Origin of the sequence: Nocardia sp. NPDC056952 (assembly GCF_042674185.1) — a bacterium.
In the GTDB taxonomy this organism is placed as follows: Bacteria; Actinomycetota; Actinomycetes; order Mycobacteriales; family Mycobacteriaceae; genus Nocardia.
Map to the genome: position 1 here is coordinate 1 of NZ_JBHURA010000010.1, position 115,343 is coordinate 115,343.

The following is a 115,343-nucleotide window of genomic DNA, read 5'->3' on the forward strand; positions in this document are numbered from 1 at the left end:
GCCCGGTCCCATTCCGAACCCGGAAGCTAAGGCCACCTGCGCCGATGGTACTGCACTCGACAGGGTGTGGGAGAGTAGGACACTGCCGGAACATCATTGCGAAAGGCCCTCCAACTTCGGTTGGAGGGCCTTTTTGCGTTTTCCAGCAGGCGGTCCCCGCGGTTCGGTCAATCTTGGCTTCTCCCAACCTGTCTGGCCGTCTGGGACTAGCCTGTGCGTGTGAGTGCAGAACTCCCGCCCAACGAGGGCGAGCCGAAGGCGCACGTCCATGGTCGTGCCAGCCTCGATGCGCAGCATCGCAGCGCACAGAACGAGTCGTACACCCGCCAAGTGCGTTCCAGTACCAACTTCGGTGTGTGGCGACGTGATGCCGAAGTGAGCAGTAAGGGTACGAAGGAGAAGCGCCGCACCGTCCAATTAGTGGTGGCCGGTGGGTTTCTCGTCGCGGGGGTCGTCGGCGCAGCACTGGTCTTCATGGCGTTTCAACCCGACGCCAACGGAGATGCCCCGGTGAAGGGCGGTTCCGTGACGTCGCTCGCCCAACCGGCCGCGCCGGTCGATGTCACCACGACGGTCGTACCTACCGCGGTGAAACCGACTGCGAGTGTGACCGTCTCGGCGCGCACGCCGACAGCGATGCTGTCTCAACCGTGTCCCGCCGATACCGTCTGCTGGTGGGGTATGCCCGACTTCAAAGACTTGCTTCATTCGTTGCCGCACGGTGAAGTGCCGGCGATCGGTCCGGAAAGCTGCCTGGAGCTGGGCGTAGCCAGTCTGGGTCCGAGAGGCGCCGGCTCTATCGTCAATGGCAGTAGTGTCCCGCAAACGTTCTGGGAGAACGGTGACTGCAGTGGGCAGTCGTTCGTGCTGAAGCCTGGGGAGCAACTGGCAAAGCTGCCGACATTCCCATTCTCCGTCAGCGGGTAGCGGCCGGCCCTGTGCTCAGGGATTGGGTTCGGCGGTGCGCAGGAGTTGCAGCAGACCGTGTACTGCAGCCTCCTGCCCCGCCGACAGCGGATCAGTGGCGAAGTGCATCAACTCGTTCCGTACATCGCGCACCTGCTCCACCAGCTCCAGGACCTGACTTTGATCGAGGCGCCACCCGAGCTTGCGCCAGCGAACCGGGTCGCGCAGCAGGTACACGTAGCCACCGAAGGTCAGGTGCGCCGCTTCGGTGGTGTGGGCGCGCCTGTTCTTGGGGGCCGCGGCTTTGATGTCGTCGGGATCGAGATGATCGTTGGCCGCGCGACGCAGCCGGTTCTCTGCCTCCTCGATCAGCACGAAAGGCTTTGCCAGCATGCCGAATTGGTGGGTGAGATCCGATGCGGTGAGGATGCCTGTCACCCGAGCGCGATCAGGGCTGCGCACGAAGATGAAACCGTTGGCGTAGATGGCGTCGATCTGGTCGAGCAACGGAGCGTCGTGGTCGACGACGACGGCGGGCACGGTCGCCTCGGCCAGGGTCGGGTGGTCACCGGAGATATGGGCTCGGCCGATCGATTCCCAGGTGATCGCACCGTGATAGGTCCCGTCGTGGTCGATGACGGCGAGTTGCGAGAACTGATGACGCACCATGGTCGTCTTCGCCACCGTAAGGCTCACGTGCGAGGGCACCGACGTCAGCGCCGCGGGCAGATCCCCCAGCCGACGGGTCATCGGTTCCGGATCGGAGACGTTCTCCACCGCGCTGGAATCCCGTTGCCGGACTTCGCTGTCCACCGCGTGATCGGTAACGGTGCCGGGTTCGGCATCGAGCGGCACGATGGTGACGATGTCGCTGAGCGCACCCTCGGTGAACGGCGGGCGGGTGGTGAGTCCGTTCTCGGCGAGGGCGGATTTGATCACCTCGATCGCGGCCGCGGTACGCCGCTCGAACTGCCAGTGCTCGAGCAGACTGCGGATGGTGAGTTGACGGGGATTGCCCGCAGCATGGGAACTCGCCTCGGCGAGCAGTTGGACCGAATCGGTGGCCACCTCGTCACTGTCGAATCCGGGATCCGTCCCGAACTCGGCCAGATGGGCGATGCGAGCGGCCGCATGATTGCGGTGGATCCCGCAGACGGTGAGCAACGAACCGAGACTGGCGCGCAGGTCGGGTCTCAACGCCTCCCACACGATGTCGGTTCGCAGCCAGTCGACCTTCCTGACCTGGCGGAATTCCTCGGGCTCGGTCTCGCGATATTCGTACTGGCCGACCACCCGTCCGATCGCGACATAGCCGGTTTGCAGCTTCAGTGGCATGACAACCAGGTCGTCGTTCGCGATGTCGGTGCCGAATTTCCAGAGTTGCCCAGCCCAGTTGCCGACCACATTGGGTGTAGCGAGGGGATACTTCTCTCGCAGTGCTGCCTTGAGCTCTTCCCAGGTGCGATAGCGGCTGAGGTCGCCCATTTCATCCCAGCCGATGATGGCCAGGCCCTCGTCGAGTGCGCGGTGTTCGCGCTGGCCGTCGCGGCCCGACCGGATGAGCCACGCGCGCGGGTTGTCGTACACAGTTCTGATCCTCCCAGTTCAGTCCGACAGGTAGGCGACCCAGAGATAGTCGCGGGCGCGGCTGGTGGCGACCAGTAGCTGCCTGGCGAGCATCTCGGCTCGATCCCTGGCGCCGCCGGACAGCGCGTCCAGGTCGGTCGGCGGTTCCTCGGTGATATGAAAGACGGCGGCGAAATCCATCCCTTTCGCGCGGCGTACCGTGCCGACTTTGACCGGTTCGACCTGCGAGCCGTCGTAGTTCTCCAGCGAGACAGCCTTGATGCCCGCCCGGCGCAGCACCCGCAGGTAACGCGTGACCTCGCTCGGCCAGTTGACGATCACGGCGATCTCGGCACCCGGCGGCAGGTGTGCGTCACGGAGTGCGCGGGGGAGTAGCCCGTCGATGTCGCGACGGGGGACGCGAACGTCGGCTGCGCGACCGTCCGGCAGCGTGGGATCGCTGTCACGAAGGATGACGCCGGCGCCGCCATCGAGATCATCGACGGTGTTGCCCGCCTCGATACGTTGTGAATACCGCAGCACCGCTTCACGATTGCGGTAGTTCTTCCGCAGCACGCGACCACGCCCACCGGCGAGCGGGATCCCGGCCTCGGACAGGGTGCAACCCCCGGCGTAGACCTGCTGCTGTCCGTCGCCGACCAGCAGCAGCTGTGCGTCGGGACCGCCGCCCGCTATCTGGTGCACCAGCTGCAGTTGCCGGAGAGTGAAGTCCTGCACTTCGTCGACGACGACCATGGCGTACGCCTCGGTGCTGTCGAGCGGGCGGGCTCGAAGTTCGTCGACGGCGAGGGAGATGACATCGTTGAAATCGTGGGCATGCCGCGCGTCCAGGACTTCCTGGTAGGGCTGATACCAGTGCTCCCAGACGAATTGACGGCGGGTCGACCGCAGGCTGATTCCCTCGCGACCCACCCGCTGCACGCGCTTGTACGACTCCAGATCGGTGATCCCGCGGCCCTTGATGACCCGATTGATCTCGTCCTGCCAGTAGCCGTGGTCGGTCCCCTCGACCCGCCCCAACACTCCGCGGGCACCTTGCCACGATTTGGCGAACGCGGCATCGACGGCTTTGTCGTTCAACCGGAATACGACATCACGGCGGTCCAGGAACGCCATCGCCCACGCGTGCAGCCCGGTGAACTCGGCGCGCCCGGCGGCGTGTGGCGCGATCTGCGCGAAGCCTCGCTCATGGTACGTGGGCAGGCTCTTGACGAACGTCGTGAAGAGCAGTCGCCCGGGGTTGCGCTTGGCGAAGTGCGCCATTCGTTGCAACGCGACGACCGACTTTCCGGTGCCCGCCGGACCGCTGAACCGGGCAGGGCCGGTGAAGGTGGCGTGGACGAGCGGCACCTGATCGGGGTCGAGGAACGTCATCCAGTCGCTGAACGGTCTGGCAAGCGCGGAGGACCTCGCGTCCTCGCGGAGGTCGTCCTGGTCGAATAGACCACCGGCATCGATGGTTTCGGCTTCGGGGGCATCGTCGGCACAGAGGTACCGATGCGTGGGGAGCTTCTCCGCAGCGGTCGCCGCGAGCTCGCTGACCCGTTCAGCGCGCATCCGCTTCTCACGACGTGCCAGCGTCTCGACGAAACCGGCCTCGTCGACGACGAGATAGCGGCCGTCCGAGGTAGCCCGCGCGCCGCGCGGCATGAGCAGTACGACATCGACGGAATGCGGTACGAACTGGGCGCCACCGACAACGAGCCTGGCGAAGGTTCGCTCGGCCTCGCTGCGGATCTTCAGGACGTCGGCCGAGCTGGGCAGCGTGTCGGTGAAGACGAGTGCGAAAACGCCCGTCCGCCCCAGGGCGTACGCCGCGATCCGATCGGGCACGGGCGAACCGCTGTCCACGAGCAGATGCCAGCCACGCACCGTGAGCAGTCCTGCCAGGAACCGACGCTGCCCCGGTGTCAACTGTCGCTGTTCGGCGAGTGTGCGCTCCGCCCACCGTGCTACCCGCTCGCGATGAATATTCGGCATCGATCCCCCTCCGGATGCGCGGCTCCGCGCAGCTGATGGAGCCGTAATGCGTTGAGTACCAACATAGTTGACATCAGCTGTGAAGGCATGTGGATCGGAGCCCGCACGGGGGCGGGGTTTCCCGCTGATCTATTGCGCTGTCGTGAGTCTCGGCCCGACCGCGGTCATGCGATCGACGTATTTCCAGCGGTGTGCTCCGTCGTGCAAAGCTGTCCGGTTCGCTTCCGTACGAGGGGATTTCATTCATGCAGCGTCATCTGGCACCCATCGCAGTGTTGGCCGCTCTGGCCGGTGTAACCGGGTGCGGGAGCGTCGAATCGCCGACGACACCAGCCACCACATCCGCGGCTGGTTCCGCGCCGACGTCAGGTCTCGGCACGCCATTCGCGTTCACCGACGCGGCGACTGGGGCGAAGGTAGGCACGATCACGTTCACCGAAGTGGCCCTCGCCCCCGCGGACTGCGTGACCGATCTGGGTGCGGGCCGCGTCGCGTTGGCGGTTCGCGCCCAGATCGAGAGCATCGGCACCAGCCGGATGTCGCGACCCGATCAGTGGCTGCTCAGCACCGTGGACCGCGCCGGGATCACCCAGCGGACCGAACACGCCATCCTCACCGACGACTGTTTCGACACGTTCACCTACAGCGCGTCTCCTAAAGCGGGAACCACAGTCGAGGGCTGGTCCGTGGTCCAAGCATTACCCGACGTGGTCGCGCTGCAGTTCGTTCCGCTGGTCCAGGACGAAAGCGCCCCGATGAACGCGCCGCGCTTCGTCACCCCGGCGCCGGCGAAGGTCACGATCCCGCTCGCGACCGCTCCGGCACCCGCCACCGTGACCGCCCTGGCACCCGCCACCGCGACCACTACTCCATCGGCCGCCGCTCCACTTCCCGCCACGACCCCGGAGCTCGCGCCCGAAAGCAGCACCACCGCAATGCCTACCACCGTGCCCACACCGAAGAAGACGACACCCGCAGTCGGTGTCGCGTGCACCCCGCCCGGCGACGACTACGCCACCGCGGCTGACGGAAGCACCCTCAAATGCACCAAGGCGGGGGGCCCGAGCGCGAAATGGGTGCAATCAGTGCCCCTGCTCGGTACTCGCACTCCGGGTGCACCCTGTGAGGTGGGCTCGGGTGTAGCGACATCGCCCGACGGTGAGGAAATGTTCTGCCTCGGCGAGGGACCGGACACCAATGTGTGGACCGTTTTGAATTGACGCCTGACCCGAATGCTCGGGGCAACGACTTTGCTGGATTTCCGAGTTACGCCTGCTGCCATAGCGTCTCATCCGCACGGCTTTCGACCGTAGGAGTGATGGATGGTTACAGGGGTGTTGGCTCAGCGGGAGCCCGTGGTCGACGGCATCGAGCGGGAGGCTGTGGAGCGGTGGCGTCCGGCGGTCCGTGTACTTTTCCGGTTCGGGTTTATCGTTGTCGGTGTCGGGATGGCGGGGGTGTGGCTGCTGCACGCGCTGTTGCGCACCCTGGGCGTGCCGCAGGAGATGGTGAGCGAGGTCGCCGAATGGACGGCGCTGCATCCGCTCACCGACTGGGTCGGCACCCAGATCTTCGAGGTACCCATCGATTACACGGTCACCGGCAGCGGCGACACAGCGGCGAAATGGGTGGCTGTTTTCACCCTCCTCCTGGTTGCCGTGCCGGTGACCGCCGCCTGGTCGGTCCTCGACCGGCGTCGCCCGAACTACACGCGACTGTATGAGTGGTTCCGGCTGCTGTTGCGTATCTCCCTGGCGAGCGCCCTTTTGCTGTACGGGATGATCAAGGTGTTGCCGTCGCAGATGTCGTTCAATCTCGAGCGGTTGGTCGAACCGTTCGGTCAGATGAGCCCGATGGCGGTGCTGTGGGCGCAGTCGTCGCTGTCGGAGCCGTATGAGATGGCGTTGGGTGCGGCGGAAGTCGTTGCGGCGCTTCTTCTCATCCTGCCGGTGACCGCGGGGCTCGGGTCTGTTCTTGCTGCCGTTGTGGCGTTGCAGGTGCTCTTGATGAATCTGACGTTCGATGTGCCGGTGAAGCTGTTCGCCCTGCAATTGTTCTTGTACGCAACAGTATTGGCCGCACCGGACGTCATCCGGGTCGTTCGGGCCCTGCTCGGCCGCGCAGTCGTAGCTCGAACGTCGACACCCTTGCTGTCCACTGCGCGTGGCAACCGAATCCTGCTGACAGTCCAGGTGCTGATGGGGGTGTGGCTGCTCGGTGCCACGACCGTCGAGGCATACGACGGCTGGCACACCTACGGCAACGCACGGCCCAAGTCGCCGCTCTACGGCATCTGGAACGTCACCGAGTACTCGATCGCGGGGGAGCAGGTGCCCGCACTGGTCGACTTCCGCGAATCACCGTCCAGCAGTGGAATGCCGAGCGCCACCGAACGATTCCGCCGCATCATCTTCGATATCCCCCAGGGCATGACCGTGCAGCGGCTGGATGATTCACTGGTCTCCTTCCCTGCCCGAATCGACACCGACCAGCACACCATCACGCTGTCGAAAGACACGGCACACCAATGGAAGCTCGCGACATTCAGTTATGTACAGCCACAATCGGATCGGCTGATTCTGGAGGGCATACTCGGTGGACGTCCGGTACGGATGCAGCTGGACCAGGTCGACCTGACGCAGTTCCCGGCTGTTTCGCGGGGGTTCCATTGGGTGCAGGCAACGCCCTATTACCGGTAGCGGGATTCATTGCACCCCAATGGAATAGGCTTCATCCGCCGGCAACCGACGGGATGATCATGACCTCGGTACGTGCGCCGACAGCGGTGTCCTGGCCGTCGAGGAGACGGCATTCGTCACCGTCGATATAGAAGTTCACGTACCGGCGCAGAACCCCGCGTTCATCGCGGAGACGGCGCTCCAAACCGGGTGATCGTTCGCGTAGCGCATCGAGGACCTGTTGCAGAGTCGCACCGTCGACATCGAGTTCCTTGGCGCCGTCGACATAGGTGCGGAGCATGGAGGGCAGGCAGACGCGAGCCATCGCGCTATCCGATGACCGCGGCGCGCACGCACAGCACGTCGGGCAGCTTGTCGGCCACGAGCCGCCAATGGTCGCCTTCGTCCGCGCTGCAATACACCTCGCCGTTGCGGGTGCCGAAATAGATGCCGGTCGGCTCGGCATCGTCGGCGCACATGGCATCGCGCATGACCGCAGCCCAGAACGGGACCTCGGGGAGGCCGTCGTTCAGCTTCGACCACGTCTCGCCGCCGTCCGCACTGCGATACACCGCGCAGACCGCATCGGGCGGAAAGCGGAAGCGATCCATATCCGCCACCAGCGGGAAGGTGTAGATCACCCCGGGCTTACGCGGATGCGCGACGATCGGAAAGCCGAAATTGGACGGCGGTAACCCACCGTCGATCGACTGCCAGCTCACCCCCGCGTCGGTGCTCCTGAACACCCCACCGTGGTTCTGCAAATACATGGTGCTCGGCGACTCGGCATCGAGCGCGACCTTGTGCACGCACTGCCCCCATTCCGGCAACTCGCCGGGCATGAAGTCCGCGGTGACACCCTTGTTCGTCGGCGTCCACGATTCCCCGCCGTCGGCAGTCTGATAGACCCCGCCAGTGGACATGGCCACCGCGAGTCGCTGAGTATCGACTGGATGCGGCAGCACAGTGTGGAGGGCCAACCCGCCGCCGCCCGGCTCCCACCGTGGCCGATGGGGATGGTCCCACAACCCCCTGACCAGCTCGAACGTCCGGCCACGATCAGTCGAGCGGAACAATGCAGACGGCTCGACACCCGCGTACACCACATCCGGCTCGGCCTCGGTAGCAGGCGCGATCTGCCACACGCCACCCAACGCAGCCCCGGTGTCCTCGGGAAACGCCAGCGGCGCGTCATCCGGCTCGCTCCACGTCTCCCCGAGATCATCACTGACCACCAACGTGGGCCCGAAATGACTGTTCAACACCCCGGCCAACACCCGAGGCGTCCCCCGGCGAGTATCAATCGCCAACGCCTTCACATCAGCCACCGGAAACTGAGGTGGCGACACCGTCCAACTGGCCCGCCCGTCCCGGCTACGAGCCAAAAACAAACCCTTACGTGTTCCGATCCCGAGCAGCACGTCCATCGCGAACCTCCGGTTGGTCACCCGCAACGCCGATATGCGTGACACTACGCCGCACCACCGACAATCCGAGATGATCCTGACCTGGCCGCTTCTTCTTGCGGTGTGATCACGTCTGGTCGGTCCCGCATGATCTGCGACACAGGTATCCGCCGGTTTCAGCTTTCGAGCGGGCAAACCTTCGCGAACCACGATTCGTGCGATTCGCGCATCCCGCTGGTCGGCTGACAGGATCAGCCCGCAGCACGGTGGAGGTGGCTGTATTCGTTGTTCGGAAGGATCACCAGCGTTGACGACAGCGGCGCGAGCTCAACTGGAGAACTTCCTGCTCGGCGACCGGTTCGCCTGTCTGGCGGGCCGCTCCGCCTGGCGTCAGGGCGGCATCGCCCATCGTCACTACGACGTGATGGGCAGCGAAGAGTCAGCTCGGCTGATGGCCGCGGATCTCGCGGAGTTCGTCGGTGCCGCGGACTGGAGTGCTCGCAAGTTCACCAGCTTCATCGCGACCTTCGAACAGCCTCGGGGTGTGGATGAGCTGCGCTTCGAGGAGCTGTTGTGGCACCACCTGCAACTGCTGCACGAGGCGGACGCGGACCGCTTCGGCTGGGCCGCCGGCTGTTCGTCCGATCCGCAGTCCAGTGAGTTCAAGTACAGCGTGGCCGGCCATCCCTTCTTCGTGATCGGACTACACGAGACGCATCGGCGGTTCGGCCGTCGTCCTCCGTTCCCGATGCTGGCGTTCAACTCCCACGAGCAATTCGCGCGGATCAAGGCCGAAGGCATGTGGGACCGCTTGGCGGACAAGATCCGCAAGCAGGACATCGTGCTGCAAGGTGACATCAACCCGAACCTGATGGAGTACGAGACGTCGTCCGAAGCGCGCCGTTACTCCGGCAGGCCCAAACCCACCGATTGGCAGTGCCCGTTCTCCGCCCGGGCCGCGGCGGCGGAGCGTGAGCTGGCTGGTGCTCAGCAACCCTGACCCGGTCCAACGCGAGTTTGTTTCGGTGGATGCGGTCAGACCGGCGGCGGTGAGAGTCCTGGCCGCGGCGGCCAGTTCGGGCGGGGGATCCGGCGCAGTCGCGGGACACAGCCGTCCGGGAAACAGCTGGGCATCCAACCGGTAGGCCTCGGCGTCGGTCGGCAGGTGGTCCACGGCCCTTCGGGTGCCTCGTCGAGGTGTCGGCAATGAATGCCCACCGTGTCTCGGGCTCCGGCAGATCTTCTGGTTGCTCCGGTCGGTGAATGGCGACCGCTGGAACCCTTGCTTACTCAACGGACCGCGCCGATTCGGAGCACCCACCAGCATGTCGATTATCGAATGTCCTGTCCTACCGTCCAGGCGAGGAATTCGTTCGCGGTGAAGACGGGCTTGCCGTATTCGGCCGCCTTTCTGCCTTTGCCCGACATCGTTCCAGCTTCACCGGCGATGAGGGCATCGCAGCGTTTCTTGGTGACCGTAGGCACAGGCTTGAGGCCATGCGCTTGGGCCAGTTCGGTCAGTTCACCGCGTTGCCATTCGCGCCCGGAGTCGTCGGTGGCATTGCCGGTGAAGCAGACTCGGACGCCCGGTTGGAGTACGGCGCGGATATCGCCGCCGCCGCCGCCGGCGTCGTCGTCGTCGTCGGCGACGAAGAACGGCCGGCCGAAGTGGCATTCGAGCGTGAGCAGTAATGCGCGGGTCCTCTCATCGAGATGAACTCCGCGGAGTTTGGCCTGAAAATGCTCGTGCAGTACAGATTTGGCGTGTGAGGAGTCATTGTTGGTCTGGAGACAATCCGGGGCGCTACCGCGAGTGAGGAGATAGCCGTTTGCCTCCGGCGCGGAAGCGAAGGTGTCGAGCGGGGCGGCGATGACCGACTGTTGGCGTCGAGCGATTGCCCGTGCGGCCCGGGCCCGCTCGAGTGCTTGTGGTGCGGCGAGCCATGCGACGTCGGCGGTCGGGCGTCCCCGCGTGTCGAGTTCTACGCCGAGTGGCATGGCGACGACTCGGTCATGGCGCTTGAGTTCGTAGTCCAGGTTGCGGAGCTGGTCGTCGATGTCGACACCGACCGGGGTGCGGTCGGCGAGGTGGGGTGCCAGCACCGGCCAGGCTTCGGCCAGTGAAGGGGCCAGCTGGAGGTCCAGCGCGGTGATGCCGTAGGTGGTGCGGGCGTCGCCGAGGTCGCGGGCCGGGTTGATCAGGGTAGTGAGTTCGGTTCCGTCGTCGGTGACGAGTGCGATCTCGACGGGGCGGGGTCGCCACATCCGGCCCTCGTCACCGACCGTGCAGATGCCCAGGTAGACGTATCCTCGCGAGTTCCGCGGTGGTCGGCTGGTCATAAGGAAGCGCCGAATTCGTTGGTCGGTCTTCAGATCTCGCGGCAGCACTTCGCGTTTGAGAACCAGCCCGTCCATCGACGTGCACCGGCTGAGCGCCACATATAGCTGTCCATCGGCGAAGGTGCCACCGCTGAGGTCGACGACGAGACGGTCCAGGGTCTGGCCCTGGCTCTTGTGAATGGTGATTGCCCAGGCCAACTGGAAGGGCAGCTGTGTATAGCTGCCGATGACTTCGTGACGGAGCGCGCCGTTCTCGATGACAGGCCGGGTGACCTCCCAGGTGTGTGGCGTGACGTCGACTTCGATACCGTTCGGAAGATCCACTGTCACCACCGGTGCCGCCTCGCCGAGTCGATGCCGACGAATGCGGCCAATCGTCCCGTTCACCCACCGATCCATCGGATCGTTGGTGAGGAGCATGATCTGCGCGCCGACCTTGTAGACGAGTTTCTGCGCCGCGGGGCGGTCGAAACTGTCCATGTCGCCGATGACCACGGCCTGGTAGGTGAGTTCTGGTCCAGCAATGTCAGTGAGCATCTCGCGGTTGCGCGCGTCGGCGATCCTGTTGGTGGTGGTCAAGGTCAGCCAGAATTCGTCCACCGGCGGTCGGAATGTCGAGTCGGTTCGTTTGTTCAGTTCCGCACGCGCGGTATCCAGTAGCGCGCCTTCGCGAACTTCGTTCAGGATCTCGACCAGCCGGGTGTCGCCGATCTGCCGGAAGACGGTGGTGAGCTCGACCAGCGGAAACTGATCTCGGTCGTAGTGATCGGCGGAGAAGAAGTAGGGCGAGGCGTACCGCTGTTCGAAGTAGGGCTTCTCGCCCTCGGTGACCACGGGCGGCAGCTGGAACAGGTCACCCACGAGGACCAACTGCACACCGCCGAAAGGGGTTCCGCGCTGGGGGCCGAATCGCTCCAAAGCCACTGCCAGACAATCGAACAGATCGGCTCGCACCATGGACGCCTCGTCGAGAATGAGGGTATCCAGCTGCCGCAGCGTTGTCACGAAGCTGCTTGGGAAGTACTTCGCGGACCGGACGTGCTCGACGGTGACTCCCGGCCAGAAGGAGAACAGCCGGTGGATGGTGTAGCCCTCGACATTGAGCGCGGCGATGCCGGTCGGAGCCGCGACTACCACGTTGCGGTTCGTGTTCGCCAGGAACTGGCGGATCAGTGTCGACTTGCCGGTGCCCGCGCGGCCGGTCAGGAACAGGTTGTCGCCACGTTCCAGTCGTTCGAGGCCCTCGGTGAATTCCGGGGTGAGAGTCAGCGTCGGTGTGGTCATGACAACGGCTCGGGTTTGACGCGGTCAGCGAACTCGGCCGGCAGCGTCGCGAGCGTGGGGCTGTTGAGATCGGGCGGCATGATCCACGGCGTTTCCCGGGTTTTCGGCGCGACCGTGCGCCGCAGCCGGTGCTCCTCTGTGAACAGCCAAGCCGACCACACCGCGCCGATGTAGTTGGCGACAGCGAGCGCACGAAACCGCGCCTCGACCTGGTCGACGGCAGGGAGTTGGGGAATCGGAAGATACGTGGGGACAACCAGATTGGCCTTGTGACGCTCGGCGTACTCGGCTATCGCCTCGCCGATACGGTCTTGAAGGCGGGCTGTGGACGCGATCAGAACATCGAACACTGCGGTCTCAACAGCGTGGGCGAACGGCAACGGAGGTTCGGAGCCTTCGGTGAGCACTACCCAGCGGTAGGCGGTGAGCGATCGCACCTTCTTGCTGTAGTCGGGATCGTCGTGCTGGATGACCACGGCGTTCGTATTGCGGATCACTGTGCCGTCTACGTGGTTGGTGAGCCAGATTGCGGTCTCGTCGTTGTGCGGTCGGTGATCGATGATGGCGAATCCGGACATGATTCCTCGCGGGTTCAGAGGGTTGGTGTGGACACGGGAGATGGTGTGAGCGGTCGTTTCCGGCGCTGGTCGACCGCGTCGGCAACCCGACGTACGGCGTTTTCCCAGCGCCGTAATTCCTCGACCGTGGGCGCGAGGACGTAGTCGTGGTGATGGGCCGTATGGGACAACTCCGACCACAGCAGCCGCGCCTCGCCCGCGGCGTCGTCACCGATGAACATCGGCAGAACCAGCAGTTGGGCGCGCAGCGACACCCGCGCCATGCCTGGTGACGCGGCCTGCCACAATTCACGCAGCGATTCCTCCAGCGCGATCCGCAACATCCAGGCCGAGGCGCGGGGCCAGATTCCGCCGATGTCGGCCGCCGCGTCGCTGATCAGGGCGTCGGCGGTGCGGATTCTGGACTGGACCGTGCTCACTTGCTGAGCCATCGGGTGATCTTCTCCGTTCGCTTCACGAGTTCACCGAGCTGTTCGGGAGTGCTGCCATGCGCGCCCTTGTTGCACGCGCGCACGACCTCCGACGCCCACGAACCGAGCTCGCTGTCCATGCGGGCCAGGACATCGGACTCGCGAGTTCGGTCGAAATACAGGGCCAGTGCGAGCTTTTGGACTGTCCGGTCGGTGGCGTCGAGCTGCTCGTCGATCGCGGCCTGCGCCAACCCGTTCTCACCGAGCACCCGCCGCACGCGACTGGTTGCTGCCGACTCGAGGGCCAGCCGGCAGCACATGGTGACGATCTCGTTGCCTTCCTCGCGCGGAAGGTGGGGAGTGCGCGCGAGAGCGCGGGCGTCGTCGAGGTAGCGGTGCACGGGGTCGGTCGACCGGTGGATCTCGACGACGGAACGTTCCCGGCGTTGCACTTCGAGCACGGTCGCGGGGATCTGCAAGCGCCGCACCGCCTCTGGCAGCCGCAAGTCGTGGGTGAAGACGATGACTTGACGGGTCGAGGCCACCTCGGCGAGTACGCGGGCCAGTCCGTCGACCTTGGCCGGGTCCATCGACTGAACCGGGTCGTCGATCATCAAGAACCGGAACGGGCTCTGCTCCGCGGTGGCACGGGGGAGAAACAGCGACAGCCCGAGCGCGTGCAGTTCGCCCTGACTCATCACCCCGAGCGCCGCGCCCTCGACACCGTCGACAGTCACATCGAGGCTGACCTTTCGTGCCGCCGCGGCTCCCCGAAGCAGCACCGAGCCGAGTTCGACATTGCTCTGTTGACGCAACGTCGTCCACACCCGTTGCGTCTGTTCGGCCAGCGGCCGCATGCGTTCATCGCACAGCGCGGTCGAGGCCTTCTTGAGCCACGCCTCCGCCGCCTTCGTGACCTTGAACCGCTCCGGCGCCTCGGCCCCGGCTCTCGCTTGTTCGACCCACCCGGCGACCTGCCGGGCGATGGGCGCCCACTGGTCGTCGAGGCGGCTCAATTCGGCGCGAGCCCGGTTCTGTAGCTCGATCATCGCGGTCCGCAACCGTCGGTGGCAGTCGACGAGCCGGCCGGGCAGCGTCGCTGGGTCCGCCTGCGCGAGTTCGCCGAGCTCTTGCCACGCACGCACCGCTTCACCCGACTCGATGGGTGGCGAGGAGAGCGCGGGAGGGACCGTCCGAATCAATTGGCGTACGGCGGCCAGCGCCTCACCGTGCTCGCGTTCTGCCTCGACCAGTGCGCTTGTCCTGCTACGAATTTCGGCGATGCCCTGCCGCGTCCGCACACGCCACGCCTCGTCCAGCTCGCCGACACCGCACACCGGGCACCGGCAATCGGCATCGTCGGCGAACGTGGACGCCAGCCGCAACAGCTCCATGAGCTTCGCGCCGGCGGCGGCATCGGTGGTCGCGGCGCCGAGCAGCCGCGTCGTCGCGGTGGTGAGACGCGCGGCGGCTTCGGAAACCACCTGTTCGGTGGGCAGCCCCAGCGAGATCACCTCCGACAGCAGCGCACCGGTGCCGCTCGTATCGGTGACGCCGAGCACCGCGCGTGAGATAGCGTCGAGATCCGGGGTGCTGGCCGACATCAAGGCGTGGACGGCGCGTGCGCGTTCGTCATCGAGGTTCGCGAGCTCGCCGAGCAAGAACCCGCGCGTGCTCTTGGCTTCTTTGATCGACTTGTCGAGATCGATCCGTTTGCGCGACAAGGCCGCTATTGCGGCGGTGAGATCTTCGAGTCCGAGCACGCTGTACAGCGCGTCGTGCATCCCGGTCGGCGACCCGTCGATCAACGACCCGAGTTCGCTGTAGGACAGAAACGGCCGGTAGAGCTCGAGCGGACGGGCGAGATCGCTGCGGTCGAGCGCGCTCGACACCCCCGACTTCCGGTGCGTGGTCCACTGCGCCCCGTCGAGTCCCGCCCCCTGGGCCCACTCCCCGGCGATCGTCAGCGGATTGTCCGGCGACTCGGTCTGCAGTTCGACCTCGATCTGCGGCGCGGCACCGTCGTGCAGATTGCGCCACCCGTCCTTCCAGATCTTCGACTTGCTCGACCAGCGCTGATTGTCACCGGTCAGCGCGAACTCCGTGGCCTCCGCGAAACTCGACTTCCCGCAGCCATTTCGACCCACGATCAGCGTCAACCCGAGCGCTGGCTGGACCCGGAGTGTGGCGCGCGGTCCGATGCCACGAAACCCGTTGACAGCGACCGACCGAACGAACATTCCAGCCAGCACCCCGCCACTGCCGGATAGCTTGGGCGCTTGCTCGGGAAACGCCGCGAGCACTTCCGCCCGCACGGCGGGCGACAGCGCCGGGTCGGACGTGACCTGGGCGGACACGAGGTCGATGAGATGTTCGGCGACACCCGCCGACAATTCTTCGGAATTCACGGTGCATTCCCCCTGAATGTTTGTACGAGAACCGGTTTCAGTGAACGAGCTATCGACAGCACCAACCTCTACACCTTCGCCTGGTAGGTCGCGGGTGTTACTGACTGATCAGGCGATGACCTACGACAGGCTGTCAAGGGCATGGTCGCTCCGTAGCTGGGCGGATGACGCAGAAGTCTCAGTCGCCATCCGTGTCCGGCCATCGAATTACGGGTGCAGGGGCCGAGGCCACGGCAGTGTCGGCCAAGCGACGGAGTGCGATAAGCCGCTCGGCGGGGAGGGTCGAGCCGGGTTGGGTTACGAACCAGCCGCCGACGACGAAGATGCCCATGGGTGCGGCGATCGCGAAGCCGGTGACCACGAATTCGCCGTAAGGATGTTGCCGGAATTCGGCGACAACCGGAGTGCCGTGCGTCAACTTGGCGACCACTTCCGCCGGTCCTGTTGTGGGCGGTGGCGTCTCCTGGCTGGTGGGCGCCAGTGTCGAAGGGCAGACCGCCGAGCATCAGCGCGCCCGTCGCACCGGACTGTGTGACGTTCCCGCTGATCGCGTACGTTCCATACACCTCCGATCGGAACACTGCGCTGGCTGGATCCCCGGGCACCGAGGCGGCGAGCACTGCCTTGAGCCCTTGGATGTCTCGGCGCCGTGGCGGAACCGGCAGGGTGGGAAGAGTTGTTGTCATCTGATCTCCTTCGTCGCGTGATACCGGTGGTGGATCACAGCGGAGTGATCCACTGGATCGTGGCGACCGGGTTGGTGCTGGTATCGCTGCTCACTCGCCCGGTGACTACATCGGCCTTCTTTCCGACGACAGTGAGCGAGTGGATGCGCTCCCAGGTGGTCCTCTCCTCGATGACGATGGTCACCCGATACCGCTTCGATGGTGCGAAGTCGACAGGTGTCGTCGTGATCAGCCGCAGTTCGTATCGGAAATTGCATCCAGCCGAGCCGTAGCACTTCTTCTCGAGGACGGTCAGTTCAGGCGTCAGGTTGTGTTGGTCCGGGATGGCGTAGGTCGGGGCCGGTGGGGCACTCGGTGTCGGGCGAATCGTCGAGGCGGGGCGGTTGATCCGGCTCGCGTCGTCGTCGCGCTGTTCTCGCTGGATCCGATAGCCGTGCCGATCAGCGACAGGACGATTCCGAACGTGCACAGCCCACCGATGGCGGCCACGACAATGACTAGCGGTTTCGGGCTCTCGCTTGGTCTCTGCGGAGGCCCCGGCCGGAATTGCGGCGGATTCTGCGGATAGGTCATGGGTCCTTCTCGAGTGGGTTTGTCAGGGAACGATGTGGCCAATCGCCTACCGATTCGCCAATCGAGTGAGGCACGCGCCGTTGGCCCGAGCCAGTTCGACGAGCGTGCGTGCGCCCGCCAGTCGGGCGAGGCCGAGGGCGACTCCGGCTGCGGCCGCCGCGTCGGCACCGGCTTCGTGGTGCTTGTCCAGGGAGACTCCGAGCGCCTGCGCGACGTTCGCGAGTCCATAGCTTTCGAGTCGCAACTGCTGTCCCGACCACGAGAGGGTGCAACCGAAGTCCCACATCGGCAACGGAACTCCTGTGAACCCGCACGCCCGCGTCAGGTTGCCCATATCGAAGCGGGCGTTGTGCGCGACGACCGGCAGGTCGCCTACCAGTGCCAGTACCTCGGGCAGGCGCTCGGCGAAGGTCGGCTGCTCGGCGACGTCGCCCGGCTTGATGCCGTGAATCCGCACGTTGTGCGGCGAGAAGCTGTCGACCCCGGCCGGCGGCCTGCACAGCATCGAGCGGGTGGTGACCGCGATGCCGTCGCGAACAACGGTGACGCCGATCGCGCAGATGCTGCCGTGGGTGGGGTTGGCGGTTTCGACGTCGATGGCGGCGAACGAGAGTGTCATGTGGTTGCTCCTTGATGGGCCGTAGAAGGCATGGGTGATCGCGCCGTGACATGGCCTGTCCGGCGGGGGAAGCTGAATCGGTTGCTAGCGCAGGGTGATGGTGGCGAGCCGCCGCAGCACTCGACGCGCGAACTCGCGCACTCGGCTGGGCGTCGAATCAGCCGGAGTGGCAACCGGTTTCGCGCGTTCGGCCGCGCGGGCGGCAAGGAGGGCCGGAGACGGGATTGGGCCGGCGGTGTGCGGCGCGTCGAGCACGATCGGCGGCCGGGTGTGAGCCCTGGCTGCCTGCTCGGCGGCGTACTGCTCCAACGTCTGGCTGGTGAGGTGCCAGCCGTGGCAGGTCGGGCATTCGTAGCTGCGCTTTTCTCGGCGGCGCGGGTCGGCGGGGTCGAGGCAGGCCAGGACGAATTCGGCGTCGGTTCGGCTGAAGTAGCGGCGCTTCCCGTGTGCGCACCGGGTGGTCGGGATGGGAGCCCGACGCCGGGTCAGGTCGGCGCCGCTTCGGACATCCAGCGACCGATGGGTGCGATGCGGGCGACGGTGGCCGCGGCGCTGTCGAACGTCCTTGCTCATCTCGAACCTCCCGAGTCGATGGTGTCAGCGTCAGCAGATTTCAGTGTTGTACACAGCATGCAACATGGTGAAAATGTTGTCAATAATTAGTGCGGATCTTGCATTTCACGATCTATTGGGCGAGGATCGGTTGTACACGAGAGGGGTGACATGACGAACCTGGTACCACCGGTGACGGCCACGGAGATCTCCAAGCTCGCTGGCGTGACCCGCGCGACCGTCAGCAACTGGCGCAAGCGTCACGAGGATTTCCCGAAGCCGATCGGTGGCACGGATTCGCGCCCGGTCTTCGACTGGAACGCCGTGCAGACATGGTTGACCGGGCGCGGAACATCGCCGGACGAGTCGGCGAGCAGTCAGCTGGCCACCGCATTGCGGGCCGGGCTGTCCAGTCGTGACGCCCAAGAGCTGTTGGTCGCACTCGCGCCCGCCGGGTCGGGATGGGCAGCGCCGAAGTCGGCTGATCGCGCTGAGATCGTGCGCCGAATGACCGCGGTCGCCGAGGTGGAAGGCCCACGCGCTGCCTTGCTCGCCCTCGCTGACCACGCGAACGGCGGTGACCGCGACCCGCTTCGCTACCGCACACCCGACTATGTCGCCGACTTGATGGCAGACCTGCTCGAACCATTGCGACCGGCTGGTGTGTACCGCGTCCTCGACCCAGCCTGTGGCAGTGGTTCGCTTCTGGTGGCGGCGGCAGACCGTGGCGCGACCGAGCTCTACGGCCAAGATGTCGCCGAAACGCAAGCGGCGTTGGCGGGGCTCGTCGTCAATGCCGAAACCGGCCTCGACACGACCATCGCGGTGGGCGACAGCCTTCAGGACGACGCCTTTCCCGGCCTTCAAGTCGATGCTGTGCTGAGTAGCCCGATGAGTGATCGAGATTGGGGTGCTGAACAGCTTCGCCTCGATGACGCGCGGTGGGCGCACGGCTTGCCGAGCCGCCAAGACAGCGAGCTCGCCTGGGTGCAGCACGCGCTGTCACACACTAGGCCCGGTGGACTGGCTGTGCTGCTCCTGCCCACGGGCGTCGGGTCGCGGCAATCGGGGCGGCGGATCCGGGCTTCGCTCGTGCGCTCCGGCGCGTTACGGGCTGTGATCGGGCTGCCGCCGCGATTACCTGAATTCGCTTGGACTAGAGTCAGTTTGCAGGTGTGGGTGCTTCAGCCGCCGGACCCTGAACTGCCGATTCCCGACTCCGTTCTGCTGATCGACACCGCATCCCTCGCGGGCGACACCACCCAATCCGGAATCGGTGAGGCAGTCGATTGGTCGGCGATGGTGTCCACAGTGCGCCGGTCGTGGACCGCATTCAACGACGGCCGGTCCGAGGATGCGGAAGTACCGGGGGTGGCCACCGTCGCTCGCGCGGTGGACCTGCTCGATGACGAGGTCGATCTGAACCCCGGCCCACGGGTGCGCATGGCGATCGATTCGCAGACGGTCGCCGACGACACCGATTCGGCGCTGGCGCGACTGAACTCGGCGGTCGTCTCGCTCGCGAACGCGGCTGAGGTGGTCGGGGGAGTAGTCCCGGCAGAGGGCGGCGCTTGGCGAACCGCCACGATTGCGGACCTCTCCAGCGGTGGAGCCGTGACCGTCCTACGCTCTGCTCCGCACCGTGCGTCCGAGTCCACCGAGGACCGGCGACCCGCTCTGACCGCCCGCGACATCGCCACTCGCAGCGCTGCGACAGGTTCGATCCCAGTACAAGCGGACGCTCCGGCGGTCGAGCTCGAGATCGGTGATGTGCTGATCCCGACGATCCGCTCACCCCACGGCGAGGCCTTCCGGATCGTCGGTCCCGGCGAGGTCGGCATCGCGGTAGGCCCCAATATCCAAGTGCTGCGCACAAACCCCGGTCGCCTCGACCCCTGGTTCGTCGCCGGCTTCGTATCGGGCAGCGGCGACCTGGCCACCGGAGTCGGCACCACGGCGATCCGGGCGGGCATCAGCCGAGTACGAATCCCGCTGCTGCCGATCGTCGAACAGCACCGCTACGGTGAGCTGTTCCGCGGCATGCACCAGCTACGGACCGCGCTCGCGCAGGCAGGCGACGCGGCAGATCAGGTGGTCGATGTCGTCACCACCGGCTTGATCGCGGGCGCGGTAACGCCGAGCCCCACCAATCAGACGAACCACAGCGTGAACGACTCTCGGGGAGGTAGTGCATGAACACCGGCAAGCACAGCGAATTGGCCAACCACGCGTGGTCGGTCGCGGATCTGCTGCGTGGCGACTACAAGCAGTCCGAGTACGGCCGGGTGATCCTGCCGTTCACCGTGCTGCGACGGTTGGAATGTGTGCTCGCGCCGACCCGCGATGCTGTGGTGGCGAAAGCCGAGTCGCTCGCCGGGCGTGACCTCGATGTCGATCGGTTCCTGAAGCTCGCGGCTAAGACGGTGTTCTACAACACCAGTGATCTCACGCTGAAGAAGATCGCCTCCGACCCTTCGTACGCGGGTAAGAACCTGATCAGCTATGTGGGCGCGTTCTCCGATAACGCCCGCGAGGTGCTGGAGAAGTACAAATTCGCCGAGCAGATCAGGACGCTGGAGGCGGCAGGTCTGCTCTACCAGGTGGTCGGCAAGTTCGCGGATCTCGACCTGCGGCCCGAGGTGGTGTCCAACCACCAGATGGGTTACGTGTTCGAGGAACTGATCCGGCGCTTCGCCGAACAGTCGAATGAGACTGCCGGCGAACACTTCACGCCGCGTGAGGTCATCGAACTGATGGTGAACCTACTGATCGCCCCCGACGCCGACCTGTTGAGCGTCCCCGGCGTGGTCCGTCGCGTACTTGACCCCGCCTGCGGCACCGGCGGCATGCTCAGTGCCGCCGAAGCCCACATCACCGCGCTGAACCCACACGCGACAGTCGATCTGTACGGCCAGGAACTCAACCCCGAGTCCTGGGCGATCTGCCGCTCGGATCTGATGATCAAGGGCGACGATTCCGAACACATCGTGCTGGGCAACTCCCTCGACGACAATGACGGCCACAAGACGCAGAAGTTCGACTACATGCTCGCCAATCCGCCGTTCGGTGTGGAGTGGAAGAAGATCAAGAGCGATGTTGAGTGGGAGGCTTCCAACCTGGGCGAGGCTGGACGCTACGGCGCCGGCCTGCCCCGCATCAACGACGGCTCACTGCTGTTCTTGCAGCACATGATCTCGAAGATGAAGCCAGTCAACCACGCTGGTGAAGGTGGTAGTCGCATCGGGATCGTCTTCAACGGGTCTCCGCTGTTCACTGGTGCGGCCGGGTCCGGTGAATCGGAGATCCGTCGCTGGATCATCGAGAACGATTGGCTCGAAGCGGTTGTCGCACTGCCGGATCAGCTGTTCTACAACACCGGCATCTCCACCTACTTCTGGATCCTCAGCAACCGCAAGAAGCCGGATCATCGGGGGAAGGTGGTGCTGCTCGATGCTCGTGAGTACTGGGTGAAGATGCGGAAGTCATTGGGGGACAAGCGGAAGCAGGTGAGCCCTGCGCAGATTGAAGAGATCACGCGACTGTACGCCGAAGCGCTGACCGCCGCGAAAGACCCCGCGCACCCGCAGCACGGAAAGGTGAAGGTGTTCGCCAACGAGGACTTCGGCTACCACCGCATAACGGTCGAGCGGCCGCTCAAGCTCCGGTTCGAATTGTCAGAGGACACAATGTGGAAGATTTCTCATACTCCACAAGTCGCCAAACATTTCGAAAACCCTGAGGTGCTGGTCAACGCCCTGGCACCGCTGATCGGGTCCACGTGGAAAACGAAGGCGGAGGCGATCGACGCGATGCACGCGGCGGTCACCGCCGTTGGTGAAACCTGGCCGAAGGGCGCGCCTTTCGCGAAGGTGTTCCGCGAGACGATAGGGGTGCGGGATTCTGAAGGCGAGGTTCAACAGCTGAAAAGTGAGCCAGAACCGGATCCTGATCTCCGCGACTACGAAAACGTTCCGCTGACCGAAGAGGTCACCGACTATCTCAACCGCGAGGTTCGGCCGCACGTGCCTGACGCATGGATTGATCACGCGAAGACAAAGGTCGGGTACGAAGTTCCGTTCACGCGCTACTTCTTTTCGTTCTGCCCCCCACGCAAATTGGCTGAGATCGATGCCGAACTAAAGTCTCTTGAGTTGGAGATTCAGACTTTGTTGGGCGAGGTCACGAAATGACGTGGAGGACGACTTCCCTCCGTGGCGCGGCCGAGGTTGCGCTTGGACGTCAACGGTCACCCGAAAATGCCGATGGCCCAGATATGGTGCGGTATCTGCGTGCGGCGAACGTCAAAGACGGAGTTCTCGATCTAGGTGATGTTCAGTCGATGAATTTCACGCCTTCTGAGCAGGAGACATTTGCACTGCGCCCGGGGGACGTGCTCATCACGGAAGGTAGCGGTAGCCTTCGAGCAGTCGGTGCATCGGCTGTGTGGAATGGTGAGATCGCGGGAACAGTCTGTTTTCAGAACACGCTCCTTAGGCTGCGTCCGCGAGTAGGCGTGGATGGTCGATTCCTGGGTTGGTGGTCGCGTGCAGCATTCGCATCGGGACTTTTTGCGTCGATTGCGACGGGTGCGAGTATCTATCATCTGAGCGCAGATCGAATACGCTCGTGTGAATTCTCGATTCCACCGCTGGAGGAGCAGCGCCGCATCGCAGACTTCCTCGATGTCGAAACCTCCCGCGTAGACGTCCAAATGGCTGCTCTGCAACGGTTCGATACGCTCGTCGTGGAGCGAGAACGAGCTGTCTTGGCGAAAGAACTCAATCCAGGTGACGGGGTTGTGAATGGTGAACTGCCGAACGGTTGGAGGTGGGCGCCGCTTGCCTACCTGACCGATCAGTTGCGACAGATCATGTACGGCATCGTGTTGCCTGGGCCGAACGTCGATGTAGGCGTGCCGATCGTGAAGGGCGGTGATGTCGCATCCAGCAGACTCAATGTGGAGCAGCTCAGTAAGACGACCTTCGAGATCGAGGCTGGCTATGTGCGGTCGCGCTTAAGAGGTGGCGACCTGGTAATTGCAATTCGAGGCAGCGTTGGAGAGGTAAGGCGAGTTCCTGATGAGCTGAATGGCGCGAACTTGACTCAGGATGCTGCTCGAATTTCAGTTGGATCCGACACTGACTCGCTGTGGTTGGAGCATGTCCTGCAATCTCCATTGGTAGTAAAGCAAATGCGAGAACGAACGACCGGAGCGACGATCCGGGGGCTCAATATCTGGGACTTGAAAAGGTTGCTGATCCCAACGCCCAGCTCGGTTCTGCAAGCCCGACTCGGAAAGGGCATTCAACGCTCGGTTGACAGCCATGAACAGATACGTTCAAGGATTTCCCGTCATCGTACGCTGCTTTTCGAACGCCGCCAGTCTCTGATAACCGCCGCAGTGACCGGTCAATTCGATGTCACCACCGCCTCCGGTCGAAACCTCACGCAGGGGGTCGGCGATGCGGGGTAGGGTGGCTGCATGCTGACCAGGCTGGAGATCAGCGGGTTCAAGAACATTATCGACCTGCAGGTCGATTTCGGTCCGTTCACCTGTATCGCGGGTGCCAACGGGGTTGGTAAGTCAAATGTGTTCGATGCCATCGAGTTTCTGTCGCACCTCGCCTCGGAGTCGTTGGTGGAGGCGGCCCAGCAGGTGCGGGGCCCGGCGGGAACGCGGGGTGCTGACCCTCGAGATCTGTTTTGGGATGGATATCGCGACCATGAGCATCGGATTACCTTCGCCGCTGAGATGATCGTGCCGCAGGACGTCGAGGACGATCTAGGCGCGCCTGCCAAGGCGACTACGACGTTCCTGCGGTATGAGCTCGAATTGGGTTATTCCGCAGCGGAATCGGCGAGCAGTGTCGGTCGGCTGACCCTGTTGCGGGAAGAGCTGCGACACATCATTCGCGGTGATGCGGGTAAGCACCTGCGCTTTCCGCACAGTGCGAAGAACTTTCGCAATGCGGTGATTCTGGGGCGGCGCAGTGGTGGCGCGTTCCTGTCGACCGGTGAGCGCGATGGCGCCGTTGTGATCAATGTGCACGGTGACGGTGGCAGCTTCGGCAAACCGCAACCCAGGCCTGCGGCGCGAGCCGGGCGAACCGTGCTCAGCACCGTCACTACCAACGACTACCCGACGATCCTCGCCGCACGGCGTGAGATGCAGAGCTGGCGGCGCCTCGCGCTGGAACCTTCCGGTTTGCGGGCACCCGACGGCTTCGCCGATCCTCGGTCGATGGACAGCGACGGACGCCATCTGGCGGCAACGCTGTACCGAATCGCCAATGACAGTGCGGCGGGGGTGGATCCGGACGCGGTGTATGCCCGGGTCGCGGACCGGCTCTCGGATCTGTCGGGGGTCGGCGCCTCGGAGCTGTCGGTGGAGCCCGACCAGGTTCGGGAGGTCTTCACACTCTTCTTGCAGGATCGTGCGGGCCTACGGCTACCGGCGCGAGCGTTGTCCGAGGGCACGCTCCGGTTCCTCGCGCTGTGCGTGCTGCTTGAGGATCCGACTTTCACGGGCCTCACTTGTATGGAGGAACCAGAGAACGGCATCCATCCGGCGAATCTGCCCGCGATGTTGGACCTTGTCCAGGACCTCGCCGTCGACGTCGGTGAAGCACCGGGGACGGATAACCCGCTCCGACAGGTCATCATCAACACTCATTCGCCCGCCGTGTTCCAACTGTGTGACCCCCAGGATGTTCTGCTCGCCGAAGTTCGACCGACGCGGAGTGCGGCAGGCACCATCACCGGCGGTCTCACCCTGCTGCCATTCCGGAACTCGTGGCGTTCGGACCCGTCGCACCCCTCGTTCGATACCGCCGACGTCTTGGCCTATCTGGCGGCTCCCGCGGGAGCGCAGCTCACGCTTCCGGTGGAGGTCGAGCGGTGACGGCTCGGGTTTTCTCGGGGCTGTTCGTCTGCGAAGGTAGCTCGGACCAGCCGCTTGCGGCCATCGTGGAGCGGTTATTCATCGAGCACGACATCAATCTGCGACTGAGCAATCCCGATTTCGGACTACTGCCGAAGGTCGGCAAGGACGTGGGGTCCACCGTCGGGGCCGGTCTGCGACTGTTCGGCGGGTCTGTCGACCTAGTCGCGGTGCATCGCGATGCGGACAACGCCGGAGCGATGTCTCGGCGACTCGAGATCGAGAAGGCGATCGAAGCCAACCGCTACAACGGGATCACACTGCCAGTCGTACCGGTACGGATGACCGAGGCATGGCTCTTGCTCGACGAAGCGGCCATTCGGCGAGTCGCGGGTGTTCCGAACGGGAAAGTGAAGCTCGGGCTTCCCAGACACAACCGCGTCGAGTCGGATCCTGACCCGAAGCAGACGCTCCGGCGTTGTCTGCTCGAGGCATCGGAATGTACGGGACGTCGGCGAGAGATGGTCGCGAAACGTTTCAGTCACCACCGGCGGCAGCTACTCGAACTGCTCGACGTGGAAGGGCCGGTGCGGGAGCTGACCAGCTGGGGCCAACTGCTCGACGATGTGGAGCGATCGGCGCGGATACTGGCCGGGCGCACGCAGCGATGAAAGTGCTTGCAACAGAATGATTGTCGAAAGAGGGGACCATGTCGGTACACAGCGAAGCGGCATTCGGGGATGCCATCGTCGCGGCGATGGTGGACAACGGTTGGCGCGAGGGGAATCCGCACGAGTACCACGCTGAGCTCGCGCTCGATGTGGGGGAGTTGTTGACGTTCATCTCCGAGACTCAGCAACCGGAGTGGGACAACCTGGTCGCCACGTACGGCGAGGACCAGGATGAGGCGCAGAAGGGTTTCGCCAAGCGGCTGGCGCAGGAGTTGGTGGCGAAGGGCCTGGTGAAGGTTCTGCGAGAGGGAGTCAAGGATCGGGGAGTTCTGATTCGGGTGGCCTACTTCAAGCCGAATCTCGTTGGTTCCGAAGATTTTCTGAACGCCTACCGAGCAAACAGGCTGACTGTCGTGCGGGAACTGCCCTACGCGACCAAGCCCGGTGCCTCTCGGCCGCGCCTGGATCTCGCTTTGCTACTCAATGGGATTCCTGTCGCCACAGCGGAGTTGAAGAATCCGCTGACCGGGCAGGGGGTCGAGGAGGCGAAGAAGCAGTATCGGGAGGATCGGGATCCAACCGAGTTGATCTTCAAGCATCGGGTGATCGCGAACTTCGCGGTCGACCCGGATCTGGTGTACGTCACCACTCAGTTGCGCAAAGCGGGAACGGTTTTCCTTCCGTTCAACACCGGCTCGGAAGGGCCGGGAAATGCCGGTGGTAAAGGCAACCCGACTGCTACGGAACCGGGCAAGTACGCGACCTCGTACCTGTGGGATCAGGTGTTGCAGCCCGACAACTGGCTCGACCTGTTGGAGCGATTCGTCCACACCACGGAGAAGCCTGCGGTGGGCGGCAAGAAGTCCCGGTCCACGATCTTCCCGCGCTACCACCAGTGGGATGTCGTCAAAAAGCTCAGCGCGCATGCCGCCACCCACGGCGCCGGGCATGACTACCTCGTGATGGCCTCGGCTGGTTCGGGGAAGTCCAACACCATCGGGTGGCTCGCGCACCGGCTGAGCGACCTGCACACCGCGCATCTGGACAACCTCGACCCGGAGGCGCGCGAAGCCGGATTGCAGCCGGGTACACCGGTTTTCGACAAGGTCATCATCATCACCGACCGTCGCAATCTGGATTCCCAGCTCAGCGACACTGTCGGCGGGTTCGAACGGCACACGGGTCTGGTCGTGAAGATCGACGACCGGCTCGGGTCCAAGTCGGAGCAGTTGGCGCGGGCGCTGAAGTCGGAGAGCGGCAAGATCATCACGGTCACCTTGCATACTTTCCCGGCGCTGTTGGACTATCTGCGTCGTGAACAGGCGGAGTTGAACAGCGGGCGCTACGCGGTCATCATCGACGAGGCGCATTCCTCCCAGTCCGGTGACGCCGCCTCGGCGGTACGTACTGCCTTGCGAGACATGGGTCTCGACGCTGACGATGAGGATCAAGGTGCCGTCGAACTGACCGTCGACGAGCAGTTACGTCGCAAGGCGGTGGCCAAGGGGAAAGCCTCGAACATCTCCTACTTCGCGTTCACCGCGACGCCGAAATCGAAGACGCTGCAGAACTTCGGAACACCCGACGAGACCAGCAACCCTGACAGCCGCAAATATCGTCCGTTCCATACGTATTCGATGCGCCAGGCCATCGACGAGGGATTCATCCTCGATCCGTTGCGGAACTATGTCACCTACAAGGCCTACTATCGGCTGGTCAACCAGAACCCCGAGGACATCGAGGTTCCGGATGCCAAGGCGTCGAGCCTGCTTGCCAGGACCGCGTTCATGCATCCATCCTCGGTGGAACAGCACGCGCAGGTGATCGTCGAACATTTCGTCGCCCACACACGCGGGCGGCTCGGTGGGCGCGCCAAGTCCATGGTTGTCACCGCGTCGAGGCATAGCGCGGTCATGATGGCGCGTGCCATCAAACGCTACATCGGCGACCGTGAATACGACGTCGCGTATCCCGATATCGGTGTGCTCGTGGCATTTTCGGGGCCGCTCGTTATCGATGGCGAGGAGACCACCGAGCCGAAGGAGAACGGCGGCCTCGCGGAATCCGCGCTGCCGAAGGCGTTCAAATACACCCGGGCCGACGATCGTGCGACGCAGGCGAGTGGCAAGGGGCAGAAAGAATATCGCATCCTGGTCGTCGCCGAGAAGTACCAGACCGGCTTCGACGAGCCGCTGCTCACAACGATGTACGTGAACAAGGCGCTGACGGGTATTGCTGCGGTGCAGACACTTTCGCGGCTCAATAGAACTACCGAACGCAAGTCGCAGCAGGACCTGGTGGTGCTCGACTTCGTCAACGAGGCCGACAAGGTCCAGGAATCGTTCGCCCCGTACTACGAAGACGCGTTCACCCTGCCGACCGATCCGAATCTGCTCTACGTCGCTCGGGACCGCGTGCTCGGCGCCCCGATTCTAATTACCCAGGAGATGCAGGACTTCGCGGCGGCCTACCTGACCGCCGAACGGCAGGCCGCCGGGTCGCAGGCGAAATGGGCCAAGCTGCACGCCGAGCTGTACCGCTTGCTGGCACCGGCCGTCGACCGGTTCGAGGTATTCCTCAACAGCGACGAAGAAGACGATGTCGCGCTCGCGGAGTCGTTCCGCGCCGACCTCAACGACTACGTCCGCAAATACGGGTTCCTCGCCCAGATCGTGCCCTACCAGGACGCGGACCTGGAATTGTTGCATCTGTACGGTCGTCACCTGCTCAACCGACTGCCCCGTCGAGCCGATGGCGGTATCGACATCGGTGAGGTGGACCTGAGTCATCTGCGGCTGGAGCAGACCGGCCAATACGATCTGGGGCTGACTCCGGAGGGATCGCAGGAACTGCCGGGGTTCGGGGACGGCACCGGGACAGCCAAGGAGCCGGAGAAGTCGCTGCTGTCGTCACTGGTCGAGCGGTTCAACGAACGGCACGGTACGGAATTCTCCGAAGAGCACGTGGCCAAGCCGTTCAACGCCGCGGTCGACGACGACCGAGTGCAGCAGGCCGCCCTCGGCAACAAGAACTCCGACGACTTCGGGGTGGTGTTCGACAAGGTCTTCGAAGAGAAAATGGTCGACCACTTCGATACCCTGACTGATCTAGGGGCGCGATACTTCGCACAGCAGAACACCGAATTCAAGAACGATCTGGACCGTCAGGCGCGCACCGCGGCGTTCCGGTTGATCCGTAGGCGGCACGGGCTGCCCGAGGCGTAGTCGCGCCGGCGTAGGAGAGCAGGGGGTTGCGGTGCCGGAGAAGAGCATCGGGCGGTATGACCTGATCGAGGAGATCGGGCACGGCGGCATGGGATCGGTTTGGCGCGGTTACGACACCGTGCTGGATCGGGAGGTCGCGGTCAAGCTGATTCGGTTGGTGCGAGTCCAATCCGAGTCTGACGCAGTCGATTTCATGGAGCGTTTCCGCCGAGAAGCGCGGATCACCGCCCGTATCCGGCACCACGGCGTGCCACAGGTGTACGACGCGGTCCTCGACGCCGCCCTGCATCAGGTGTATCTGGTGATGGAACTCGTTGAAGGCGCAACTACCCTGCGCGAGTTCCTGAGCCCGGACAACCCGCTGCCGGTGACCTGGGCTGCATCGATCGCCGCCCAGGTCGCCACCGCACTCTCCTACGCCCACGTGCTGCCCGTGGTCCATCGCGACCTCAAGCCCGACAACATTCTGGTGACCCCCGACGGCACGGTGAAGATCATCGACTTCGGGATCGCCGCGCTGCTCGCGCCGGGTACGCCAAAGCTGACCAACACCGGCGCGGCCCTCGGTACGCTCGCCTACATGGCTCCCGAGCAAGCCATCGGCGACAAAGCGACGCCACGCACAGATCTCTACGCGCTAGGGTGCGTCCTGTACGAAATGCTCAGTGGTTACGCAGTTTTCGCGGGTACGAGCCTGAGTGTGATGCAACATCACGCCTACACCGACCCGACACCCTTGCGGGAGGTTCGCGCGGAGGTGCCCGCCGCGCTCGATCAACTCGTGCTCGATCTGCTGGCGAAACTGCCCGAGAATCGACCGGTCGACGCCGCCGAGGTCTACGAGCGGCTGCTGCCGATATTGCCTGTCGCAGGTACCGCACAGTCCCTTCCGATGACGTACCCGTCCGGCGTGCCCGACCCGACCCGAATATTCCGGCAGCCCAACGGGCCGGTGCGGATGGATCGGGTCGCCCCGACTCAGCGATTCGCTGCAGCCATGCCGCAGACTGTCCCGGTCAGCGACGAGGCTCTCGAGAAGCGACTTGCTCAGGGAGCCAGCGAATACCTGTCGTTGGTCGAGGCCAAACGCTACCGCCAAGCCGCTGATGTTGTCGGCAGCCTGCTCGAAACGGCGGCAAGGGCATTCGGGCCTGACAATCGGCGCGTTCTCTACCTACGCCTCGATGTTGCCTTGGCCCACCTGCTCGGTGGCGATTTCCGCAAGGCGCGATCCGAATTCGACAGCCTGGGAACGGCATTCACCCGGATCGGCGGAGCTACTGACGAGGATGCGCTCGAGTGCAGGCAGCAGGCCGTGAACTGCCGGTACGAACTCGGCGACCTCACCGGAGCCCTGTCCGGCGTCAGAACCCTTTTGGCTGACGTCTCCAAGATCCACAGCGACGGCAGCCGAATGGCCATGGAACTTCGACTGACCCTCGGACGAATCCTGGCTCTCGCGGGTGAACGAGATGAGGCGATCGCAGTCCTTTCCGATCTCCATGAGGACGCGCTGCTGGTGTGTGGCCCCGACGATGAACTGACCAGGGAGGGAGCCGACGCGTTGGAACGGCTGATGGTCACCGAACCGTCGCCGGACGGGCCGACATCGGGCTAGCCGTGCGAGATCGGGGCGGTAGCGTGTGTGGCTGGATGGTTACTACTCGGCGTCTTCCGTGGAATCCTCGAGTTGGTCAAGAACCCGTCCAGCCAAATCCGCCAATGTTTCTCCGCTATGTGTCATCCACCGGGTAGTGCCCTGGTTGGCGACCGGTCGACCTGTCCACTCGGCGAGCTCCCACATGTGCGAGATCAGACCCGACGGGGAGTATCGGTTGCCGTCGGCCGCCCACAGGACGGGTCGTTGCCGGTGCGCGACCCACGTTGCGCGTGTGCGCTTCGGGTCCTCAGCCAGCCAGGCCGCCAATGCCGCTGTCTCCACCGGGAAGTTGTCCGACAGGATGAGAGGCGTGCCCTCGGCGAGAACGCCCTTGTCTATCAACACTGTCACGGCGTTTGGGCGGCGGCGGGGCCGTGACGTGGTGTTCCTGCGGTACTGACGTGCCTTTGCATCCGAGAACCGTGTGTCGCCGTGCACAATGTACTCAGCAATTTCTCGGCATCGGTCGATGTCCGAGCACACCGCCTGCAGGCGCGCGCGGTCCCCGAAACGCTCATCAATTGTCGCGGCCACCTGTGGAACCAGCCGCTTCACCAGGTCTGGAACCTGTGCGATGGCCTGCTCGGACCATGCCAGATCGGGATCGGCCTCATCGATTCCGTCCGCGTCGAGTTTCCGGAACACAAGATGGGTCAACAGATACATACCGTGATCCATCAGAACGACGCCACGGCGCGCGAAACGGCCTCGCAGCTGATGCAAGGTGCGTTGCACCGTGCGCAGGATCAGCACTGCGTTCCACAACTGGTAGACGCTGGGCCGTGGACGGAACAGTACGTCGTGAATGCCCTGAGAACCCCGCTCCCACAGCACATCCAACGTTGTCGCGATGCGCGCTGCGTATTGACTGTCAGGGTGGGCGCAGGCCAGCGCGCACGCTGCCTCCACCACCGAACAGCCTGCATCCGCCGGCGGCTCGAGTTCGCCTCGCCGCACGCTGTATTCGAGCCCGAGCTCGGCGCGCATCTCCTCCATGATTGCCGCGTGCAGGGGTTCTAGAGCGATGAAATCGCGCGCCTCGACTCGGTTCTGGCGGTTGGTCGCCTGCGTTGTTCGCTTGGCGAAATCCTTCGCCGCGCCGGTGACGATGATGCGCACGCTGACCTGCGCCTCTGCGGCTGTGTCGTCCTGGCGAACCGCTTCGGCAATCGACTTCACGGTCTGCGCGCCGTTGACGACGCTTGCTCCATGCAGCATCAGTGACAGTGGCCGATTGTGCGGTGATCGCATGTTGTGCGTGGTGCGTTCGACTGTCTCGCAAAGCACCGTGACGCCGTTGTTGAAGTACCAGAAGTTTGCGGGCTCCTCGGTCAACGTCGTGATCAGCTCATTGTTGATGGGTGTCCGACCGAGCGGATTTCGAATGTTAGCGCTGAACAGATCTGATCCGGTGTCGACCCAGCGAGCGATATCCCCGGCGTTCACCACTCCATGGAAGGACGGATGCGGTGATCCGATCTCGAACCACGGGAACAGCTCCACGTCCAGATTCACCGGCGGCGGCGTCAGGTCGTTCCGGATCGACTCCCATACCTCGCCGGCGAGGATGATTCGATGGTCGAGCACGTCGCCGTGTCGATTGAACTCCTTCTCGCCGTTGACCAACGCGTCGGTAAAACCGGCTGTTACCTCGTCGGCACGCATAAGCACAACGACCTGAGTAATGGGAACCGGCCGTCGAGTCATCTCGGCGTGGGCACGTGCGGCGAGTGCGCGGCCGCGGGGGTTGAACGGTGCGAAGTCACCATCATCGATCAGCCGCAACCCCGCCAGCAACTCCATGACCGCCGAACGATCACTGTGTGCCTTACCTGCCTTGCTCCATTTCGCCTGCACGAGGTAGATGTGCGGGTCCGCGCCATCGACCACAGCGATCGCGTCGATTCCCTGGTCTGATGCCCCGTCGATCACGGTGAGGGCGGCCTCGTGATGACCGAATCCGGTGACCATCCTGACCGCCTGGGCGGTAAGAGCGCGAGACAGAGCGCGCGGTTCCACCTCCGCGGCCGGCCGGCCGTCGAGATCGCTGATATCCAATAGCGCGGTGTCGATATAGATGTCCCGGAGCGCCCGATCGACCTGGCGAACCTGGGTCGGCATGGTGACGTCGCCGTGTGCGCTGGTCAATCTCATCCCTCCTGACGGCCATCGGCCGATGTGCAGCCCGATCGAAGAACTGATGCCGAATCCGCAGATGTCCTGTGACGAGCATCGACCCCTACCTCACGTGCCCGTACCCACATCCTGACAGATGGACCAGGGCGCTGTGCGAAGTGGCTCGGATCCTATTCGCCTCGGCGACAGTGAGTCTGGCCCGAAAAGGCGTCGAATGAGCTGGCCGACAACCCGAAACCAAGCCACGATGGCTGTTCCCAAGGGCGGACGATTCGTGGCGCAGACGCTAGGTCGATCTGGGCGGTCTTGCTCGGGCAGCTGCGTGCTTTCGGTGTGGCTGCAGGAGATACCGGCAGTTGCGTGAGGTGAGAGATATTCAGGCCGTGAGTTCGGCGCCGATGATGGGGAGCCCGCATCGGGTGGCCTGTTCTGCCAGCAGGGCGCGCAGGGAGAAGGAGAACTCGGTTCGGATGTGGGACAGGGCTTCCCATGTTGGTAGATCGGCGGTGGTGAGGGTGGCTATCAGGGACTCGAGGTCGGGGATCGTCTCGATGAGGGCGAACGAGCGGGCTCGATCGGGGGCGGGCTGGCGGATGACGAGATCCAGGAGGGTTGTGGGGGAAGCGGTGGTGCCGGCGCGCACCGCGGCGCGGAATTCGTCGTCGGTGAGGGTGGTGATGGCGGTGGCGAGGGTGTCGTGGGTTTCGACGGGGAGGGTGGAGAGGAGGGGGAGGGCTTCGGGCCAGAGGTTGTGGGTAGCGGTGGCGCGGACGGCCGCGGTAAGGGTGTCGGGGCGGTGCATGACGGGGAGGGCAGCCAGGCGGGTGCGGGTGGGGGTATCGAGGGAGAGGGCGACGGGGATCAGGTGCTGCCATTGAGATTCGTTGTGGGCCTGCTCGATCAGGTCGGTGAGGGCGTCGTCGGGTTCGGCGGACACGCGGGCGGCGACCGGGTGGAGTTGGGCGGGAGAGAGGTGGGTGGCTAGGGGGAGCAGGGCGAGCCAGAGGTTTTGGGTTAGGGCTAGGTCGGCGATTTTGGTGAGGAGGGTGGGGTTTTGCATGGCTGGGCGCTGGGCCAGGCGTTGTAGGGGTTGCGGGGACATGCCTGCTGCTACGGGGAGGAGGGTGTCCCAGGCGTCGACTTCTTCTACTGCGGCGATCAGGCCGTCGATGACTTCGTCGTCTTGGGCGGCTACGACATCTGCCAGTTTTGAGCGTTCGGTGGGGCCGAGGAGGGCTAGCAGGGTGATTGCTTTGGGCCATTCGCCTGCGTCGTGGGTTGCGCGGATGACGCCGGGGACGCGGTCGGTGACGATGGTGAGGAGACGGTCGGCTGCTGAGGTTTCCTCGAGGTAGTAGCCGACCTGGAGGATGTCGAGATCGGAGGCGTGGGGGAGGGCTGCGCGCAGGACCGAGTCGGGGACCGAGCCTGCGAGGTTGCCCATCGTCAGATAGTCGCCGCGGCTGATCAATTCGCTGGCGACGGCTGCGGCCATCGGGCCGGGGACCTGGGCGATCAGTTCGACTGCTCGGCGGGGGTCGAGGGTGAGGGTGGCGTCGGCCAGGAAACTGGGGGAGAGGGCGCTGGCGATGGCTACGGCGCGGGCTGGGTCGACGGAGCCGGCGAGTGCGGCGGCGAGGACGGGGCCGAAGGCGGCTTCGGTGATCTTGGCGGCGATGGGGGCGGGGACCAGTTTGGCGGCGGCGCCGACTCGCTGCATGCGGCGGGCTTCGCGGCGGGCGGTGAGATCGGTGATCTGGTCGCGGAATTCGCGGAGGGCCGCAGGTGGGAGGGTGGCGAGGAATGCCAGGTCGGCGGGGTCGCGGTCGAGGACGCGGGCCAGTTTGGCCAGTTCGACGGTGGTGTGGTGGGTCGCGGTCATAGTCCGAGCACCTTCTTCACGGCGGGGCGGGCCAGGCGGGGGATGAGGCGCATGCCGGAGTCGAGGGCACCGTCGAGGGCGGTCTTGCGGTGGTCGAGGGCGGCGCGGACGTAGTTGTCGAGGAGGGCCAGCTCGTCGGGGGTGAGGGTGGCGAAGTCGGGTGGCGGTGGGGCGCCGAGTGTTGCGGTGAGTTGGCGCAGGGCATCCGACACGGACCGTCTCCTTCGATGCGATGTCCGGAAGTTCGTACTGCCGGTACGGACAACGATACTGCCGGTACGGGGTGGCTTCTGTAAAGAGTCCTTTGCCCTCGGTGTATGGATTTCCTCGATCGTACTGCTGGTACGTGTATCGTCTCGACCGTGACCCGCGCCAGTCGACGACCTCCGCCGGTGAGCCGGGATGTCATCGTCGACGCCGCGATCCGGGTGCTCGATCGTGACGGGCCTCATCCGAGCATGGAGGCTTTCGCGGTCGAGGCCGGGATCACGAAGCCGCGGCTGTATCGGCAGTTCACCGACAAAGGTGACCTCTACGCCGCCATCGGTACGCGATTCGCCGACTCGGCGTTCGCGGCGACGGGGACCGACCTGACCCTGCTGTTGCAGCCGCCCAACGCCGCAATCGATCGTGCGCTCACCGACTATGCCGTCGGAATTCTGGCCCACCCCAATGTTTTCCGGTTCCTGACGCAGACGAGTGCGAATCGTGAGGGTGCGACAGGCCAGTACGACCTCGCCAGTGCGGTGGCGGGTCGCTTCGCGGAAAGGGCTCGGGCGGTCGCGGATTCGATTCCGTTGGATGCCGAGGGGATCGAATATCTGGCGCGGGCGATCGTCGGCGTGATGATCGTGCTGACTGATCTGTGGCTGAGTGACGCGAAACCGGATTCCGGAGAATTCGTCAGCAGGGTGCACGAATTGGTGTGGGGGATGATCGATGCGTTTCTGCGGGGGCGGGGGATCACGGCCGATCCAGGGGTGCCGATCTTTGTCACCCTGGCCGCGTTGAACCCGGATTCGGGCGAAGTCTGAGGCATCGGCGACTCGCGATGGAACACAACCTGCGGCGGCACCGGCAGTCGGCGTTCTATCTGACCCAGCCCGAGTACGCAGCCCGCCGCCAGCCACAGCCGTCACCTCGTGACTGGCGGACGGTAGTCGTTCGTGGCTGGCGGTGAGGCTGCGACGTTCGTGCGCGTGTTCCGATTTGGTGATCGGGGTCCAGGCCATCGTCGTCTAGTCGATGGGTGGTGGACTCGGCATGACGGCGGGGTTGGGCCGCAGTGGGGGACTCAGCCCAGGCGGCGGATGTCGCCGCGGACTCGGTAGAAGCCGCCGCGGGCGGATTCGGAGACCGCGTCGACGACGTAGCGGGCGCCGGCGAGGCGGATGTCGCGGGGGAACTGGACGTTCCAGCCGGGGTCGTAGCCGGGGGAGATGACGTGGACGCGGAGGGAGTCGCCGTGTTGGAGGCATTCGACGATGACGCCGGTGCCTACGTCGGTGGTGAGTTCGAGGGTGGTGCTGGGGGCTACGGCGGAGAACTCGGGGGCTTTCACCGAGCGGGTGGTGGGCAGGACGCCCTGGTCGGCGTCGCGGATGGCGGATTCGCTGACGTCGAGGCAGGCCAGGGCGCCGGAGGTGGTGACCAGGTAGAGCTTTTCGTCGTGGTACTGCCTGGAGTAGGCGGAGCCGCAGCCGGTGGCGAGTTTCCACAGGCGGGTGCCGGTGGCGTCGAAGCAGTAGACCGAGGAATGGGAGTCGCCGGCGAAGACGTAGCGGCCGTCGGGGGAGGCGGCGCAGGAGAAGACGGCGGCGTCGCACTGGTAGGTGCGGGTGGCGGCGCCCTGCTTGGTGATTTCCTCGACCTGGTTGTGGGAGGTGCCCGCGTAGACGGTGTCGGATTCCTGCCAGCCGAACAGGACCGCACCACGGGTGGACGAATTCCACTGGGAGCGACCGGTTTCCAGGTGGTACTTGGTGACGCCGGCGCTGTGGCCGTGGTAGACGCCGGTGGGGTCGACGCGGACCATCCAGCCGGAGTTGCCCTTGCTGCGCGCGGACCAGAGGGATTCCTCTTCGTGGTCGATGACGGTCAGGCCGCCCGCGGAGTCGGAGGCGGCGAGGATGCCGTCGTGGATGTCGAGCCAGTAGACGTCGTCGGCGGAGACGTCGTAGGCGGCGCGGGGGACCTTGCCGGACAGGTCGTAGACGCGGCCGTCGTCGCAGCCCGCGTAGATCCAGAAGTCGTCGGCGACGATGCATTTGACCGCGTCGGGCAGTCGGTAGCTGTTGGTGACGACGCCGGCGGGGGAGAGGGTGAAGACCTCGCCGTCCTCGTTGCCGACCCAGCAGCGCTGCTCGTCGACGAAGATGCCGAAGGCGGCGGCGCCGGAATCGAAGCGCCACAGCACGGGGGCCGACTTGGCGGTGGAGCGCTGGCTGGTGATGCTGCGGCGGGTGACGGTGCGGCGTTCACGCGCGCCCATGACGGCGGGGGCGTAGCCCTTGCGCACCTTTTCGCCGATCTTTTTCTGCGCGGCCGACTTCGCCTTGTCCTCGGTGGCGAAGGAGCTCGCTTTGGACTGGCCCTGCTCGCCGATGCGGCCGTAGCGGATGTTGACGTTCGTTCCGGTGACGATTACCTCGTAGAACTTGTGCGAGGAGCCCGCGTCGTCGGACAGTTCGAGATAGGTGGTTTCGGCGGTCATGCGTCCTCGCTGAGCTCGTGGAGATCGAATGCACGAAAAGTAGCAAGGGGCACCGACATTCGGTGCGGTGCTCGTCAGAGGTGGTATATCCGGCAGTCGGTGGGGTGGACGGATGCAGTCCGGGTGCGCTGGACCGCTGCCCGGCGAACAAGCCGAAAGCGCGCGTCGGCAGTTCGACCCGACTACAGAATCCGGCTCCCAGATGGTGGGATCGAAGGGTTCCACGCAGACGCGGGATCGCGGAGGACTTCGCGATGCCGATCCTTGACGGGTTGGTCCCGGAGAGGTGAGAAACCGCTGCGCCGATCATCGCGACAGGCCGTCTTTGTAACGACACGCGGCGAAAGGATTGCGGGATCGCGCTGGGTGATAGATGCTGGTCCAACTGTTGGTGCGTATCTGGGCGTGACTTTTCCGCGACCATTTCGTAATCTTACGGTGACCTGCTCTCGACAATGACTGGTGATAGACAACGTGACTGCTTCGCATCGCAAACCGTCGGCTCCCAAGAGTCGGCTGCCGCTCGCCGTATGCAGTCTCGCGGCGACAGTTCCCGGCATGTTGATGATGGTGATGCGGCCGGGTGCGCAGGTCGAGGCGGTGGCTTCGGTCGAACCGCTGTCGACGTCGGCCATCGAGGTCGACCCGATCGCTGCCGCGCCGACGCACGATGCGCCGCAGCCGGGGCCGATCGTCAGGGCGGATGACGAGATGGCGGCGTTGTCAGCGCTGAAGGTGAAGGTGTTGTGCGGGACGGAGTTCAACGGGACTCTGCCGCACGTGGCGCAGGTCGGTAACCTGCTGCAGAAGATGTTCGGGGTCTCGGACATCGGTGGTGCGCACGGTCGCTACGACGGTGACCATGGTGCGGGGCAAGCGCTCGATGTGATGACGGGCAACCTTGCCCTGGGCAATACGATCGCCGATTTCGTCCTGGCCAACAAGGCGCGCTTCGGTGTCACCTACGTGATCTGGCAGCAGCGATACAACGACGGCAACGGCTGGTCCTACATGGAGGATCGCGGCAGCCCCACGCAGAACCACTATGACCACGTGCATATTTCGTTCGAGTCGTCGGGCGCGACCAACATCGCCTGCTGATCGCGCGAAGTCAGGATCTCGTCTCGAGCTCGGCCAGAATCGGTTCGGCCTGGTTTCGCAGTAGTTCCAGCTGACGGTCCGGGGGGAACCGTTCGGGGTCGAAGACTGCCTGGATGCCGATGCCGTCGATGAGGATCGTGAGGGATTCGGCCGCGCTGTCGAGATCGGGGCCCGGTCGGTAGCCGACGGAGGTCAGGACCAGTTCGAGTGCCTCGCGCCAGGCTCGGTAACGCGCGCGTTGTTCGCCGGCGAGCTCGGTGTCGTGGGTGGCCCAGTCCCAGAAGGCGATCCACACCTGCCATTCGACACGACGGGTTCGATCCATCGGCAGGCACTGACTCAGTAGCTCGTACAGATCGGCGGACTCGGGGGCCATGCGGGTCACGCGGTCCGCGACAGCGGTGGATGCCGCGCCGAGCGCCGCCCGCAGCACGGCGCGTTTGTCCGCGAAGTAGTGCACGACCATGCCGGTGGTGCATCCGGCCTCGGCCGCGATGTCGCGGACGGTGGTGTGCGCCAAGCCCTTGGTGGCGATGACCTGGCACGCCGCAGCGCTGATCGCGCGGCGACGCTCTTCGTGATCGACGATTTTCGGCATTGACACGAGAGTTTACATACCCGTTATTATGTAACCGTGGTTATGCAAAAACTGCGCGTGGTGAAGCGACTGATGTGGGTGACCGACCTCGGCTTCCTCGCCTACTGGGTCGTCACCGCACTGGGGCTGATCAGCGTCGGGTCGGATGAGTTTCTCCAGCAGTGGAACTGGTCTTTCCTCGGGCTCGATGCCGCGGCGATCGGGTTGGGGCTGGCCGGACTCGCGCTCGGCAGGCGCTCGGCCCTCTCGATCCCGCTGATCATCGTGTCGTTGTCGCTGACCTCCGCCGCAGGGCTGATGGCGCTGAACTTCTATGTGATTCGGGGTGAGTACAGCCTGATGTGGTGGATTCCCAACCTCTGGTTGTTCCTGTTTCCGGTCGTGGCGCTCGCCGGGATCGTCCGCGAATGGAGCGAAATTGGAACGCGTTCTAGCAATGCTGCCCATCGTGTGGGCTGTCCTCCTACGGTGTGAGGAGGTTCGGTTTCTACGAAGGAGTATGTGGACATGGGACGGTTGGCCGGCAAGGTCGCGGTGATCAGTGGTGGTGCGCGCGGGATGGGGGCGGCGCATGCTCGGCGGTTTGTCGCCGAGGGGGCGTCGGTGGTGATCGGGGATGTGCTCGATGACGAAGGCGCCACGGTGGCAAAGGAACTCGGGGACGCAGTGACCTATCGCCATCTCGACGTTCGTGAGCCGGAGCAGTGGGCGGGGATCGTGGCTGCCGCGGTCGAGGAGTTCGGTGGGCTGCATGTGCTGGTGAACAATGCGGGGATCGTCAACGGGAATCTGTTGGTGGACTTCGCGTTGGACGAGTGGCAGCGGATCATCGATATCAATCTGACCGGGACGTTTCTCGGGATGCAGGCGGCCGTTCCGGCGATGAAGGAAGCCGGTGGCGGGTCGATCGTGAACATCTCCTCGGTCGAGGGGATGCGGGGGAGTCCTGGCCTGCACGGGTACACGGCGACGAAGTTCGCGGTGCGTGGGCTCACCAAGTCTGCGGCGCTGGAGCTCGCGCCACAGGGAATTCGGGTGAATTCTGTGCATCCGGGCCTGATTTCCACGCCGATGACCGAGGGGATCCCGGCGGACTTCCTGCAGATTCCGCTCGCGCGGGCGGCCGAGCCGGATGAGGTGTCGGCGCTGGTGGCGTATCTGGCCTCCGACGAGTCCTCGTATTCGACCGGCGCGGAGTTCGTGGTGGATGGCGGTCTCACTGTCGGTGTACCGCACAAAAGCTTCTGACCTGGCGTGCAGCCCGTTGTGGGCGATCTACTCACCGGAACGGGTGATTTCGGCGCGCGAAAGCGAGGAAGATGGAAGGTATGGCCCCCAACAGTGCGAAATATCTGATCAGCAACGGCACCGACGACCGGGTGTCGCTTTTCGATGACGGGCGCGTGAAGGTTTGGTCGACCACCCATTTGTGGACCGAAGAAGGTCGCGAGCGGCACAACGCCCTCGGCGAGACCGTGCTGCTCGGCATCGGGCGCACGCTCGGTGAGCCCGGCCCCGTGGATCGGCGCCAGCAGTGTGACGCGGAGTTCGAGCTCGACCCGGAGAAGGGTCACACGGTGGCTGCCACCGTCGGCGCGGACAACGGGACGTTCGTGCAGTTCTTCCATGACGGCAAGATCGCGGTCGGCAACGACGGACGCGATGTGGCGACGGTGTTCAACGCCGGCCGGGAAACGACGTCGGCTCGCGGGACGACCGGAGTCGGTGGGTCGGTGATGGTCACCTTCGGTGGCAGCTACCGACCGAGGACCAAGCGCGAGAGTGACTTTCAGGTGGAATTGAGCGAGGCCACGGCCCCGCGGCCCAACCGGCTGTACAAGGACGAGTTCCTGGTGAAGTAGATCCGGCGATCCGGGGCGACCGATCTGGTCGCCCCGGCTCCGGGTTCGTCAGCCGTAGTAGCAGACGTAGTGCATGGTGTCGACGACCTCGATGTCGAACGAGCTGTCGCCGGGGACCTTGAACGACTCGCCCGCACGGTAGGTGATGGGCTCGGTCGTACCGGCCAAGGTCACGTTGGCCTCACCCGCGACCAGCTCCATGATCTCCGGAGCGTTGGTGGCGAAGGTGAGCGACGACGGCTGGATCACGCCGACCGACACCGAGGCGCCATCGGGCAACTCGAGGCTGTAGCTGACGCACTTGCCGTCGAAGTAGACGTTGGCCTTCTTGCTGACGGAGACGTTCTCGAACTTCGACATGGGTCCTTCCGATGGGGTGAGGGGACCCTTAGTCTAGGTCAGCTGCCGAAGCGGGCCAGGACCGAGCTGGCTTCCTGAGAAGCGGTGCCTTCCTTGGCGAGGTGGGCCATGGCCTCGGGGATCTCGCGGCCGTGGTGGGCCATCGCCTGGGCGTAGAGACGGCCTGCCCGGTACGAGGAGCGGACCAGCGGGCCTGCCATCACACCGGCGAAGCCGAGTTCTTCGGCGACCTTGGAATGCTCGACGAATTCCTCCGGCTTCACCCAGCGGTCGACCGGGTGGTGGCGGGGGCTCGGACGCAGGTACTGGGTGATGGTGAGGATGTCGCAGCCCGCTTCGTGCAGGTCGCGCATCGCCTCGGTGACCTCTTCGGGGGTTTCGCCCATGCCGAGGATGAGGTTGGACTTGGTGACCAGGCCCGCCTCGCGGGCGGCGGTGATCACGGCGAGGGAGCGCTCGTAGCGGAAGGCGGGGCGGATGCGCTTGAAGATGCGCGGCACCGTTTCCAGGTTGTGCGCGAGGACCTCGGGGCGCGAGGAGAAGACCTCGGCGAGCTGGGCCGGGTCGGCGTTGAAGTCGGGGATGAGGAGTTCGACGCCGGTAGCCGGGTTGCCCGCTTTGATAGCGCGCACGGTCTCGGCGTAGAGCCAGGCGCCACCGTCGTCGAGGTCGTCGCGGGCGACGCCGGTGATGGTGGAGTAGCGCAGGCCCATCGACTGGACGCTCTCGGCGACGCGGCGGGGCTCGTCGCGGTCGAGGGCGGCGGGCTTGCCGGTGTCGATCTGGCAGAAATCGCAGCGGCGGGTGCACTGCTCACCGCCGATGAGGAAGGTGGCCTCGCGGTCTTCCCAGCATTCGAAGATGTTGGGGCAGCCCGCTTCTTCGCAGACGGTGTGCAGGCCCTCGGACTTCACCAGGCTCTTGAGCTCGGTGTATTCGGGGCCCATGGTGGCGCGGGTGCGAATCCACTTGGGTTTGCGCTCGATCGGTGTCTCCGCGTTGCGCGCTTCGATGCGCAGCAGCTTGCGTCCGGCGGGGGCAGAGGCGTCGACGGAAGTCACCGGACCGACTCTACGCTCGGGGCCTGCGCGTTCGCAGGGGCGGTGGTGCGATCAATGTCATGGGGCCGAACGGGAATTTCACCGTCGAGCGCGGCAACAATCGCGGCGGCCACGAGGGGCTTGAGTTCGGCGACGGTGACTTCGCGGCCGAGTTCGCGGGTCAGCGTGGTGACGCCGGCGTCCTTGATGCCGCAGGGCACTATCGCCTGGAAGCCGTCGAGCGCGGAATTGCAGTTCAGGGAGATGCCGTGCAGGGCGACACCACGCTGCACACGCACCCCGATCGCGGCGATCTTGCGCTCGGCGAGCAGCTCGGTGGCGGGCAGCCACACGCCGGAGCGGCCCTCGATGCGGCCGCAAGTGATGCCGAGCCCGGACACGACCTGGATCAGGGCCTCTTCCAGGCGCCGGACGTAGTGGACGACATCGACCGGCTCGGCGAGGCGGATGATCGGGTAGCCGACCAGCTGGCCGGGCCCGTGCCAGGTGATCTTGCCGCCGCGGTCGACCTGCACCACCGGGCTGCCGTCGATCGGCAGATCCTCGGTCTCGGTGCGGCGGCCCGCGGTGTAGACCGACGGGTGCTCGAGCACGAACAGCCGGTCGGAACCTTCGCCTGCGGCACGCTGATCGGCGGTCTGCCGTTGCAGTTCCCAGGCGGCGTGATAATCGATGAGTCCGAGATCCTCGACCACGATCGGGGTCGTATCGAATCGAGCGGACGCGGTGGGGCGCGTGTCGTTCACCGTTCTGACGTTACGCCGGGGGCCCGGCGCGGCCAAAGAGGGTCTCAGGGTTCGATCGGGAAGTTGCGCTGCATCAGGGTCAGGTCCATCCAGCGGCCGAATTTGTGGCCGACCTCGGGGAGTTCGCCGACGGTGTGGAAACCGAAGCGTTCGTGCAGGACTATCGACGCGCTGTTGGTGGACTCGATGGCGGCGATCATGGCGTGCACGCGGCCGGAATCGATGGCGCGCGCGATCAATTCGGTGAGCAGGGTGGTGGCTACGCCGCGGCGCTGGAAACGGCTGTCGACGTAGACCGAGTTCTCGACGGTGAACCGATAGCCGGACTTGGGGCGCCACTGGCCGTAGGAGGCGTAGCCGGCCACCTCGCCATCGATGTCGGCGATCAGGATCGGCATGGCGGCATCGGTGCGGGTGGCGAACCAGGTGAGGCGGTCGTCCAGGTCCACTTCGTCGGTGTCCCAGATCGCGGTCGACTCGGCGATGTTGGTGTTGTGGATGGCGAGGACCGCGGGGAGGTCGGCCTTGTCGGCGTCGCGGATCAGCATCGGCTCACCCTCTGCCGACAGCGGCGGCCAGCGCGGCGCCGATGGTCGGGTGCTGGTAGGTGTACCCAGCCTCTTCCAGCACCGCGGGGATGGTGCGTGGGCCGTGCAGGATCGCGTCGGCCAGCTCGCCGACCAGGGCTTGCAGGGCGAAACCGGGGACGATGAACGGGGTCGGCCGGTGTAGCGCGCGGCCGAGGGCGCGGTTGAATTCCGCGTTGGTGACGGGGGCGGGGCCGGCGACATTGATCGGGCCGGAGATCTCGGGGTGAGTGAGCGCGAAGACGATCGCGCCGACCTCGTCGTCGAGGGAGATCCACGGGAGGTACTGGCGGCCGCTGCCGAGGCGTCCGCCCAGACCGACCCAGTACAACGGGTGCAACTTGCCGAGCATGCCGCCGTTGCGGGCCAGCACCACGGCACTGCGGAGCAGCACGATGCGCGCGCCCGCTTCGGCGGCCGGTTCGGTGGCGGCTTCCCAGTCCCGGCACAGAGTGGCCAGGAAATCTGTTCCGGCGGGCGACGTCTCGTCGATGATCGCGTCACCGGTCTCGCCGCCGTAGTAGTGCGAGCCGCTGGCGTTGACCAGGGTCGGAACACCGGTGGCGGCCACCGCGGTGGCCAGGACATCGGTGGGGGTGATGCGGCTGTCACGCAGCAACTGCTTGTAGCCGCCGTTCCAGCGACGGTCGGCGATGCCGGCACCACACAGGTTCACCACCGCGTCGGCCCCGCGCAACGCCCGCTCGTCGAGCTGGGCGCGCGCGGGATCCCACGCGAATTCGTCCGGTGCGGCGGGAGTGCGCCGCACCAGGCGGGAGACCTGGTGCCCGTCGCGGCGCAGTGCCGCGACGAGCGCCGTCCCGATCAGGCCGGACGAACCGGCGATGACCACCTTCATGAATTCCTCGACTACAGGCCGAGATCGGCCTCGAACGCCGAATCTTCCAGCCGGTGCTTGATGGTGGAGACGAACCGGCCCGCGTCGGCACCGTCGATGAGACGGTGATCGTAGGTGAGCGGCAGGTACACCATCGAGCGCACGCCGATGGACTCGCCACCGGCCTCGTCGGTCACCACCACCGGGCGCTTGACGATCGCGCCGGTGCCCAGCATGGCCGCCTGCGGCGGAACCAGGATCGGGGTGTCGAAGAGCGCGCCCTCGCTACCGATGTTGGTGATGGTGAAGGTGCCACCGGACAGCTCGTCGGGCTTGAGCCCACCGGTGCGCGCGCGGTTGGCGATGTCGGCGATCGCGCGGGCCAGACCGGCCAGCGACAGGTCGCTGGCGTTGTGGATGACCGGCGAGAGCAGACCCTGCTCGGTGTCGACCGCGATCCCCAGGTGCACCGACGCGTGGTAGGTGATTTCCTTCGTGTCCTCGTTGTAGGACGCGTTCACGTTCGGGTGCACACCGAGCGCCTCGACGACGGCCTTCGCGAAGAACGGCAGGTACGTCAGGTTGACGCCCTCGCGCGACTTGAACGAGGCCTTGGCGAGCTGACGCAGATGCGCGATCTTGGTGACATCGGCCTCGTGGACCTGGGTCAGCTGCGCGGTGGCCTGCAGCGATTCGCGCGTCTTGGTCGCGGTGATCTGGCGGATCCGGCTGGCCTTCTGCGTGGTGCCGACGAGGGCGGCCAGCTTCGGGGCGGCGGACTGCTTGGCCGCGGGCGCGGGTGCGGCGGCAGCGGCCGGAGCCGGACCGGCGGCGGGCGCCTTCTTGGCCTCGGCGGCGGCGAGCACGTCCTGCTTGCGGATGCGGCCGCCGACACCGGAACCGGTCAGGGTCGACAGGTCGACGTTGTTCTCGTCGGCCAGCTTGCGGACCAGCGGGGTCACATACGGGGTGCTGCCGTTGGCCGACGCCGGGGCGGGAGCGGCCTTGGCAGCCGGAGCCGGGGCGGGCTTGGGAGCCGGTGCCGGGGCGGGCTTGGGAGCCGGTGCCGGTTCGGGTTTCGGCGAGGGCGCCGCGGCGGCGGGCGCGGGAGCCGGTGCTGCCTTGGGCTCGGGTGCCGGTTCGGGCTCGGGGGCAGGCGCGGGGGCGGGCTCGGCGGCCGCGGGCTGACCGCTACCGATGACACCCAGCTGACCACCCACATCGATGACGTCGTCTTCCTGCGCCGTGATCTCGAGCAGCGTGCCGGCGACCGGCGACGGGATCTCGGTGTCGACCTTGTCGGTGGACACCTCGAGCAGCGGCTCGTCGACGGCGACGGTGTCACCCACGGCCTTGAGCCAGCGGGTCACAGTGCCTTCGGTCACCGACTCGCCCAGTTCGGGCATCTTCACGGGCGTGCCGGAAGCAGCGGACGCGGCAGGCGCGGCGGCCGGGGCGGGGGCCTCGGCGGCAGGTGCCTGCGCGGCGGGCGCGGGCTCGGGTTCGGGGGCCGGCTCAGGCGCGGCGGGTGCGGCAGCAGGCTCGGGTGCGGTGGCGGGGGTCTCGCCGGCATCGCTGATCACGCCGAGTTCACCGCCGACCTCGACGATGTCGTCTTCCTGGGCGACGATCTTGGAGAGCACGCCCGCGGTCGGCGACGGGATCTCGGTGTCGACCTTGTCGGTGGAGACTTCGAGCAGCGGTTCGTCGACCTCGACCGTGTCTCCTTCCTGCTTCAGCCACCTGGTCACCGTGCCCTCGGTGACGCTCTCACCAAGGGCTGGCATCTGGACGGAGAAGGCCATGTCCTCTGACTCCTCTGAGTGTGTACCCGGCGGACATCCGTCGCGGGTCGCGGCTTTCGTCCACCCCACCGGTCTCGGCGGAGCACCCGGGAAACGTTGGTTCTTGTTCCGGCAACCATCCTTGCACTCGTCCGTCGCGGGTGTAGCGCAGGGCGGCGATCCGGGCGAAGCTGGCACCATGGAATGTACGGCGGTGAGCAGAATTCCGCCGGAATGTAGGAGGTCGAGCCGGATGGGTTTGCTGGATCGTTTCCGTGGTGGGCGCGGTGCGAGCAGGTCAGGCGCGCGCGAGACCGCGTCGGAAGTGAGCGCCTTGGCGGACTGGGCGCGGACGCGGCGCGGCGTCGAAGCCTTCGTCGAACCCAAAACGACTGTGACCGATGTCACAGCAGTGCTGGTGGCCGCCGACGGTGAGTGGACCCGTCGCATCGTCGGGGAGAAGGGCGCGCGGCGGCTGGCCGGCGCGTTGAAGATCCCCGTCTACGACGTGAACCGCACCGGCTATCCGCAACGCATGCGCGACTTCGATGCCCGCCGCCGCATCGAGGAGCGGCGGGCTCGCGAAGCCGAGCTGGAGGAGTGACTACTCCGCGCCGATCTCCTCGATCACGGTGATCAGCGTGCGGACCGGAACGCCGGTGCCACCCTTGCCGATGTAGCCGAACGGTCCGCCGGTGTTGTAGGCCGGACCCGCGACGTCCAGGTGGGCCCACTGCACGCCCTCGGGCACGAAGTCCTTGAGGAACAGTGCGGCCGAGAGCATTCCGCCCCAGCGGTGCGGCGCGACATTGGCCAGGTCGGCGACCTTGGAGTTGAGGTCGGCGCGCAGTTCCGCGGGAAGCGGCATCGCCCAGCCGTTCTCGCCGACCGAGCGCGAGATCGCGGCGACGCGATCGCGGAACTCGTCGGTGCCCATCACGCCCGGGGTGCGGGTGCCGAGCGCGACCATCTGCGCACCGGTGAGGGTGGCGACATCGATCAGGTAGTCGGGCTCGTCCTCGATCGCGCGCACGATCGCGTCGGCCAGGATGAGACGGCCCTCGGCGTCGGTGTTGATGACCTCGACGGTGGTGCCGCCGTACTGGGTGAGCACGTCGCCGGGGCGCTGCGCGGTAGCCGAGGGCATGTTCTCCGCCATCGGGACGGTCGCGGTGACGGTGACCGGCAGGCCGAGCCGCGCGGCCAGCAGCACGGTGGCGATGACCGCCGCGGCGCCCGCCATGTCGGAGGTCATGTTCTCCATGTTGGCGGCGGGCTTGATCGAGATGCCGCCGGTGTCGAAGGTGATGCCCTTGCCGACGAGCGCGATCTTCTTCGGGCCGCCCGCGTAGGTGATCCGGATCAGGCGCGGCGGACGCGAGGAACCCTGGCCGACGCCGATGATGCCGCCGTAGCCGCCTGCGGCGAGCGCGTTCTCGTCGAGCACCTCGACCTCGAGGCCCGCTCCGACGGCGAGGATCCGGGCCCGCTCGGCGAACTCGGCCGGGTAGAGCGCGCTCGGTGGGGTGTTGACGAAATCGCGTGCGGTGGCGATCGCTTCGGCGACCAGCTGTGCGCGCAGGAGCTCGAGAGTGCCGAATTCCGGCCCGGGCACCAGCAATTCGAGGCGGACCACCGGGCGCTCGTCCGGCTTGGGCGCGCTCTTGGACTTGAACGACGAGAAGGTGTACGCGCCGAGGTAGAACCCTTCGGCCGCCGCACCGAGATCGATGCCGGACAGGGTGGTGGCGACGAGTTCGGTGCCGCTGAGCGCGCGCCCGGCCACACCGGCGCTACGGCGCACCTGTTCGGCGTCGACCTTGTCGGCCGCGCCGAGTCCGACGGCGAGCACGCTGGTGACGTCGGCCAGCGCGGCGGGCGCGGGCACCCGGGTGAGTTCCTCGGGCTTGCCCTTGGCGCCGACCGAGCCGAGAGCGTCCAGCAGTTCCGCGCGAACCTCGGCGGTGAGCACGTCGCCGAACAGGTCCGCGGGCACGATGGCCGGTCCGTTCTCCGAGGACGTCAACCCGATCACCAGCACGTCGGTGTCCGCGGCGATGGTTTCGGTACGCGCCAGTTCCGGTCCGAGTGAACGATCTGCAACAGCTGTCATTGCCCCAGGTTATTCGGTCGCTATCGGTGCTCGCATCACGAGTCCGGGTGGGCGGGTGTGCGGCACTTCGACCCGGCAGTCCCGGAAATACTGGGAATTACTGGACAATGCTGGTAGCTGTGGATACGCTCCGACTCGTGACGGACTCGGCCGAGGAGCTGGAGGTGCGCATCTCCGGTTTGCGGGCCGAGGTGCGACGGGCGGCCGCCGGTGGGGACCGGGCCGGGGCGCGGCAATTGCGCGCCGAACTGCGCAGGGCCGAGTTGGCCTGGGACGCGGCGGTTCTCGGTTCGATGCCGGAAGAGGCGTCGGAGGCGCCGGGGGTGCCGGTGCGTGAACACGTACATCGCGCGCTGACCTTGCTGTCGGTACCGTCGTCGCCGAAATTGGTGCTCGCTACCCATGACGCGTTCTTCTCCGGCGAGCTGCTGCCCGCCCGGCTGACGAGCCTGCGCCGTGACGAGGAGCGGTCCTTCCGGTCGGCGCCGTACGCCCGCCCGTACTACCTGTGCGCGGCGCTCACCACCGATCTGCTCGCTCCCGCGCGAGGTCTGATGGCGGTGAGTTCGTGGCCGCTGGAACGGCGGATGGTCGGCCCGTTGAGTCCACGGGTCGGGCTGCTGGTGTCGGCTATTCGCTTGGCCGAACATCTTTCGGCGCAGCCTGCGGGGGAAACGTCGGGTTTGCGCGTACTGTGGCGGCTCGCCGTGTCGATTCCTGGCATCTCCACCGCCCCGGACTCGCTCGACCCGGCGAAGGTGATCGAGGCCGCGCGGCGTGAGCTCGCGGTGCACGAGGACGAGGACGCGAGGCAGCGCAATTCGGCCGCGCGTCGGGCGGCGGATCAGCTGGCGGATCCGGCCGCACAACTATTCGGTGTTCGGCTCGGCGTAGCCGATCGGCGACGAATCGAGGTGAAATGAGCACTCTCGCAGCACAGTTGGACGAGTTGCGCGGCGAAGCCCCCGCGACCAGGCACAATGCCCGCACCATCGCCGCGCTGACGGCCAATCCCGGATGTGCCCGCCGCGCCCTGCTCGACGCGGCCGCGGTGGACAAGACCGTGATCGCCCAATCGCTGGGGTTCCCGCCACAATTCGGTCAGTCCCAGTTCGCCATTACGCGCGGCAACGCTTTCGAGGCGATGGTGAAGGCGAACGGTTGCGCGGAACTGCTCGCCCTGTTGCGTGACAAACTCGGACTCACGATTCCCGAAGTCGCCTACCACGACCTGAATTCGGTGGGGGAGAACACCGGCAACGCGGTGCGCTATCAACGCACCAGGCAATTGTTGAAGAGCGCGATCGCGGCGGGCGACGGCACCCTGTTCGACCACCCGATGCTGCGGCTCGATATCGCCGGCGCGACGGCCTATCTGGAACCCGATGTGGTGGCCGTGCAGTTGGACGGCAAGTTCCATGTGGTGGAGGTCAAGGCTTTCCCGGTGATCGACGGGCAGGCGGATCCGGCGCAGGTGGCGGCCGCCGCGCGTCAGTCCGCGGTGTACGTGATCGCTTTGCGTGAGCTGATGGCCGAGATCGGCGAGTCACCGGAGATCGTGTCGCACAATGTGATTCTGGTCTGCGCGAAGGACTTCTCGAATCGGCCCACCGCCGAACTCGTCGATCTGCGCAAGCAACTCGCCACGGTCTCGCGCCAATTGACCCGGCTCACCGCGATTCCCGAGCTGCTCGACCTGCTGCCACCTGAGGCCACCTTCGCGCCGGGGGAGAACCTCGAGAAGACGATCGCCGCCATCCCGGCTCGCTACGCGCCCGAGTGCATGTCGAGCTGCGAGCTCGCGTTCGCCTGCCGCGACGAGGCCCGCACCTGCGGCTCGGTGGACGCGCTCGGTCGCGGGGTGTGCGATGTGGTCGGTGGCATCGAGAACATCCACACGGTCCTCGGCCTGGCCGACGGAACGCTGGAACCCGGCCCCGAGCACGCCGACATCACCGCCATGCTGCGGACCGCCCATCGGCTGCGGTGGGAGATCGCCGGATGAGCGTCCTGGCGGCCCTGGCCAAGGCCGAGGCCGTCCGGGCCGGCCGCGCGCAGGCGACCGCGGCGGTGCGCCACATCCACCTCGCCGAGCGGCCGCTGGTCGCGGTGCCGTTGCGGCTGGCGGGGGAAGCAGCGGCGCCGGTGGCGATCATGATCGGCACCTCGGCCGGCGACCAGAACGTGCTGACGGTGCCGCAGCCGCGCGACCGCGTGCTGCGGCTGCGGTTCATCGAGCAACTGGCCGATGTTGTGCTGCCCTATCTCTCGATGTTTCTCGTCGAGACCGAGGAGCTCACCAGTAAGGCGGGTGAGACCTACACTCGGTGTCTCGACGCGCCCCAGATGTGGACACCGAACCCCGGCGGCGTGAATTTCCTGAAGCTGCTGGGGCGTTCGGTGCGGTTTCACCGGACCGATGGGGACAACCCCGTACCGGAGTCGATTCCGCTGCTCGGGCGCTGGCTCACCTGGTTCGGTGATCGCGCCGAACATCCCGGGTCGGCGGTGTTGCCCGCGATGACGACCGTGCTGTCGTCGCATTGGGCGTCGGGCCAGTCCAGCCTCGAAGACGGCAATCTCGCGGCCCTGCTCGGCTGGATCGACCCGCCGCCCGGGTTGACCGGCGCGGAAGCCGCTGCCCTGGCAGAGGACCCGCTGCTGTCGCCGCCCGCGGGTCCGGCCACCGATCCCGGATTCGACAACGAGGAACTCGCGCCGCTGATCGCCGCCTACAACGCCGCACTCGACGACTCAGCCAGATCTGTCGCGGCCGAACGACTCGAGCGCTCGCTGCGTGGCCAGCTCGAACCCACCTGGCAGCTGATGTGGCGTTCGATCGAGCTGCTGAGCGCACTGCCCGAAGGCGCCAGCGTGGAGAACCGGTGGACCGATGATCGCGGTGCGTTCTCCCGCTTCGCCGCCGATGTCGCCGAGGGTGTTCCACAGGCCCGCCGCGATTCCGCCGTTCCGGCGGTGCGCAGACTGCTGGAGCGGGAACGGGCGCTGGAAGCCCTGCAGGGGCAGTGCGCTTTCGATGATCCGCTGCGCATGCTCGAGCACCGTGTCAGCGGAGCGGCGTTCCGCGGCACCGTCACCCACAGTGAGCCCGAGCGCCTCGATCGTTCGGGATCGCGCCCGAAACTGCGCCCGCACATCCATATTCGGACCGCCGATCCGTTCATCGCCGTGGTCGGGGAAGAGCTGACCTGTGTCGAGCGGCCGAAACAGTCGGGGCTCGTCGTCGAGATCGACGGTGACACGATCGTTCTCGAACTGTCCGGCGGAATGGGGCGCAAACTCGTCGCCGAGCCGGGCAGTGTTCCCGAGGAAGGCGATGACCTCGGTTTCGCCCGCTTCAAACCGGCACCGTTCAACGGGATGCTGAATCTGCCCGCGCGCGAGGAGACGCCGTGGACCCACGGAGGTCCGCCGCCGGAATGGACCCCGCCGACCGACGAGGAGGGGGACGAACTCCAGTGACCACACCGGACGAGGCCGTCGCCGGAATTCTCACCGACCTGCGCGACGAGAGCCATCGCGCGATCGTCGTCGACTCCCCACCGGGAGCGGGCAAGTCGACGCTGGTGGTGCGCGCGGCTCGCCAGCTCGCCGAGGACGGCGACCAGCGGATGATCGTCGCCCAGACCAACGAGCAGGTCGACGACCTCATCGACCGGTTGGCCGCCGCCGACCCCGCACTGCGGATCGGGCGGCTGTCCAGCGCGGCCTACGTCGTGAGCGATCGGGTGGATCGGCACGGCAATGTCCGGGTCGCCAAGCAACCCGGCGACCTCGCCGACCGCACCATCGTCATCGGCACCGCGGCCAAGTGGGCCACCATCACCGAGGGCAGCTGGTCGCACGCGATCATCGACGAGGCCTACCAGATGCGCTCGGACATGTTGTTGCGCATCGCGAATCGGTTCGATCGCGGCCTGTTCGTCGGCGACCCGGGACAGCTCGACCCGTTCGCGACCGTCGAAACCGCGCGCTGGGCCGGTCTCACCTGGGATCCGACGATGAGCGCGGTCAGCGTGATGCTGGCCAACAACGACCACATCCCCACCCATCGGCTGCCGGTGTCCTGGCGGCTGCCCGCCACCGCCGCACCGGTGGTGTCGAAGGCGTTCTACCCCTTCACCGAATTCCAGTCCGGTACCGGATTCGGCGACCGGCGCATGGATTTCACGACCCGCGGCCTGGGTGGGCCGGTCGACGCGGTACTGGAGGAGGCGGCCGAATCCGGTTGGGGCTGGTACGAACTGCCTGCCCGGCACACCCTGCGCACCGACCGTGACGCCGTCGCCGCGATCGCGGCGATCGCGGCCCGGCTGATCGAACGCGGCGCCACCGCACACTCCGAATCCGGCAGCCACCCGGTGACCACCGAGCGGGTCGCGATCGGCACCGCGCACCGCGACCAGGCCGACGCCATCCGCACCGCCCTGCGCGGCACCTGCGCCGAACCCGTCACCGTCGACACCGCCAACCGGCTCCAGGGCCGCGAGTACGACGTCACCCTGGTGCTGCACCCACTCTCGGGCCGCCGCGACGCCAGCGCCTTCCACCTCGAGGCGGGGCGGCTGTGTGTGCTGGCCTCCCGGCACCGCCACGCCTGCATCCTCGTCGGCCGCGCCGGCATCCCCGAACTCCTCGACGCCCACCCCTCCGCCGACCCGGTACACCTCGGGGTGCCGGTGAAGTTCCCCGACGGCTGGGAGGCGAATCAAGCGGTGCTGAGTCATCTGTCGGGCCATCGGGTGCGAGCGGCGGCGCTATAAACACACCGGCCGTTCAGATGCTGCGAGTTAGCCTGATACACCCTGTGTTTCGACAATTCGCGACTTCGCGCGCACGCTCGGGCCGTCGGTTAGTCTCACGGCGAGACACGCGTGGTGGGTGGCCCATTAGCGGCACCGGCACGCAGCGGGGCGCCGGGGCGTTCCGGGGAGCGGAAAGATTTCAGATTTGAAGATCAGGCGTACCGGTGTTCGTGGCCGGGTCAGTGTGCGTATCCGGTTGTTGTCGATGGTGCTCATCTCCAGTGTCATGCTGTTGGTGGTCGGTGGTGGCGGAGCCGTCTATCTGGTGAATTCGGCCAGGGATTCCACCGACTGGGCCGAATTGGCGAGCAGTACCACCGGGCCCGCGATTCTCATGGTGTCGGCATTCCAGGAAGAACGCAGGCTGTCGCTGTTGCGGCTGGCCGGTGACGTGTCGTCGGCGCCCGCGCTGGCCACCGCCAAGCAGCGTTCCGACGAGGCGCTCGCGGCGGTGATCGCGAAAGGCGACGCGGCTCGCGCGCTGAATCCCGATGGTTCTCGCGAGGACATCGAGGGATACAACAAGCTGTTCTCCATGGTGCCGACCGTGCGCACCGGCGTGGAATTCCTGCGGATTTCCAGCGACGAGGTATTCGGGTTCTACACCGGGGTGATCGGCACGATCATCGCCGCGTCGATGCTGGCCGCCCGGGTCGCGCCCGAGGCGAAGGTCGGCATCGAATTGGGCTACGCCGTAGAACAATTGCGTGCGGCGGAAGCGCTGTCACAAGCCGACACTCTCGGCTCCGTCGCAGTGACCACCGGCGAGATGAGCGCTGCCCAGCTGGTCGACTTCGGCCGTCGGATCGGCGAATTCCGCGGCGAGGCGGCCTATTCCGCGACGGTGCTGAAAGGCCGCCGCCTGGCGCAGCTCTCGGAGATCACCGCGAGCCCGCAGTGGCAGCAGGTCATCGCGATGCAGGACGCCATCCTGCTGCGCGGACCGATATCCGTACGCGACGGGGAGGCCGGGCTCCCGATCGGTCTGGCCGACTGGCAGGACGCGTCCAAGCACGTCGGCCTGGCCTTGCAGAAACTGTGGGAAGACCAGAGCGGGGACGCCCACGTCATCGCCAGAGAGCAGGGCGAACGCGACACCGACAGCGCGCTGCTGGGCGGTGCGCTGATCGCGCTCGCCGCGGTGGCCGCCTTCCTCGTCGCGCTGGTGATGGCGAACCGGTTCATCGCGCGGATGCACCGATTGCGCCACGACACCCTCGAACTCGCCGACGAGCGGCTGCCGGAGGTGATGCGCCGGGTCGCGACGGGGGAGACCGTCGACACCGCGGCGGAGGGTTCGAGCCTGGACTTCGGTACCGACGAGCTCGGCCAGGTGGCCGCGGCGTTCAACCGCGCCCACGTTGCCGCGATGTCGGCCGCCGTCGCCGAGGCACAGACCAAGGCGGGGATCAGTACCGTCTTCCTCGACATCGCGCACCGCAGCCAGGTGGTGGTGCACCGCCAGCTCGCGCTGCTCGACCGCGCCGAGCGCGACGAGAGCAACGCTGATCAGCTCGATCTGCTGTTCCAGCTCGACCATCTGGCCACCCGGGCCCGGCGCAACGCCGAGAACCTCATCATCCTCGGCGGCGAACAGCCGGGCCGTCGGTGGCGCAAGCCGGTCCCGCTGCTCGAGCTGGTGCGCGGCGCGATCGCGGAAAGCCTGGACTACACCAGGATCGCGGCCAAGCAGATGCCGGATGTGCGCGTCTCGGGGCACGCCGTCGCTGACGTGATCCACCTGCTCGCCGAGCTGATGGACAACGCGACCGCCTTCTCCCCACCCGAGACCCAGGTCGTGGTGTCGGGGATCGTGGTCGGTCGTGGGGTCGCGGTGGAGGTCGTCGACCAGGGGCTGGGCATGTCGGAAAGCGATGTGGCCGAACGCAACGCGATGCTGGCCGACCCGCCCGCGTTCAGCGTGGGCACGCTGGCCGGAACCTCGCGGCTCGGACTGTTCGTGGTGGCCACGCTGGCGGGCAGGCACGGCATTTCGGTGCGGCTGTCGGAATCGGTCTACGGCGGCGTGCGGGTCGTGGTGCTGATCCCGTCGGCACTGGCCGAGGCGTCCGATCCCGAGTCGGCGATCTCCGGCCAGTTCCCCGCTGTCTCGCCGCGACCATGAGCGACGAGCGCGAACACTGGTACGAGGACGAAGCTGGTCCGCTGGTGCGCCTCTATGCCGTCACCGGCGGGCGCGCCAAGGCGCAGCGCCCCGACCTCGAGCTCACCACCCTGCTTGTCGCCGCGCGCTCGGGTGCCCGCTCACGCCTGCTCGCTCCCGAGTACGACCTGATCGTCGAGTTGTGCCGCACGCCACTGTCGGTCGCGGAGGTCTCCGCCCACCTGCACCTACCCCTGACCTCGACGAAGCTGCTCATCGGCGACCTGATCGACGAGGGCCGGCTCCACGCTCGGGGGCCGCGAAATCAGATGAGCACCGCCCCGGACCTGGACGTCCTACGGGCGGTGCTCGCCGGGATCAAACGGTCCTAGGCCAGGTCGTCAGGCTTTCGCCACCGATACCGGCTGCGCCGACAGTGTCGCGAGTTCGGTATCGAGATCGGCGGGCTCGGCCGGTCGGCGCGGAATGGTCATCGCGATACCGGCCGCCACGAGCGCTACAGCGGCGCCGATCAGCAGGCCGACATGGAACCCGGCCTCCGACGGCACGGCGTGCCCGGCGAAGTCGGTCGTCATATTCGCCAGCACCACACCCACAACGGCCGCCGACACCGACGTACCGAGCGAGCGCATCAGCGTATTGATGCTGTTGGCGGAGGCGGTTTCCGACAGCGGCACCGCACCCATGATCAGGGCGGGCATGGCGCCGTAGGCCAGGCCGACACCGATGTTGGTGATGCAGACCATCGCCATCAGACCCCAGGTCGAACCCATCAGCACGGCCGACGAGCCATAGCCGATGGCGATGATCAGCGCCCCGACCGCGAGGGTGACCTTGGGTCCGCGTGCGGCCGACAGTTTCGCGCCCGCCGGGGACAACGCCATCATCATCAAGCCGCCCGGCGCCATCCACAGACCCATACCCAGCATGGTTTGTCCCATGCCGTGGCCGGTGGCCGCGGGCAACTGCATCAACTGCGGCACGATCAGCGCCTGGCCGTACATGGCGAAGCCGACCAGAACGGACGCGGCGTTGGTCAGCAGCACCTGCGGCCGGGCCGTGGTGCGCAGATCGACGAGCGGGTCGGAGGTCCGCAATTCCCACCGTCCCCACGCGGCCAGGGTCACCGCCGAGGCGGCGAACAGTCCGAGCGTGGTGGCACTGCTCCAGCCCCACCCGGCGCCCTTGGACACTGGAAGGAGCAGGAATACCAGTCCCGCGCCGAGTCCCACCGCACCGACGAAATCGAACCGTCCACCCGCGTCACCGCGCTTCGCCTCGGCCGGAACCAGGGTCACGATGAGCACCACGATCAGTGCGCTCAGCGCCGCCGCGGCCCAGAACAGGACCCGCCAGCTCGCGTACTGCGCGACCGCGGCCGATATCGGCAGACCCAGCGCGCCACCGACCCCGAGCGACGCGCTCATGAGCGCGATCGAGGAACCCAGCCGTTCCGCGGGAAGCACATCGCGCATCAGGCTGATTCCCAACGGAATCAAACCGACCCCCATGCCCTGGATTCCGCGTCCGATCAGCATGGGTACCAGCGAGGAGGACATGGCGGCGATCGCGGCGCCCACGATCAGAAATCCACCGGAGACCAGCAGCATGCGGTGTTTTCCGTAGAGGTCACCGAGCTTGCCGGCGACCGGGGTGAACACCGCTCCGACCAGCAGCGTCACCGTGATCACCCAGGACGCGTCGGCGGCGCTGGTGTGGAGCAGTTGCGGGAGTTGACCGATGATCGGCACCACCGCCGTCTGCGTAATCGCGGCGACGGTGCCGCCGAAGGCGAGGACGCCGACGACCACCCCGGGTCGTGCCGTCTTTTCCGAGATCCCCACGTACCGCTCCTATCGACAAACACGCAAGTTATGTACAGGGCACAAGATATGCATACTGCATTAGATGTGTATAGTACACATTATTGGGCGCGCGAACTCGATCGGGAAATCGTGACGTAGGTCGCAGTCCCGCTAGTGATCCGCGGGCAGGGCCGCGATCGGGCGCGGCCAGAACTCCCCTGACCGGCGTTCGATGTCGGTGTTGAATCGTCGCAGGTAGCCGGCGAAGGCGGCGATATCCTCGGCCGGCCAGTCCTCGAGGATCGAATCCAGGGCGTCGACGATCAGGGCTCGTTCGGCGTTCAACCGGCGCTCACCCTTGGATGTGACCCGAAACTTCCGCGCCATCCCGCCCTCGGGATCCGGCATCCGCTCGATCGCGCCGGTCCGCATCATGGCCGCGGTCTGCCGATTGAGAGTCGAGGCATCCAAGCCCAGTGCGTCACTGAGCTGCCCGATGGACATCATTCCACCCATCCGCAGCCGGCTCAGCAAGATATAGGCGCTGCGGTCCATGGCGTCGGGCCCCCGGCGCGATCTCAGGCTGTGGCGACCCAGGAGCATGGTCTCGAACTCGACCAACTGCGTCGCCTTGTCCATCTCAGCCCTTTCCGCGAATTCGCACCGGCCCGGCCGCGCGGTGGATCACCACATGTGTACCGACCACACTACGTGTCCGCTGCACATCGACACCGCTAACCCAGCCGGGCCGCGAGCCGTTTCGCGTTCATGTAGCCGATCGCCTCGATGGTGACCATCGGGTTCACGCCAGGGGCGGTGGGGAAGCTCGACCCGTCGGCCACCACGATGTTCGGCACATCCCAGGTGGCGCCGTCCGGGTCGGTCGCCGAGAGCTCCGGCGTCCCGCCCATCCTGGCCGAGCCCATGATGTGCAGGGCGCCCATCGAGCAGCGGCCGGGGCCGTAGCCCGCCTTCTTCGCCGCGGCGTCGAATTCGGCGAGCGAACCGCGGGTGCCCGGTTCGAAGGAGATGCCCGCCTGATGACCGGAGAAGATCCGTTGCGCGCCTGCGGCTTCCAGGATGGAGGCGGCGCCGACGATGCCGGTGTGCAGGTGCGCGGCGTCGTAGTCGGACAGCTGGTATTTCACCACCGGTTCGCCGGACTTGTCGATCGAGACGGTGCCGGGGTCGCGGTCGCGGGTGATGATGCCGATGGAGTTCGTGCGCGCGAAATCGAGCATGGTGGCCCGATGTTGCGCCGCGCCGCGCCAGCTCATGAAGCCGGTGGCCAAACCGGGATGGACCGGGCCGGTCTCGTAGATCACGCCGTAGCCGTTGCCGTCGAGGTTCGCGTGGTGCCTGCTGATGCGGGCCTGCAACGCCCCTTCCCACGGGCGGACGTCGTCGTCGAAGACGCCGAAGACCGCCGCGGCCGGGTGCAGGCGCAGATACCGGCCGATGTTCTTGTTGCGCAGACCGGATCGTCGCAGCAGCGCCGGTGTCTGGATCGCGCCCGCGGCGACCACGACCGCCTTGGCGCGCACCGTGATCTCCACCCCGGAGGCGGTGACCGCCGAAACCGACTCGGCCCGGCCCGCTTTCACCGTGATCGCGCGGACGTCGGCGTCGACCACCAGGCGCGCACCGTGCTCGGCCGCATCGGCGAGCCAGGTCTTGGTCGCCGACTGCTTGGCGCCGAGGCGGCAGCCGTAGCCGCAACGCCCACACTCGATTCCGGCGTCACAGGCATCGCTGACATTGCGCGGCAGGGTGTCCACATCCCAGCCGAGCGCGCGCGCACCGCGCTCGAGAATTCCGTCGCGCGCCGAGAGCGGTGACTTGCTGTCGGTGACGCTGATCCGTTTCTGTACAGCGGCCAGCGCATCACCGAACTCGTCCTCGGCGAACTGCGGCACGCCGGTCTCGGCCCACTCGGCACGGACCGTGTCGGGCGTCGGCAGCGAGGTGCTCCAGTTGACCACGGTGCCGCCGCCGAGGCAGGTCCCCGCGACGAGGGTGATCTGGCCTTCCGCCGAGGCGGCGGGTCCCGGCGCGTACAGGCTGGTCAGCGCGTCGAGTTCGCCGTCGCCGAAATCCTGGTCGTCGTAATAGTTTCCGCGTTCGAGCACGATCACGTCGAGGCCGGCTTCGGCCAGCACCGCCGCGGCGGCACCGCCACCGGCGCCGGAGCCGACCACCACCACATCGCATTCGAGCGCGGTGGATTCGGTGAACCGCAGCGGTGACAGCGGCGGCTTCGGGGCGGTGTCGAGCCGGCCGACCGGCGCCGGGTAGCCGATCTCCGCCCACAGTGGATTCGTGCCGGTGGGACCGGGGCTCACGTTGTAGGCGAGCAGGGAAGCCTGCTTGAGCGCCTGGAAGATCGCCCGGGCGGGGGCGAGGCCGGAGTCGGCCAGGCGCAGCAGGGCTGCCTCGCGCTGCTCCTGCGAGAGCGTGGAGAACCGGCGTAAGCCGCTGCCGGTGAACAGGCCGAAGAGGCGAGAATCCCACAGTCCCAACAGCGTTGCCAGCTGCTTCTGCTCGGCTTCGCGAGGATTGCGCCCGAGGATGCGGAAGATCGTGTCGACTGCGCCGATATCGGTCGCGGCGGGCAATCCGCGCCCGTCGCCAGGGAGAAACGTATCGCAGATCATGCCCAGCGCGGCCCGCTGTTCGGCTGTCGGTTCCATGCGGAAACCACCCCTTTTCACTCTGGGGTGATTTCTATCACGGGACACGCGACCGCGCTGGGGGTCAACAGGTTTCGGGCCGGGCGGTGCTAACGCCCGGCCCGGCCTCCTCGATCAGTCGGCGGTGAACTGGATCGTTTTGAGCGACGGAGTCGACAGGTCGACATCGGCGCGGGTGACCGACTGCGTCGCCGAATCGTTGCGGTAGGCCGTGAGCTGGTAACGCCCGGGCTGTAGTCCGCGGAAACTCACCTGCCCGTTGGCGCCGGTGGACATGTGCCGGTGAATATTGTCGCCACAGGCGTCGATGCCGGTGAGGACGATCTTGCCGCCCGCGATCGGCGTGCGGTGCTTCGCGGTGATCAGCACCGCGTCGATCTGGCCCGCGGCCGCCGGGCTCGCCCCGCGGACTCCCTGGCCGTTCTGCCGTGCCTGTCGTAGTTCCTCGCAGGGCGCCGCGTCCTGCGCGATCGAGTCGTCGGCGCCGGGGTGAGCCCCCATGGCGGTCGCCGCCGTCCCCATCAGAGCTGTTGCCGCCAATCCGATCGCCAAACACTGGGAAATGACAAATCGTGGCATCGCGCCGTCTTCCTCCTACTTCCTGGCCTGACCTGAAAGTGCACGTGGACATTGCTGAGGTAACGCTCGGGCGGCAACAATACTGACGGGAATTCCGGCACTGAAACCGGTGTTCCATAGAGGCGGTTGTGGCCGATTCGTGCGACCGTTGAGCCCTCATGAAGGAGGATGTGTGAGCGACACTCGTAAGGCGATTCTGGCCGGTGGATGCTTCTGGGGCATGCAGGATCTGATCCGCCGTCAGCCCGGCGTACTGGCCACCAGGGTCGGTTACACCGGCGGGACCAACGACAATCCGACCTACCGCAATCACCCGGGCCACGCCGAGGCCGTCGAGATCGAATACGACCCGGCGCAGACCGACTATCGCGCGTTGCTCGAGTTCCTGTTCCAGATCCACGATCCGACCACCAAGGATCGCCAGGGCAACGATCTCGGCGACAGTTACCGTTCCGCGATCTTCTATCTCGACGACGATCAGCGCCGCATCGCCCTCGACACCATCGCCGATGTCGACGCCTCGGGCCTGTGGCCGGGCAAGGTCGTCACCGAGGTGACCCCGGCGAGCACGTTCTGGGACGCCGAGCCCGAGCACCAGGACTACCTGATTCGCTACCCCGACGGCTACACCTGCCATTTTCCTCGTCCCGGCTGGAAACTCCCGAAGCGCGAGAACACCGGCAAGTAGCGTTTTCCATATGTCATGATCGGCTGTGTCGGCGTGACCGTGACGTCGGATCGGAGTACTCATATGAGCGGCAGCGGCCGTCTCGAACGATGAGGGGAAGCGATTCGGATGACATATGGACAGCAGCAACCCGGTTATCCCCCGGCGGGACCGACGCTCAGTGTCGGTGACGCCATCGGGTACGGGTGGACGAAATTCAAAGACAACGCGCTCGTATGGATCGGGATGGTGGTCGTCGCATTCCTGATCCAGGCGGTGATCAGCTTCCTGTTCGGGCTCGGAAACTCCGGCGACACCGATTATGACGGCGGTGTCAGTTTCGGGTTCGGGCTCTGGCAGATCCTCGGCACCATCGTGAGCACGGTGATCGGATATCTGATCTCGGCGGCATTCGTGCGTGGCTCGCTGCACGAAACCGATGGCAACAAGCCCGGATTCGGGTCGTTCTTCCAGTTCACCAATGTGGGTGCGGTGATCATCGCCGGCCTGCTGGTCGGTCTGGCGACCGGCATCGGCCTGCTGCTGTGTGTGCTGCCGGGCCTGGTCGTCGCGTTCTTCACCTGGTGGACGATGCAGTTCGTGATCGACCGTGACCAGGACGGTGTCACCGCGATCAAGTCGAGTTTCTCGGCGATATCGAGCAACGCGGGAACGCTGCTGCTGCTGGCGCTGGCGCTGTTCGGTATCAACATCGTCGGTGCGCTGCTGTGCGGTCTCGGCCTGCTCGTCACGATCCCGTTGACGATCATCGCCTCGACCTACGCCTACCGGGTTGTCACCGGTGGGCCGGTCGCCGGCGCGGCGAAGACCCCGGAGCCGGGATACCCGCAGCAATACGGCGGGCCCGCAGCAGGATTCGGCGGGCAGCCGGGGTACGGCGGTCCGGAAGGCGGACAGGGTTACGGCGGTCCCGGCTACGGTGGTCCCGGTTACGGCGGCCCCGAAGGTGGACCGGGGTACGGCGGGCCCGCTGGTGGTCCCGGTTACGGCGGTCCGGGTACCGGTGGTCCGGGTGGGCCGGGCACGGGCGGTCCGGGTGGACCGGGCACGGGTGGACCGGGTTATGGCGGTCCGGGGTACCCGGACAATCCTGATCTGGGCAAGCCCGGTGACCAGGGCTGGGGACCTGAAGGTAACCGCTGAGAAGTTGATCCCGAGGGGCGTGCGATGTCGTTCATCGCACGCCCCTCGTGCTGTTCACTCGCAGCCGATGCCGTCTCCGTCACGGTCGAGGCCGTAGTCGTCGGGGCCGATCACCGTGACGCGGCCGGTGTAGACGGGGCCGTTGCCGCTACCGCCTTCACAGTCCACATCGCTGACGATGGGCAGGCACGGGGTGTAGGAATCGTGGCAGTTCGAGGGCTGCGCTACTGCGACGGTCGGCGTGGCGATCGCGAACGCGAAGGCCGCGATGACGGCGGAACCGAGGGTGACGGCGTATTTCATTGTGCTCCATTCAATTATCCAGCGGCGCACAGTGTTTCACGGGTGGGTGATTTGTCGGAAATTTGCTTGTCGGTACCTGCCGGTAGCATCGGGGGACTCGGACAAGGGGGAGTGATGCGGGGGAAATGGCGGGCGCTGTCGTGGTGGGCGCGGGGTGCGGTGATCGCGCTCGCGCTGGTTCTTGTGGTGACGCTTCCGGTGGCCGGGGTGGTAGCCGCCCTGCTGGCGCACAACATCGGCGAACAGTCCGAACAGGCGCGGACGCGAGGTAGGGACGCGGTCTGGCTCGGTCATGCCTGGGTGGACGGGCGCAAGACCGACGCCGATATCGACGGGCTCGGGAAGTTGCTGGCAGGTACCGGAGTTCGGGATCTGTACGTCCATACGGGACCGTTGGAACACGACGGGAGTCTGCGCGACGTTCTCGCACCGCGGGCGCAATGGTTCGTCGACGCGGTGCACGCGCGATTACCGGGAATTCGGGTGCAGTCGTGGCTCGGCGACATCGTGCAGCCCGAATTCGACGGCCTGGATGTGGAATCGGCGGCCTCGCGCGAGCGGGTGGTGGCATCGGCGCGGCGAGTGCTGGCCTATGGGTTCGACGGGGTGCATTACGACCTCGAACCCGTTCGGTCCGGATCGCCGGGATTTCTCGCGCTGCTCGACGCGACTCGGGTCGTGGCCTCGGGGGCGCGCGTCCAGCTGTCGGTCTCGGCGCCGGTGATCGATCCGCTACCCGGATTGCATTCGGTGGGTGTGGCTCTCGCCGATCACGGAAAATGGTGGAGCCAAGCCTATTTCGCCGAGGTTGCCCGTCGCGCCGATCAGGTTGCGGTGATGTCCTATGACACGGCGATGCCTACCCGAGCTCTCTACAGCGGGTATGTGGCGCAGCAGACCGAACTCGCCGCCGAGGTGACCCCGGACGGAGTCGATCTCTTGATGGGTGCACCCGCCTTCTGGGCCGACGACCCAGGCCATCACGGTGCTGCCGAGACCGTTGCCGCCGCGGTTCGGGGAATTCGCCTCGGTCTGACCGACACCGATGTCGGCCGAGCGAATTTCGGTGTGGCTCTATACGTGGATTTCGCTGCCACGCCACAGGATTGGGCCGACTATCGACGAGAGTGGTGTCGAACAACCGAATGAATTCGGCGACCGTCCGATTCCGGTTCGGCGGCACTATTGGTTCTCGGCCGCTTGTTCGTCCGGTCTAATCCGTGGTGGGGACGATGGCGGGCGCGCGGATCTCGGCCAGCCACGGGTGATCCGGGTAGAGCTGGATCAGCCAGGAATTCAGCCGGGTGAGCCGGTACTCGGGGAGCAGGGGGAGGACGCGGAGGAAATCGGCGTAGTCCTTGGGGCGGTTGGCTTTCGCCTTGAACAGCAGCACGACCTCGGGGACGAGATAGGGGATGCCGTTGGTCGTGGTGCGGATGAGTTCGGTGTAGGAGAGAGTGATCGTGGGGTCGCGGCGGCAGATCCAGGTGTCGCCGTCGTGCGGTTCACGGAAGACGTCGAGATGGAAGGCGCCGGTGAAGGGATCGCGCAGCCAGGTCTGATGGAGTTCGGGGCAGGACGCGGCCACGGTATAGGGCCAGAGCTCGCCACTGCCGACGACGTCCCATTCGTACTCGGGAAAAGCGGCCGCGATCTCAGGGAAATCCATTCGGGGGACGGTGATTTCGATGTCGTCATGGGCGCGGGAAATCGCGCCTGCGAACAGGTCGAGGGCCCAGCCGCCCGCGACGGCCCAGGGGGCCGGGCAGGTGGCGAGGCGGGCGGCGACCACGCTCGGGGTCCACGGGTCCCAGCGGCGGGCGGCTTCGGTTGCGGTGATCGGACGTCCCCCGTCCGGCGAGCTCATCTATCCATCCTCGATACCCACGGCCGGGGACGCAAGGCTGTTGTGGGCGATGGTGATCGAGACGAGACGGGTTTGTGAGGAAGTCAGCGTCGGCGGTCGGTGAGCCAGGCCAGGGGGCGGCGGTGGTGGGGTCGTGGGCGGTTTTCCCAGCGGGGGTTGTCCTCGTTGCGGCGGTAGGCCGGGATCCGGCCCGCCACGGAGAAACGGAAAGTGGTGGCGATGCCCACTACTTCGCCGTCGGCGGCGACGGCCACGGGGGTTTTCGAGGTGACGGTGAGTTCGTGCATCTGCCGTTCGCCGTAGACGCGGCTGTGCCCGATGGCGGCGAGCATCAGGGCGATGACGGCGCGGGTGCGGGAGAACCGGACGTCGGCCCGGAGCCAGCGGACGTCGAGCAGGCCCTCGTCGAGGCGGGAGCGGAAAGCGGGCACAGCGCCGTGCGGGTGGTAGGGGCCGTTGCCGATGAACAGGAACCACATGTCGTGCCAGCGGTCGTCGAGCCGGATGTGGATCGGCTCCGCGCGGCGCAGGGTGACGACGAGGGCGGCGGCGAAGGCGGGCCACTTGCCCCAGCGGTCTTCCCACTTCTCGCGCAGGCGGACCAGCTCGGGGTAGGCGCCGATGCTGGCGGTGTTGATCCAATGGTGGGTGTAGGGGCCGTCGGTGGTGTCGAGTTCGACTGCGGCGATGTCGACTTCGACGGCCTCGCCGGTGCCGGTGGCATCGGCCACCTCGCGCAGGTCGTAGACGCCGAGGTCGCGGGCGAAGTGGTTCAGGGTGCCGGCGGGGATGACGACCAGGGGCAGGTTGTTGCGGACCGCGACAGCTGCGGCCGCGGCGATGGTTCCGTCTCCGCCCGCGGCGCCGACCGCGAGGACCGAGGTGCGGTCGCTCGCCGCGCGATCCGCGGTGTCGGCGTCTGTCGCGACAGCGGTGTCGACCGCTTCCTGTAGCACCTCGACGGCGTCACGGCCGGGTTCGGTGCGTACCAGGGTCGCGGCGGGCAGGGCTTCGGCGATGTCCGCCGTGGGGTCGTAGGAGGAGTCGCCGGAGCGGGGATTCACCAGTAGCAGCAGACCTTTGCCGTCGGCGAGGATCGGCGCGTCGTGCACGACGTGCGCGTCGGCCTCGTCGGATTCGCGAATCGGCCACCAGCGGCGGGTGGTGAGAGCGACAGCGGTGCCGACGCCGGCGCCGACCAGCACGTCGGACGGCCAGTGCGCGCCGGTGTGGATGCGCGAGTAGGCGACGGCGGCGGCCACCGGCGCGACGGCGAGCGCGGCGCGCGGGCTCTCCAGGGCAACGGCCGTGGCGAAGGCGGCGGCATTGGCGCTGTGGCCCGATGGGAAGGACGACGACACCGGCGCGGCGACCAGCCTGCGGCCGAGCGGCATCAGTTCGGCCGGCGGCCGCCGCCGCGGGATCAGGGTCTTGAGCACGAGGTTGACGACGAAACTGCTGCCACCCAGCGCGATGACGCCGCGCAACGCCGCCCGTCGCGGGGGACCCGGCTGCACCGCGAGTGCCGCCGCCACGGCCAGCCATAGACCGCCGGTGTTGGCAGACCGGGTCAACCGCAGCATGCCGCGATCGACCGACGATTCCGGAATTCGGGACACCGCCCGGCTCATCGTGTCGTCCATCCGGGCGACATGGCCGAAGCGTGCTCGGGGCAACTCACTCACACCCAGAACACTACCGCCGTTGGGCGTCACGATCTTTGGACACGGACAGCGCCACCCGTGCGCCCTCGATGGCAAGGCCGCGCTGTCCGCGTCGACAGGTCCCGCCGGGCGAGCCGGAGGCGCCGATCCGACGTACGTTGGTGCCCGCGATCCTCGCCCCGGCGGGCGACGCGCGAAACCGGTCGGGCCTCCTCGATTACGGGGGCAGGAAGCGATAGGCGCGCCGCCCGATAAACTCTGCCCATGACCGACACCGCGCTGCTCGAGGGCCCCATCCACGCTGTTCATGTCGAACTCGGCGCCACCTTCGCGCCGTTCGGCGGGTGGGAGATGCCCGTGCAGTACGCGGGCACGGTCGGCGAGCACACGGCGGTGCGCACCACGGTCGGGCTCTTCGACGTGAGCCACCTCGGTAAGGCGACCGTCGCGGGTCAGGGAGCCGCGGCTTTCGTGAACTCGGCGTTGACCAACGACCTGGGCCGGATCCAGCCGGGAAAGGCGCAGTACACCCTGTGCTGTGCCGAGGACGGCGGCGTGATCGACGACCTGATCGCCTACTACGTCAGCGACGACGAGGTGTTCCTGGTGCCGAACGCGGCCAACACCGCGGCGGTGGTGGCCGAGTTGCGCAAGCTCGCTCCCGAGGGGATCACCGTCACCGACCAGCATCGCGACTACGCGGTGTTCGCGGTGCAGGGGCCCAAGGCCACCGAGGTGCTGACCGCGCTCGGCCTGCCCACCGAGATGGAGTACATGGCCTACGCCGACGCCGAGTGGCAGGGCCGTCCGGTGCGCGTGTGCCGGACCGGCTATACCGGCGAGCACGGCTACGAGCTGCTGCCGACGTGGGCTGACGCGGAGCCGCTGTTCCGCGCCCTGATCGCGCAGGTCGAGGCCGAGGGCGGCCAGGCGGCCGGACTCGGCGCGCGCGACACCCTGCGCACCGAGATGGGCTACCCGCTGCACGGACACGAACTGTCCCTCGACATCACCCCGAACCAGGCCCGTACCGGCTGGGCCGTGGGCTGGAAGAAGCCGGAATTCTGGGGCAAGGCCGCGCTCGAGCAGGAGAAGGCCGACGGCCCGCGCCGTACGCTGATGGGACTGAAGGCACTGGATCGCGGCGTGCTGCGCCAGGGCCAGACCGTGCTCCGCGACGGCGAGCCGGTCGGCGAGACCACCTCGGGGACGTTCTCACCGTCGCTGAAGGTCGGCATCGCGCTGGCGCTGCTCGACACCGACGCGAAGCTCGAACCCGGCGACGAGGTGGAGGTCGACGTCCGCGGGCGCAAGCTGCGCGCCGCGGTCGTCAAGCCGCCGTTCGTCGACACCAAGACCAAGTAACTCCCCCGTAGTGGGGGCGAGACAGCACCGAATCGGCCCGGATAGGATTCCCACCATGACAGTCGCCGCACAGTTCACCCGTATCCCGCATCCCGCGCCCACCCCGGCGCAGCGGCGGGAAGAGGTACTGGCGGCCCCCGGTTTCGGACGGTTCTTCACCGATCACATGGTGTCGATCGACTACGCCGACGGCCGGTGGGGCAACGCGCGCGTCGAACCGTACGGCCCGCTCTCGATGGACCCGGCGACCATGGTGTTCCACTACGGCCAGGCGATCTTCGAAGGGCTCAAGGCCTACCGCCAGCCCGACGGCGAGATCGCGACCTTCCGCATCGATGCCAACGCCGCGCGGTTCCGCCGCTCGGCCGCGCGGATGGCGATGGCGGAACTGCCCGAGGAACTGTTCATCGAGTCCGTGCGCCAGCTCCTCGACGTCGACGCCGACTGGGTGCCCGCGGCCGGTGGCGAGGACTCGCTGTACCTGCGGCCGTTCATGTTCTCCACCGAGGCGGGCCTGGGCGTGAAGCCCGCGTCGGCCTACAAATACCTGCTGCTCGCCTCGCCTGCCGGGGCCTACTTCCCGCGCGGTGTGAAGCCGGTGCGGGTGTGGCTGTCGACCGAGTACGTGCGCGCGGCTCCCGGCGGCACCGGTGAGGCGAAGGTGGCGGGCAACTACGCCTCGTCGCTGCTCGCGCAGGCGCAGGCCACCGACGAGGGCTGTGACCAGGTGGTCTGGCTGGACGCCTGCGAGCGTCGCTACGTCGAGGAGATGGGCACCAACAACCTGTTCTTCGTGTTCGGCACCGGCTCGGAGGCACGGCTGGTGACCCCCGAGCTGTCGGGTTCGCTGCTGCCCGGTATCACCCGCGACTCGCTGCTCACCCTGGCCGCCGACTCCGGCTACCCGGTGGAGGAGCGCAAGATCTCGGTGGAGGAATGGCGCAAGGGCGCCGAATCCGGTGAGATCAGTGAGGTCTTCGCCTGCGGGACGGCCGCGGTGATCACGCCGGTGGGCTGGGTGAAGTCCGGCGAGGGCGAATTCGCCATAGGTGGCGGTGAACCCGGTGAGGTGACGATGGCGCTGCGCGACACGTTGACCGGAATCCAGCGCGGAACCTTCGCCGACACCCACGGGTGGATGCGGACTCTGTAAGCGTCACAACAGCATTCGAGAGCGGGTCCCTGGCGTAGGGGCCCGCTCTTGTGCTGTTCAGCCCGGCATCAACGCCTGCCACTCGCCGAGGGACTTCGGGCGCAGGACGTAGTTGGATTCGCGGACGGACGACAGCGCGGCGCTGGGGGCTTCGGAGTACCAGTGGCCGGGGTAGACGACCGGGTTGCCGTCGAGGGCGGCGAGTTGGCGCAGGCTGCGGAACATCTCGTCGGTGTCGCCGCCGGGGAAGTCGGTGCGGCCGCAGCCGTCGATGAACAGGGTGTCGCCAGAGATGAGGCGGCCGTCGAACAGGAAGCACTGGCTGCCCGGGGTGTGGCCGGGCGTGTGGAGTAACTCGATCTCGAAGGCGCCGACCTTCACCTTGTCGCCGTGGTCGTGGCCGGTCAGTTCACTGGGGGCGATGCCGGTGGTCTGGGCGACCCAGTCCAGTTCGAGCTTGTTGACATGGACCGGGACGCTGGTCTTCTCGAGCAGTTCGGCCACGCCGCCGAGGGTGAAACCGAGCATGGTGCCGCCGACGTGGTCGGGATGATGATGGGTGGCGAGTACGCCGGATACGCGCATGCCGTCGGCCTCCGCGACGTCGACCAGGTCGGCCGCTTGGTAGGCGGGGTCGACCAGGAGGGTCTCGCCGGTCTCCCGGTCGCCGATCAGATACGCGAAGTTGCGCATCTGCGTGGCGATCGGATCGCCGACGGCGTAATCCCGGCCGGACAGCAGCTGGCGGAAGTAGAGGCGCTCGGATGACATGCGCTCCACTGTATTGCCACCGGTGTGCTGGCGACGCACCCGAGTACCGTTGACCGGACGGTCTGTGGGAGCACACAATCGCCGATATCTTGGACTTGTGACCAGTAAGAGTTTGCGGTAATTGAGCGTTTCGCTATAACGCCAGCGAGAAGCCCACTGCGGCAATCGAAACCGTGATCTCCACTACTGCGCCGAGAATATCGCCGGACAGGCCCTCGAAACGGCGGACACAGTGCCGGGTGACAGCGACGGTCACCGCGAGGGCGGCGATCACGACAACGGGGCCGAGCCAGAGGTTGTCTGGAACCGCCCACACCGCGGCGCCGACGGCGAGCGCGGGCCAGATCCACACGGCGGCGCGCGGCTGCGTGCCCGCGACCAACGCGCCGAAACCGGCGTCGGGGGCGGCGGGGATGCCGGTGCGGCACGCCGGAACGACCGCGACTCGGCCCGCGGCGACGGCGAGGACGAGCGCGAGCCAGCGGTGCTGATCGGCCAGCGTCGCGAAGGCTACCGCTTGGACGGCGACGGCGAAGATGAGCGCGGCGACGCCGAACGGGCCCGCACCGCCGGACTTCATGATCTCGCGGGCCCGCTGTGGCGGGCCATAGCTGCCGAGCCCGTCGACGGTGTCGGCCAGGCCGTCGAGATGCATGCCCCGGGTGAGCACGGCGAGCAGGCCGACGACGAGGAGACCGGCGAGAAGGGCGGTCAGGCCCGCGCTGACCAGTAACCACAGGGCGGCCGCCGCGAACGCTCCCAGAGCGAGCCCGATCAGCGGGGCGAGAGTGATCGCGTGTCCCGCGGTACGCCGGTCGACCAGTGCCGGGCCGGTGATCGGGACGACCGTCAGCCAGGAGACCGCGAGCCGGAGCGCGTTCACTTGGCCAGGTCGACGGTGTCCGATTCCTCGGCCGAGGTGCTGACGCCCGCGTCGGCGAAGGTCGACATCTCGGCGAGGGTCGCGACCGCGGCCCGCAGGATCGGGAGGGCGGTCAGTGCCCCGGAGCCTTCGCCGAGGCGCATCTCGAGGTCGATCAGCGGGGTCAGGCGCAGGTGCTTCAAGGCCAGGTCGTGAGCCGGTTCGGTGGAGCGGTGGGCCGGCAGCCACCAGGCTTTCGCGCCCGCGGCGATGTCCTCGGCGACCAGGGCGGCGGCGGTGACCACGACGCCGTCGAGCAGCACGGGCGTGCGACGGACGGCCGCCTGGGCGAGGAAACCGGTCATGGCGGCGAAGTCGGCGCCCGCGGCGACGCGGAGCAGGTCGACGGGGTTGGTGGCGACCGGGCGGGCACGGCGCATGCCGTCGCGGATGGCGGCGACCTTGCGGATCCAGCCCTGGTCGTCGACGCCGGTGCCGCGGCCGACCGCGGCGACGGGTTCGGTGCCGGTGAGGACGGCGATGAGGACGGTGGCGGGAGTGGTGTTGCCGATGCCCATGTCACCGGCGATGAGCAGGTCGGCGCCCGCGTCGATTTCCTCGTCGGCGATCGCGCGACCCGCGGCCAGCGCGGCGGTGACCTCGGCGTCGGTGAGCGCGTCCTCGCGATCGATGGAACCGCTCGAGCGACGCACCTTGTGCTGGGCCACCGAGGGGTCGGTGTCGCCGTTGACGGCGATGTCGACGACCCGCACGGTCGCGCCCGCCACGGCGGCCAGCGCGTTCACGGCCGCGCCGCCCGCCAGGAAATTGGCCACCATCTGCGCGGTGACCTCGCTCGGATACGCCGAGACACCGTGCTCGGCCACGCCGTGATCGCCCGCGAACAGCACCACCCTGGCGCGTTCGAACTGCTGGGGCGGGCATACGCCCTGGCATGCGGCGACCCAGTTGCCGAGTTCTTCGAGCCGTCCCAGTGATCCGGCCGGTTTGGTGAGCTGCGTCTGGCGCTGCTCGGCCGCCGCGCGCACCTGCGCGTCCGGGGCCGCGACCGGGTCGAATCCGTGCGTCACTGGCAAGCCTTTCGGAGGTGGTACAGGGTGTTCGACGCTCATCTTGCCCGGATCACGGTGCACGGCGGTGACCGGCCCGGCTCATTTCAATCGAAGCGGCAGCCCGGCCACGATGAGGTACGCCTCGTCGCACGCCCGCGCGAGACGCTGGTTCAGCGCGCCGATCTCGTCGCGGAACAGCCGCCCCGAGCGGGTCGCGGGGATCACGCCCATGCCCACCTCGGGCGATACGATCACCAGCCGTTCCCGGTAGGACTCGACGGCGTCCACGAGCGTGTCGCAGTCGGGGGTGACGGTGCCGCGCGGTGCGTCCCAGGCGTCGCGGGCGTCGAGGCGGGCGGTGAGCCAGGTGCCGATGTCGTCGAGCAGGGTCGCGGGCGCCGCGGTGGCGAGAACTGTTGCGGGCTCGGTGTTCTCGACGGTCGTCCAGTGTTCGGGGCGGCGGTCGCGGTGGACGGCGATCCGGTCGGCGAAGTCGTGATCGGTGGGATCGACCACGGCGGTGGCCAGGTAGCGAACCGAGGATGCGTCGGTCAGCACGGCCTCGGCGAAGGCGGATTTTCCGGAGCGGGCGCCGCCGAGCACGAGGACGCGGGCCGAGGAGGACCTGTCTGACATGTCAGCACGGTAGCAATCGGCGACCACGCGCCACTGGCGACACCGTCGGCTGCCGAGTCAGGCCGACAGCGCGTCCAAGATCATCGGGCGAGCGGTGGTCAGGGCCTGCTGCCAGTACGGCCAATTGTGGGTGCCGTTGACGATGTCGACACGGGCGGAGACCCCGAGAGCGGTGGCCCGGTCGCGGAAGATGCCCGCGGCGACCACCGTCATCGCCTCCAGGCTCATCGCGTTGAGGGTGTTGCCGAGGCCGTAGGGGACATCGGCGGCGCCGGGGATGCCGTTGCCGGTGGTCACATAGAGGGGCAGGCCGCGCAGTCGCTCGACCTGGGCGGTGGCGTCGTTGCGGGCCCACGCGGGGTCGCCTGCCGGGCCCCACATGTCGTCGACGTTGAAATTGCCCTCGTCGAGCATGGCGACGCGCATGGCCTGGTTCCACATCGGGTAGGTCGGGTTGACGAAGCCGGAGAACGAACCGGCGAAGCGGAACTGATCACGATGATGGGCGGCGAGGGTGAGTGCGGCGTTGCCGCCCATGGACGCGCCGACGATGGCGTTGTTGGTACGCGAGACCCCATATCTGGCAAGGAAATCGGGCAGTTCACGGGTGAGGAACGTTTCCCACCGGTAGGTCGTCTTCTGGCCGTTGGTGCTGCTGGGCCGGTACCAGTCGGTGTAGAAGCTGGAGTGGCCGCCGACCGGGAACACCAAAGTGACGTTGTCGCCGGCGAATTGGCGCAGGGCATCGGTGTCGGTGGTCCATTGGCTGTGGTCGTCGGGGGCGCGCAGACCGTCGAGCAGGTAGAGCGCGGAGCTGCCGCCGCGCGCAGCCCACTGCACCTGGACCTTGACCGGACCCATGCTCGACGGAACGATCAAGTCCTCGAAACCGCCCGCGGGCGTCCGCATCACCGGCGCCGCGATCGGCGCGGCAGCGGCCGCGGAGGTGCCGAGGGACGACACGACCGCAGCCGTAGCGACGATCGTGAGAGCTCTGCTCAGCCGACGAAATCTTCCCCACCCAGCGTGAAACACCTTGCTAGCCGACCAGTTTCCGCCGGTCGAGTCAAGCCGATTGTGTGGCTTCACAGCTTCGATCGCCATTACATGGCTTGCCATGTAATATGGGAAGCGGCGGCAGAGGATCGACGGAGGGTGGGGATGGAACAGATCGAGCGGGATCTCATGGATCGGGCCGACTCCCTGGGATACGTGATCAATCACCTGGCGCGGCTCATGGAGCAGGCGCTGCGTGATCGTATTGCCGAGTACGGCGTCGTACCAGGGCAATTCGCTCAGCTACTCGCGCTGTACGAGGAGGAAGGGGTCTCGCAGCTGCGGCTCTGCGAGAAGGTGCGGATCGACCAGTCGACGATGGCGCACACCCTCAAGCGGATGGAGCGGGACGGCTTGATCGAGCGCATCGCCGACCCGCGCGACGGCAGGCGGTCGCTGATCTACCTCACCGACCGCTCCCGTGCGCTGCGCACCGCGCTGACCGCAGCCGCCCGGGAAGTGAACGACCTCGCCACCGCAGGTTTTCCCGACGTGGACGGTGACGAGTTCCTCCGCATGGCTCGACAGTCGATCGGCAATCTCGAGGCCGATCGTGGGGCGTGAGGGGCGAACCGTGGCAGCCCGGATCCATCCCGTCGCGGGCGCGGTCGGATTGCTCACCGTGCTCACCTTCTGGACGTCGACGGTGGTGAGCGAACTCAGCGGGTCCACAGCGGCGATCGTCGCGGTCAAGCTGGCTATCCCGTGGGCCCTGCCGATTCTCGTACTCGCGCTCGCCATCACCGGCGGCACCGGCTTCCGACTGGCCGGGAAGTCGGCGATGCCCGCCCTCCTCGCCAAGAAGCGCCGGATGCCCTTCATCGCGGGCAATGGCTTACTGGTGCTGATCCCCTCGGCGATCACCCTGGCGGTGCTCGCCGGCCGTGCCGAGTTCGGGCCGCTGTTCTACGGCGTGCAAGCGCTGGAACTGTTCGCCGGCGCGACCAATATCGTGCTCATGTCGCTCAATGCGCGCGACGGATTCCGCGTCACCGGCCGCTTCGGGCACCGCCGTTCCGTGACGGAGTGAAGCTCGGCTCAGCCGGCCGCGCCGAAGCGGCGGCGGTATTCGGTGGGGGCGATGCCGACCTGGCGCTGGAAGTGGTGGCGCAACAGAGCGCCGGAGCCGAAGCCGGACTCGTCGGCGATCCGTTCCAGGGCCATGTCGGTGGTTTCGAGCAGGTGCTTGGCGAACAGGACGCGCTGAGTGGTGAGCCATTTGACCGGGGTGGTGCCGGTTTCGGCGGCGAAGCGGCGGGCGAAGGTGCGGGTGGACATGCTGGAGCGGGCCGCGAGCTCGTCGACGGTGTGTGGGTGGGCGAGGTTCTCGGTGAGCCAGGCCAGCGTGGTGGACAGGCCGATCGAACTGCACTCGGGGACCGGCTGCTCGATGAACTGGCGCTGACCGCCGTCGCGCTGCGGCGGAACGACCATGCGGCGCGCGATGCCGTTGGCGGCGGCGGTACCGATCTCGCGGCGGACCAGGTGCAGGCAGGCGTCGATGCCCGCGGCGGTACCCGCGCTGGTGATCAGGTTGCCTTCGTCGACGAACAGGACGTCGGGGTCGACGGTCGCATCGGGGAACATCGCGGCGAGTCTGTCGACATAACGCCAGTGGGTGGTGCACTTGCGGCCGTCGAGCAGACCGGCCGCGCCGGCCAGGAAGGCGCCCGAGCAGACGGTGAGGACGGTCGCGCCCGCGTCGGCCGCCCCGCGCACCGCCTCGAGTACCCGGTCGTCGTACTGGTCGATCGGGGAGGCCGGGATGGCGACCAAGTCGGCCTTCGCGAGTTGGTCGAGGCCGAATTCTGGAGTGACCGCGATGCCGGGGGTGGTGGAACGCAGTGGCTTGCCCGGGTCGGCGCCGCAGACCCGGAAGTCGAAGCCGGGCAGGCCGTCGGCGGTGCGGTCGAGGCCGAAAACCTCACAGACGACACCGAATTCGAACATCGCGAGCCGGTCGCTGAGGACCACGGCAACCTTCGAGAGCATGCCTCATCGTAGCTGGCTGAATCTTTACGCACAATGACAGAACAGCCACTGTCGGCTGAAAATCATCGAGCGCAAAATTACTGCCATGCTTACTTTTCTGATCGTCCTCACCGCCATCATCGGACTCGCCGTACTGATCGGTCGCGGCACCGCCGGCTCCACCGGGATCGTCGACCGCGACGCCCAGCGCATGGACACCGAGCTCAAAGCCATCGCGGGCTACGCCGACTACATCCGCCCGAGCCATCACTGAAAAGACGAATGCCGCCCCATCCGCAAGGATGAGACGGCATTTGTAAGTCCGGTCGAACTCAGACCGCGTCGCCGGGGCCGACCCGCGGCTTCGGAGCGCGCATCTTGCGGATCTGTGAGGCGCGGACGAAGGCGTACCAGCCGAGCTTGAAGCCGGTGTCGGTGGTGTCGGGGAACCGTTCGATCACCCGGTTGCTCACGATCTTGCCCAGGACGAAGCCCTCGATGATCATGAAGACCATCATCACCAGCATGGCCAGGGTGACGATGGTCTGCAGGCCGGGGGCGACGAACATCGACAGGATCAGCACCAGCGCCATCGGCATGAACAGGCCGACGAGGTTGCGGCGGGCGTCCACCAGGTCGCGCACATACGCGCGGACCGGGCCCTGATCGCGGGGCAGCAGATACTTGTCCTCGCCGGCGAGCATGCGGGCGCGGCGGTCCTGCACGGCGGCGCGACGGTCGGCGGCGGCGGCCTTGCGGTCCTGTTTGGTGCCCTTGACAGCCTTGCGGCGCGCGCGGGCTTCCTTGGCGGTCAGCGGGGCGGGCGCGATCGGACCGCGCCGCTTGCCTTCTGCCTCACGCCTTTTCGGCGTCGGCCTGCCCTTACCGGGAGTGGTCGACGCCGTGGCGGCGGCCTGTTCGGAGTCGGACACCGACGGGTCGACGGACTCGTCGATGGTGCTGGACTCGTCGCGACGAAACAATTTCACGTTCACCAGGCTATTCGATGATGCCGACCATCGGGAAATGCGGTCCGCTCAGCGGTGGGCCCGGTCTCATCCGCGGCCGGGCTGCGACGTAGATCACGCCGTCACAGGGCGTACTGTGGGCACAAGCACCCAGGTGGCGTCTACTGGCTGCGCCGAGGGTGGCAAAATAGGAATAGCAGTTGCTGCGACAGCGTTGAAGACAGTCGTGCGCTGTGCACCTGAGGTCCGTTGACGGGCTGAGTCGAACTAGGAGTGTCCATGACTGTGCAGAACGAGACCGCCACCGAGACCCACGGTGCGACGCTGACCGACGCTGCCGCCATCAAGGCGAAGGCGCTGCTCGACCAGGAGGGTCGCGACGATCTGGCCCTGCGGATCGCCGTGCAGCCCGGTGGCTGTGCCGGTCTGCGTTACCAGCTGTTCTTCGACGATCGCATCCTCGACGGTGACATCGTCGTCGAGTTCTCCGGCGTGAAGCTGGCCGTCGACCGCATGAGCGCCCCGTACATCGACGGCGCCTCGATCGACTTCGTCGACACCATCGAGAAGCAGGGCTTCACCATCGACAACCCCAACGCCACCGGTTCTTGCGCCTGCGGCGATTCGTTCAACTGATGTTCGGCGCCGCGGGTTAGCGGCGCCGTAACCTCGCCTTCGAGGGCGCGCCCGGGATCATTGTGGTTGCGTGGCGAGGTAGCGAACAGGTGAACCACAGGCGGTAGCGCTTGCTAACGTTGAAGTCCGGGATCGGGTGATCCCGGACTTTCTGTTTTCCTCGTCTAGCGTCGAAGGGGCCCTGCCTCGTGTCTGTTGCCGTGTCCGCATCCATCGCCACCGACCACCTCATGCGCTTCCCCGGCCGGTTCGCCGATGCGCTGCTCGCCGATCAACTCGATCATGTGTCCTTGAGCTTCCTCGTCGACGATCTGCAGATCCGCCGCGGCGGAGTGGCGGGCAACATCGCCTACGCGATGGGCCTGCTGAAGCAGCGTCCGGTGCTCGTCGGTGCCGTCGGCGCCGACTTCGCCGAGTACCGCCAGTGGCTGGAGGCCAGCGGTGTCGACTGCTCGGCGGTGCACGTGTCCGCGACATCGCACACCGCCCGGTTCGTGTGCACCACCGATGAGACGATGGCGCAGATCGCGTCCTTCTACCCGGGTGCGATGAGCGAGGCGCGCGATATCGACATCGCCGCGATCGCCGCCGCGCACGATGTCGACCTGGTGCTGGTCGGGGCGAACGATCCCGACGCGATGGTCGCGCACACCCGCCAGGCCAAGGCGCAGGGCATCGCCTATGCCGCCGACCCGTCCCAGCAGCTGGCCCGTCTCGACGGCGAGCAGGCGACCGAACTGGTCGACGGCGCGGCCTACCTGTTCACCAACAAGTACGAGTGGGCCCTGCTGCAGCAGAAGACCGGCCTCAGCGAAGCCGACATCACCGCCAAGGTCGGCATCCGGGTCACCACGCTGGGCTCCGAAGGTGTGCTCGTCGTCGACGCCGACGGCACCGAGGTCCGCGTCGGCGTGGTGCCCGAGGTGGCCAAGGTCGACCCGACCGGTGTCGGCGACGGTTTCCGCGCAGGCTTCCTCACCGCCCACCGTGCCGGCCTGACCCTGGAACGCGCCGCCCAGCTCGGCTCCCTGATCGCCGTCCTGATCCTGGAGACCACCGGCACCCAGGAGTGGACCCTCAACACCGAAGACGCCCTCGAGCGCCTCACCAAGGCCTACGGCTCGGATGCTGCCGACGAACTGGCCTTCCTGCTCTGACCTGCGGAACACGAGCGCCCTCTGGATCTTCGGACCAGGGGGCGTTTCTGTGTCTTCCGACCGGTGTCTGCGCAGGTATTCTCGCCGCCGTCCTCATGGCTCACCAAGGGCTGGAGCTCTGACGCTGACGTGACCCGGCTCGCCGGTCGAGGGGGCGCGCGGCGAACCGAGAAGTCGTCGAAACGCATCTTGTCTAACAGGGGTCCGTTGTCGGCCGGGATGGCGACATCGGTAGGCATGCGTGCACGGTGTGCTCGGACGGCAACACTGTGCTCGCCTGATCTGCGGCAGTAGGGATTTCGGAGGTCGACATGCCAGGAGCGGATTCTGGTGCTACTGTCGCCCGTGCATAGCACGGTTGATCACCGAAATGCGTTGGGGGAGCAGTGATAACGGACAAATCATTGAATCGGCTTTCGCGCGACGACGCGGGTGTTGTCGGCGAGGGGACGCGGCCGACAACGGAGATGTCAACCGGGGACATCGCTTCGGCACTGCGAGAACTGGCCGAGGTTGTGGCCAGTGAGCATGAGCGTGCTGCGGCCAGGGAGCGGATCATTGATCGACTACACGAAGACAACCAGATGCTGCGGCGCGGCGAATGGGATGTTGTTCTCGAGCCGGTGCGCAACTCCCTGTTCGCGCTCTATACGGATTTGCGCCGTGAAGCGGAGCAATGGTCGACGGGCGCGGGGACAGCACTCGCTGCGTCCCATCTTTTCGATGCGTTCGCCGAGGACGTCTCCGAAGCACTCGAGCGGCTGGGTCTTGTCCCGTTCACACCTGAATCCGGTGAAACCTTCGACCCTGTCCGGCACCGGCGTCGGCGTGACTGTGCGGTCGATGATCCAGCGCTCGACGGCACAGTTTTCGCCTGTCTCACCAATGGATTCACCAAGGGCGATCGCGTGGTCCGCCGGGCCGATATCGAACTCGCTCGTTGTTCTGACACCGAACCCGCCCAGACCACCAGTGAGGATGCTCCCCGATGACCGTGTTCGGAATCGACCTGGGAACCACCTACTCCTGCATCTCTTACCTCGATGAGGTCGGCAGGCCGACCATCGTGCCCCTCACTACCGAGGAATTGCCGACGCTTCCGTCGGTGGTCTATTTCGAGGCGGCGGACCGGACCGTGGTGGGCTCGGCTGCCAAGGATATGGCCGCACTGCGTCCAGGGCTGGTCGTGAGCCGGATCAAGCGTGAGATCGGCCGGGAGTACGAGACCGCCGAAATCCACGGGCAGCGCTTCGCGCCGCACGAAGTATCGCGGTTTGTCTTGGAGAAGCTCGCCGAGGAAGCGCGAATCTTCACCGGCGGGCCGGTCGAGGATGTCGTCATCACTGTTCCCGCGTATTTCGGGGCGGGCGAACGACTTGCGACCAAGCGCGCCGGCGAACTCGCCGGACTGAACGTGATCGACATCGTCAGTGAGCCAGTAGCAGCCGCGATCGACTACGGCGTGATCAACGCCGATCGCGATATCGATATTCTGGTCTACGATCTCGGCGGCGGCACCTTCGACACCACGGTCATCTCGCTGCGCGACGGCGACATCACCGTGGTCTGTACCGATGGCGATCACAGCCTCGGTGGCATCGATTGGGATCAGCGGCTGGTGGAGCATTTCGTCGAAGTGTTCGGCCGCCAGCACCCGGACGCCGGCGACCCGCTCGAAGACCCGGAGACCGAGCAGTCGCTCTATCAGCTCGCCGAGGACGTCAAACGGAAACTTACGGCGGGTTCGGAGGTGCTCAAGCGTTTCACCCACGATGTGCACCGCGCCGACATCACTTTGACCCGGACCGATTTTACCGAGCTGACAGCCGATCTCCTGGATCGCACTGTCGAAATCGCCCGTCGCACACTAGATTTGGCAAAAGAACGGGGCGTGGGGCAGGTCGACGAAATCCTGCTGGTGGGCGGCTCGACAAAAATGCCCGCTGTCGCGGCACGAATTCAGGAAGAGTTCGGAATCACCGCGCGCCTACATGACCCCGACCTCGCGGTGGCCAAGGGCGCGGCGCGCTACGCGTTCGAGGAGACCTACCGCAATGCGCTGCGAGCCGGTGACAAGAGCACGGCCAAAAGGCTGGCGCTGGACGCGGGTTTGTCGGCAGCACAGGAGGTATCGATCGCGAAGCGATCGATACGCACGGTAGCCTCGCGCGGATTCGGGATCAAGGTGACCGATCCGTCCACGCGACTCAGCAGCGTTTCGCACATGATCCACAGCAACGATCCGCTGCCCGCGTCGGTCACCGAGGAGTTCGGCACGCTCGAAGACGACCAGCGCGGCATTCACGTCGTGGTATTCGAACAGGCTGGCATTCGTGAGTCCGACGAGCTCGAGAACAATACCCAGATCGCTGACGGGCACATCCCGATTCCTGCGGGCAAACGTGCCGGGTGGCCGATCGAGGTGAGCTTCGCGCTCTCCACCAGCGGATTGCTCGAGATCGCCGCGATCGAACAAGAGACCGGTGAGCGGTTGGAGCTCAGTGTGGAGTGCGCGTGGGAGCGGTGAGCTCAGGCGCCGGAAGGGTCGAGGCCAGGGCGCAACGGTAGCTTCTGATGACATTCGACGAAGCCCGCTACGTCGCTTTCCTCACCGACGTGGTGAATCGCGGCGCTGATTCCCTCCCCGGTATTCAGGAGCGCTATCAGATCGAGGGCCTACGTGGCCCAGAACTTGCGGCGCAGGCGGCTGTGGTGCGCAAGTCGTGGCCGCGGCTGCGCAAGAAGACCAAGCTGCTGGTGCTCATCGACAGGATGTCGGCCGAGCATGCGAACCTGCACGAGGCCTTCGAACGGGCCGCGCGCGGCGATGACTCACAGATCCGACGGTCCATCAGCGGGGAACGGCACCAGACCGAGGAGCGCACTGCACGATTCACCGCCGAGATCCGAGAGTTGGCGGGCGCGACGGCCTTGGTGAGCAAGCAGGCGGCCCTGCGGTTGGGCGGCTCGTACGGGCTGACCGAAGCGGAGGTCTCGACGGCGATCAGCCGCCTCGGGGACGTGCGTATCGCCGATCCCGACCGTCTGCTCACCGACCCGCCGGTGCCCCGATTCCGGCAGTATCGGCAGAGCATCGACGCGCTTGGGCATCGGCACCTGCTCGACTTCTTGGTTCGCACCGGACCCTGCACCGGCTTGTCGGTCCTGGACAAGTTCGCGTTGGGCGCTCCGGCTGGGGTCACCCTGGGGGCGTCGGCGATCGCTACCTCGAAACAATATTGGGAACACCGCCCACGCGACAGCAGTCAGGACCATGCCGTGGCTATCCACGCGGCGTGCGCGGAAGCCGCGAAGAAGGGTCCGAGCGGACTGCTCGACCTGGTGCGTTACGAAGTGGCCGATTTGTTGCGTGCGCGCAGACGTCTCGGAACCACCCCCAGCGGACTACTGGGGTTTGCGACCGACGAACTTCGACTGGCGGTGGGCGATGCACGCCGACTGGTGTTCGCGATCCTCAACGAGGACTCCGCGGTCGGCGCGAGCGCTGAGTACTTGCGACTGCACGACCTGGTCGACTCAGACGAGGTCTACGCGGCATGGCAGTTCGTGCAACTGGCCACTCTGCCCAGCGACGCCGCTGAATTGGCCGAACAGGTCCGGGCAAGAGTGAATGAGGCCGATCGGCGGTGTACGCAGCTGCGTGCGACGACCCAGTCTGTCGACGGCGACCAGGAGTGGCGAGAAATCGAAGCGATCGTCGCCGCCGTGCCCGACCATCCGGAGTTGGCGGGCCTCCGGTCGCGTCTGCGACCCGCGGCGGTCGGCTCGGTCCGGGTCCTGGCCGATGGGGCGGCGGTCACGGTGCACTGGGAGAAGACCCCGTCGACTGCGGGCGAGATCAGCTACCGCTTGGTTCGGCAGAGTGGCCGGCCACCTGAGCACGCGGAAGATCATGACGGGCACATCCGCACCACCGAAAAGACCGCCGTGGTCGATTCGGCACCGCCGGTCAACCAGGCGGTGTACTACGGGGTGATCGCGTGCCGAGGTGACACCGAATCGGCGCTCACGATCGCGGGCCCGCTGACGGTGCGCGTCGAACCTGGCGCGGTCCAGCTCGAGTTCGCCGATGCGGTGGTCGAAGGCCGATGGGAACCGGTGGTCGCGATGGCCGCTGTGCGAGTTCGTCGCCGGGAGACCGGCCGGCACGACAGTCAGCGCTGGGTCGATATCGACTGCACGCGAACCGGTTTCCTCGACAAGACGGTGGTCAACGGACGCAGCTATCAGTACCGCGTCACCGGCGTCTACCTCGATACCGAGGGACGCGAGGTCGAAACCCCGGGCACAGCCCACACCGGCACGCCAGTACGCACCCCCGAACCGGTAAGACGACTCGACTTGAGTGAGGAGGGTGGAACACTCGTACTGTCTTATGACGACGCGCCGGGCGGCCATGTGCAGATATTCCGACTCGGTGCCGCCACATCCGCGCGCTGGCCGGTCGGTCATCGACTCTCCTTGAACGAGCTGAGGGCCGCGGCCGAGCGGGTTTCGGGCACCGTCCGGCGTGGGGGACTGGTTATCGACCGCCCGATCAAGGCCGCGATGTTTCTGGCGGTGACGGTGGTCGGTGGCACCGGAATCGTTGGCGCGACCGCTGACTTCGTACCGACCGCCGATCTCGGGGATGTGACCGCAACTGCCGCTGGTGACGAGGTCGTAGTAAGTATGGCGTGGCCTCGCGAACTCGAGGTGCTGGATGTGGAGTGGGACAACGCAGGCCGGACACATCGGCGATCGGCCACTTTCGCGCAGTATCAGGCAGGTGGCGGACTGAGATTGCGAGTTGATCGCGCGCACCCGACCGAGGTGCGGGTGATCCCCGTCGTCCGTCACGGTGACGGCATACGGCGTGGCATCGCGACAGTCCGCACCATTGCCCGGCGCATTCGGATCTGCTATCGGGTCGAAATCCAGGGACCTCCCTGGCGGCGAGAACTTATCGTGGAGCTCACCGCTGATGCGCCGACCCGACTGAATTCGTTCAGTCTAGGGCTCCGTTCCGGCCGGGTGATGCCGCTTGACGTGCAGCAGTGCACCATCCTCGGCGAGCTCCGCGATCAGCCGATCTCGCCGGGCGCTCCCGCCCGACTGGTACTGCCGGTGCCGCGCCAGGCCAAGCCCTACTGGTTGCGTGGCTTCGCGACCGGTACCGACATCGAACTCGACGATCCGCCGCACGACCAGATGCGAAAGGGATGATCCATGCAGTTGCTCGCTCGGCGCGATACCGTCACCTGCCCCTACTGCTTTGTGAAGACAGCTCGGCGCGCAATTCAATTTCGTTGCCGTGGACAATCTTTCGGTCAGCGAGGGTGTGCGGGCGCAGTGGACGAGACGTTGGCTGCTTTCTCCCACGGCAAACGTGAGTCGCTCGGTCCGGTGTTCTCGGCGGACGGTAGGCGCTCCTTGGCCGAATGCCCTACGTGCGCACTGGAATCGACGCACCGGCTGTGTCCGCATTGCCACAGCCAACTTCCCGAGGCCTATCTGGCCGCGGACAGCCGGATCGTCGCGATGGTAGGTGCGAAAGGTGCAGGCAAGAGCACCTACATCGCAGTGCTCGTCCACGAGTTGAAGAACCGTATCGGCGGCGAGTTCGATCTGTCACTGACCAACTGCGACGATGTGACGGCCGAACGCTACGAGAACGACTTCCGGCGCGCGCTCTACAGTGACAACCAGCTCCTACCCGCCACACGTTCGGCGACGACGACGATGAACCGGCCGCTGATCTACAAACTCACGCGGGGCAAAGGTAACCCGACCAGGGGCAAGCACCCGGCCATGACGCTGGTGTTGTTCGACAACGCGGGCGAGGATTTCGCGACCGAGTCACAGGTCGGCCGAACGCTGGCCGACTACCTCGCGGCCGCCGACGCCATGATCTACCTGGTGGATCCGGACGCGGCGTCGACCTCGGCCGAGACCGACGTGATCCGGCGGGTCACCGACCACCTGCGCGCCCGTGCAGGTGCAAAAGCTGGTGCGCGCCTGGCTATCCCGATGGCTGTTGCACTAACCAAGGTGGATTCGCTGCGGGCGCAGTTGCCGGGAAACTCGGTGCTGATGCGGCCCCGCCCCGCGTCGAGTGGCCGACACAACCGCGCCGATCGCATCGCGGTTCACGAGGAGATCCGAAGTCTGCTCGAACAGCGGGGCGCCGACGGACTCGATCGTTTCCTGGAACACAACTACCGTCGCTACAACCTGTTCGGTCTGTCGGCACTGGGCAACGTCCCCGATGACGCCACAGTGCACGCGGCCGGGATTCAGCCACATCGCGCGGAGGACCCGATGCTGTGGTTGCTGCACGAATTCGGCATGGTCGCGTCGATCAAGGGGTGAGTCGGACATGGTCAAACAGCTGCAGTATTCATCGGTGGCGCAGGGGATGTCCGGCTACGCGGGCTTCCAGTACGTCGCGTCGAGTCCGGACGCCGGAGTCGACGAACAGCAGATCCTGGCGCCGTACATGTCGTATCGGCCGCCGCTGGACGCGCCGACCCAACCTGCCGACTATGAGTTGGCTCGGTTCCCGGTCTCGCTGACCTATGCCCGAGTCGGCGCGAATTTTGTGATCGCCCAGTCGTGCTATCTCGGACGTGACTACTCCGGCCGGTACGGCAACTACCTCAGCCACGGACTGATCGCCACCGAGCAGGAGCTGGAGGGCTTACGCCCGATTGAGCTGTGGGGCTCCCCGACCTGGCCGACCCGCGTCGCGGCGCAGTCGGAGCTCGCATCATTGGACGTCGTCGAATCCGGTGGCGTGCTCGATCCTGTTCGGGTACAGCAGTTTCTTGCCAGTAGGGGCGACAGCGGCTATCGCCTGCTGGGTGCTCTCCTGGGAGCGATCTGCCAGAACGAGGGCGCGGGTGGCGAGTCGATCGTGCTGACCGCGAACGACAGTGACGACGTCGCTCGGTACATCGCCGCCCTGAGCTATTCGCTGCCCACTTCGGTCGTCACCGAGCTGAGCTTCACCACCTACTCCGGCGAGCCGGTCATCGCACATCAGCGATTGGTGGGGACGACCCCTGCGGTGTGGGAGTCCACGCGGCCGCGCGGGATGGTCTTCCATCTCGACAAGCCCGGCCCGACTACCGCGGATGAGTACCGGCGCTACGTCCAGATCGTGGTTGATGCTTGGCGCGTCGGCGATTTCGATCGGCTCGACGAGGTCGTCGAGACTGCCGAAGTGGTCGGTGAGATCGATGCCGCCGGCGCGGTATGTTCCTTCGCTCATGGCGTAGTGCTCGACCCCTCGGAGCTGGAGATCCTGGCGGGTTGTTTGCATCGGGCCGGACCGCTGTTGCCTGATTCCGCGTGGACGGCGCTGGATGCGGCGATGTCGACGGTGCGTCTGCAGGTCGCGCTCCGGCTCTACACGGCGGCCGATGTGGAGCGTCGACCCCGACTCGAATCGGGCGTCCGGCAAGCCGTCGACAATGAGATCCGGCGCACCGCGAGTTTCACCGATCTGGTCGAGGTGCTCACCACCAGTGCGGACGCGGGTATCTCGGGCGAATATCAAGCGATCGTCGCCGCTGCTCGTCGTGCCGCTCACGCCGATCCGACGGCGATCGTCGGGTCGATCGACCGGTGTCCAGCCACTGTTCGGCCGGCGCTGATCGACGGCGCGTGCAGGGCGATCGCCGCCGCCGACTGGCAAGTGCGCGATCACGCTTTGACCGATGACCTGTGCACGCGGTTGTCGGTCGGTGGCGTGCGGGTTCCCGAGGTGGTTGGGCTCTATCTGCAGGCTCGGCGTTCTCGTGAAGCACCCTATGTCGGAACCGAATTCCTGGCAGAACTCGCCGCCAGGCGCGAAGCGGGGACCCTGGTCGACGGGGAACTCGCCCGCCTGATCAGCCGATTGTGGCGAGGTCGCGTCGCCGATCCCAGATGGTGCGCCGATCTTGTCGCCGTGTTCGGGTGCACCGTGGTGTTCGGCACCGAGATCGCGGCGGTGCTGGACCGCACTATCCACGACACCGACACACAATGGCGATCTCGTGCTGAACTAGGGGCCATTGTCCTCACCAAGATCGCTGAGGAGCAGCCGCGGCCGACCCGCATGTTGACCAGCTTCGAAGACCACTCGAGGTTCATCATCGATGTCGACGGTGTGCTCAAAGCTGTCGGTGCCAACCGCAGTCCAGTCGACCACCTCCGTGCGGCCTATCAAGCCAGGCGGCGCAGCTCCGAACAGCTGATCGCCCAGGGGGTCTGGCTGCTGGCACGGGCATTCGTCGACTACGTACCCGAGGTGCAGGCGGAACTGCTCGATCTTGCTCCTGCGTGGCATGTACAGCTGGTCGGCCGCTGGATCGACGGCGATGATCACCCACGGCCCCCAGCAGACGTCGTCGAGCTGGTCCTTCAGGTCCGCAGGCTCAAGTTCCGCAGTGCCGAGCTCGAGCAGATCCTGCGTGTCCGGGTACGGGGAAAAGCCGAACGACGTGTGGTTCTCGCAGAACTGCGGCGGCGCGACCCGAGCCTGGAAAGGGAACTCCTCGAGTTCATCAGCGGTCCGGATTCGTCCGGCATCGGCGCGAAGTTCGCTGCATGGAAGGGAAGGTCCGGTCGTGAATGACGGCGACGGCTTTGCCCTGGTCTTCGCTCTGCTTGCCGTCGGCTTGGTCGTTGGGTTTTTCGTACTGCAGGTGATGGCAGTGCCGGTGGTGGCAGCGGTGGTCACGGCGCTGGCCACGGCGCTGACGCTGTATCACTACGGAATTGCTGCGTGGGCGGTGTTCAGCGATCGCACGCTTCAGTTCGTCGAACAGCCCGGCATACCGGACCCCGATGTCGCCGATGCTCCCGATCCAGCGCACCAGGCCTACTTGGCAGGGCAGTTCCATCGGGATACGTGGCGGGTGTTCACCCGGACGTGCTCGGTGTACGCGGCCCTGGTGAATCGGCTCTTCCAATGGGCCAAGGCCCACTCGGGGGGAGTCGTCATCGTACTGCCGACGGCGTTTGCAGTATCGGTCGGGCTGGCGATCGGACCTGTGCTGGCTCTGGCGACGGTGGCCTCGATCACCTTCGTTTGTGCGGTGGTGGCGACTGCAGTGTGGGGCGCGATCGGACTGGGATTGGCAGGTATAGAACGGATCACCGCGCTGTGGCGTGGCGTGCGGCAATTGTGCCCGCACGCTGGGTGCTATCGACGGATCATGTTGCCCGCGTATCGGTGTCCCGCGTGTCAGCAGATGCACCGGCGGCTCAGTCCGAACCGGCTCGGGGTGTTCAGTCACGATTGTCGATGTGGCATGCCGCTGCCTACGACGATCTTGCGTGGTCGACACGGACTTGCGGCAGTGTGTCCGCATTGTGTTCGTGATCTACCAGCCCGGATCGGGCGGGTTCCAGTCGTGAACATTCCGATTGTCGGTGGAATCGCGGCAGGTAAGAGCACGTTTGTCCACCTGTCGCTGATGGCACTCGACACCAAACTTGGTGAGCGTGCGATGACGTTCGCGATGTCAGACCAGCACGTGCAGTTCCAGACCGGGGTCGAACTGATCCAGGGCGGCGCGCGGCTGCACAAGACGCTGCCGGACAGGCTGCCGGACGGACTGATGGTGGATGTTTCCACCGGCGGACGTGGAGATCGGATTCTCTACCTCTACGACCCTGCCGGGGAGTGGTACACGTCAGGGGATCGCAGCGATTCTCAAACCTATCTAGACCACGCCACCGGATTGGTCGTTGTCGTCGATCCGATGGCGCTGGACACCGTGGTGCAATCACTCGACGACGAGCAGCGTGCGAGGGTGCACTCAGCGCTGGGTGGAGGAGTCATTGCGATCAGCGTCGCCGCGGATGCGGTGGTCGGACGATTGTTGGCCACTCTGCGTGCGCGGGGGAAACTCCGGCGGATCCGGCGGGTCGCGGTAGTGGTGAGTAAAGCGGACGCACTCGTCGGCTCGGCGATCGGTCGGGACCTGGGCAGTGGCGCCGATGGGCCGCCGTCTCAGCTGGCTGTGCGCACGTGGCTCGAGACCGCGGAATGGGGTGACAGCGTCCGCGCCCTGGAGCAGCACGTCGGCGCGGTCCGGTTCTATCGATCCGGATTCGATATGACGCCGAAAGACTTGGCCGAGCCCCTGCAGTGGGTCGGTGGTCTCGGCACGTCGGGCATTGCCCGTGATGCGGTGAACCCCGAGGTGCGAGATACCAGCCGCCGTGAGCTCGGCGCGCCTCGCGGGTTCCGGGTCGGCCGCGTAGCGGCACGGGCACACAGCCTGGTCGCGGCCACCCTCACGCTTCTCGTGCTCGGCGCGGCCACCGCTGGATTGATCATCGGCGTATTTCCCGGTGGGTGAGTTCACGGGGCGGCCCCGAACACCGCGTACACCAGCGAGATCGAATGAGAAAAGGGAGATCCGGTAATGCCCGAGGGGCTGATCGACCTGTGGCGTGAATTCCGCACCGCGATAGCGGCTATCGCGTTGCTGATGTTCGTGGCAGCCGCGGTGATCCTCACCGAGTGGGTATGGCATTGGGAACCTCAGTGGCTGTTGTCTGTTGCCATCGGGTTGTTGACACTGACATCTATCGCCGCGTCGCTGATACCCGCTCTCGTCCTGATCAGAGATGCCCACCCGCTGCGTTGGGTAGCAATTTATCTGATGACGGCAGGAATGATCGGTTACCTGGTAATGGCCGAGGTGACTTTGCCGACTCCGTGGGCCTCGGCTGTGCGGATCGCCGCGACGGCCCAATTTATAGTCGGTGGTGTTGTCTTGGTGGTCGATGAGGGACTCAATGTCGGGAAGATCGAGAAACAAGGTCCGGTAGCTACCATTCTGTGGACCATTGTTTCCACCATGCAGAACAAGCTCGGCGCCGATTCGATCGGACGCGGCTCGCCCGATTCCCAATTGATCGCGCCGGTCGGCCATCAGCTCACATCGCTGATGGCTCGCGAGGATCGGGTATTTCAGCTGCTACCTCCGCCGTGATCAAGCCAATCCGAATTCGCGCTGAATTCTGCTCCGGATTTCGGTGTCCAGGCTCTGGTCGCGTAGCATTCCGATGGCGACTTTTACGCCGATATCATCCTGGCGATGCATATCGATCAGTTGTTTCACTGCCTTTATTCGGTGATCGTACGAGATTCCAATAACGGCCATCATGACTGCCATCACCAAGCCCCAGAGTAGTTCGGGGTCGGCGAACAGGTCGGAGACATCCCACCCGCGCGTCCAACGCATATTTGATGAATAGACATCAGCAAGCAGTATCCGCAATCGATCCCAAGCGAACTTTCCCATCGTCGGTCCAACCATCTCGTCCAAGACGCCGACGGCATAACTTTCGCCGACAACGCGGCCCAGTTCGGCCGCGATGCGAATTCGGAGCAGGATTTCGAGTGACCCGTTCCGGCCCAGCGAAATCAAGTCGTGCCGCGCGGCATTGTTGGTCGTGCTTTTGGTGGACAATTCGAACAGTGCCGCAATTCGCACATTCAGATCGTTGTGCCTGTCGATCACCATCTGCCGCAGCACCCAGGTGGGGGCCTGGCGAGTGCTGACAGATATGTCCATGATCTGGTCGTTATGGTCTGCCGATTTACGCAGGTAGGTCAGCGATTCCTGTGCGAGATACTGCTCAGGGCCGGGTGCTTCGGCGAGCCGCTGTAGGTAGCCGAGGACGGCCGCTCTGGTCTTGTGATCGTCGCTCTGCAGTCCGCGCTGGATCTGTGGCGGAAGTTCGGGGTGGACGCCGAATCCTCGTGCGTTGCGCGCGATGACGATCTTGCCGACCGACTCGTCGCGGTGTACCGGTTTCTGTCCCGGAGCATTGAGCGAAAGCCATTCATGGACGAACTGATACAGTTCGGCTGTGTCGACTAATCCGTCACCGCCCCGATCGGCGTCACCGGTCGACAGTCCGGCGATAAGAGCTTGGGTGAAATACGAGACAATCTCGGTATTTCCGCCTGCGAGTGGTTCGAAGGCGTGCGTCCCGGTCGTCGCGGTGATCACCACCCGTCCTTCCCCGCCGGCAACGAGTGCGGAATCCAGGTTGAAACCGCCCTCTGCCTTGGTGGAGAAGTACGCGCCCGAGTAGCAGCAATCCAGGAGCACGATCACCGATTTCGCGCGGCTCAGATCGACTTGAGTTTTCAGTACCTGTGCCGATAGTGCGCCGCTTCGGTAGAAGTCGGCTTCGATATCCGTCATCGGAAAATGCAGCATTTCGTCCTCGGTCAGTATTCCGTGCCCCGAGATATAGATGAGGATCGTGTCGTGCTCCGTGGCGGAAAGTAGTCGGTCCTCGATTGCAGTGCTGACTTCCCGGAGCGGGCGATTGACAAGCGGTGTAACTCGAAAGCCTCCGATCCGGGGATCCGACAGTAAGGTGCCGAATTGCTCGACATCATTTGCGGGAGCGAGTAGGCGATCCAGATTTCGAGCGTGCGGATAATCCTCGGTACCCACCATGATGGCGTATCGCACGGCGCAGCCCTCCTTGTTCGAGTCGGATCAACGATACGTCGGGCAGGGCATCGCAGCGACCGCTACAGTCGGCATCGTGGGAGTCGTAGAGATAACGGTGGCCGGTGGAAGTATCGAGCGACGGGCGAAGGACTGCAGAAATTTTCTGGGGTCGCTCCCCGCACAGCTGCGGGCGTCGGTCGATCCGATTTACGCGCCGGTGCCGCCTGGTGCTAAAGCCGATATCGGGCTGATAATCGGACTGGTCGTGGCACTGGGTGGCCCGGCGGTCGCGAAGCAACTGGCCCTTGCGGTCCGTGAATGGGTACAGCGAAGCCGTCACCACGAGATCGTGATGACGGACGGCGACCGGTCGCTCAAACTGAGCGGTGGGGCATCGGCCGCCGAGAACGCTGCAGCGATCGAGCTGTTCTTTCGCGACCGTCGCCTCTGACCGGAAACATTGTTATGCCGCGTCGCCACGTAACGCGAGGTGCTGGTCCTACAGCGAGACCGGGTAGACCGGTTCCTGGATCTCGGGCTTGATGCGGTCCTCGACGAAGATGCCGTGCCAGACCATGAAGACAAGGACGGTCCAGAGGCGGCGGCTGTGGTCGGAGATGCCCGCTTTGTGGTCGCGGAGCATCTGGAGGACGGCCGGCTTGTGCAGCAGGTGGTCGGTCTGGGACTCGGCGATCTGGGTTTCGGCCCAGTCGTAGAGTTCGGTGCCGCGCAGCCAGTGGCGCAGCGGGACCGGGAAGCCGAGCTTGGCGCGGTGCAGGACGTGGTCGGGGACGATGCCGTCCAAGGCCTGGCGCAGCGCGTACTTCGAGGTTTCCTTGGTGATCTTCTGGTCGAACGGGATGCCCTCGGCGACGCGCATGACCTCGTTGTCCAGGAACGGCACGCGCAGTTCCAGGGAGTTGCCCATGGTCATCTTGTCGGCCTTGACCAGGATGTCGCCGCGCAGCCAGGTGAACAGGTCCAGGTGCTGCATGCGTGCGACCGGGTCCCAGCCCGCGGACTGGGCGTAGATCGGCGCGGTGACGTCCTGGTGGGTCCACTCGGGACGGAAGTCGCGCAGGACCGCGCGCAGCTGGGCGTCGTTGAAGCTGCGGGCATTGCCGTAGTAGCGGTCCTCGAGGCTGAGCGAGCCGCGCTGCAGCAGCGACTTGCCGCGCTTACCGTCGGGGATCTTGTCACCGAGCTTGCCGAGCAGCTTGCGAGCACCGGCGGGCAGATATTCGAAGGGCTTGAGCGACAACGGTTCCCGGTAGATCGTGTAGCCGCCGAACAGCTCGTCGGCGCCCTCGCCGGAGAGCACGACCTTGACGTGCTTGCGGGCTTCCTTGGCCACGAAGTACAGCGGGACCAGGGCCGGGTCGGCGACCGGATCGTCGAGATACCAGACGATCTCGGGGATCGCGGCGGCGAATTCGGCGGGGGAGACCACCTTGACGATGTGGCGGGCGCCGATCAGCTCGGCGCTCTCGGCGGCGACGTCGACCTCGGAGTAGCCCTCGCGCTCGAACCCGGTGGTGAAGGTGATCAGCTTCGGGTTGTGGCGCATCGCCAGCGCGGCGATGGCGGTGGAGTCGATGCCGCCCGACAGGAACGAGCCGACGGTGACATCGGCGCGCATGTGCTTGGCGACCGAGTCCTCCAGGGCGGCGGCGATCTCGGCGTAGCGGGCCTTCTCCGAGCCCGCGACGAACGGGCGAACCCGGAAGTCGGGGCGGAAATAGCGGGTGACAACCGGCTCCTGGCCGACCTTCACCGTGGCGTAGTTGCCGGACTCGAGGCGACGGATGTTGCGGTGCAGCGACTCGGGCTCGGGCACGTACTGCAGCACCGTGTAGTGCTCGAGCGCGCGCGGGTCGAGCTCGTCGGACAGGTCCAGCGGGCTCAGCAGTTCGAGCAGGCTCTTCTTCTCGCTGGCGAAGGCGGTGCCGCCGGGGCCGGTCGCGATGAACAGCGGCTTGATGCCGAACGGATCGCGCGCGAGGAACAGTTCCGAGGTCTCGGTGTCCCAGATCGCGAACGCGAACATGCCACGCAGCTTGCGCACGGCCTCGGGGCCCCAGAAGTGGAAGGCGGCCACGATGGCCTCGCCGTCACCGTCGGTCGCGAAGATCTTGCCCTCGGGGAATTCGGCGCCGTGCTCGGCGGCCAGCTGCTCGCGCAGCTCGAGGTAGTTGTAGATCTCGCCGTTGAAGGTCATCGCGTAGCGCTGCGGGTTGTCCGCCGGGCCCCAGCGCAGTGGCTGGTGCGAGTGCTCGATATCGATGATGGACAGGCGGTTGAACCCGAAGATCATGTGATCGTCGTGCCAGGTGCCCTTCTCGTCCGGGCCACGATGCCGCTGGCAGTGCAGCGCGTCGTACACCTGATCGACCACCGCGGTCGTCGCGGAATCAGCTGTCAGGAATCCGAGCAGTCCGCACACGGTGTCGCCCAACCTTCTCTCGTTCGATGATGGGTGGCCACAACGGGCCGAAACGCTGTGTCCGAGTATGCCGCACGCCTGCCCGACACGCCGCGCTCGCCCGCTCGCGCGGGGTGCGTAGCCACCAGACGGGGGTCAAACCGCAGGTCGCGATGTTCGGTGCGGTCACGGCGGAGTGTCGAAAGTGACCCCGCGACAAGACAGTGCCCGCTTTGGTCTACGCTGCGTAGTACTCAGGTCCTTCTCAGGTGTGCAGGCGTCACAGCGGCAATACTTCGGGACGGCCTGAAACTGCTTTGAAGAGGTGTCGAACGGGCGAATCGCCGCCCGGACGACGCAATGTGTCGGAATGTGTGGCGACCAGGAAGGCGTGAGCGTGGCGCACAAGGCGAGCGAAGAGATCGGGGCACGACCCGAGAAGGGTCGGCAGGGCCGGATCCTTCGGCGGGCCGGGCTGGCGGTGTCCTTGGGGATCACCGCGATGCTCGTCTCGGGCTGCTCGATCGACAATGTTTGGCTCCGGTTCGGCTGGCCATCGGGTATCACCCCGCAGGCCACCCGCATGCGTGAGCTGTGGACCTGGTCGGTGCTGGCCGCGCTCGCCATGGGCGTGCTGGTCTGGGGTCTGACCTTCTGGACGATCATCTTCCACCGCAAGCGCAAGAACTCCCCGGAGTTCCCGCGTCAGACCGGCTACAACGTGTCGCTGGAACTGACCTACACGGCGATCCCGTTCGTGATCATCGCGGTGCTGTTCTACTTCACCGTGGTCGTGCAGAACTACGTGCACGAGAAGACCGACAACCCGGATGTCACCGTCGACGTGACCGCCTTCCAGTGGAACTGGAAGTTCGGCTACCGCAACATCAACAACGTCGGCGGTCTCACCTGGAACGGCATCGACACGGAGAAGGAGCTGCTGAACGAAGAGCAGCTCGCCGAATACCGTGAGCTGAAGAACGACAAGGGTCACCCGCAGCCGGGCCCCCTGCACGGCAAGCCGGCCAACGACATCCTCTCGTACCTGCACTACGACAAGGTCGAGACCTTCGGCTCCAGCGAAGAGGTTCCGGTCCTGGTGCTGCCGACCGGTAAGCGCATCGAGTTCCAGCTCGCCGCCGCCGACGTGATCCACGCCTTCTGGGTGCCGGAGTTCATGTTCAAGCGCGACGTGATGCCGAACCCGAAGGAAAACCAGTCCGACAACGTCTTCCAGATCTCCGAGATCGAGAAGGAAGGCGCGTTCGTCGGCCGCTGCGCCGAGATGTGCGGCACCTACCACTCGATGATGAACTTCGAGGTCCGCGCGGTCTCGCCGGAGAAGTACGCCAAGTACATGCAGGCGCGCATCGACGGCAAGACCAACGGTGAGGCGCTGGCATCGATCGGCGAGTCGCCGGTGGCCACCTCCACGTACCCCTTCAACACCAAGCGTGATGCCAAGAGCGCTTCGGTGAACGAGAGCAAGTGAGGATTCTGATATGAGGATCGAAGCGCGGATCTTCGAACTGCTCACGGCGTTCTTCATCCTGGTGGGCATCGTCTACGGCTTCTTCACCGCCCAGTCGCGCACCGGCATCGAGTGGGCGGGCACCACCGCGATCGTGCTGACCGCGGGTCTGTCGCTGATCATCGGCACCTACTTCCGGTTCGTCGCGCGTCGCATCGACCTGCGGCCCGAGGACTACGAAGAGGCCGAGATCGTCGACGGCGCCGGTGACCTGGGCTTCTTCTCGCCCGGTAGCTTCTGGCCCATCCTCCTGGCGGGCGCCGGTTCGGTGACCGCGCTGGGTCTGGCGTTCTTCCAGTTCTGGCTGATCGGCCTCGGCGTGGTGCTCGTGCTCGCCGCCGCCGCCGGCCTGGTCTTCGAGTACTACCTGGGTGCCGAGAAGCACTGATCCAGCAGGAAAACGGTCGTCGCGACGCCCTCAGCCGAGGGAGTCGCGGCGACCGTTTTCGTTGTCGGAGGGTGTGTGCGCCGAGAACGACAGAGCCGGTCGTGCGAGCGCACGACCGGCTCTGGGCATCGAATGCCTCAGTGCGCGAACACCAGTCCTTCCTCCGGTCCTTCCACCGCGCGCGGAGCGGACAGCTGCACGATCCGGCGGGGCAGCGCCGCCGCGACCACCGCGCCGACGAACGCGGTCGCGCCACCGATCAGGAAGGCGATCGTGAAGCCGCGGTCCAGATAGAACACCGCGCCCTGCGTCATCTCCGGCGGGATCGGCGCGATGTAGGAGTTGTTCATGATCGTGAACGCGATGACCGGCAGGACGGCGGGGAACACGCTCTGCGAGACGCCGACGATGCTCGCGGTGCCCGCCTGCAACTGCGGCGGCACGGCCTCGATCAGCAGATTCGGGATCGCGGCGTAGGCCATGCCCATGCCCGTGCCGAAGATGCCCGCGAAGACGATCAGCAGAGGCTTGCTGTCGTGCACGGCGGCGGTCAGCACGAATCCGACGGCCATCAGCAGCATGCCGCAGGTCATCAGGATGCGGGGGCGCACGTCGCGGCGGCCGACGAGCACACCTACGAGCACACCGCCGACCACCACCATCAGCCCCACCGGCGCCTGGAAGATCGCGAAACCCTCCGCGGTGACGCCGAATCCGTAGTCGAGCCCGAACACGGCCGGTGTCATGGCCATCATCGGCAGCAGGATGGTGAACAGGCCACTGGCGCCGTAGCAGAGTCCGGCGCCGATCGTGGTGAGCAGCACCGAACGGCGGCCGAGCACGTCGAGGTCGATCAGCGGCTCCCGGATCATTCGCGCGCTCGCCAGCCAGGCCAGCAGCAGCACGACACCACCGAAGAGGTACGCCATGGTCGTACTGTCACGCCAGCCCCAGGTCGGCCCGAAGCTGACCGCGATGAGGATGCCGGCGATGCCGCCGCCGAGCAGAAACGCTCCGAGCGGGTCGATCCGTGAGCGCAGCCGCACCGACGACTCGGCCGTCGTGAAGAAGATCAGCGCGCCCAGTACGGCGAGACCGATGACGAAGAACCAGAAGATGCTGCGGAATCCGTGGTTGTCGATCAGCCACCCGGTGAGGAACGGCGCGGGAATCGCGATCAACCCCATGCCGCTGGTCGCGATGCTGACCGCCAGCGCGATCGTCTTCGCCGGGAACACGTCCCGGATCAGCGAGTAGCTCAGGAACAGGCAAGGGATGAGCAGGCCGGTCAGCGCACGGCCCGCGATCAGGACCGCGTAGCTGCCCGCGATCGCCGACAGCAGCGATCCCGCCGCTGCCACGGTCACGCAACCGAGCAGGGCTTTGCGCTTGCCGTACATGTCCGCCAGCTTGCCGATCAGCGGCGCGGTGACGGCGCCGACCAGCAGGAACGACGTCAGCAGCCAGGCGCCCTGGGTGGTCTGGTAGTGCGCGGCGATCGACGGTAGCGCCGTCGAGATCATCATGTAGCTCACCGCCAGCATCTCCAGCAGGAGCACGATCGAGGCGAGCGAGAAGATCAGGCGTGGGGTCCAGCGGTCCACGGCGGGTGTCGGAGTGGGAGCGACCATCAGAGGTCCTTTCGAGGATGGGGCCCGCATCCGACGAACGATCGGAATGCGTAACCGACATCACACTTTCTCCGGGTGAGCCGTAGAGCCGACTATCCCATCCACTGGGAGATGGATATGACTGATAGTCAGATGGTCGCCGTCGAAACCGACGTGACCAGCGGGTCAGGCGTGTAACACAGTGCGCGAATACGCGCAGCCGGGCGAAACGCCGAACCCGTCGAGTCCTTCCTCAGACGCTGTAGCGCAGGCCCTGCTCCGAGCGGCAGATGTCGTCGATGCCCGAGACGATCTCGCGCAGCTGCTCCGAGGGCAGGGCCGAGGGACGCAGGCGGCAGGTGAAGGTGATCAGGCCGTAGTCGGCGGGCGTGAGGCCGCGGGCGGCGGCTTCGGCGCGCAGGTACTCCGAGCGCACGCCGTAGGTCATCGCGGAGATGACGGTGAAGCAGCCCGAGCGCTCGCGGTGCGCCGAGAACAGATCGTGCAGGCCGTAGAAGACCGAACCGTAGTTGGCCAGCGGGGCGAACACACCGACGCGGTAGGCGGGGCCGCGCTCGGAGGAGTTGATGACGGTGTCGGCCAGGTACTCGGCGTCGCGCATGGTGAGGACCTTCGGCGCGAACATCAGCGCGCCCGCCGCCGCGTTGCGGACCGGCATGCCCGCGCGGCCGCCCGCGGCGGAAGCGATGGCGCCCAACGACTTGCGGGTCCGCGTGCCGACCTCACGCCGGGCCCGCAGGCCGCGCGTGGGGGCGGTGGGGTACAGGCTCGACCACTGACCGAAACGGACGGCGCCGAGGGTCACCTGGCCGGTGCCGACCGGGCGTGCCACCTTCAGCGGGGCGGTGTCGACCCAGCGACCGACCTGCAGCGCCGCGCTGCCGGGGTTGGTGATCTCGTTGGTCGCGTGCTCGACGAAGGAGTCGAAGTCGAGGAACCGGTCGGCGTCGGTGGTGAGCATGGTGTGGTCCTTGTCGACCTCGACCACGTCCAGGGTGAGGGCGGTGATGATGCCCGCGCGACCGCCCGCGCCGAGGATGCGGTGGAACCGCTCGGTGTGGTGTCCGCGCCCGCAGGTGCCGATCCGGCCGTCGGGGTCGACGTACTCGAGGTCGACGATCTGGTCGATGAACATGCCGTAGCGATGCGAGGCGGTGCTCACCCCGCCGACGGAGGCGAAGCCGCCCGCGGTGATGTCGCGATGATCGCCGACCACCGGCAGGCCGAGGCCGTGCGCGCCGAGGCGGCGGTCGATCTCGGACAGCTTCGCGCCCGCCTGCACGCGCACGGTGCGCCGACCCAGGTTGATGTCGAGCACCGAGTTCATCTTGCGCAGCGACAGCGCCCCGCGCTGATCGTTCAGGCCATAGGACTCTTCGGTCTGTTCACCGCCGCGCACCGTCAACCGTTCCGAGCGACCGCGCGAATCACGCACAGTGCGAACGACATCCGCCGTATCGGTGGGGAGATATTCTTCGGAGATGACGGTATGCGGCGTGCCCATGACCGCATAGCTAACCATAGGTGCGCGGTTCTTGCGCAGGGTACTTCGCACCTATTTCCGCGTGGGCGCGAGTTGCTTGGTGAACAGGACTTTTCCGGTCGCGTCGCACAAGTTGACGGTCATTTCTCCGGTGCGGCCGTCGATTTTCACCTCGCCGAAGTGCTGGTACTCCGGATCCATCGGGGAGGTGTTGGCGGTGGGCGGCGCGTGGACGTAGACCGCCTCGGGTCCGAAGGTGGGATCGAGGGGGTTGGGGCCGAACGCGCCCGCGTTGAGCGGGCCCGAGACGAACTCCCAGAACTCGTCGAAATCGGTGAAGGCGGCGCGGGTGGGGGAGTAGTGGTGCGCGGCGGTGTAGTGGACATCCGCGGTGAGCCAGACGACATCGCTGACCTTGTTCGCCTTGATCGCCGAGAGCACCTGCGCGATCTCGGTCTCGCGGCCCGACGGTGCGCCGGGGGCGGCGTTGGCGGGGCCTTCGAAGGCGGTCTTGCCGTCGGGGACGACCACACCCAGCGGCAGGTCGGCGGCGACGATCTTCCAGGTGGCCTTGGAGTTCTTCAACCCGTCGGTGAGCCAAGCGATCTGGGCGGCGCCCAGGATCTGGCCCCGGGGCGCGGTATTGGCGGTGTTGGCGTCTTTGTAGGCGCGCATGTCCAGGACGAACACGTCCAGCAGCGGGCCGTAGGAGATCTTGCGGTAGAGGCGGCCGTCGACGGCTTCCTTGGGCTCCAAGGGCATCCACTCGTGGAAGGCCTGCCAGGAACGCGTAGCGAGGGTGTCCATGCTGCGCTCGGTGTAGCCCTTGTCGGCGGCGACCGTGCCGCCGGGGGACCAGTTGTTGGTGGTCTCGTGGTCGTCCCACTGGACGATCTGGGCGACGGCGGCGTTGAACCGGCGGTAGTTGTCGTCGGTGAGGTTGTAGGCGTAGTTGCCGCGGAACTGGTCGAGGGTTTCCGCGGGGGCGTTCTTCGCTTCGGCGGTGATGTTGCGCCAGATCCGCCCGTCGGGCAGCGTCACCGATTCCTTCAGCGTGTTGTCGGCGTAGATGCAGTCGCCGGAATGCAGGAACAGGTGCGGGTCGCGAGCGGCCATGGCGGAGAACACCTTCATGCCGCCGAGGTCCGGGTTGATCCCGAAACCCTGGCCGGCGACGTCACCGGACCACAGCAGCGAGATGTCGGCGGGCGCGGTCGGCGCCGTGCGGAACACGCCGGTGAGGGCCTCCGAGCTCGCGCCCCCTTCCCCATCGAGGCGCACCCGGTAGTGCACGAGCTGCCCGGCGGGCAGACCGTTGACCCGCACCCGCCCGGTGCCGTCGGTAGCCGGGGTGAGCAGCGGCCCGGTGAATCGCTTGACGTCGGTGAACTTCTCGCTCGCCGACGTCTCCACCACCAGTGTCGCGGGCGTATCCGAGCGAGCCCAGATCAAGGCGCCGTCGCTGCGCGGATCCCCGACCGCCACCCCGTGCGTGAGCGAAGGCCTGGCTCGCACCAGTGCGGGCCCATCGTCACCGCAGGCCACCAGGGCGGGGGCGGTCACCACACCGAGGGCGGTTGCGCGCAGCAGCGTGCGCCGAGACATCGCGAAATCCGAAACAGCCATGAACGTCACGGTGCGCCACCGGTCGGAACACGTGGTCGTTAGCAAGGCAACGGAACATGAACGGTGCCGTACGACAGACCGAACTCGGGTGAGGCGTCTACAGACCCGCAGCGGCGGCGGTTTCGGGGTACCAGCGGGTGCATTCGGCGCGGAGGGGCACGGCGGTGTGGAGCTGGCACAGGACTGCCAGGCCGCCGAGGAAGGAGCGCAGGATCGGGGTGTGGGCCGGCGGCATGGTGAGTTGGCGCAGGATGTTCGTCAGGCGCAGGTCGGTGGCGAGGCGGACCTGTTCGCGGAGCCAGTCGGCCGAGAGGGGGTAGGTGGGGGCGAGCAGGGCTTCGCGGACCGGTTGGAGTCGGGCGGCGACGGTGGCGATGTCGAGGTCGCGGTCGGGGGCGACGAAGCCGTGGCGGCGCATGGCGGCCTCGAGGTCGGCGGGGGAGTCGGCGATGACGGCGGCGCCCACGTCGCTCGCGACGTCGAGGAAGGTACCGGGCCAGGGAGTGCAGGCGCCGAAGTCGACCACGCCGAGCCGGCCGTCGGGCATGCGAAGGAAATTGCCGGGGTGCGGGTCGCCGTAGACGAGGGCGGCGCGGGCGGGTGCGGAGAACAGGAAGCGCATGATCAGCACGCCGAGCCGGTCGAGTTCGTTCGCATTGCCGCGAATGATCAGCCGGGACAGGGGAACACCGTCGAGCCATTCGGTGACCAGCACGTCGCCGCGCTGGGCGATCACCCGGCTCACCACGACATCGGGGTCGTCGGCGAAGGCGGTGGCGAAGGCGCGCTGGTTGACGGCTTCGCGGGCGTAGTCGAGTTCGTCGCGGATCTCGTTGCACAGCGCCTCCACCACCGGGCGGGTGTCGGCGCCGGGCAGCAGTGCGGTGAACAACGGTGTGGCGCGACGCAGAGCTTGCAGGTCGGCCAGCACCGCGCGGCGGGAACCGGGGTACATGACCTTGACCGCGACCTGCGTGCCGTCGTGCCAGCGCGCCCGATGGACCTGGCCGACCGAGGCGGCGGCGGAGGCGCGGTCGTCGAATTCGAGGAACAGTGAGCGCCAGTGCGGGCCGAGATGGGTGGCGAGCTCGGCGTGAACCGCGCCGGGAAGCATGGCGGGCGCCGAATCGTGCAGTCGGGCAAGGGCTTGGCGGTACGGTTCGGCCAGGTCGGGTGCCAGTCCGAGTTCGAGCAGGCCGAGGAGCTGGCCCAGTTTCGCGACACAGCCCTTGAGCTCACCGAGGACCTGGAAGAGGTGTTCGGCGGTGCGAACGCGGATGTCGCGGTCGACGGCGGCGGGGTCGCGCCCCGCGGCGCGTTTGCCGAAGCCCGCGATGCGGCGGCCCGCGTAGGCCACCGGTACCGCGGCCAAGCGCGCACTGCGCACTACCCGGCCGGTGGGTGGATTGCCGTCACGAGGGGTCGTACGCCGGGCGAACGGCATGACGCGACCCTCGTCGGATTCGCCTCCGGCCATCGTCTACCTCGCTGTCCCCGACGCCCGCCACCTGTGGTGGCCGCCCGCCCGTGCCTGGCAAAGGTTACCAATCGGGCGCGAAGGTGTCCGGGCAACGGCGGACGCGTGCGAGAAGGATTGATCCGAGCGACGTAGACGTGCGCCGGTTCATCGTGTGGCGCACCAGGTTTCGGCTCAGCCGGCCTTGGTCTCGGGAATGCGGGTGGCGTCGATCTGGTTGTCGGTGGGTGCGACGCCCTTCTTGAGGCTGTGCGCGTACACGTCGACATATTCCTGGCCGGTGAGCCGCATCAGCTCGTACATCACCTCGTCGGTGACAGCGCGTTCGACGAAGCGGTTGCCGCTCATGCCCTCGTAGCGCGAGAAATCAAGAGGCGCACCGAACTTCAGCGTGACCTTCTGGCGACGCCACTTGAACGGTCCGGGCGGGCTCACCTTGTCGGTGCCGATCACCGCGACCGGGATCACCGGGACGCCGGTCTCCAGCGCGAGGCGCGCCATGCCGGTCTTGCCCTTGTAGAGGCGGCCGTCAGGGGAGCGGGTGCCCTCCGGGTACAGGCCGACGAGGCGACCTTCGTCGAGGAGCTTGGTGGCGGCGGTGAGCGCGTCCTCGGCGGCCGAGGCGCCGCTGCGGTCGATCGGGTACTGGCCGGTGCCGCTGAAGAAGAACTTCTGCAGCCGGCCCTTGAAACCGGGGGTGGTGAAGTACTCGGCCTTGGCCAGGTAGTTGATCCGGCGCGGGCTCAGCAGCGGAGCGAACAGCCAGTCCGAGAAGGAGAGGTGATTGCCCGCCATGATGGCCGGGCCCTCGGTCGGAATGTTCTCGACCCCTTCGACCTCGGGCCGGTTGTACACGTGCATGAACGGCCCCACGAGAACGAACTTGAGCAGCCAGTAGAACATGGCGTCCTTTCCCCGGGACCGTGATGGTCGTGTAGAGCCTCGTCGGACAACGACTTTACCGCTGGTCGCAGGTCACAACCAACCCGAGCTGGTAGCTGGAGCACATGGCTGTGACCCTTATCTCGCCGCGCGACCGGCCACCGGCGCATCGACCGCCGCCCTGGCCAATTCCGCGGCGCCGATCATGCCCGCGGCCTCTCCGAGCTGGGTGGTGCGCAGGCGTGCCAGCGGCCGGTGCCCGGCTCCGGTGACCGCGCTCGCGTAGTGTTCGCGAGCCTCGTCGAGGAACAGCGGCGCCGAACTGCTCACCCCGCCCGCGATCACCACGAGGTCGGGATCGAACAGATCGCTGACGAAGGCGAGGCCGAGTCCGAGCCACCGCGCGAAGTCGGCCATCACCCGGACCGCGAGTGGATCGCCGTCCTGTGCGGCGCCCGCGACCCGGCGGCCGGTGAGCGAGCCGGGGTCGCGCAGAACGTCGCGCGCGAGCACCGAACGCACAGGGTCGGTGGCGAGCATTTCGATGGCGGTGTCGGCCAGCGCCGTTCCGCTGCAGTAGCGCTCCCAGCAGCCGTGTTTGCCGCAGGGACAGGCACGGCCCTCGGGCACGACCTGGAGGTGGCCGAGTTCGGGGGCGATGCCGTGGCTGCCGCGATAGAGCTGACCGTCGATGAGCAGCGCGGCGCCGATGCCGGTGCCGATCGCGACGAGCACCACCGTCTGCCCGCCCGCCGCCGCGCCGAAGCGGTATTCGGCCCAGCCCGCGGCGTTCGCGTCGTGTTCGAGGATCACCGGCAGGCCCAGCCGCGCGGTGAGCCGTTGGGCGACCGGGGCGTTCTGCCACGGCAGGTGCGGGGCGAACAGGACCGTCGATTGATCGGTGGAGATGAAACCGGCGACGGCCAGCCCCACCGCCGCGATCGGATGCCGCCGGGCCAGCTCGCGCACCGAGCGGTCGATCGCGTCCTCGAGGGCGCGCGCCGAATGTGGGGTCGGCGCCTGCACGGTGTCGAGCACCTCGCCGTCGACGTCGACCACCGAGGCGCGAATGTTGGTGCCACCCACATCGATGCCGACGGTGAGCAGGTGTTGCGGGTCGATCCTGCTGGTCATCCCCGGATCGTCACCGGAATGTCGACATATTGCGAGCGTGGCGCGCGGGCGGCGGCCGACCGATCCTCGGCCCTGGGGCGCTGGTTCGGGGTGCCGGCCGTCGGCTGCGCGGTGGGGGCGAAGGTGTCAGCGCCCGGCGCGGTCGCGTCGGCGCGGTCCGGTTCGGGGGTGATGTGCGGTGTGCGCGTGGTCCGAGGCGCGTTGTACTCGTCGACCCGGCGTGGGCGCGGGGCACTGGACTGGTCCGGGCGAGGGGCTCGCCGGCGCGGGCTGGAACCCGGATCCTGCAGACCCGTGGTATCGCTGGGGCGTGGGGGCTGCTCCGTGGGCACGGGTGCGGCGGCGTGGTCGTCGGCCGAATGCGGGTGTCCCGCAGCGTGCTCGGCCCATTCCGGCGGGAGAACCGGTTCGACGGGGATGCCCGCGAGGGCTTCGCGCAGGACCGTCACCATGGAGGTGCCGTGGTCGGCGAGGGCCGCGACGACGTCGTGGTGGTCGCCGCGCAGCAGGGCCGCGGCCGCGCACACCGGGCACCAGGCGCAACCGCCCAGGTCGGCTCGGCCGTCGGCGGCGGTGCGGCGCAGCACGGGTTCGACCCGGGCGAGGAGAACTTCGGAGAGTACGCGCAGCTCCTCGGTGAACTCGGCGAAGCCGTCGTGGCCGTGGCGCTCGGACTGGGAGTCAGTGCTCATCTGCGGTGGCCTTCGTGTAGTTCGGATCGGCGGGCCACACCCGCGGATCGGGCCGGAAGCGGACCACGAGGTGACCGGTGTCGAGTTCGGCGCCCGCCACCGTGCAGCGGCGCAGCACCGGCGCGAGCCGTACGCGTGTGCGTACCCCGTCGGCTCCCACGATCAGATCGTCCTCCACTCGGCCCAGCCGCAAGGTGCCGGGATCGACTACCGGCAGCCGCATCCGCATCGCATACACGGAGTCGACACCGGAGCCGGACTCCCATCGAACCATCGGTTCGCCCGAATCCGCTCCCTGCGCGTGTGAGGCGGACAGCGTGTCGACCGAATGCGAGAAGGCCGCCAGCGAATTCACCCCCACCGGTTCGGCGCCGGCGTGCTGGGCGATCAGGATCGGGACATCGGTGAGTTGCTCGTGCAGCCGGGCCACCACCTCGAGTTGCTCGGCGCGGCGGTTCAGGTACCAGTGCACGGCCGGGTGGGCGTTGTCGCCGGGCGGTGGCACCGGCGCCAGCACCTTGTTCACCACCACCGCGTCCATCCGCAGGCCCAGCAACGCGGCCGCCGAACGCACCCGCCGCGCCTCGGCGACGGCGACCTGTTCGGGGCCGGTGATCAGGCGGGCGCTGGTACGGGTGCGGTCGGCGAGGAGATCGCGGACCTGGGTCACCGCGACCACGACCCGTTCGACCGCGGCCGCGAGCACCGCCTTGCGCAGATCCAGTCCGATCGCGCTCATCGTGCGCGCATGCTTGGGCCAGAGGCGTTCGAGATAGTTGAGCATGGTGTCGGGGGCGGTGACGATGCGCAGCATGTCGGCCGAGGGCGGGCAATCGACGACGATGACGTCCCAGTCGTTCTCCTCGGCGTACTGGGCGATCTCGACCAGCATCAACAGTTCCTGCACACCGGGCAGCCCGGTCAGCTCGGCCGGGTCCAGCGCGGCGAGGTCGAAGCCGTGATCGTGGCCGCCGCCCTTGGCCAGCATCGCCACCACATCGCGGAACCGGTCCTCGAGCAGGGCGAGCGAGTCGATCTCGATCACCTCGATGCCGGGCGCCACCCTGGCCACCCCGGCGACGGTGCCCGGATCGTGCGGGAAACGGAAACCGAGCGCGTCGCCGAGTGAATGGGCCTGATCCAGCGAGGCGATCAGCACACGCTGACCCGAGCGGGCATAGGTCATGCTCGTCGCGCAGGCCAGCGTCGTCTTCCCGACACCACCCTTGCCGACGAACAGTTCGACGCGGGTACCGCCCGGGGCGCTCAGCCTTCGACCCGCTTCTTGAGCTCGTTGAGCGCGGTGTCGGTGATGACCTTCTCGGCTTTGCGTTTGAACATGCCGATCATCGGGATGTTCAGATCGACGGTGAGTTCGTAGACCACCTCGGTGCCACCCCCCGGCCGGTCCCGGAGTTCGTAGCTGCCGTCCTGGGCCTTCTGCAGGTCACCTTCGAGCAGCCGCCAGCTCACCGCTCTACCGTCGGCGCGCCAGGTGTAGGACAGCACGTAGGTGTCCTTGACGACGCCGGCGTCGAGCACGAACCGTGCTGTGGCCGCGCGCCCTTCGGCGTCGCGATCGATGACTTCGACCGACTTCGCGGCGGCCACCCACTCCGGATAGGACTCCAGATCCGCGATAACGGCCATCACCTGCTGCGACGGTGCGTCGATGAGAATCGATCTCTGAGTCCGGTCGGCCATGGCAGCCAAGCCCTCATTTCTGTCTGGGAACGATGCCTGTCAGGGGGCGGCGGCGATCGCGGGCGCGACGCCCGCGGGGCGACCGGCTTCGAGTCGCGCCTTGAGCTCGAAGGCCATGTTGCGACCCGCGACCCGGCGAGCCCGATTGGCCGCGGCCAGCGCGCGCGGCGACTCCGAGGCGGCCGTGGTGGGCTCGGCGTGCAGGAAGTAGTGCAGGATGGCGCCCTCGGGGACGGCCTCGAGCCATACCTCCATGGTGCCGGTCAGCGCGCCTGCCACCGTCCAGCGGATGCCTTTGTCGCCGCGATCCTCGCGCACATCGAGGCGCAGGTCGGGCCACCAGCGGCGCCAGTTGTTCGCGGCGCTGAGCACCTCGGCGATCGCGGTGCCGGGTGCGGCGAGGAAGGTCTGATCTGCGACCTGGATACTGCTCACCCGGCTGAGCGTAGTGGACGCCACACCGGGCCCCGCCAAGGTGTCACCGCAGCAGTTCCCGCAAGCGGGCGCCCTGACGGTCCCAATGCCAGTTCTGCTCCACCCAGGCCCGGCCCGCGGCGCCCATCTCGGCCGCCTTGTCCCGGTCGGTGAGCAGCTCGACGATGGCATCGCTGATCTGCGGGACCGACCGGCCGTGCACCACGGTGCCGGTCTCGCCCTCGCGCACCGTCTCGGGGGCGCCGCCGGAATCTCCCGCCACGACCGGGACCCCGGTCGCCGACGCCTCGAGGAAGACGATCCCGAGGCCCTCGACGTCCAGGCCTGCCCCGCGCGTGCGGCACGGCATCGCGAACACATCGGCGATCGTGTGATGGGCGGCCAGCTCGCCGGAGGGTACCCGCCCGGTGAACACCACACTGTCCTGCACGCCGAGCGCCTCGGCCAGCGCGCGCAGGCGCGTCTCGTACGGTCCACCACCGGCGATCACCAGCACCGCGCCGTCGACGCGCTCGCGGATCTCGCTCATCGCCACGATCAGCATGTCCTGACCCTTGCGCGGGACCAGCCGCGACAGGCACAGCACCGTCGGGCGCTCGCCGAGGCCGTAGCGGGCGCGCAGCTCTTCCCGGGCGGCCGGGTCGGGCCGGAACTCGGTGGGGTCGACGCCCGGCGGCAGATGCTCGAGTGCCGCGCGCGGACCGAAGGCCGAGGCGAAACGGCCGCGGGTGTACTTACTGACGTAGGTCACCACATCGGTGTGCTCGCCGATCGACCGCAGCACCTGGCGCGAACCGGGCAGCATCGACCAGCCGACCTCGTGACCGTGGGTACTGGCCAGGATGCGCTCCGCGCCCGCGCGCCGCAGCATCGGCGCCATCGCCGCCAGGGGAGCGGCCGCGCCGAACCACACGGTGTCGCAGTCGTGCTCGCGCAGCAGCACACTCGCGCGCTTGATGACCGCGGGCGTCGGCAGCATCAGTGTCGTCGGATGACGCACCACCTGGAACTTCTGCGCGGCGTCGAACTTCTCGTGGCTGTCACCGCGCCAGCGCGGGGCGTACACCACCAGGTCCTCGGGCGGCAGCTGATTCGACAGCGCCTGCAGATACGACTGGATTCCGCCCGGCCGAGGCGGGAAATCGTTGGTAACCAGCAGAGTTCGGGCCATAAGAGAACAACCTAATCGGTCGGCTGACAGGTGGGCGGACGTGGTCAGGCGTACCCGCGCCTGCGACCGTCATGCGGCGCGGCCGCGTAACCAGGCCCGCCACCCGTCCAGCAACTCGGCACGCGAGACACCGAGCACGGCGGTGAACGCCGCATCCTGGGCCGCGGGGGACTGGGGGCCGGTGGCCAGGCGCTTGTACAAGGTGGTGAGGGCGGTGGTGCCGTAGCGGTCGGCGAGGAAGGCACAGGTGCTCCACGCGCTTTCGTAGGCGTAGGCCGCGTCGACACCGGTGAAATCGGTATCGGCGACGAGTTCGGTCGGCAGGGCGCCGCCGCGCAACCGGGTGGTCAGCGTGGGCGCGATCTGGGAGAAGGTGGTCTGCTGATCGCGCTGAGCGACGTACTCCGCGAAGCCCTCCAGCATCCACAACGGTGCGCCGTCGGTGGTGTCGGCCCGGGTGGCGAGGTGGGTGAGTTCGTGGCGCAGCAGCGTGGCCATACCCTCGTTCCCGACTCGCCTGCGGGCGTCGGGGTTGAACACGATGCGCTGGTCGGTGGGCTGGGTGCCCGGGGTGTAGGACCCGGTGAGCGACACGGCGGCCACGTCGGTGCCGGTGGCGCCCGCGGACCTGGTCAGCGCGGTGAATTCGGCCGGAGTGCTCGCCACGACCACCACGGGCGCGCGATTCCACTCGGTGCCCCACACCGCGCTCACATCCGAAATGGCTCGGCCCAGTTGTTGTTCGAGGACATCGAGGTCGGCGCGATGGCTGGGGTGGGCCACCAGCAGCGCCTCGGCCGCGGCACCGTCGGCGACTTCACGCACCAGGATCGGGCCGTACGGTTGCAGCTCGCGGCGCACCGGACTCAAGCGCGGATTGTCGATGCCCTCGGAGGTGTCGAGGACTTCGGCCTCGTCGGTGGCCAGCTGCAACGGACCCGCGTTGCGCGGCACCAGGATCAGTGCCACGCACGCCCCGGTCAGCAGCGTGACCGAGGCGAGCGTGATGCAGAATTCCAGGCGGCCGTTCGACGAGAACCACGAACGCAGGCCCGAGCGGGGGGACGGATCGGTCACCGGTCTTGCTCAGTATCGCCGGGCCGAGTGGTACGGGGTGGTGTTGATCGGCGCGACAGCGACCGGCACGCCGAACGTGGAGGCGTGCACCATCATTCCGTTGCCCGCGTAGATGCCGACGTGGGTGATGTCGGGATAGAACAGGATCACGTCGCCGGGCAGCAGTTCGTCCTTGGACACCGGCGTGCCGTAGCCCGCCTGCTGGGAACTGGTGCGCGGCACGTTCTTGCCGACCTGTTTGAACGCCCACTGCACGAGACCGGAGCAGTCGAACTGATCGGGCCCGGTGGCGCCCCAGACATACGGATCGCCGACGCGGGTGAGGGCGGCGGCCAGCGCGCTGGTGCCGCTGCCGGGGACCAGGCCCGCCAGCAGCGAATCACGGTCGAAGCCAGGGGGGAACGGTGAACCGGCCAGCGTCGACTTGTCGCGAGCCGAGAGCTGACTCCACGCCTCGACCACCGAGGTGGTCGAGGCGGCGAGATCCTGGCGTTTGCGTTCGACGTCCGCGCGCACCGCGTCGGCGGCGGTGGTCGCGGCGTGCGCCGCCTCGGCGGCGGTGCGGGCGACGGCGTCGGCCGCTGTGGCGGCGTCGGCGGCCTGCTTGAACTGGCGGACCGTATCGGTGGTCTGCTGGGCGAGCACATCCAGCGTCGACATCTTGTCCAGCAACTGCTGCGGGGAACCGCTCGACAGCACGGCGAACATGCTGTTGGTGCGCACGCCGGTATAGGCGGCCACGGCGGTGCGGTCGATCATCGGCTGGAACTTGCGCACTTCGGCGCGGGCGGCCTCGACGACCGCGGAGGTGGCGGCGACCCTGTCGTCGGCTTCGCGTTGCAGCGCGAGCTTGGCGTCGAGATCGCCTTGCGCGGTGAGAGCGAGCTGATTGAGCTGTTCGGACTGACGAGAGAGGTCGACCATGCGGGAGATCGCGTCGGTCGCGGTGGTCGGCAGGGCCACGGGGTCGGCACCGGAGGGACCGGCGGTGTAGATCGCGCACACCAGGATCGCGGCGGAAAGGGCTCCGGCGAAACCACGCGTGGCGTGCGAATTCCGGTGGTGTGCAGTCACAGTGGCCCGTGCCCCGTTCTCTCGTTGTCCGCCGATACAGCGCACTACCTGAGCGCGATCTCCTCGTCAGCCGAGAAGGTCTCGATCAGGTTACGGAACTGCATGCAGTCGTGTCCAGTAAAGGTACGTGCGCCGTCCAACCCAGTGGACGGCGCACGTACCCGGACGATCAGTGCCGTGACGGTGCGCACTTCCCCGCGAATCGCGCATCACGCGGCATTCGATCAGAAGCGTCGAGCGCCCGCGAACGGCATCGACGACAGCGACGCGATCTGAACGGGGGTGCCCGCGGTGGAGGCGTGCACGACGTTGCCGTCACCGGCGTACAGGCCGGAGTGGCCGCCGCCGTAGAACGACACCATGTCGCCGGGCTGCAGGGCGTCGATGGAGACCGGGGTGCCGGCGCCCAGCTGGGCGTCGCTGGTGCGCGGAATGTCCATGCCCGCCTGGGCGTAGGCCCACTGGACCAGGCCCGAGCAGTCGAAGGCGTTCGGGCCGGCGGCGCCGTAGACGTAGGGCGAGCCGATCTTGCTCAGCGCGGCATCGAGGGCGATGTCGGCGGCGGTGGCGCGCGGTGCGGTGAAAACCTGCGGCGCGGCCGGGATCTCGATCCCGGGGACGCCCTGGGGCAGCGGAATCTCGTTCGGAACCTCGAAAGTGCCGATGCCGGGCACGGTCACCGGGGTGGCCGATGCCGGGGCGGCCGGCAGGAGGAACGCGCCGATGGTGGCAGCGCCGACGGCTCCGACGGCAACGGCACGCTGCGCCTGACGCTTGACGGTGTTGTTCGCCATGATGCGGAACTTCCAATCTGCCCCACGACGCCGTGTCCGTTTGACGCGGCGGGCTTCGTCTCGCTGACCGTTTCCGATCGGCGGGACTCCGTGAGGTCTCAAAAAGGTTACGAAGACATCACGGGGGTTTGTAAAGTCGGACATCGGTCCAAAGGGGGTTTCGGCTGATATCACCGAAGAATGTGTGCGAGCTGAGTCACACCCGATCACGAAACGATAACGCCAGGTCGCGGCGTTCGAGATTTTCGGGTGCTACCGGCGCGTCGCCAATAGGCTTCGCGCGGCGATTGTGGTGCCCAGAATCGGTAAATCCGCAGGTCGTGCGGGCTCGGAGCGCGGTTTGCCTGCGTGTCGGACGGTCCGCCTCACGGGCGGCGCGCCGTAAGCTGCGGCGCGCACAGAGCGGTAAGGCCGATTACCCATTGAAATCTGATGAACTCATGTGAATTCGATAAGAATGTGAGCCCGGTCACAATTCAGTTTGATCTTGGGCATTTTGTTCGCATCAGAACGAAAGTCTCGCGCCGAATTGTCGGCTCCGAAGATCACGGCCCCGGGTCGTACCGGGCCGCGGGCCGGGTCGCCGGGTGGTATCCGCCCCTCGCCGCTTGGCGGGAAAATCGCTGGGGCGGTTACGGTACGGCCACGTCAGGCGGCTGATCGGCTGAGTGGTGACCGAGTTCGGGCGAGCTTGTCGGACCCCCGTCCTACGCTGCTCGCCGTGCCCGATCCCGTTCCGCTCCCGGCTGCCGCCCGGCAGTTGGCCTTCGACGAGCTCGATACCCCGCTGTATGCCACCACTTTCGTCGTCGTCGACCTCGAAACGACCGGGACCAGCGCTGATCGGGACGCGATCACCGAGATCGGGGCGGTGAAGGTGCGCGGCGGCGAGGTGCTGGGGGAGTTCGCGACCCTGGTGAATCCGGGGTACGCGATTCCGCCCGCCATCGTGCAGATCACCGGGATCACCACGGCGATGGTCTACGAGGCGCCGCGGATCGAGGGGGTGTTGCCGGGGTTCTTCGAGTTCGCCGCCGGCGCAGTGCTGGTGGCGCACAACGCGCGCTTCGACACCGCGTTCCTCAAAGCGGCCGCGGCCCGCCAGGACATCGCGTGGCCCAATCCGCAGGTGTTGTGCACGGTGAAGCTGGCACGTCGGGTGCTCACGCGAGACGAGGCCCCATCGGCGCGGCTCGGGGTGCTGGCGCAGATCCTCGGTGCGTCGACGACACCGACGCACCGCGCGCTCGACGACGCCCGCGCCACCGTCGACGTGCTGCACGCGTTGATCGGCAGGGTCGGCAATCAGGGCGTGCACAGCCTGACCGAGCTGCTCGACTATCTGCCCGGCGTCACCGGAACCCAGCGCGCCAAGCGCACTTTCGCGACCGACCTGCCTGCCGCGCCCGGCGTCTATCTCTTCCGCGGACCGTCGGACGAAGTCCTCTATATAGGGACTGCGGTGAATCTGCGCCGTCGCGTCCGCAACTACTTCACCGGCTCGGAGACCCGCGGCCGGATGAAAGAGATGGTGGCACTGGCGATTCGGGTCGACCACGTGGTGTGCGCGCACGGCCTCGAAGCCGGGGTGCGCGAGCTGCGGTTGCTCGCCGCGCACGCGCCGCCGTACAACCGCCGCTCGAAGTTCCCCAAGCGTGGGTGGTGGCTGACCCTGAGCGAGGAGGCGTTCCCCCGATTGACCGCGGTGCGCACCCCGACCCGAACCGCGATGGGGCCGTTCCATTCCCGGACCGACGCCGTCGACGTGGCGTTGACGATCGCCGAATTCGCCGGAATCCGAACCTGCGCCACCCGGCTCACCCGCACGGCGAAACACACCTGCCCGCCCACGGTGGTCGGTGGCTGTCCCGCCGCACGTCACGACGGCGATCTCGACGCGACGAGCTACGCGCCGGCCGTCGACGCGGTCTGTGACCTGTTCACCGGGCGCTCCGACGCTGTGCTCCGCGCGATGATCGATCGCATCGAAACATATGCCACCGCAGAGCATTTCGAGGCGGCTGCCCGTTTGCGCGACCGCACCGCCACCGTTGTGACGAAACTGCACCGCACCCAGCGTCTGGCCGCCCTCGCTCGCCTCGCGGAACTGATCATCGCCCTGCCCGACGGTGCGGGCGGCTGGGAATTCTCCGTCATCCGCCACGGCCGCCTCGCCGCGGCAGGCACCGCGGCCCGCGGCACCCCGCCGATGGCCGTTGTCGATCAGATCGTCGCCGCCGCCGAAACCGTGATCCCCGACCTGGGCACCGCGTCGCCGGGTAGCGGGACCCAGCGTCCCCTCGAGGGCGTGGTCGTCGACCTCGACGCCCGCGTCCCACCCCTGCGTGGAGCCCCACCGGAGGAAGTCGGCGTCATCGCTCGCTGGCTTGCCAAACCCGGCGCGCGGATCGTGCGGACCAGCGACGGGTACCACGAACCGCTGCACGGTGCGGCGCGCTGGGTGGGATGGGCGCAGCTCGCGCGCGCGGCTGCCACCACCAGGAGCGAACAGGAGGAGTATCTGGCCGAACGTTGACACCGAGAACACCAGCCTCCGTGCGGGCCGGCGGTCTGGCCGAACGGCCGGGAAGTCCGTCCTGGATCATGGACGACGACTCCGTGCACCGTGGCGGGGCCCGAGGACAAGGAGCAGCGGCGGATGTTCGTGAAGGTGTGCGGTCTGACCACCGAGGAACAGATCGACTGGGCGATCGAGCTCGGGTACTCCGCGATCGGCGTCATGGTGACGACGAAGAGCAAGCGGTACCGCACCCCCGAACAGGCACGCGCGCTCGCCGGCTACGCGCGTGGGCGCATCACCACCTTCGCCGTCGCCCTCGAGGCGAGCGAGGTCGCCGAGGTGGCGGACGCGTTCGACGTCGTGCAGCTCTACCGGTGGACCGACCTGCCGAACCTGGCCTTCTGCTCCTCGAACCCGCCGGAACCGGGTCAGACCAGCGAATACTTCTTCTATGACGCCAGTGCGGGGACCGGTGTGTTCGAAGAATTCCCCGACTGGGTTCGTGCGCAACCGGGCCGGGTGGTGCTGGCGGGCGGCCTCGACCCCGACAACGTCGCCGATGTCATCGCCCGGCACCGTCCCTATGGCGTGGACGTGTCCAGTTCGGTGGAAACGGCACCCGGGGTGAAGAGCTATGACCTGATGCGTCGGTTCAAAGCGGCCACCGAGCGGCCCGAAGTTCTAGAGTGATCCCATGATTACCGCGATCGTGATGATCCAGGCGCAGAACTCTCGCATCCCCGAGACCGCGCAGGCCCTCGCCGACACCGAAGGAGTCGCCGAGGTGTACTCCTGCGCCGGTGACGTGGACCTGATCGCGATCGTGCGCGTGCGCGACCACGCGCGCATCGCCGAAGTGGTCACCGCGGGCATCGACAAGGTGGAGGGCGTGGTCCGTACCACCACCCACATCGCCTTCAAGTCCTATTCCAGCGCCGACGTGGAAGCCGGATTCTCGCTGGGGGAGTGAGCCTTCGGGCTCAGCTCTCGTCGAGCGTCCTGGTGAGTTCGGCCCAGCTCTGCAGCAGCTTCGCCGCCGCCCCGCTGTCCACCGCGGCGGCGGCGCGCTCGAGCCCGTCGGTCAGCGCCGCGTCCAGGTCGAGATCGACATCGCCGACCCCGCGCGAGAGGTCGTAGGCCACGATCGCCGCGGCCGAGTTCAACAGCACCGCGTCACGAACCGGTCCGGCCGTCCCCGCGAACACATCGCGCGCGACCTGGGCGTTGACCTCGGCATCCCCACCACGCAGGTCGTCCAGATCCACCCTCGCGATGCCGAGCCGCGTCGGATCGATCAGCGTTTGTCGGATCCGCCCCCCACTGACCACCCACACATCGGTCAGATCCGAGGTGGTGATCTCGTCGAGCCCGTCACGCCCACGCACGACCAGCGCACTCGACCCACGCTCCTCGAACACCCCCGCGATCACGGGTGCGAGATCGGCGAACGCGCACCCGATCAGCCCGGCGCGCGGCTGGGCCGGATTGGTCAGCGGGCCCAACACGTTGAACACGGTCGGGATGCCGATCTCCTTGCGCGCGGCCCCGGCGAAACGCAGCCCCGAGTGGAACAGCGGCGCGAAACAGAACCCGATCCCCGCCTCGCGCACCGATCGCGCCACCGACTCGGGTCCGAGCGCGAGCTTCACACCCAGCGCTTCGAGTACATCGGCACCACCGGACTTCGACGACGCCGCCCGGTTCCCGTGCTTGACCACGGGGACCCCGGCCGCGGCCACGACCACCGCGGACATGGTCGAGATGTTCACCGACCCCGAACGATCGCCGCCGGTGCCGACGACATCGACCGCGTCGCCGTCGACGTGGACCAGCCGCGCGTGCCCGAGCATCCCGGCCACCATGCCCGCCAGTTCGGTCGGCGTGGGGCCCTTGATCTTCATGGCGACGCCGAACGCCGCGATCTGGGCCGGGGTGGCGTTGTCGGTGAAGATCTCGTCGATCACCCAGGTGGTGTCGTCCGCGGCCAGGTCGCCACCGTCGGCGAGGGTTCCGAGCACCTGGGGCCAGCTGCGCACGCTCATCTGCTCTGCTTCTCCTTCGACGACACCGTTGCGCCACTGTAGATCGGGCGCGCGGAGGTGGCGCAAGATCTTTTGCGCCGTCGGGCAAAGTTTACGGGGCGGTGCGCGGGGGTTGCAGCGCGTCCCAGCCGTCGGCGACCCCGTCGTGGCGCTGGGCGAGCCCGGCCATCCGCGAGCGTTCCTGCGAGCAGGTCAGTGGATCGAGCCGTTGCACCCGCTGCAGGATGACCGGGACCAGCTCCTCGGCCGGCGCGGCGGCCTCGGCGCGTTCGTATCCGTCGTACCCGGCGATCTCGCACGCGGCCTCGATCTGCCCGGCGGGCAGCCGCAGATGGTGGCGCAACACCGCATCGGCCTCCCGATCCAGCTCGCTCGCTCGATCCAGCGCGGTCGAACACGCCTCGACATCGTCGAAACTCGACGCGACCACCACGAGATCGTCGCGCCCCGGGTCCAACTCCCGCGCCGACCCACCGAACAGCCGCCGCCACATCCGCACCACGACCATCGCCGCCTCCTCGTCTCAGCCTATCCACATCCAACGCTGTCACAATGGGTTGTCGCGCGGTCGTCGCCAACACGCCGACGGATGTCGTGGACCCCCTCTGTGCGTGGGTTTTCCGACTTGCGCCACAAACTTTCGTACCCGGGTACATGTGTCGTACTACGAAGAGTCATACTTACCCCGTGACGACCGCAGTAGGCACCCCAGGATCGGCCATTACTCAGCGTGTGCATTCGCTGAACCGGCCCAACATGGTCAGCGTCGGAACCATCATCTGGCTGTCGAGCGAGCTGATGTTCTTCGCCGGACTGTTCGCCATGTACTTCGTTGCTCGCGCGCAGGCGCACGGGAACTGGCCCCCGGAGCCGACCGAGCTGAACATGAAGCTCGCGATTCCGGTGACGGCCGTGCTGATCGCGTCCTCGTTCACCTGCCAGATGGGTGTGTTCGCCGCGGAGAAGGGCGACGTGTTCGGCCTTCGTCGCTGGTACACCATCACCCTGCTGATGGGCGCGTTCTTCGTCGCCGGGCAGGGCTACGAGTACTACCACCTGGTGGAGGAGGGAACTTCGATCGCCGGCAGCTCGTACGGCTCGGTTTTCTACATCACCACCGGCTTCCACGGTCTGCACGTGATCGGCGGTCTGATCGCGTTCGTGTTCCTGCTCGTCCGCACCACACTGAGCAAGTTCACCCCCGCCCAGGCCACCGCCG

General features: G+C 66.7%; 103 protein-coding genes and 1 rRNA gene (1 of these 104 running past the window's edge). 48 read left to right on the forward strand and 56 right to left on the reverse strand.

Annotated features, from left to right (window positions below; all coding sequences use genetic code 11):
* Together rrf and ACFTS5_RS27380 are read left to right on the forward strand one after the other, a co-directional pair.
* A 5S ribosomal RNA gene (rrf, locus tag ACFTS5_RS27375) occupies positions 1-91 on the forward strand; the annotation flags it as partial.
* Between the two features lie 128 nt (positions 92-219).
* Positions 220-927, forward strand: coding sequence for a hypothetical protein (locus tag ACFTS5_RS27380; protein ID WP_378636367.1), 708 nt, complete (start codon positions 220-222; stop codon positions 925-927).
* Between the two features lie 15 nt (positions 928-942).
* Here the strand turns inward: ACFTS5_RS27380 and ACFTS5_RS27385 are convergent, their stop codons facing one another.
* Positions 943-2,493 carry a CBS domain-containing protein gene (locus tag ACFTS5_RS27385; RefSeq protein ID WP_378636369.1) on the reverse strand — a complete coding sequence of 517 codons (1,551 nt, stop codon included), beginning with the start codon at positions 2,491-2,493 and terminating at the stop codon, positions 943-945.
* Positions 2,494-2,511: 18 nt separating this feature from the next.
* Positions 2,512-4,473, reverse strand: a complete 1,962-nt coding sequence (locus tag ACFTS5_RS27390; protein ID WP_378636372.1) for a UvrD-helicase domain-containing protein — start codon at positions 4,471-4,473, stop codon at positions 2,512-2,514.
* A 440-nt stretch (positions 4,474-4,913) separates the two neighbouring features.
* Between ACFTS5_RS27390 and ACFTS5_RS27395 the strand changes: the two genes are divergently transcribed.
* A complete protein-coding gene (locus ACFTS5_RS27395) occupies positions 4,914-5,693 on the forward strand; it encodes a hypothetical protein (RefSeq protein WP_378636374.1) in 780 nt (259 codons plus the stop codon).
* 102 nt (positions 5,694-5,795) lie between these two features.
* Positions 5,796-7,172, forward strand: coding sequence for a DoxX family protein (locus ACFTS5_RS27400; protein WP_378636377.1), 1,377 nt, complete (start codon positions 5,796-5,798; stop codon positions 7,170-7,172).
* A gap of 31 nt (positions 7,173-7,203) precedes the next feature.
* Here ACFTS5_RS27400 and ACFTS5_RS27405 read toward each other — a convergent pair whose 3' ends face one another.
* Together ACFTS5_RS27405 and ACFTS5_RS27410 are read right to left on the reverse strand one after the other, a co-directional pair.
* Entirely contained in the window at positions 7,204-7,476 is a 273-nt protein-coding gene (locus ACFTS5_RS27405; RefSeq protein WP_378636379.1) for a MoaD/ThiS family protein, read from the reverse strand.
* Positions 7,477-7,480: 4 nt separating this feature from the next.
* Complete coding sequence (locus tag ACFTS5_RS27410) at positions 7,481-8,578, reverse strand: exo-alpha-sialidase (RefSeq protein ID WP_378636381.1); 1,098 nt, start codon at positions 8,576-8,578, stop codon at positions 7,481-7,483.
* Between the two features lie 286 nt (positions 8,579-8,864).
* Between ACFTS5_RS27410 and gntA the strand changes: the two genes are divergently transcribed.
* Entirely contained in the window at positions 8,865-9,557 is a 693-nt protein-coding gene (gene gntA, locus ACFTS5_RS27415) for a guanitoxin biosynthesis heme-dependent pre-guanitoxin N-hydroxylase GntA (protein WP_378636384.1), read from the forward strand.
* A gap of 332 nt (positions 9,558-9,889) precedes the next feature.
* Here the strand turns inward: gntA and ACFTS5_RS27420 are convergent, their stop codons facing one another.
* The 8 genes from ACFTS5_RS27420 to ACFTS5_RS27455 all read right to left on the reverse strand — a co-directional run bounded on the left by ACFTS5_RS27420 (position 9,890) and on the right by ACFTS5_RS27455 (position 18,028).
* Positions 9,890-12,181, reverse strand: a complete 2,292-nt coding sequence (locus tag ACFTS5_RS27420; RefSeq protein ID WP_378636385.1) for an AAA family ATPase — start codon at positions 12,179-12,181, stop codon at positions 9,890-9,892.
* A complete protein-coding gene (locus ACFTS5_RS27425) occupies positions 12,178-12,759 on the reverse strand; it encodes a hypothetical protein (RefSeq protein ID WP_378636388.1) in 582 nt (193 codons plus the stop codon). Before ACFTS5_RS27425 ends, ACFTS5_RS27420 begins: the two co-directional genes overlap by 4 nt.
* Before the next feature lie 14 nt (positions 12,760-12,773).
* The gene (locus tag ACFTS5_RS27430; RefSeq protein WP_378636389.1) at positions 12,774-13,190 is read right to left on the reverse strand and encodes a hypothetical protein; all 417 of its coding nucleotides are present in this window, start codon (positions 13,188-13,190) and stop codon (positions 12,774-12,776) included.
* Positions 13,175-15,577: an AAA family ATPase gene (locus tag ACFTS5_RS27435; protein WP_378636390.1), complete on the reverse strand. Its 2,403-nt coding sequence runs from the start codon at positions 15,575-15,577 to the stop codon at positions 13,175-13,177. Before ACFTS5_RS27435 ends, ACFTS5_RS27430 begins: the two co-directional genes overlap by 16 nt.
* Before the next feature lie 178 nt (positions 15,578-15,755).
* Positions 15,756-16,007 carry a hypothetical protein gene (locus ACFTS5_RS27440; RefSeq protein WP_378636393.1) on the reverse strand — a complete coding sequence of 84 codons (252 nt, stop codon included), beginning with the start codon at positions 16,005-16,007 and terminating at the stop codon, positions 15,756-15,758.
* Positions 16,008-16,297: 290 nt separating this feature from the next.
* Positions 16,298-16,732 carry a hypothetical protein gene (locus ACFTS5_RS27445; protein ID WP_378636395.1) on the reverse strand — a complete coding sequence of 145 codons (435 nt, stop codon included), beginning with the start codon at positions 16,730-16,732 and terminating at the stop codon, positions 16,298-16,300.
* A gap of 150 nt (positions 16,733-16,882) precedes the next feature.
* The gene (locus tag ACFTS5_RS27450) at positions 16,883-17,455 is read right to left on the reverse strand and encodes an exonuclease domain-containing protein (protein ID WP_378636398.1); all 573 of its coding nucleotides are present in this window, start codon (positions 17,453-17,455) and stop codon (positions 16,883-16,885) included.
* A gap of 84 nt (positions 17,456-17,539) precedes the next feature.
* The gene (locus tag ACFTS5_RS27455) at positions 17,540-18,028 is read right to left on the reverse strand and encodes a hypothetical protein (protein WP_378636400.1); all 489 of its coding nucleotides are present in this window, start codon (positions 18,026-18,028) and stop codon (positions 17,540-17,542) included.
* Between the two features lie 150 nt (positions 18,029-18,178).
* Between ACFTS5_RS27455 and ACFTS5_RS27460 the strand changes: the two genes are divergently transcribed.
* From ACFTS5_RS27460 to ACFTS5_RS27490, 7 genes are read left to right on the forward strand one after another with little or no spacing between them, the layout of a single operon-like run.
* On the forward strand, positions 18,179-20,203 hold the full coding sequence (locus ACFTS5_RS27460; protein ID WP_378636403.1) for an N-6 DNA methylase: 2,025 nt from the start codon (positions 18,179-18,181) through the stop codon (positions 20,201-20,203).
* A complete protein-coding gene (locus ACFTS5_RS27465) occupies positions 20,200-22,197 on the forward strand; it encodes an N-6 DNA methylase (protein ID WP_378636406.1) in 1,998 nt (665 codons plus the stop codon). The genes ACFTS5_RS27460 and ACFTS5_RS27465 overlap by 4 nt, the downstream gene beginning before the upstream one ends.
* Entirely contained in the window at positions 22,194-23,480 is a 1,287-nt protein-coding gene (locus tag ACFTS5_RS27470; RefSeq protein WP_378636408.1) for a restriction endonuclease subunit S, read from the forward strand. The genes ACFTS5_RS27465 and ACFTS5_RS27470 overlap by 4 nt, the downstream gene beginning before the upstream one ends.
* 9 nt (positions 23,481-23,489) lie before the next feature.
* Positions 23,490-24,908, forward strand: a complete 1,419-nt coding sequence (locus ACFTS5_RS27475) for an AAA family ATPase (RefSeq protein WP_378636411.1) — start codon at positions 23,490-23,492, stop codon at positions 24,906-24,908.
* A complete protein-coding gene (locus tag ACFTS5_RS27480; protein ID WP_378636413.1) occupies positions 24,905-25,558 on the forward strand; it encodes a hypothetical protein in 654 nt (217 codons plus the stop codon). The genes ACFTS5_RS27475 and ACFTS5_RS27480 overlap by 4 nt, the downstream gene beginning before the upstream one ends.
* A 38-nt stretch (positions 25,559-25,596) precedes the next feature.
* Entirely contained in the window at positions 25,597-28,782 is a 3,186-nt protein-coding gene (locus tag ACFTS5_RS27485) for a type I restriction endonuclease subunit R (protein WP_378636416.1), read from the forward strand.
* Between the two features lie 31 nt (positions 28,783-28,813).
* Complete coding sequence (locus ACFTS5_RS27490; RefSeq protein WP_378636419.1) at positions 28,814-30,400, forward strand: protein kinase; 1,587 nt, start codon at positions 28,814-28,816, stop codon at positions 30,398-30,400.
* 42 nt (positions 30,401-30,442) lie between these two features.
* Here the strand turns inward: ACFTS5_RS27490 and ACFTS5_RS27495 are convergent, their stop codons facing one another.
* The 3 genes from ACFTS5_RS27495 to ACFTS5_RS27505 form a co-directional block, all read right to left on the reverse strand.
* Complete coding sequence (locus ACFTS5_RS27495; protein ID WP_378636421.1) at positions 30,443-32,590, reverse strand: AIPR family protein; 2,148 nt, start codon at positions 32,588-32,590, stop codon at positions 30,443-30,445.
* Between the two features lie 364 nt (positions 32,591-32,954).
* Positions 32,955-34,460 (reverse strand): hypothetical protein, encoded by a 1,506-nt coding sequence (locus ACFTS5_RS27500; RefSeq protein WP_378636424.1) that lies wholly within the window; start codon positions 34,458-34,460, stop codon positions 32,955-32,957.
* Positions 34,457-34,672 carry a hypothetical protein gene (locus ACFTS5_RS27505; protein WP_378636426.1) on the reverse strand — a complete coding sequence of 72 codons (216 nt, stop codon included), beginning with the start codon at positions 34,670-34,672 and terminating at the stop codon, positions 34,457-34,459. The genes ACFTS5_RS27500 and ACFTS5_RS27505 overlap by 4 nt, the downstream gene beginning before the upstream one ends.
* A gap of 150 nt (positions 34,673-34,822) precedes the next feature.
* Between ACFTS5_RS27505 and ACFTS5_RS27510 the strand changes: the two genes are divergently transcribed.
* Complete coding sequence (locus tag ACFTS5_RS27510) at positions 34,823-35,494, forward strand: TetR/AcrR family transcriptional regulator (protein WP_378636429.1); 672 nt, start codon at positions 34,823-34,825, stop codon at positions 35,492-35,494.
* Between the two features lie 260 nt (positions 35,495-35,754).
* On the opposite strand, the gene ACFTS5_RS27515 is transcribed toward ACFTS5_RS27510, so the two are convergent.
* A complete protein-coding gene (locus tag ACFTS5_RS27515) occupies positions 35,755-37,173 on the reverse strand; it encodes a WGR domain-containing protein (protein WP_378636432.1) in 1,419 nt (472 codons plus the stop codon).
* Between the two features lie 474 nt (positions 37,174-37,647).
* Here ACFTS5_RS27515 and ACFTS5_RS27520 point away from each other — a divergent pair, with 474 nt between their 5' ends.
* Positions 37,648-38,274, forward strand: a complete 627-nt coding sequence (locus tag ACFTS5_RS27520) for a hypothetical protein (RefSeq protein ID WP_378636434.1) — start codon at positions 37,648-37,650, stop codon at positions 38,272-38,274.
* A gap of 10 nt (positions 38,275-38,284) precedes the next feature.
* Here the strand turns inward: ACFTS5_RS27520 and ACFTS5_RS27525 are convergent, their stop codons facing one another.
* Complete coding sequence (locus ACFTS5_RS27525; protein WP_378636437.1) at positions 38,285-38,872, reverse strand: TetR/AcrR family transcriptional regulator; 588 nt, start codon at positions 38,870-38,872, stop codon at positions 38,285-38,287.
* A gap of 72 nt (positions 38,873-38,944) precedes the next feature.
* On the opposite strand from ACFTS5_RS27525, the gene ACFTS5_RS27530 reads away from it, so the two are divergent.
* From ACFTS5_RS27530 to ACFTS5_RS27540, 3 genes are all read left to right on the forward strand, one after another.
* Entirely contained in the window at positions 38,945-39,346 is a 402-nt protein-coding gene (locus ACFTS5_RS27530) for a DUF5360 family protein (protein ID WP_378636810.1), read from the forward strand.
* Positions 39,347-39,379: 33 nt separating this feature from the next.
* Positions 39,380-40,120, forward strand: a complete 741-nt coding sequence (locus ACFTS5_RS27535; protein ID WP_378636439.1) for a glucose 1-dehydrogenase — start codon at positions 39,380-39,382, stop codon at positions 40,118-40,120.
* Between the two features lie 80 nt (positions 40,121-40,200).
* Entirely contained in the window at positions 40,201-40,734 is a 534-nt protein-coding gene (locus tag ACFTS5_RS27540; protein WP_062991977.1) for a hypothetical protein, read from the forward strand.
* A gap of 48 nt (positions 40,735-40,782) precedes the next feature.
* On the opposite strand, the gene ACFTS5_RS27545 is transcribed toward ACFTS5_RS27540, so the two are convergent.
* Genes ACFTS5_RS27545 through sucB form a run of 6 tightly spaced genes read right to left on the reverse strand, consistent with a single transcriptional unit; the run spans position 40,783 to position 46,131 of the window.
* A complete protein-coding gene (locus tag ACFTS5_RS27545; RefSeq protein WP_378636443.1) occupies positions 40,783-41,094 on the reverse strand; it encodes a pyrimidine/purine nucleoside phosphorylase in 312 nt (103 codons plus the stop codon).
* A gap of 38 nt (positions 41,095-41,132) precedes the next feature.
* Complete coding sequence (lipA, locus tag ACFTS5_RS27550) at positions 41,133-42,155, reverse strand: lipoyl synthase (RefSeq protein WP_378636446.1); 1,023 nt, start codon at positions 42,153-42,155, stop codon at positions 41,133-41,135.
* Positions 42,152-42,901 (reverse strand): lipoyl(octanoyl) transferase LipB, encoded by a 750-nt coding sequence (lipB, locus tag ACFTS5_RS27555; RefSeq protein ID WP_378636449.1) that lies wholly within the window; start codon positions 42,899-42,901, stop codon positions 42,152-42,154. The genes lipA and lipB overlap by 4 nt, the downstream gene beginning before the upstream one ends.
* Before the next feature lie 44 nt (positions 42,902-42,945).
* Positions 42,946-43,449, reverse strand: a complete 504-nt coding sequence (locus ACFTS5_RS27560) for a GNAT family N-acetyltransferase (RefSeq protein ID WP_378636451.1) — start codon at positions 43,447-43,449, stop codon at positions 42,946-42,948.
* A gap of 4 nt (positions 43,450-43,453) precedes the next feature.
* Positions 43,454-44,347, reverse strand: a complete 894-nt coding sequence (locus ACFTS5_RS27565; protein WP_378636454.1) for a TIGR01777 family oxidoreductase — start codon at positions 44,345-44,347, stop codon at positions 43,454-43,456.
* Between the two features lie 11 nt (positions 44,348-44,358).
* Positions 44,359-46,131: a 2-oxoglutarate dehydrogenase, E2 component, dihydrolipoamide succinyltransferase gene (gene sucB / locus ACFTS5_RS27570; protein WP_378636457.1), complete on the reverse strand. Its 1,773-nt coding sequence runs from the start codon at positions 46,129-46,131 to the stop codon at positions 44,359-44,361.
* A gap of 232 nt (positions 46,132-46,363) precedes the next feature.
* On the opposite strand from sucB, the gene ACFTS5_RS27575 reads away from it, so the two are divergent.
* A complete protein-coding gene (locus ACFTS5_RS27575; protein WP_378636459.1) occupies positions 46,364-46,714 on the forward strand; it encodes an oxidoreductase in 351 nt (116 codons plus the stop codon).
* Here the strand turns inward: ACFTS5_RS27575 and ACFTS5_RS27580 are convergent, their stop codons facing one another.
* Positions 46,715-48,223 carry a leucyl aminopeptidase gene (locus tag ACFTS5_RS27580; RefSeq protein WP_378636461.1) on the reverse strand — a complete coding sequence of 503 codons (1,509 nt, stop codon included), beginning with the start codon at positions 48,221-48,223 and terminating at the stop codon, positions 46,715-46,717.
* Positions 48,224-48,360: 137 nt separating this feature from the next.
* Between ACFTS5_RS27580 and ACFTS5_RS27585 the strand changes: the two genes are divergently transcribed.
* The 6 genes from ACFTS5_RS27585 to ACFTS5_RS27610 all read left to right on the forward strand — a co-directional run bounded on the left by ACFTS5_RS27585 (position 48,361) and on the right by ACFTS5_RS27610 (position 55,545).
* Complete coding sequence (locus ACFTS5_RS27585) at positions 48,361-49,146, forward strand: hypothetical protein (RefSeq protein WP_378636463.1); 786 nt, start codon at positions 48,361-48,363, stop codon at positions 49,144-49,146.
* Positions 49,143-50,228: a hypothetical protein gene (locus ACFTS5_RS27590; protein WP_378636466.1), complete on the forward strand. Its 1,086-nt coding sequence runs from the start codon at positions 49,143-49,145 to the stop codon at positions 50,226-50,228. Before ACFTS5_RS27585 ends, ACFTS5_RS27590 begins: the two co-directional genes overlap by 4 nt.
* Positions 50,225-51,706, forward strand: coding sequence for a hypothetical protein (locus ACFTS5_RS27595; protein WP_378636468.1), 1,482 nt, complete (start codon positions 50,225-50,227; stop codon positions 51,704-51,706). Before ACFTS5_RS27590 ends, ACFTS5_RS27595 begins: the two co-directional genes overlap by 4 nt.
* Complete coding sequence (locus tag ACFTS5_RS27600) at positions 51,703-53,007, forward strand: AAA domain-containing protein (protein WP_378636470.1); 1,305 nt, start codon at positions 51,703-51,705, stop codon at positions 53,005-53,007. Before ACFTS5_RS27595 ends, ACFTS5_RS27600 begins: the two co-directional genes overlap by 4 nt.
* Before the next feature lie 187 nt (positions 53,008-53,194).
* Positions 53,195-55,174: a nitrate- and nitrite sensing domain-containing protein gene (locus ACFTS5_RS27605; protein WP_378636472.1), complete on the forward strand. Its 1,980-nt coding sequence runs from the start codon at positions 53,195-53,197 to the stop codon at positions 55,172-55,174.
* Entirely contained in the window at positions 55,171-55,545 is a 375-nt protein-coding gene (locus ACFTS5_RS27610; RefSeq protein ID WP_378636475.1) for a DUF742 domain-containing protein, read from the forward strand. The genes ACFTS5_RS27605 and ACFTS5_RS27610 overlap by 4 nt, the downstream gene beginning before the upstream one ends.
* 9 nt (positions 55,546-55,554) lie before the next feature.
* On the opposite strand, the gene ACFTS5_RS27615 is transcribed toward ACFTS5_RS27610, so the two are convergent.
* The 4 genes from ACFTS5_RS27615 to ACFTS5_RS27630 all read right to left on the reverse strand — a co-directional run bounded on the left by ACFTS5_RS27615 (position 55,555) and on the right by ACFTS5_RS27630 (position 60,248).
* Positions 55,555-57,018 carry an MFS transporter gene (locus tag ACFTS5_RS27615; protein ID WP_378636478.1) on the reverse strand — a complete coding sequence of 488 codons (1,464 nt, stop codon included), beginning with the start codon at positions 57,016-57,018 and terminating at the stop codon, positions 55,555-55,557.
* 132 nt (positions 57,019-57,150) lie between these two features.
* Complete coding sequence (locus tag ACFTS5_RS27620) at positions 57,151-57,618, reverse strand: MarR family winged helix-turn-helix transcriptional regulator (RefSeq protein ID WP_378636480.1); 468 nt, start codon at positions 57,616-57,618, stop codon at positions 57,151-57,153.
* 95 nt (positions 57,619-57,713) lie between these two features.
* The gene (locus ACFTS5_RS27625) at positions 57,714-59,669 is read right to left on the reverse strand and encodes a GMC family oxidoreductase (protein ID WP_378636483.1); all 1,956 of its coding nucleotides are present in this window, start codon (positions 59,667-59,669) and stop codon (positions 57,714-57,716) included.
* 114 nt (positions 59,670-59,783) lie between these two features.
* Positions 59,784-60,248: a carboxypeptidase-like regulatory domain-containing protein gene (locus tag ACFTS5_RS27630; RefSeq protein ID WP_378636484.1), complete on the reverse strand. Its 465-nt coding sequence runs from the start codon at positions 60,246-60,248 to the stop codon at positions 59,784-59,786.
* A 172-nt stretch (positions 60,249-60,420) separates the two neighbouring features.
* On the opposite strand from ACFTS5_RS27630, the gene msrA reads away from it, so the two are divergent.
* On the forward strand, positions 60,421-60,936 hold the full coding sequence (msrA, locus tag ACFTS5_RS27635) for a peptide-methionine (S)-S-oxide reductase MsrA (protein WP_378636487.1): 516 nt from the start codon (positions 60,421-60,423) through the stop codon (positions 60,934-60,936).
* Positions 60,937-61,044: 108 nt separating this feature from the next.
* Positions 61,045-62,079, forward strand: coding sequence for a hypothetical protein (locus ACFTS5_RS27640; protein ID WP_378636489.1), 1,035 nt, complete (start codon positions 61,045-61,047; stop codon positions 62,077-62,079).
* Between the two features lie 54 nt (positions 62,080-62,133).
* Here the strand turns inward: ACFTS5_RS27640 and ACFTS5_RS27645 are convergent, their stop codons facing one another.
* Positions 62,134-62,382 carry a hypothetical protein gene (locus tag ACFTS5_RS27645; protein ID WP_378636492.1) on the reverse strand — a complete coding sequence of 83 codons (249 nt, stop codon included), beginning with the start codon at positions 62,380-62,382 and terminating at the stop codon, positions 62,134-62,136.
* A gap of 114 nt (positions 62,383-62,496) precedes the next feature.
* Between ACFTS5_RS27645 and ACFTS5_RS27650 the strand changes: the two genes are divergently transcribed.
* A complete protein-coding gene (locus ACFTS5_RS27650) occupies positions 62,497-63,531 on the forward strand; it encodes a hypothetical protein (protein ID WP_378636494.1) in 1,035 nt (344 codons plus the stop codon).
* A gap of 64 nt (positions 63,532-63,595) precedes the next feature.
* On the opposite strand, the gene ACFTS5_RS27655 is transcribed toward ACFTS5_RS27650, so the two are convergent.
* On the reverse strand, positions 63,596-64,249 hold the full coding sequence (locus tag ACFTS5_RS27655) for a nucleotidyltransferase domain-containing protein (RefSeq protein ID WP_378636497.1): 654 nt from the start codon (positions 64,247-64,249) through the stop codon (positions 63,596-63,598).
* An 83-nt stretch (positions 64,250-64,332) separates the two neighbouring features.
* Positions 64,333-65,934 carry a phosphatase PAP2 family protein gene (locus ACFTS5_RS27660; RefSeq protein WP_378636500.1) on the reverse strand — a complete coding sequence of 534 codons (1,602 nt, stop codon included), beginning with the start codon at positions 65,932-65,934 and terminating at the stop codon, positions 64,333-64,335.
* A gap of 243 nt (positions 65,935-66,177) precedes the next feature.
* On the opposite strand from ACFTS5_RS27660, the gene gcvT reads away from it, so the two are divergent.
* Positions 66,178-67,278: a glycine cleavage system aminomethyltransferase GcvT gene (gcvT, locus tag ACFTS5_RS27665; RefSeq protein ID WP_378636502.1), complete on the forward strand. Its 1,101-nt coding sequence runs from the start codon at positions 66,178-66,180 to the stop codon at positions 67,276-67,278.
* 55 nt (positions 67,279-67,333) lie between these two features.
* Complete coding sequence (locus tag ACFTS5_RS27670; RefSeq protein WP_378636504.1) at positions 67,334-68,431, forward strand: branched-chain amino acid aminotransferase; 1,098 nt, start codon at positions 67,334-67,336, stop codon at positions 68,429-68,431.
* Positions 68,432-68,488: 57 nt separating this feature from the next.
* On the opposite strand, the gene ACFTS5_RS27675 is transcribed toward ACFTS5_RS27670, so the two are convergent.
* The 5 genes from ACFTS5_RS27675 to ACFTS5_RS27695 all read right to left on the reverse strand — a co-directional run bounded on the left by ACFTS5_RS27675 (position 68,489) and on the right by ACFTS5_RS27695 (position 72,736).
* Positions 68,489-69,202, reverse strand: a complete 714-nt coding sequence (locus tag ACFTS5_RS27675) for an MBL fold metallo-hydrolase (RefSeq protein WP_378636506.1) — start codon at positions 69,200-69,202, stop codon at positions 68,489-68,491.
* Positions 69,203-69,335: 133 nt separating this feature from the next.
* Positions 69,336-70,085: an adenosylcobinamide-GDP ribazoletransferase gene (locus tag ACFTS5_RS27680; protein WP_378636508.1), complete on the reverse strand. Its 750-nt coding sequence runs from the start codon at positions 70,083-70,085 to the stop codon at positions 69,336-69,338.
* Positions 70,082-71,197 (reverse strand): nicotinate-nucleotide--dimethylbenzimidazole phosphoribosyltransferase, encoded by a 1,116-nt coding sequence (gene cobT, locus ACFTS5_RS27685; protein WP_378636511.1) that lies wholly within the window; start codon positions 71,195-71,197, stop codon positions 70,082-70,084. Before cobT ends, ACFTS5_RS27680 begins: the two co-directional genes overlap by 4 nt.
* A gap of 39 nt (positions 71,198-71,236) precedes the next feature.
* Entirely contained in the window at positions 71,237-71,773 is a 537-nt protein-coding gene (cobU, locus tag ACFTS5_RS27690) for a bifunctional adenosylcobinamide kinase/adenosylcobinamide-phosphate guanylyltransferase (protein WP_378636513.1), read from the reverse strand.
* 57 nt (positions 71,774-71,830) lie between these two features.
* Positions 71,831-72,736, reverse strand: coding sequence for an alpha/beta hydrolase (locus ACFTS5_RS27695; protein ID WP_378636516.1), 906 nt, complete (start codon positions 72,734-72,736; stop codon positions 71,831-71,833).
* 198 nt (positions 72,737-72,934) lie between these two features.
* On the opposite strand from ACFTS5_RS27695, the gene ACFTS5_RS27700 reads away from it, so the two are divergent.
* Together ACFTS5_RS27700 and ACFTS5_RS27705 are read left to right on the forward strand one after the other, a co-directional pair.
* Positions 72,935-73,393 (forward strand): MarR family winged helix-turn-helix transcriptional regulator, encoded by a 459-nt coding sequence (locus ACFTS5_RS27700; protein ID WP_378636518.1) that lies wholly within the window; start codon positions 72,935-72,937, stop codon positions 73,391-73,393.
* A 10-nt stretch (positions 73,394-73,403) separates the two neighbouring features.
* A complete protein-coding gene (locus ACFTS5_RS27705) occupies positions 73,404-73,859 on the forward strand; it encodes a hypothetical protein (protein ID WP_378636521.1) in 456 nt (151 codons plus the stop codon).
* A gap of 8 nt (positions 73,860-73,867) precedes the next feature.
* Here ACFTS5_RS27705 and ACFTS5_RS27710 read toward each other — a convergent pair whose 3' ends face one another.
* Positions 73,868-74,821, reverse strand: a complete 954-nt coding sequence (locus ACFTS5_RS27710) for a helix-turn-helix domain-containing protein (RefSeq protein ID WP_378636524.1) — start codon at positions 74,819-74,821, stop codon at positions 73,868-73,870.
* Between the two features lie 85 nt (positions 74,822-74,906).
* Between ACFTS5_RS27710 and ACFTS5_RS27715 the strand changes: the two genes are divergently transcribed.
* On the forward strand, positions 74,907-75,074 hold the full coding sequence (locus ACFTS5_RS27715; protein ID WP_378636527.1) for a hypothetical protein: 168 nt from the start codon (positions 74,907-74,909) through the stop codon (positions 75,072-75,074).
* A gap of 58 nt (positions 75,075-75,132) precedes the next feature.
* Here the strand turns inward: ACFTS5_RS27715 and ACFTS5_RS27720 are convergent, their stop codons facing one another.
* Positions 75,133-75,732, reverse strand: a complete 600-nt coding sequence (locus tag ACFTS5_RS27720; RefSeq protein ID WP_378636811.1) for a DUF3043 domain-containing protein — start codon at positions 75,730-75,732, stop codon at positions 75,133-75,135.
* A gap of 315 nt (positions 75,733-76,047) precedes the next feature.
* On the opposite strand from ACFTS5_RS27720, the gene ACFTS5_RS27725 reads away from it, so the two are divergent.
* The 9 genes from ACFTS5_RS27725 (at position 76,048) to ACFTS5_RS27765 (ending at position 88,558) form a co-directional block, all read left to right on the forward strand.
* Entirely contained in the window at positions 76,048-76,404 is a 357-nt protein-coding gene (locus ACFTS5_RS27725; protein WP_067459056.1) for an iron-sulfur cluster assembly accessory protein, read from the forward strand.
* Between the two features lie 230 nt (positions 76,405-76,634).
* Entirely contained in the window at positions 76,635-77,561 is a 927-nt protein-coding gene (locus ACFTS5_RS27730) for a carbohydrate kinase family protein (RefSeq protein ID WP_378636813.1), read from the forward strand.
* Between the two features lie 467 nt (positions 77,562-78,028).
* Entirely contained in the window at positions 78,029-78,553 is a 525-nt protein-coding gene (gene grpE / locus ACFTS5_RS27735; protein WP_378636529.1) for a nucleotide exchange factor GrpE, read from the forward strand.
* Positions 78,550-80,088 carry an Hsp70 family protein gene (locus ACFTS5_RS27740; protein ID WP_378636532.1) on the forward strand — a complete coding sequence of 513 codons (1,539 nt, stop codon included), beginning with the start codon at positions 78,550-78,552 and terminating at the stop codon, positions 80,086-80,088. The genes grpE and ACFTS5_RS27740 overlap by 4 nt, the downstream gene beginning before the upstream one ends.
* A gap of 47 nt (positions 80,089-80,135) precedes the next feature.
* Positions 80,136-82,787, forward strand: a complete 2,652-nt coding sequence (locus ACFTS5_RS27745) for a hypothetical protein (protein ID WP_378636534.1) — start codon at positions 80,136-80,138, stop codon at positions 82,785-82,787.
* 126 nt (positions 82,788-82,913) lie between these two features.
* A complete protein-coding gene (locus ACFTS5_RS27750; protein WP_378636537.1) occupies positions 82,914-83,933 on the forward strand; it encodes a hypothetical protein in 1,020 nt (339 codons plus the stop codon).
* A gap of 7 nt (positions 83,934-83,940) precedes the next feature.
* Positions 83,941-86,184: a hypothetical protein gene (locus ACFTS5_RS27755; RefSeq protein WP_378636538.1), complete on the forward strand. Its 2,244-nt coding sequence runs from the start codon at positions 83,941-83,943 to the stop codon at positions 86,182-86,184.
* 781 nt (positions 86,185-86,965) lie between these two features.
* A complete protein-coding gene (locus tag ACFTS5_RS27760) occupies positions 86,966-87,919 on the forward strand; it encodes a hypothetical protein (RefSeq protein WP_378636541.1) in 954 nt (317 codons plus the stop codon).
* Positions 87,920-87,985: 66 nt separating this feature from the next.
* Entirely contained in the window at positions 87,986-88,558 is a 573-nt protein-coding gene (locus ACFTS5_RS27765; protein WP_378636543.1) for a hypothetical protein, read from the forward strand.
* On the opposite strand, the gene ACFTS5_RS27770 is transcribed toward ACFTS5_RS27765, so the two are convergent.
* The gene (locus tag ACFTS5_RS27770) at positions 88,559-90,058 is read right to left on the reverse strand and encodes a caspase domain-containing protein (protein WP_378636546.1); all 1,500 of its coding nucleotides are present in this window, start codon (positions 90,056-90,058) and stop codon (positions 88,559-88,561) included.
* Positions 90,059-90,134: 76 nt separating this feature from the next.
* Between ACFTS5_RS27770 and ACFTS5_RS27775 the strand changes: the two genes are divergently transcribed.
* Positions 90,135-90,491 (forward strand): hypothetical protein, encoded by a 357-nt coding sequence (locus tag ACFTS5_RS27775; RefSeq protein WP_378636549.1) that lies wholly within the window; start codon positions 90,135-90,137, stop codon positions 90,489-90,491.
* A gap of 48 nt (positions 90,492-90,539) precedes the next feature.
* On the opposite strand, the gene asnB is transcribed toward ACFTS5_RS27775, so the two are convergent.
* On the reverse strand, positions 90,540-92,483 hold the full coding sequence (gene asnB / locus ACFTS5_RS27780; RefSeq protein WP_378636815.1) for an asparagine synthase (glutamine-hydrolyzing): 1,944 nt from the start codon (positions 92,481-92,483) through the stop codon (positions 90,540-90,542).
* A 481-nt stretch (positions 92,484-92,964) separates the two neighbouring features.
* Between asnB and ACFTS5_RS27785 the strand changes: the two genes are divergently transcribed.
* A complete protein-coding gene (locus ACFTS5_RS27785; RefSeq protein WP_378636817.1) occupies positions 92,965-93,954 on the forward strand; it encodes a cytochrome c oxidase subunit II in 990 nt (329 codons plus the stop codon).
* 10 nt (positions 93,955-93,964) lie between these two features.
* Complete coding sequence (locus tag ACFTS5_RS27790; protein ID WP_056816603.1) at positions 93,965-94,381, forward strand: cytochrome c oxidase subunit 4; 417 nt, start codon at positions 93,965-93,967, stop codon at positions 94,379-94,381.
* A gap of 137 nt (positions 94,382-94,518) precedes the next feature.
* Here ACFTS5_RS27790 and ACFTS5_RS27795 read toward each other — a convergent pair whose 3' ends face one another.
* From ACFTS5_RS27795 to ACFTS5_RS27860, 14 genes are all read right to left on the reverse strand, one after another.
* Positions 94,519-96,012, reverse strand: coding sequence for an MFS transporter (locus tag ACFTS5_RS27795; RefSeq protein ID WP_378636551.1), 1,494 nt, complete (start codon positions 96,010-96,012; stop codon positions 94,519-94,521).
* Between the two features lie 232 nt (positions 96,013-96,244).
* The gene (locus ACFTS5_RS27800; RefSeq protein WP_378636554.1) at positions 96,245-97,516 is read right to left on the reverse strand and encodes an FAD-binding oxidoreductase; all 1,272 of its coding nucleotides are present in this window, start codon (positions 97,514-97,516) and stop codon (positions 96,245-96,247) included.
* Between the two features lie 51 nt (positions 97,517-97,567).
* Positions 97,568-99,121 carry an alkaline phosphatase D family protein gene (locus ACFTS5_RS27805; RefSeq protein WP_378636556.1) on the reverse strand — a complete coding sequence of 518 codons (1,554 nt, stop codon included), beginning with the start codon at positions 99,119-99,121 and terminating at the stop codon, positions 97,568-97,570.
* A 97-nt stretch (positions 99,122-99,218) separates the two neighbouring features.
* Entirely contained in the window at positions 99,219-100,598 is a 1,380-nt protein-coding gene (locus ACFTS5_RS27810; protein WP_378636558.1) for an ABC1 kinase family protein, read from the reverse strand.
* A 174-nt stretch (positions 100,599-100,772) separates the two neighbouring features.
* Positions 100,773-101,501: a lysophospholipid acyltransferase family protein gene (locus tag ACFTS5_RS27815; protein ID WP_378636561.1), complete on the reverse strand. Its 729-nt coding sequence runs from the start codon at positions 101,499-101,501 to the stop codon at positions 100,773-100,775.
* 117 nt (positions 101,502-101,618) lie between these two features.
* Positions 101,619-102,614, reverse strand: a complete 996-nt coding sequence (locus ACFTS5_RS27820; protein ID WP_378636564.1) for an ROK family protein — start codon at positions 102,612-102,614, stop codon at positions 101,619-101,621.
* Entirely contained in the window at positions 102,611-103,306 is a 696-nt protein-coding gene (locus ACFTS5_RS27825) for a hypothetical protein (protein ID WP_378636567.1), read from the reverse strand. The genes ACFTS5_RS27820 and ACFTS5_RS27825 overlap by 4 nt, the downstream gene beginning before the upstream one ends.
* On the reverse strand, positions 103,296-104,576 hold the full coding sequence (locus tag ACFTS5_RS27830) for an ArsA family ATPase (protein WP_378636819.1): 1,281 nt from the start codon (positions 104,574-104,576) through the stop codon (positions 103,296-103,298). The genes ACFTS5_RS27825 and ACFTS5_RS27830 overlap by 11 nt, the downstream gene beginning before the upstream one ends.
* Positions 104,573-105,010 (reverse strand): SRPBCC family protein, encoded by a 438-nt coding sequence (locus tag ACFTS5_RS27835; protein WP_378636569.1) that lies wholly within the window; start codon positions 105,008-105,010, stop codon positions 104,573-104,575. Before ACFTS5_RS27835 ends, ACFTS5_RS27830 begins: the two co-directional genes overlap by 4 nt.
* 39 nt (positions 105,011-105,049) lie before the next feature.
* Positions 105,050-105,445: a polyketide cyclase / dehydrase and lipid transport gene (locus tag ACFTS5_RS27840; RefSeq protein WP_378636572.1), complete on the reverse strand. Its 396-nt coding sequence runs from the start codon at positions 105,443-105,445 to the stop codon at positions 105,050-105,052.
* A gap of 43 nt (positions 105,446-105,488) precedes the next feature.
* Complete coding sequence (locus tag ACFTS5_RS27845) at positions 105,489-106,616, reverse strand: glycosyltransferase family 4 protein (protein WP_378636574.1); 1,128 nt, start codon at positions 106,614-106,616, stop codon at positions 105,489-105,491.
* Positions 106,617-106,685: 69 nt separating this feature from the next.
* Entirely contained in the window at positions 106,686-107,693 is a 1,008-nt protein-coding gene (locus tag ACFTS5_RS27850; RefSeq protein WP_378636577.1) for a peptidase MA family metallohydrolase, read from the reverse strand.
* A 9-nt stretch (positions 107,694-107,702) separates the two neighbouring features.
* Positions 107,703-108,767 carry an NlpC/P60 family protein gene (locus tag ACFTS5_RS27855; RefSeq protein ID WP_378636579.1) on the reverse strand — a complete coding sequence of 355 codons (1,065 nt, stop codon included), beginning with the start codon at positions 108,765-108,767 and terminating at the stop codon, positions 107,703-107,705.
* Between the two features lie 224 nt (positions 108,768-108,991).
* Positions 108,992-109,561 (reverse strand): C40 family peptidase, encoded by a 570-nt coding sequence (locus ACFTS5_RS27860; RefSeq protein ID WP_378636581.1) that lies wholly within the window; start codon positions 109,559-109,561, stop codon positions 108,992-108,994.
* Between the two features lie 721 nt (positions 109,562-110,282).
* Between ACFTS5_RS27860 and ACFTS5_RS27865 the strand changes: the two genes are divergently transcribed.
* The 3 genes from ACFTS5_RS27865 (at position 110,283) to ACFTS5_RS27875 (ending at position 113,052) form a co-directional block, all read left to right on the forward strand.
* Positions 110,283-112,097, forward strand: coding sequence for a DEDD exonuclease domain-containing protein (locus tag ACFTS5_RS27865; RefSeq protein WP_378636583.1), 1,815 nt, complete (start codon positions 110,283-110,285; stop codon positions 112,095-112,097).
* 123 nt (positions 112,098-112,220) lie between these two features.
* Positions 112,221-112,772, forward strand: coding sequence for a phosphoribosylanthranilate isomerase (locus ACFTS5_RS27870; RefSeq protein ID WP_378636586.1), 552 nt, complete (start codon positions 112,221-112,223; stop codon positions 112,770-112,772).
* A 4-nt stretch (positions 112,773-112,776) separates the two neighbouring features.
* Positions 112,777-113,052, forward strand: coding sequence for an Lrp/AsnC family transcriptional regulator (locus tag ACFTS5_RS27875; protein WP_378636588.1), 276 nt, complete (start codon positions 112,777-112,779; stop codon positions 113,050-113,052).
* 10 nt (positions 113,053-113,062) lie between these two features.
* Here the strand turns inward: ACFTS5_RS27875 and trpD are convergent, their stop codons facing one another.
* On the reverse strand, positions 113,063-114,124 hold the full coding sequence (trpD, locus tag ACFTS5_RS27880) for an anthranilate phosphoribosyltransferase (protein ID WP_378636591.1): 1,062 nt from the start codon (positions 114,122-114,124) through the stop codon (positions 113,063-113,065).
* A 91-nt stretch (positions 114,125-114,215) separates the two neighbouring features.
* Entirely contained in the window at positions 114,216-114,632 is a 417-nt protein-coding gene (locus tag ACFTS5_RS27885; protein ID WP_378636593.1) for a hypothetical protein, read from the reverse strand.
* 179 nt (positions 114,633-114,811) lie between these two features.
* Here ACFTS5_RS27885 and ACFTS5_RS27890 point away from each other — a divergent pair, with 179 nt between their 5' ends.
* A protein-coding gene (locus ACFTS5_RS27890) for a heme-copper oxidase subunit III (RefSeq protein ID WP_301905794.1) crosses the window boundary here: on the forward strand, positions 114,812-115,343 show its 5' portion. Its footprint extends 80 nt past the window's final position; 532 of the gene's 612 nt are visible here — the first part of the coding sequence; it begins with the start codon at positions 114,812-114,814; its stop codon lies off the right edge, out of view.

What these genes read in the sequence shown, in the direction of transcription:
- ACFTS5_RS27405 (WP_378636379.1), bottom strand. Translation starts at nt 7,476, where the DNA reads ATGGCTCGCGTCTGCCTGCCCTCCATGCTCCGCACCTATGTCGACGGC.
- ACFTS5_RS27725 (WP_067459056.1), top strand. Translation starts at nt 76,048, where the DNA reads ATGACTGTGCAGAACGAGACCGCCACCGAGACCCACGGTGCGACGCTG.
- ACFTS5_RS27630 (WP_378636484.1), bottom strand. Translation starts at nt 60,248, where the DNA reads ATGCCACGATTTGTCATTTCCCAGTGTTTGGCGATCGGATTGGCGGCA.
- ACFTS5_RS27390 (WP_378636372.1), bottom strand. Translation starts at nt 4,473, where the DNA reads ATGCCGAATATTCATCGCGAGCGGGTAGCACGGTGGGCGGAGCGCACA.
- ACFTS5_RS27485 (WP_378636416.1), top strand. Translation starts at nt 25,597, where the DNA reads ATGTCGGTACACAGCGAAGCGGCATTCGGGGATGCCATCGTCGCGGCG.
- ACFTS5_RS27715 (WP_378636527.1), top strand. Translation starts at nt 74,907, where the DNA reads ATGCTTACTTTTCTGATCGTCCTCACCGCCATCATCGGACTCGCCGTA.
- ACFTS5_RS27795 (WP_378636551.1), bottom strand. Translation starts at nt 96,012, where the DNA reads ATGGTCGCTCCCACTCCGACACCCGCCGTGGACCGCTGGACCCCACGC.
- cobT (WP_378636511.1), bottom strand. Translation starts at nt 71,197, where the DNA reads ATGAGCGTCGAACACCCTGTACCACCTCCGAAAGGCTTGCCAGTGACG.
- ACFTS5_RS27420 (WP_378636385.1), bottom strand. Translation starts at nt 12,181, where the DNA reads ATGACCACACCGACGCTGACTCTCACCCCGGAATTCACCGAGGGCCTC.
- ACFTS5_RS27610 (WP_378636475.1), top strand. Translation starts at nt 55,171, where the DNA reads ATGAGCGACGAGCGCGAACACTGGTACGAGGACGAAGCTGGTCCGCTG.
- ACFTS5_RS27500 (WP_378636424.1), bottom strand. Translation starts at nt 34,460, where the DNA reads ATGACCGCGACCCACCACACCACCGTCGAACTGGCCAAACTGGCCCGC.
- ACFTS5_RS27460 (WP_378636403.1), top strand. Translation starts at nt 18,179, where the DNA reads ATGACGAACCTGGTACCACCGGTGACGGCCACGGAGATCTCCAAGCTC.
- ACFTS5_RS27430 (WP_378636389.1), bottom strand. Translation starts at nt 13,190, where the DNA reads ATGGCTCAGCAAGTGAGCACGGTCCAGTCCAGAATCCGCACCGCCGAC.
- ACFTS5_RS27560 (WP_378636451.1), bottom strand. Translation starts at nt 43,449, where the DNA reads ATGCTGATCCGCGACGCCGACAAGGCCGACCTCCCCGCGGTCCTCGCC.
- ACFTS5_RS27595 (WP_378636468.1), top strand. Translation starts at nt 50,225, where the DNA reads ATGAGCGTCCTGGCGGCCCTGGCCAAGGCCGAGGCCGTCCGGGCCGGC.
- ACFTS5_RS27820 (WP_378636564.1), bottom strand. Translation starts at nt 102,614, where the DNA reads ATGACCAGCAGGATCGACCCGCAACACCTGCTCACCGTCGGCATCGAT.
- ACFTS5_RS27535 (WP_378636439.1), top strand. Translation starts at nt 39,380, where the DNA reads ATGGGACGGTTGGCCGGCAAGGTCGCGGTGATCAGTGGTGGTGCGCGC.
- ACFTS5_RS27400 (WP_378636377.1), top strand. Translation starts at nt 5,796, where the DNA reads ATGGTTACAGGGGTGTTGGCTCAGCGGGAGCCCGTGGTCGACGGCATC.
- ACFTS5_RS27575 (WP_378636459.1), top strand. Translation starts at nt 46,364, where the DNA reads ATGGGTTTGCTGGATCGTTTCCGTGGTGGGCGCGGTGCGAGCAGGTCA.
- ACFTS5_RS27645 (WP_378636492.1), bottom strand. Translation starts at nt 62,382, where the DNA reads ATGAAATACGCCGTCACCCTCGGTTCCGCCGTCATCGCGGCCTTCGCG.
- ACFTS5_RS27875 (WP_378636588.1), top strand. Translation starts at nt 112,777, where the DNA reads ATGATTACCGCGATCGTGATGATCCAGGCGCAGAACTCTCGCATCCCC.
- ACFTS5_RS27545 (WP_378636443.1), bottom strand. Translation starts at nt 41,094, where the DNA reads ATGTCGAAGTTCGAGAACGTCTCCGTCAGCAAGAAGGCCAACGTCTAC.
- ACFTS5_RS27620 (WP_378636480.1), bottom strand. Translation starts at nt 57,618, where the DNA reads ATGGACAAGGCGACGCAGTTGGTCGAGTTCGAGACCATGCTCCTGGGT.
- ACFTS5_RS27700 (WP_378636518.1), top strand. Translation starts at nt 72,935, where the DNA reads ATGGAACAGATCGAGCGGGATCTCATGGATCGGGCCGACTCCCTGGGA.
- ACFTS5_RS27565 (WP_378636454.1), bottom strand. Translation starts at nt 44,347, where the DNA reads ATGAAGGTGGTCATCGCCGGTTCGTCCGGCCTGATCGGGACGGCGCTC.
- ACFTS5_RS27825 (WP_378636567.1), bottom strand. Translation starts at nt 103,306, where the DNA reads ATGAGCACTGACTCCCAGTCCGAGCGCCACGGCCACGACGGCTTCGCC.
- ACFTS5_RS27525 (WP_378636437.1), bottom strand. Translation starts at nt 38,872, where the DNA reads ATGCCGAAAATCGTCGATCACGAAGAGCGTCGCCGCGCGATCAGCGCT.
- ACFTS5_RS27530 (WP_378636810.1), top strand. Translation starts at nt 38,945, where the DNA reads ATGTGGGTGACCGACCTCGGCTTCCTCGCCTACTGGGTCGTCACCGCA.
- gcvT (WP_378636502.1), top strand. Translation starts at nt 66,178, where the DNA reads ATGACCGACACCGCGCTGCTCGAGGGCCCCATCCACGCTGTTCATGTC.
- ACFTS5_RS27475 (WP_378636411.1), top strand. Translation starts at nt 23,490, where the DNA reads ATGCTGACCAGGCTGGAGATCAGCGGGTTCAAGAACATTATCGACCTG.
- ACFTS5_RS27590 (WP_378636466.1), top strand. Translation starts at nt 49,143, where the DNA reads ATGAGCACTCTCGCAGCACAGTTGGACGAGTTGCGCGGCGAAGCCCCC.
- ACFTS5_RS27885 (WP_378636593.1), bottom strand. Translation starts at nt 114,632, where the DNA reads ATGGTCGTGGTGCGGATGTGGCGGCGGCTGTTCGGTGGGTCGGCGCGG.
- ACFTS5_RS27800 (WP_378636554.1), bottom strand. Translation starts at nt 97,516, where the DNA reads ATGGGCACGCCGCATACCGTCATCTCCGAAGAATATCTCCCCACCGAT.
- ACFTS5_RS27515 (WP_378636432.1), bottom strand. Translation starts at nt 37,173, where the DNA reads ATGACCGCCGAAACCACCTATCTCGAACTGTCCGACGACGCGGGCTCC.
- ACFTS5_RS27450 (WP_378636398.1), bottom strand. Translation starts at nt 17,455, where the DNA reads ATGACACTCTCGTTCGCCGCCATCGACGTCGAAACCGCCAACCCCACC.
- sucB (WP_378636457.1), bottom strand. Translation starts at nt 46,131, where the DNA reads ATGGCCTTCTCCGTCCAGATGCCAGCCCTTGGTGAGAGCGTCACCGAG.
- ACFTS5_RS27650 (WP_378636494.1), top strand. Translation starts at nt 62,497, where the DNA reads ATGCGGGGGAAATGGCGGGCGCTGTCGTGGTGGGCGCGGGGTGCGGTG.
- ACFTS5_RS27675 (WP_378636506.1), bottom strand. Translation starts at nt 69,202, where the DNA reads ATGTCATCCGAGCGCCTCTACTTCCGCCAGCTGCTGTCCGGCCGGGAT.
- ACFTS5_RS27640 (WP_378636489.1), top strand. Translation starts at nt 61,045, where the DNA reads ATGACATATGGACAGCAGCAACCCGGTTATCCCCCGGCGGGACCGACG.
- ACFTS5_RS27860 (WP_378636581.1), bottom strand. Translation starts at nt 109,561, where the DNA reads ATGGCGAACAACACCGTCAAGCGTCAGGCGCAGCGTGCCGTTGCCGTC.
- ACFTS5_RS27580 (WP_378636461.1), bottom strand. Translation starts at nt 48,223, where the DNA reads ATGACAGCTGTTGCAGATCGTTCACTCGGACCGGAACTGGCGCGTACC.
- ACFTS5_RS27455 (WP_378636400.1), bottom strand. Translation starts at nt 18,028, where the DNA reads ATGAGCAAGGACGTTCGACAGCGCCGCGGCCACCGTCGCCCGCATCGC.
- ACFTS5_RS27805 (WP_378636556.1), bottom strand. Translation starts at nt 99,121, where the DNA reads ATGGCTGTTTCGGATTTCGCGATGTCTCGGCGCACGCTGCTGCGCGCA.
- ACFTS5_RS27810 (WP_378636558.1), bottom strand. Translation starts at nt 100,598, where the DNA reads ATGGCCGGAGGCGAATCCGACGAGGGTCGCGTCATGCCGTTCGCCCGG.
- ACFTS5_RS27470 (WP_378636408.1), top strand. Translation starts at nt 22,194, where the DNA reads ATGACGTGGAGGACGACTTCCCTCCGTGGCGCGGCCGAGGTTGCGCTT.
- trpD (WP_378636591.1), bottom strand. Translation starts at nt 114,124, where the DNA reads ATGAGCGTGCGCAGCTGGCCCCAGGTGCTCGGAACCCTCGCCGACGGT.
- ACFTS5_RS27625 (WP_378636483.1), bottom strand. Translation starts at nt 59,669, where the DNA reads ATGGAACCGACAGCCGAACAGCGGGCCGCGCTGGGCATGATCTGCGAT.
- ACFTS5_RS27410 (WP_378636381.1), bottom strand. Translation starts at nt 8,578, where the DNA reads ATGGACGTGCTGCTCGGGATCGGAACACGTAAGGGTTTGTTTTTGGCT.
- ACFTS5_RS27870 (WP_378636586.1), top strand. Translation starts at nt 112,221, where the DNA reads ATGTTCGTGAAGGTGTGCGGTCTGACCACCGAGGAACAGATCGACTGG.
- cobU (WP_378636513.1), bottom strand. Translation starts at nt 71,773, where the DNA reads ATGTCAGACAGGTCCTCCTCGGCCCGCGTCCTCGTGCTCGGCGGCGCC.
- ACFTS5_RS27815 (WP_378636561.1), bottom strand. Translation starts at nt 101,501, where the DNA reads ATGTTCTACTGGCTGCTCAAGTTCGTTCTCGTGGGGCCGTTCATGCAC.
- ACFTS5_RS27670 (WP_378636504.1), top strand. Translation starts at nt 67,334, where the DNA reads ATGACAGTCGCCGCACAGTTCACCCGTATCCCGCATCCCGCGCCCACC.
- ACFTS5_RS27765 (WP_378636543.1), top strand. Translation starts at nt 87,986, where the DNA reads ATGCCCGAGGGGCTGATCGACCTGTGGCGTGAATTCCGCACCGCGATA.
- ACFTS5_RS27740 (WP_378636532.1), top strand. Translation starts at nt 78,550, where the DNA reads ATGACCGTGTTCGGAATCGACCTGGGAACCACCTACTCCTGCATCTCT.
- ACFTS5_RS27845 (WP_378636574.1), bottom strand. Translation starts at nt 106,616, where the DNA reads ATGGCCCGAACTCTGCTGGTTACCAACGATTTCCCGCCTCGGCCGGGC.
- ACFTS5_RS27730 (WP_378636813.1), top strand. Translation starts at nt 76,635, where the DNA reads ATGCGCTTCCCCGGCCGGTTCGCCGATGCGCTGCTCGCCGATCAACTC.
- ACFTS5_RS27540 (WP_062991977.1), top strand. Translation starts at nt 40,201, where the DNA reads ATGGCCCCCAACAGTGCGAAATATCTGATCAGCAACGGCACCGACGAC.
- ACFTS5_RS27785 (WP_378636817.1), top strand. Translation starts at nt 92,965, where the DNA reads ATGCTCGTCTCGGGCTGCTCGATCGACAATGTTTGGCTCCGGTTCGGC.
- ACFTS5_RS27790 (WP_056816603.1), top strand. Translation starts at nt 93,965, where the DNA reads ATGAGGATCGAAGCGCGGATCTTCGAACTGCTCACGGCGTTCTTCATC.
- grpE (WP_378636529.1), top strand. Translation starts at nt 78,029, where the DNA reads ATGTCAACCGGGGACATCGCTTCGGCACTGCGAGAACTGGCCGAGGTT.
- ACFTS5_RS27465 (WP_378636406.1), top strand. Translation starts at nt 20,200, where the DNA reads ATGAACACCGGCAAGCACAGCGAATTGGCCAACCACGCGTGGTCGGTC.
- ACFTS5_RS27745 (WP_378636534.1), top strand. Translation starts at nt 80,136, where the DNA reads ATGACATTCGACGAAGCCCGCTACGTCGCTTTCCTCACCGACGTGGTG.
- ACFTS5_RS27655 (WP_378636497.1), bottom strand. Translation starts at nt 64,249, where the DNA reads ATGAGCTCGCCGGACGGGGGACGTCCGATCACCGCAACCGAAGCCGCC.
- ACFTS5_RS27755 (WP_378636538.1), top strand. Translation starts at nt 83,941, where the DNA reads ATGGTCAAACAGCTGCAGTATTCATCGGTGGCGCAGGGGATGTCCGGC.
- ACFTS5_RS27425 (WP_378636388.1), bottom strand. Translation starts at nt 12,759, where the DNA reads ATGTCCGGATTCGCCATCATCGATCACCGACCGCACAACGACGAGACC.
- ACFTS5_RS27835 (WP_378636569.1), bottom strand. Translation starts at nt 105,010, where the DNA reads ATGGCCGACCGGACTCAGAGATCGATTCTCATCGACGCACCGTCGCAG.
- ACFTS5_RS27710 (WP_378636524.1), bottom strand. Translation starts at nt 74,821, where the DNA reads ATGCTCTCGAAGGTTGCCGTGGTCCTCAGCGACCGGCTCGCGATGTTC.